Below are 113,298 nucleotides of genomic sequence, written 5' to 3' on the forward strand. Positions count from 1 at the left end.
TGGAGGCGGGCGTGGTCAGGGGTGGGGGCGCCCGGACCTGTGGGTGGTCGGGGCGTGGTTGGTACGGGTGTGGGCGCCCGGCCCCGCGTGGGAGGAGTGGCGGCGGGGCCGGGCGCGTCAGGGTCGGCCGGGGGTGTCCGGCCGGGGTCCGCCGGTGGCGGGATCGGGCGCGGTCTGCGATCAGCGCGGGTGGTGCGCGGTCCCCGGGAGCACGTGGAAGTAGCGCCTTGTGCGGTCGCGGCGCGGCAGGGCGGGACGCAGGCGGGGCAGGGCGGCGTCACGCTCGTCGGAGTCGATCTGCTCCAGGCGGGTGCGCAGCCCGCGCAACGTATGGACGGTGACGGTGTTGGGGCCGCCCGTGCGGGGGCGCAGCCGGGTCGCGGTGTACATCCGCCCCGGATGAGGGCCGGTGATCAGCCAGGCATGACCCCACTCCCGGGACAGCCGGGCCCGGGTCAGCGCGGCCACCGCTAGACCCCGGTATCCGTGCGGATCTCGGCCCAGACCCGGGTGCCGCCGGTGTCGTTGTCCACGCCCCAGGTGTGGGCGTATGCGGCGACCAGGGCCAGGCCCCGCCCGGACTCCTCCGCCTCGGATGCGGGACGCGTGCGGGGTGCGGGGACGGGGCGGGGGCCGGCGTCGGTGACGGTGATGCGCACCCGGTCCTCATAGCGGGTCAGGGTCAGGGCGTAGGCACCGCCGGGCCGAGCCGAGCGGGAATGGCGGCAGGCGTTGGTGGCGAGTTCGGAGGTGATGAGGGCGAGGTCGGCCGCGGGGGCGTCGGGCAGGCCGGAGGTGGTGGCGGCCCAGGCGCGGGCGGCGGCCACCCGGGCGGGGACGGCGGCAAAGACCGCGGTGTGGACCTCGGCGAGGGCAGGGGCAGCGGTGCTCATGGCTGCACCGCCCCGGCCCGGCGGGGCAGGTAGGGGCGGATCCGGGAGCGCCTACGGCGCCGGGAATCCCGGACACGGTGGGTCCAGGGGTGGTCGGTAATGTTCGTCATGGTTCCTCTCCTGGGGTTTCAGGGTGGGGAGCAAGGCCCTGTCCGGTGTCGCTAGCACCGAGCAGGGCCGTTTTCACGTCGACCGCCTATTGGCAGGTCGCCCGTGTTCTCCGTACCATCAGACTTGTAGCCCAGGACGTTGTTTCAAAGTAAGTGCGTTGTATCCCGAAAGAAATAGATCCAACTGGAACACGCCACGTAATTTTGGAAACATGACGGGACAAGAATTCGGGACACAACTGGCAAAAGAGCGCAAACAGGCAGGCCACACTCAACGGGCACTTGCTTCGCTCATCCAGGGTTCTGCTTCGTCGCTTTGCAGATGGGAGAATGGCCAGGCAACCCCTCCTCGTGGTGATGTCGAGAAGATCGACAAAGCGCTCGAATCGCGCGGTCGGCTGATCCGGATGTGGGAACTCGCGACCTCAGGGACGTCGCTGCCACCGTGGATGCGTGACATCGGGAGGCTTGAAGAGGCCGCCGAGACGATCGAACTGATCTCGCCCCATGTCGTTCCGGGATTGCTTCAGTCTCCGCTGTACGCGCACATGGTGATGCGGGAGGGGTTACATCCTGGATCTCCAACCGAGATCAAACGACTGGTCTCCGTGCGTTGCTCCCGCTACGATTTGCTCCGTTCGAGGGGCAATCCATGGGTCATCGCCGTCTTTCCAAAGACCGCCTTGACTTGCGTTCCTGAACCCGTGCGAACGGAACAGGTTGCACACCTACTATCCCTCATCGGGTCGAGTAAGGTGCTGATTCATCTACTTCCAGAGGGAACTCTCCTGGTCGGCGTCACATCGATGTTGCTCATGTTCCATCTGCGTGACGGAGGCAAGGCGGCGAGCGCGGATCACGTGTGGGGTAACGTCTTGTATGAGGAAACGTCCAGTTACGACCAACTTGACGGTCTGGTCAAGCGCTCCCTGGGGAGCGCTCTTCCTCCCGAACAGACGCGCATGGCCTTGGAGGAGCTTCGGTGAATCATTGGCACAAGAGTTCGTATAGTTCAGGGGCACAGTCCTGCGTTGAGGTTGCGGAACTTCCCACCGAGGTGCTGGTGCGTGATACGCAAAATCGGACGCTTGGGCAGTTGAGCTTCCCGGCTGAGCAATGGACGGCACTGCTTCGCGACGTCAAATCCGGCTCGCTGTAGTACACATCTCGGCCCTCGGATCCGCTCCACTGGTCCGGGGGCTTTGTGCTGTGCGGGTTGGCGACACCGGGGAGGGGTAGCCCGGGAATTGGGGGTCCGCGCCCTACGATTGCCGGGTGAGCACCGAACCCGCGTCCCCGCCGAGCGCGCTGCAACGCGTCACCCGTGAGGCCGCGGTGCTCGGCGGCGCCGGCTACGCGCTCGCTCTCCAGGCGGTGTGGAAGTCGATCCCGAGGTCGTTGAGGAGCACGTTTCGCGGCTCGGTGATCTGAGGGCGCAGGCACTACCCCCCAGCCAATCACGCACCCTGATTGAGAACGTGCGAGGAGAGTACAAGTGAGCATCATCGAGTCGACTTGGCGCAAGGCCTCCTACAGCAAGGCTGAGACCAATTGTGTTGAGGCGGCGGACACGACAAGTCACGGTAAGGCGATTCGCGATACAGAGCATCGGACGCACTTCCACCTGGTGGTTCCCACCGAGGAATGGGTGGTCCTGCTGCGTGGGGTCAAATCCGAGTCGCTGTAGCCCAAGGAGCTACTTTGAGTGAAATCGCAAGCCAGATCGCAACTCCTAAGAACTGGCACAAGTCCACGTACAGCCAGGCCGACACTAACTGCGTTGAAGTTGCCTACGTCGCGTCTGGCGGTGCTGCCGTTCGGGACACGCAGTACCGCATGATCGGACACCTCACCTTCGACAACGGGGCATGGTCCGCATTCCTCAAGGGAGTCAAGGGAAGCGCACTGTAGCCTCCACACGCGAGGAAGCCCTCGGATCCGCCCCACTGATACGAGGGCTTTGCGCTGTGCGGCGAGAGCGGGGAGTTGGCGACACCGGGGAGGGGTGTCCTGGGAATCTGGGGTCCGAGCCCTACGATTGCCGGGTGAGCACCGAACCCGCGTCCCCGCCGAGCGCGCTGCAACGCGTCACCCGTGAGGCCGCGGTGCTCGGCGGCGCCGGCTACGCGCTCGCGCTCCAGGTCAGCCACCCCTCGGTCGGCCGCGGTGTGGCCGAGCACAGCGACTACGCCGACCGCCCGCTCGACCGCCTGCGCGGCACCCTCACCTTCGTCTACGGTCAGGTGTTCGGCACCCCCGACGAGGCCGAGCGCATCGGCCGGATCGTGCGCGCCATGCACACAACGGTCAACGGCCCCGGCTACGACGCGCTCGACCCCGACCTTCAACTCTGGGTCGCCGCCACCCTGTACGACGGCGGCGTGCGCCTCTACGAACTGGTGGTGGGCCCCCTCACCGACGCCGACAAAGACGCCGCCTACGACGACGCCGCCGTCTTCGCCACCGCGCTGGGCTGCCCTGCCGAGCGCTGGCCGGCCGACCGGGCCGCGTTCGAGGAGTACTGGGCGGCGACCATCGCGGCGATGCGCCCCGACGCCACCGCCCGCACCATCATCCGGAACCTGTCGCGCCCGGCCTCGCTGCCACTGCGCCCGCTGATGCGCCTCCAGATGTTCCTCACAGCGGGGTTGCTGCCCGCGCACCTGCGCGCCCCGCTCGGACTCTCCTGGGATGCCCTTCGGCAGCGCCGGTTCGACCGGCTCCTGGCAGCTGTCCGCACCGTCTATCCGCACCTCCCGGCCGGTGTGCGGCAGCTGCCCATGCGGCTGGTCATGCGGGACATGCGCCGCAGGGCCGGGCGCGGACGGCTGTACCACCGGCGGCGCCCCGGCCGCCCCACCAATTCCAACGGTCCCAGTCGCCGTGACCGCCCCGGATCCCCCGACCAACCCAGTCCCCCAGACCATCCCGACCAATCCACCCACCCCCGGTCCACCCGCCGGGCACGTCGCCGTGGTGCCTGACCCGGGACGGACGGCGTCGCTCGTGCGCGGCTTGGCCGGTGGGACCATCGCGGTCCTCCTCGGCGCCGCCACCGGCGCCGCCGAGTTGCTGTTCGTGTGCTGCGCGGGGATCGCCCTCGCCGCCGCCGCGCCGTGGGGACGCGGGCGCCGCGCCGTTCTGCGCGCGATCCAATCCCTCGCCGCGCGGCTGGTCGGACTGGAACTGCGCCGGTTGTCGTTCTGGGCCGGTATCACCGTGCGGCCGGAGCCGTCGGCGGCGAACGTCGGCTATCTGGCGGCGCGCGCGGTCCCCGGCATCGCCTTCGGCTACCTGTTCGCCGCCCTGGCGTTCCTGACGGTCTTATTCGTCAGCGGCGGGACGGTCGAACTCCTCAGCGGGCACTCCCCCATCATTGAGTTGGAGTTCCCCGGTGTGCGGCTGGTCCAGGATCGGTACATCGTCGCCTACCTGTACGCGGTGCTCACGGTCCTGATGCTGGTCGCACTCACCGCGATCGCGCTCAACGTGGAAAGGCGGCTGGCCCGCCGCCTCCTCGGGCCGAGCGCCCAGGAGCTGCTGCGCCGGCGCATCGACGAGCTGACCGAGACCAGGGCCGGGATCGTCGCGGCGGTCGATGAGGAGCGCCGCCGGATCGAGCGCGACCTCCACGACGGCGTCCAGCAGCGGGTGGTGGCGCTGGCGATGCTGCTGGGCCGGGCCCGGCGGCCGTCCACGGCTGAGCGGACCGCGGCGCTGGTCGCCGACGCCCACACCGAGGCGCAGCAGCTCCTCGGCGAACTGCGCGACGTCGCGTGGCGCGTGTACCCGACGGCGCTGGACGAACTGGGCCTGCGCAACGCGCTGGCGGGCGTCGCCGAACGCGCCGCGCTGCCTGTGAGCATCGACTACGGCCTCCGGTCGCGCCCGGCCCCCGCCGTGCAGACCGCCCTGTACTTCGTCGCCCGCGAGGCCATCACGAACGCGGCGAAGCACGCGGGGGCCGATGATGTGACGGTGGTACTCACCGAGACGGACGAGGAAGGCGGAACCGAGGTGGCCGTGCAGATCACCGACAACGGGCAAGGGGGCGCCGAGCCCGGCGGCAGCGGACTGTCGGGCCTGGCGCGCCGCGTCGCGGCCCTCGACGGCCGATTCGACGTGGCCAGCCCGCCCGGCGGCCCCACCACGGTGACGGCGGTGCTGCCATGCGGCTGATCATCGCCGACGACTCGGTGCTGCTGCGCGAAGGGCTCGTGCGGCTGCTGGTCGAGGAGGGACACGAGGTGGCCGCCGCGGTCGGCGACGCCGACGCCCTCCTCGCGGCGGTCGAGGAGCACCGGCCCGATGTCGCCGTGGTGGACGTCCGGATGCCCCCGGGGCACACCGACGAGGGGCTGCGCGCGGCATTGCGCATCCGGGAGGCGTTCCCCGGTGTCGGGGTGCTGGTCCTCTCCCAGTACGTGGAGAAGCGCTACGCCGCCGAACTGCTGGCCGGAGCGCCCGAGGGGGTGGGGTACCTGCTCAAGGACCGTGTCGCGCAGGTCGGCGAGTTCCTGGACGCGCTCGAACGGGTACACGCGGGCGGTGCGGTGTTCGACCCCGAGGTCGTCCGCCAGCTCCTGGCGCGCACCAGCCACGCCGACCCGGTGTCGCGGCTCACCGACCGCGAGCGCACCGTCTTGGAGGAGATGGCCCAGGGGTTCGGCAACGGCGCCATCGCGGAGCGGCTGTTCGTCTCGCAGAGCGCGGTGGAGAAGCACGTCAACGCGATCTTCGACAAGCTGGACCTGTCGCCCACCACCGGGTACAGCCGCCGCGTCCTGGCGGTCCTGCGCTATCTGGAGGGGTAGGGAGGTGTGCCGCGGGGCGTGGCTCGGCCGGAAGACGGCGCTGACCAGCACGGCCCGCACCGGACCGTCCTGGCGCGAGTTCTCACCGCGCGCAATGCCGGGGATGGGGACGGGGACGGCTGCCGAGAGCGTTCCTTGCCACAACGGACCCGGGCCGGGCTGCCGATGAGCCTGCGCAGCGGTGTCGGCCGAAGCGAAACCCGGGGTTTCGCGACCAGGTCCAGCCTTTGGAGAGCTCCGCGGTCATTGTCCAGGATGTCCTTCGGCCGTCGCTGCTGCGCAGGCTTTCCGGCAGCCTGGCTCCTGTCTCCTGTGGCGGAGGTGCTCTCGCCCGGAACCGTCGCCAAGGGCGGGTGACCATCTGACGAGGGGTGCTCTCGCACGGGACCGTCTTCAGGGCGGAACGGGCGACAACCCGGCGGAGGGCGCTCTCGCACGGGACCGTCTTCAGGGCGGAACGGGGAACAACCCGGCGGAGTGCGCTCTCGCATGGGACTGCCTTCGGGGCGGGTGACCATCTGACGAAGGGCGCTCTCGGGGCGATCCGGCCGGTCCGGGATCACATGCTCGGCTCCGGGACCGCGGTGTGGCGCTTCTGGAGGAGGCGGAGACACTCCTCTGCCGGGGAGTCGGCCGGGGCGGTGTAGACGGTAAGGAACTGGTCGGGGTCGTCGGGCACGTGGAGGGTCTCGTAGTTGAGGGTCATCGGCCCGACGGCGGGATGGTCGAAGCGCTTGTAGCCGTGCGACTTGCTCTTGACCGTGTAACCCGACCAGTGGCGGCGGAACTCCGCGCTCCCCGCGGACAGGTCGGCGATCAGCGTCGCCAATTCGGGGTCGTCGGGGTGGCGGCCCGCGTCGATCCGCAGGTGGCCGACCGTGTCGCGCGCCACGAACTCCCGGTCGGGGTAGAGGCGGACGACGTCCTCGTCCAGCAGGACGAGCCGCGCGAGGTTGCACCGGCGCCGCGGAAGTGCACCGAAATCGGTGATGAGCGCGCACGCGAGCGGGTTCCACGCCAGGATGTCCATCCGCCGGCCGAAGACGAAGGCGGGGGTGCCCTCCACCGCGTCCAGAAGGCGCCGGATGCCGGGGCGCACCTCCTGCGCTTCCCCGCCCTCCGCGCCCGCGCGGTCGAGGGGGCCCGGCAGGTGCCGGGCGATCTGCCGCAGGTGGGCGCGCTCGTCCTCGTTCAGCCGGAGCACGCGGGCCACCGCGTCGAGCACCGCCCCAGACACGTTCTGGCTGCGCCCCTGCTCAAGCCGGACGTAGTAGTCGACGCTGATGCCCGTGAGGTACGCCAGCTCCTCGCGGCGCAACCCCTGAACCCTGCGCTGCCCGCCGCCCCGGGCCAGCCCGACGTCCTCGGGCTGGAGCCGCGCGCGGCGCGACCGCAAGAACTCGCCCAGATCGGTACGCCGCTTCGTCACGCCGTTCCTCCTTCACTTGTTTCGCTCAACGTCCCCCCACGCCCCCAACGTCCCCCACGGCCAGCCTGGTTCCGGCAGTACCCAGGTTCACCGGACCCTGGGATGAGGGGAACAGCGGGACCCGGGCCCGCAACCGGCGATGATCACCGGGTGGGACCCCGCGGAGGTGGTCCCCTGACAAGGAGCCCCGCATTGCGTGATCACACCCTGACCCGCCGGACCCTGCTGACGGCGGGCGCCGCCGCCACCACCCTGGCCGTCGCGGCACCCGCGGCCCTGGCCGAATCCCCGGCCGCCGCCGGGCCCGACCAAGGACGCTTTCCCAGCTCCTACGTCCTGCCCGGTGACCGCGCCTTTCCGACCGGCATGGCCTTCGACGCCCGCACCGGCTATTTCTACGTCGGCAGCGCCTCCTCGGGCATCCTCTACCGGGGCCATGTGAACAAGCGTGCGCTGCGCGAGTGGTCACCCGATGGCCAGGACGGCCGCTCCGTCACCTCCGGCATCACGACGGACGGTGCGGGGCTGCTGTTCGTGGGCGGCGGCACCACCGGAACGCTGCGGGTCTACGCCGCGGCGTCGGGAAAGATGCTGGCCCGGCTGAACGGCGCCGAGGGCGGCTTCCTCAACGAGCCGACGGCGGCGGACGACGGCACCGTCTACGCCACCGACTCCTTCCGCCCGGTCATCTACCGCATCACGCGCACCGGCGGCAGCTGGACCATGGAGCACTGGCTCGACGTCTCCCGCACTCCGATCGACTGGGTCGACGGCCAGCACAACCTGAACGGCATCACCGTGGCAGGCCGCCACCTGCTCACCGTCAACAGCAACACCGGGCAGCTCTGGCGCATCGACCGCGACACCCGCGAGGTGGCGGAGGTCGACCTGGGCGACCGCTCGCTCGTCAACGGCGACGTGCTCATCTGGGACGCGGGGCGGCTGCTCGCGGTGCAGGGCAACCTCAACTCCATCCCGGGGCTCGAACCCCAGGTGGCGGTGGTCGCGATGGACGAGGACCTCCTCCGGGGCCGCTACACGGGCAGGTACGTGCCGCCCGGGGGATTCCTGCACCCCAGCTCGGCGGTCCTGGCGCGCGGCCGGCTGCTGGTCGTCAACAGCCAGTACAACCGGTGGATCAACGGGCTGCCGCCCGAGTCCCTGCCGTTCACCGTCTCCAGCCTCCAGGTCGGCGACATGATCCCGGCGGGCTGAGTGGCTGTTGGGGTGCCGGTCTGGCCTGTTCCGGTGAGGATGTGCGTCGGCGGTCGCTGCTGCGCAGCAGCGACCGCCGAAACACGTCCTCACGGCCGAATCAGGACCGGAACCCCCAACAGCCTCTGAGCCAGCCTCTGAGCCGTACCGTACCGTGCCGCGGCACGGCGCGCGGGTGCGGTGCCCCTGACCCCGGCACCGTGCCCGCCCGCCGTGCCGCGGACACGGGCATCGACCGCCCGCCCGCAGCGCCGCGAGCGGACGCCCGCCTGCCGGGCGCCCGCCTGCCGGGCGCCCGCTTGCCGGGCCTCGCGTAACGCGCCGGTGCGGCTGCGGGGCGGCCCGGGCCCCGAAGCGTAGGCTCACACACTATGGATGTTCAGCCGTGGGTGTGGGGCGTGACCGTCGTGGTCCTCGTCGCCGTCATCGCCGCCGACTTCGTCGTCGTCACCCGCCGCCCGCACGAACCGTCCAACACCGAGTCCGCCGTGTGGGTCTCCGTCTACGTCGGGCTCGCGATCGTGTTCGGCATCGGGCTGTGGACGCTCGCCGGGCCGGGCCCCGGGCTGGACTTCTTCACCGGGTGGATCGTCGAGTACTCGATGAGCCTGGACAACCTCTTCGTCTTCATCCTGCTTTTCGGCGCGTTCTCCGTGCCGCGCGTCCACCGCCAGCGGGCCCTGCTCATCGGTATCGCGCTGAGCCTGCTGTTCCGCGGCGTGTTCATCGCGCTGGGCGCCGCTGTCGTCGAGCGGTTCGCCGCCGTGTTCTTCCTGTTCGGCGCCGTCCTGCTGTACACGGCGTGGACGCTGATCACGGGGAAGGACGGTGACCAGGAGGAGTACCACGACAACGCCGCCATGCGGCTGGTGCGGCGCGGCCTGCCGACCACCGACCGCTATCACGGCGCGCGGATGACCGTCCGCGAGTCGGGGCGACTGCTGGCCACCCCGATGCTGCTGGTGATCGTGGCGCTGGGCCTGACCGACGTCATGTTCGCCCTCGATTCCATTCCGGCGGTCTTCGGCATCACCGACGACCCCTACATCGTGTTCACGGCGAACGCGTTCGCGCTCATGGGGCTGCGGCAGCTGTACTTCCTCCTCGGCGGCCTGCTGGGGCGGCTCGTGTACCTCAACACGGGGTTGGCGCTGGTGCTCGCCTTCATCGGGGCGAAGCTGCTCCTGCACGCCTTGAACGCGACCACTTCCCTGCCCATACCGGAGATCCCCACCTGGCTGTCGCTGGTGGTCATCCTCGTCATCCTGCTGGTCACCGCCATCGCGAGCGTGATCGCCGCGCGGCGGGCGGGTTCGGGTCCCGGGTCGGACTCGGGGGCGGGTTCCGGGGCGGGGTCTGACTCCGGCTCAGGTTCCGGGTCGGACTCGGGGGCGGACTCGGGGGCGGACTCCGGCTCGGGTCCCAGGGCGGGGTCTGACTCCGGCTCGGGTGCCGGTGCCTACCGCGGCGGGCCGGAGGACGCGTCCGAGACGGGCGGGCACGGCGACCCTCCGGCGTCCGGGCGCGCCTGACACGACGTCCGGTGATCCTATGGGCGCCGACCGCACGCGCGCCTTCCGCGGCCGCCGAAGGGCCGGACGCCGGACGTTTTGTCGCGACTCCCCCATGCGGCGCGCACGGGTAGGGCAAAATCATCGTGATCCGGCTCTGATCCAGTGCGAGGACGGGTGTCGTGGACGACAACGGGCAGCGCCATGCTTTACGGACGGTATTCGACGCGACGGCCGAGAAGTACGAGCGCACTCGGCCGGTCTTCCCACCGCGGTTATTCGATGACCTGGTCAAATGCTCCGGTCTCACCGCCGGGGACCGGGTTGTCGAGATCGGCTGCGGCACCGGCCAGGCGACCGTTCCCCTGGCCGAGCGAGGGCTCGACATCACGGCCGTCGACCCGGGCGCCGAACTGGCGGCCATCGCCCGGCGCCGACTGGCCAAATTCGCGGCCGCCCGCGTGCTGACCACGTCCTTCGAGGACTGGAATCCCCGCGACGCCCCGTTCGACGCCGTCGTCGCCGTCAACTCGCTGCACTGGATCGACCCGCTGCGCCGCTACGCGAAACCGTCGGAGCTGCTTAGGGAGGGCGGCGCCATGATCGTGGGCAGCTGCCGCTGGGCGCGGCCCGTTGACGCGGACCGCTTCTGGACCGACGTCCAAGAGGACTACCGGGCGGTGGGCTACACGGGCGAGCCGCCGCTGCCGCCCGAGCAGATCGGCCCATGGCATTTCCCCGCCGAAGCCGGACCCTTCTTCGAGGAGACGGCGTGCCTGCGCCACCCCTTCACCGTCCGCTATAGCGCAGAGGACTACCTCGCGATCCTCGCCACCCAGTCGGGCACGTACGCACTCGGTGCGGCGCGGAGCGCCGAGTTCCTCTCGCGGGTGCGAGACCGGCTGGAGTCGCTGGGCTCGCCTGAGCTGACCGTCTCGTTCGTCGGCCAGGTGACCGTGGGGCGCCGGAGGACGCGGCCCTGACGTCCCACGGTCGGCCTCGCCCCCGACCCGGGGCCGACGCCGCACTGTGCGGCTGATTCGGTTGGCAATGCAGTACTCGTGAGCCCGCGTGGAGACAGCGGACTATCCCTCCCCCGCCTCCGGCAGGAGGGAGCCGAGGGGGCCCAGGTCGAGGTTGAGGTCGGCGGCGGTGAGCCCGTAGCGGTCGCGCAGCTCGGTCATGCGCTCCTCCAGCAGCATGAGCGTCATACCGATGCGCTCCTCCTGCTCCTCGGTGAGGTCGCCCTGGTCGACCCGGCGCAGCGCCTGGCGTTCCATGAGCTGGCGGACCAGTTCGACCACGGTGAGGACCAGCTTGATCAGGTCGCGTTCGACGGTGTCGGGGTCGGTGGCGATGCGCCGGCGCAGGTCGTCGGATGCCGTACCCGAGCGAGGTGCCCGGGACCCTCCCGCAACCGTGCCCGAGTGGGGCGCCGGGGGCTCCCCCGCCGCCGCTCCCGAACGAGGCGCCCGGGACTCCCCCGCTGCGGTGCCGTCGAGGGCGTTCTGGAGTTCGCCGAGGATGTCGCGCGGCGCGTCGTCGAGGTCGCGCACCGCGTCGCGGTGCGGTTCGAGTGGGCCGTCGTCGGGACGGCCGCTGCCGCGCCGCCCGTGCAGGTCCGCCATGGCGGTCCTCCCTTCCGTTTTCATCGGGTGCGACGGCCGCTGTCAGTCCTGGCGTACCCACCCGGACAGGGGGTGGCCGTGCTCCCACGGCGAGGGGACGTCCTCGTTGATCGAGGACACCAGGGCGCGCAGCGACACGCGCACGAGGTCGACGTCCGCGATGGAGATGGTGAGGTCGCCGGTGATGACGACGCCTTTGGCGAGGACCCGGTCGAGCAGGTCCACCAGGGAGACGTCGCGGTTCGCCAGCGGGTGGTCCTCGTCCAGCATCCGGCTCAGCGAATGCGACTCCTCGGGGAAGCCGGTGAACGAGCCTCCGCTCTCGGTAGCGCCTGCGGACTCCGGGCGGCTCACGTCCGCTCCCCTTCCTGGTCGAGCGACGCGAACGAGTACGGCGCCCACGGCCCGGACCCGTCGATCCTGGTGCCGTCGGGCGCCTCGGCGCGCAGCCGCTCCAGGGTGGCGAGGAAGTTCGCGGCGTGCTCTTCGGGGACCAGGTACGCGGCGTTGAGCACGTTCTCCCCCGCCGCGCCGGACAACGACGCGTCCTGGGGGCGGTGCCGCTCGCGCGCCTCCGACCATTCGCGCAGCGCGGCGTCTGTCCGGTCGACAAGGTCGGCGGCCGCCTGCCAGGTGTCGTCGCGGCGCTCGCGCTGCGCGCGCCGTTTGCGCAGGTACGCCTTTCCGGGGCTGGTGTCCGGCGGCGCCTGCTCCTGCCGGGCCGGTGCCGGTGCGGCGGCACGGACCTTGGGGTCGGCGTAGATCTTCACCCCGAACTCCAGTCGGCCGGTCAGCCGCCGCAGGGCGCGGTCGAACACCGCGTAGTCGTCGCTGAGCACCGTCCGCACCCGGTCGTCGCTGTGGTAGACGGTCGCCAGCCGCAGCGGGACCGCGACGGTGGCGCGCGCGGCCGCTTCGACCACCGAATGGTGCGCCCTGGCGACCTCCTCCAGCCAGCGCAGGTCCTCCAGGTTCGCCTTCAGCGCGTCCGCGTCGAACTCGTGCAGCGGGACGGTGCTGACCACCGCCGCGAGGTCGTCCTGGACGACCAGGTGCACGGGGTACCCGCCGACGCCGGTCACGGATTCGAGGGGGTCGGGGCCGAACGGGCGGGCCACGGCGTAGACGTAGCTCGCGCGGGCCGTCTCACTCATTCGCCGTCCTTCCGCTTCGCGCCGCCGCGGCTCCGCGCCGCCGTACCGGACTTCGCGACCCCGCTCTTGTTCGCCGCGTCCCCGATGCTGCCGCCGGAGCCATCGCCGCGGGTCTGCGCCGCAGTACCTGACTTCGAGGCCCCGGACTTCGCGGGCCTGCTCTTCGCCGCGGGCGCCTCGGCGGTGCCGGAGGCGTCCTCGGTGCTGCCGGAGGCGTCGCCCGCCCCCTGTTCCAGGGCCGGGGAGTCGCGCTCCTCCAGTGCGGCGATGCGCTCGCGCAGCGCGCGGTTCTCGTCGGCGAGCTCCTCGTCGCCGCGGCTCATGGCGCTGGAGGACAGGGCGGGGTCCTGCTCCCACCAGTCGATCCCCATCTCCTTGGCCTTGTCGACCGAGGCGACCAGCAGCCGCAGCTTGATGGTGAGGAGTTCGATGTCGAGCAGGTTGATCTTGATGTCGCCGGCGATGACGACGCCTTTGTCGAGCACACGCTCCAGCACATCGGCGAGGTTCGCGCTGCTCCCGTTCCCGCCGCGGGATCGGATCTCGCGCGGTTCGCCCCGCCATGGTGTCGGCTCAGTCACGTCCGGCCTCCCACTCTTCGATAGGGCCGGCGGTCCGGCGGACCGCCGGACCGCGCGGCGCCCCCGCGGTGCGGTGGCGCCGCGACCCGGTCAGTTCAGCGCCGGGCCGCCGCAGTGCGCTCCTCCTCTTCCTCGTACTCGTCGTCCTCGGCGCGCTCGTCCTCCTCCTCGGGGCGATCTTCCTCGTCCTCGTACTCGTCGTCCTCGAACTCCTCCACCTCGGCGTCGGGGTCGCGCTCGGCGTCCTCGTCCTCCTCGGACTCCTCGTCGTCGAGTTCCTCGTCGTCCTCAGCGCGCTCGTCGCCGGGGTGCTCCTCGTCGTCGGCGTCCTCGGACTCGGCCGCCGCCAGTTCGGCGAGTTCGGTCCGCTGGTCCTCGTCCAGCTCGGCGAGTTCCGCGCGCTCGTCCTCGTCCAGCTCGGCCAGCTCGTCCCACTGCTCGTCGGTGAGACCGGCCTCCTCCAGCGCGAGGGAGTCCTCGTGGCTGAGGATGACGTCGCCTTCGCGGATCTCACCGCGCCAGCCGTCGAGCTCCTCGGTGTCGGCCTGGGCCATCATCATGACCTGGCGCCGGTAGTGCTTGAGGTCCAGCCGCAGGCGGCGGCCCTGGGCCCGCCAGATGTTGCCGGTGCGCTCGAACAGGCCCTTGGGGTAGTACTCCACGACCAGCAGCACGCGGGTGAGGTGGTCGCCCATCGGGTGGAAGGTCACCACGCCCTTGGTGGTGCCCTTGGCCGCCTCGGACGACCAGGCGATCCGGTAGTCCTGGATCTGCTCGGTGACGCTCGCCTTCCAGCTGCGCGTCGACCAGAAGATCTTGGCCTTCCAGTTGGACGACGTGTCGTCGGTCTTCTCGACGCTCTGCACGCCCTTGGCGAAGCTGCCGAAGTCGGGGAAGCGGGTCCACTGGTTGTAGGCGACCCGGACCGGGACACCCACGTCGATGTTCTCGACGATGTTGATGGCCTTGGGACCGCTGCCGCCGCTGCCGCCGGTGAGCTTGCCGAACATGCCCTTGATCTTGTCCTTGATGCCCTTGCCTCCCGCCGCTGCCGCGGCCTTGGCGGGGCTCTTGCCTTCGGCGAGCTTCTTGCCGCCGGTGGCGAGCATGCCCACGGTGCCGCCGGCCTGGCCGGTCGCCGCCTTCTGGGCGACGCCGCCGAGCTTCTCCGCCGCCCCGGTGACCATGCTGGTCGCCTTGGTGGTGAGGTAGCCCTGGACGGCGTCGGCGAGCTTCGCCGTGCCCTCGTTCTTGTCCGCCGCGGCGCGCAGCCGGGTCAGGGGGCCCGCGTTGCTGTCAGCCACGGTCATCACCGCCGCTCTTGGTGCCGCGCGAGCGGGTCGCCGTCCCGGACTTCGCCGGACCGGACTTCGCGCCGCCCGACTTGGCGCCGCCCGACTTCGTGCCGCCCGACTTCGTACCGCCGGACGCCGACGAGCCCGCCTTGGCGGGGCTCTTGCGCTTGGGCGCCGCGCGGGTGCCGCGCTGGGCCGCTGTGGCGGCGCCGCGCCGGCCGGCGGTGGCCTTCTTCGCGGCGGTTCCGGACTTCTCGGCGGAACCCTTGCCGGACCCGCTCTTCGCGGTGTCGTCCTTGTCGGACTCGTCCCGCTCCGACTCGTCCCGCTCCGACTCGTCCGCGCCGGTCTCCTCGGCGGTGTCGTCCGCCGGGGACTCCGACCGGCCGGTGGCCGCGCCGATGGCGCCCTTCGCCGCGCCGGTCGCACCGGACGCGGTGTCGGTGGCGGTGTCGGCGGTGTCGGACACGGTCTCCGTCGCGCCGTTCTTCAGGCGCTCGGTGCGGTCGTTGAGGGAGTCGGCCAGGTTGCCGGCCAACCGACCGGCGAGCTTGCCCGCCGCGTCCTTGCCGACCGTGACGACCTGCTCGCGCGTCTGGTCCTTCAGCTCGCCGACGACGGGGAGGTTCGACAGTTCCTTCGTCAAGCCCTTGAGCAGCATCGCCGGATTGATGTTCAGCTTCTTTGCCGCGAGGTAGACGCCGAGCCCGACAGCGAGCTTGAGCTTTCTGCGTCTCCCCAGGATGTAGCCGCCGACCGCGGCGGCCACGATCTTGGCGGTCGTGCCGGTGTTTCCCATGGGTTCACCTTCGTCTGTTTCATTGCCCGTTGCGGATCCGCTCGGCCTCTTCGAGCCGGTCCAGCAGCTCGTCCTCCAGCGCGTCGAACTCCTCTTCGCTGAGTTCGCCGGAGTCGAGCTGGGCGGAGAGTTCGGCCAGCCGGTGGCGGATCTCGTCGGGGTTGTAGTACTCGCGCTCCGCTGCGTCGAGGACCTGCCGCGCCGTCCAGTCCACGAACCGGACCGGGGCGGCGGGGGCGGTGAGAATGGCCTTGAACAACCCCATTTCGGGGTCACTCCCTCTCGGTGGGCGCCGGTGTCAGTCCGTCGGCGACGGCTCCGTCACGAAGCTGTACGGGGGCAGCGGGCCGTTCACCCGGATCTCCATCAGCCCGTCGAAGGACTCCCGGAGGTCGCTGGCCTCGCGGCCGACGTCGTCGAGCTTGTCCTGGTGGACGAGCAGCGAGACGTTCGCGAGGCAGTTGTCGACCGGCGGCCCGAACGCGATCTTGTCGGCGTGCGTCGCCAGCGGCGCGACGACCTTGTCGGAGTCGCGCTTGCGCAGCTCCTCCAGTGCCGCGGACACGCGCTCGCCGAACGCCATCTGCTCGTCGGGGGTGCCGCCGTTGGCCGCGCGCAGCTCCTCGTTCGTGGCGCGCAGGTCGGCGTCCTCCATGAGGACCGTTCGCAGCGCGGTCTCCTCGACGTGGGTGGCCTTGACGTTGACCTCGACGCGGTCGCGGAGCTCCTCCAGGAGGCCGGTGTAGTGCCGCGGGGCGCGCTCCAGTTCGGCCTCGACCGACGCGTCGTCGGGGGCGAGTGCGCCGAAGCGCATGGGGAGCACGGGTCCGCGGCGGGCCAGCCGGCTGAGCACCTCCTGGTGCGCGGCGAGGTCGCGCCGCTTGGCGCGCAGCCCGTCGGGGGTCGTGCTGACGATGGCGGCCAGCCCGCTGTGCGTAACGAGCCGCACCGAGGCGGGCGGGTCGCCCACCCCCGTGAGCTCGACCGCCTCCGGGGCGTCGGTCGCGAGGACGATGCCGTACACGTAGGTGCTCATTCGCGCTCCTCCTTCCGCCCCGAGCCGTTGGAGGCGCTGGTGCCGCTGGAACTGCGGCGGCGCTGGCGCGCGGGCTGCTTCTCCTTCTCGTCCTCGCCGCCCTTCTGGAAGGACTCCGAGATGGCTTCGGCCGCGCCGCTCAGTGCGCCTTTGGACTTGCCGTGGGCGCCCTTCTCCATGGTTCCGCCGACGAGGTCGGGCAGGCCGACTCCGCCGCTGTTGGAGAGGTCGAGGCGGTTGCACGCCTCGGCGAAGCGCAGGTAGGTGTCGACGCTGGCCACGACGATTCGTACGTCGACCGTGATGAGCTCGATCCCGACAAGGGAGACCCGTGCGAACACGTCGATGACCAATCCCTTGTCGAGGATGAGGTCGAGGACTTCGTAGAGGTTGCCGGACGATCCGCCGCCTCCACCTGATGAGTTCTGCATTACCGTCATGAGGGGTCGTGCTCCTTCCGTCCGGGGAACTGCGATGCCCCCGGATGAAATCGGCTCAAGAATGTCTGTTTGCGCGGGGAGTCTTCGAGGGGTCAGCGGCGGTCGGCGCGGCCTCGGGTGTAGCGGCTCACGCGCCGGTAGCCGGCCAGGTCGCCGTCGGTGTCGAGTTCGACGGTGTAGGTGGCCAGCAGGCTCACGGTGTCGGGGACCCGCTGGAGCTCAAGGGTCTCCATGGTGACGGTCCACCCGCCGTCCGTCTTCTCGATTCCCGAGACGGATTCGACGGTCATCCCGGTCAGTTCCTCGAACTGCTCGCGAGCCTCACGGATCCGGGCACCCGCCGAGGCCTTGCGGCGAGGTCGGCGTTTCCGCGTCTCCTCGTCGGGGGTGTTCTCCTCACTCATGGGGCTCCTGTCCCGTTGCGGCACGATGGTCGCGTTGCCGCATCTGCCCAGGCACTACCGCGGAGCGAGGCGGCAAAACAAAACGCACGGAACGAGAGCGAATGCCCACCATTGCGGGCATTCGGGCGCAATCACGGCTTTCCGCGGTCAGGGCGTGCGGGGCGGGGTGCCGGCCGCGCCGCCGTCGAGGTCGGCGCGGAGCCAGTTCTCCACTTCGAGGATGTGCATGGTCGCCGCCGCGCGGGCGGCGTCGGGGTCGCGGGCGAGCAGCGCGCGGTGAATGCGGACGTGGTCCTGGCGCAGCCGCTCGGTCAGGCCGGCCTCGCGGTGCCCGCGCCACACCCGGGCGTTCATCGTGCGCGACGACAGGCCGTCGTTGATGGCGGTGAGCGTGGCGTTGCCGGTGGTCTCCACGATGGCCTGGTGGAAGTCGAGGTCGGCCGAGACGGTCTCGCCCATGGTGGTGCCGCGGTCGATCCGGTCCAGGATCTCGCCGAGCCGCGCGAGCTGGGCGTCGTCGGCGCGCGCCGCGGCGAGCGCCGTGGCGGCGGGCTCCAGCATCCGGCGCACCTGGAGGACTTCGATCAGTGTCGCGCCCTGCGACACCTCCGCCAGGACCGAGAACGCCTCCAGCAGGTCGCCGGGGCGGAGGTCGGTCACGTAGACCCCCGCGCCGTGCCGGGACGACAGGACGCCGAGGGTGGTGAGCGCGCGGATGGCCTCGCGCATGGAGCTGCGCGAGACGCCGAGGTCGGCGGCGAGGTCGCGCTCCGTCGGCAGCCGCTCGCCGGGCAGCAGCGCCCCTTCGGCGATGCGCGTCTTGATCGACTCGATCGCGCGCCGGGTCACCGGCATCCGGTCGTTCACGGGCGGGTCCTGCTTTCCTGCTGGCGGCCGCGGCGGGCCGCGGCCGGCGGGCCGGGGGATCTTGACACCTTACGGGCCCCCCACGTAAAAGTGATCAGACCAATCATTCCAGGGTTCTTCCGCCACCGCATGCACCCTCCCACGGTTTCCGCTGGTCTGCCGGGGTATAGACGCGTTTCCCGCAAAGACGCACCACGGAGACCGGGAGGCGCCTACTCACTAGTGATCGGACCAATCATCGTGAAGTTCCTCCGCATCGGAGACCTCGGCGCCGAACGACCCGCCGTCCTCGACGGCGACGGCACGGCGCTGGACCTGTCCGGCATCACCGCCGACATCGACGCCGCGTTCCTGTCCGGCGGCGGGATCGACCGGGCCAGGGCCGCGCTGGAAGCCGGTGAGCTGGCACCCCTCGACCCCGCCGTGCCCGGCGGCGGGCGCGTGGGCGCCCCGATCGCGGCACCCGGCAAGATCATCGGTATCGGCCTGAACTACGCCGACCACGCCGCCGAGACCGGTGCGAGCGCCCCGGCCGAACCCATCGTGTTCCTCAAGACGCCCGACTGCCTCAACGGCCCCGACGACGACGTGCTGATCCCGCGCGGCAGCGCGAAGACCGACTACGAGGTCGAGCTCGCCGTCGTCATCGGGCGCACCGCCCGCTACCTCGACGGCGAGGCCGACGCCGACGCCGTCATCGCCGGGTACGCGCTCGCCAACGACGTCTCCGAGCGCGCGTTCCAGATCGAGCGCGGCGGCCAGTGGGACAAGGGCAAGTCCTGCGAGACGTTCTGCCCGCTCGGCCCGCTGCTCGTCACCCCCGACGAGGTCGGCGACCCCCAGGACCTCGGCCTGCGGCTGAGCGTGAACGGCGAGGTCCGCCAGAACGGCAGCACCAAGGACATGATCTTCACGGTGCGCCACATCGTGCACTACCTCAGCCAGTTCATGGTGCTGCGCCCCGGCGACGTCATCGTCACCGGCACACCCGCCGGTGTCGCCATGGCGAAGGAGGCGACCCCGTACCTGAAGCCCGGCGACACGGTGGAGCTGGAGATCGACGGCCTCGGCCGCCAGCGGCAGCACATGGTGCAGGCTTAGCGGTATGCGCGTCGCCCTGTTCGTCACGTGCCTCAACGACACCCTGTTCCCGCGGACGGGGCGCGCGGTGGTGCGGCTGCTGGAGCGCCTCGGCCACGAGGTCGTGTTCCCCGAGGCGCAGACCTGCTGCGGCCAGATGCACTACAACACCGGGTACCGGCGCGAGGCGCAGAAGCTCGCGGTGCGGTTCGTGCGGACCTTCGGCGACGCCGACGCCGTCCTCGCGCCGTCCGGGTCGTGCGCGGCGATGGTGCGCGACAACTACCGGCGGCTGGGCGCCCCCGGCAGCAGGCTCGCCGAGGAGGCCGCCGCGCTCGCACCGCGGGTGTACGACCTGTCGGAGCTGCTGGTCGACGTGCTCGGCGTGACCGACGTCGGCGCCTACTTCCCGCACCGGGTCACCTACCACCCCACCTGCCACGGGCTGCGGCTGCTGAAGCTCGGCGACCGCCCCACCCGGCTGCTGTCGGCGGTGCGCGGGCTCGACCTCGCCGAACTCGACGGCGCCGCCGAATGCTGCGGGTTCGGCGGCACCTTCGCGATGAAGAACGAGGCGGTGTCGGCCGCCATGGGATCGGACAAGGCCCGCCACGTCGCGGCGACGGGCGCGGAGGTCCTCTGCGCGGTCGACAACTCCTGCCTGATGCACATCGGCGGCACGCTCGACCGCAGCCGCAGCGGGGTCGCGGTGCTGCACCTCGCCGAGATCCTCGCCTCGACCGAACAGGAGCCGGCCCGCCTATGAGCGACAGCGCCTTCCTGGGCATGCCGGCGTTCCCCGCCGCGGCACGCGCCGCCACCGGCGACGCCCAGCTCCGGCACAACCTGCGCAAGGCCACCCACACCATCCGCGACAAGCGGGCGTCGGTGGTCGGGGAGCTGGACGACTGGCCGGTGCTGCGCGCCGCCGGCGCCGCCATCAAGGACCGCACGCTGCGCCACCTCGACACCTACCTGGTCCGGTTGGAGGAGTCGGTGCGGGCCGCCGGCGGAACCGTGCACTGGGCGGCCGACGCCGCCGAGGCGAACCGGATCGTCACCGGCCTGGTGCAGGCCACCGGCGAGACCGAGGTCGTCAAGGTCAAGTCGATGGCCACCCAGGAGATCGAGCTCAACGAGGCGCTCGCCGAGGCGGGGATCACCGCGTTCGAGACCGACCTCGCCGAACTGATCGTGCAGCTCGGCGACGACCACCCCTCCCACATCCTGGTCCCGGCGATCCACCGCAACCGGGCGGAGATCCGCGAGATCTTCCTGCGCACGATGCGGGACTGGGGCGTCCCCGCCCCCGACGACCTCACCGACGACCCCCGCGCCCTCGCCGAGGCGGCGCGGGTCCACCTGCGCGAGAAGTTCCTGCGCGCGAAGGTGGGCGTGTCCGGCGCGAACTTCGCGGTGGCCGACACCGGCACCATGGTCGTCCTGGAGTCCGAAGGCAACGGGCGGATGTGCCTGACCCTCCCCGAGACGCTCATCTCGGTGGTCGGCATCGAGAAGATCGTGCCCACCTGGTCCGACCTCGAAGTGTTCCTTCAACTGCTGCCGCGGTCCTCGACCGGCGAGCGGATGAACCCCTACACCTCCACTTGGACCGGGGTGACCCCCGGCGACGGGCCGCAGGACTTCCACCTGGTGCTGCTCGACAACGGGCGCACCGACGTCCTCGCCGACACGGTCGGACGCCAGGCGCTGCGCTGCATCCGCTGCTCGGCCTGCCTGAACATCTGCCCGGTGTACGAGCGCGCCGGCGGGCACGCCTACGGCTCCGTCTACCCCGGCCCCATCGGCGCGATCCTCACCCCGCAGCTGCGCGGTACGTCCTCGGAGCTCGACGCGTCGCTGCCGTACGCGTCGTCGCTGTGCGGGGCGTGCTACGAGGTGTGCCCGGTGGCGATCGACATCCCCGAGGTGCTGGTGCACCTGCGCGAGCAGGTGGTCGACGGCCCAGGGCACCGCGCCGAGAAGGCGGCCATGGCGGCAGCGGGGTGGGTGCTCGACGACGAGAAGCGACTCGGCGCCGCCCAGCGCGCCGCGTCCGGCGCGCGCGGCCTGGTCCCGCACACCCTGCCCGGGCCGGGGTCGGCGTGGACCGACACCCGCGACGTCCCCGAGATCCCCGCGGAGTCGTTCCGGCAGTGGTGGCGGCGCCGGAACAAGGGCCGGGACAAGGGAGGGGCGGAATGAGCGGCTCGCGGGAGACCGTCCTCGCCAAGGTGCGGGCGGCGCTGGCCGACGTCGACCCCGCTGAGCGCGCCGAGGACGTCGCGGTGCCGCGCGGTTACGCCCGCTCCCACGACATGGGCGACCCCGTCGCGGTGTTCGTGGACCGGCTGGTCGACTACAAGGCCCTGGTGCGCCAGGTGGCTGCGGCGGAGCTGCCCGGCGAGGTCGCCGCGGCGCTGGAGCGGCGCGGCGCCGAGCGGATCGTGGCGCCGGCCGACCTGCCCGCCGCGTGGACCGCCGACGTTGGCACCGGCACCGCCCTGGTCCCCGACGACGGCCTCGGGGTCCGCGAACTCGACACCGCCGACGGTGTGCTCACCGGCTGCGCCGCGGCGGTCGCCGAGACCGGCACCATCGTGTGCGACGGAGGGGCAGCGCAAGGCCGCCGCGCCATCACCCTGGTGCCCGACTACCACCTGTGCGTGGTGCGGGCCGAGCAGATCGTCGGCGGCGTGCCCGAGGCGGTCGCGCGGCTCGACCCGGCCCGCCCGCTCACCTGGATCAGCGGCCCTTCGGCGACCAGCGACATCGAACTCGACCGGGTCGAGGGGGTCCACGGCCCCCGCACGCTGGAGGTCATCATCGTCGGCGCGTGACCCGGCGGCGGGGGTTCGTCGCCCCCGCCGCCGGGACGGCCGGGGTGTCAGCCCCCGCCGCCGCCACCGCCCCCTCCACCGGCGCCGCCACCGCCACCGCCGCCGCCACCGCCACCGCCGCCACCGCCGCCACCGCCGCCACCGCCGCCGAATCCGCCGCCGCCGGAGAAGCCGCCCCCGCCGAACCCGCTGCGGCGCCCGCTGCTGCTGCCGCCACCGCCGAACACGGCGCCGAGCACGATGACGAAGAACCCGACGATGAAGACGAACGGCAGGATGCTGCCGGAGTCGTCGGATTCGTCCGAACCCCCGGAGTCGGTATCGGCGAGCATCGGTTCGGGGATCTCGACGCTGCCCGGCGCCAAGGCGAGGTCGAGGCTCATGGCCTCACCGGGTTCGACGCGGGCGTGCTCGAAGGTGGCGCCCGTGCCGTCGGCCGATTCGCCCGTGCACCCCGCGGTGCTCCCTTCGGGCCCGGCGTAGCAGGCGGCGTCGGCGATCTCGCCCGGCGCGGTGACCACCGCGCTGACGTCCTCGACCGGGATGCTCCAGCCCGAGCCGACGACGTCGACGAAGAGCCGGGGGTCGGAGGTGGTCTCGCCGTGGACGATCAGCCGGTCGTAGGTGTAGCTGATGACGAAGGTCCTGGTGCCGGTGAGCTGGTCGTCGCCGCCGTCGTCGCCGATGAGCACGGAGGTCTGATCGCCCTCCTCGACGACGTCGACCGGGGCGACGCCGCCGGGGTCCTCGACCTCGACGCCGGTGAGCCCGAAGTCCTGCTCGCCGCCGCCGTCGATGCTGCCCGAGTGCGGGATGGCGCGGTTCACCTGGCCGGAGTCGGAGCCGAAGGTGTAGGTCAGGGTCTCTCGGACGTGCACGGTGCCGTCCTCGGCCACCTCGAACTCGGCGTCGAACGCCGACACGCGGCGGGTCTCCTCTGCGAGGGCGGGCGGGGCCGCGAGCCCGGCGAGCAGCAGGGCGGCCGCGGCGGCACCGACAACGGTGCGCGTGCGGCGGGCGGGCGGTTCGGTGCTGTCCTTCGTGGGGATTCTCGGGGACATGCATGGTGTGATGCAGCGCTCACCGCCGCGGTTCCCGTGTGCGCTGGCCGCATCCGGCACGCATGCGCCCCCGCCCCACCGGGCACACCGGTGGCGGAGGTGTAGCCGCCGGACACCGGTGACCGTGCGGTGGGGGCGCACCCGCGCCTCCACGGCCCGAGAGGGCGGCGATGCCGGGGTGTCAGCCCCCGCCGCCGCCACCGCCGCCTCCCCCGGCACCGCCACCACCGCCACCTCCACCGCCACCGCCGCCTCCGCCGAATCCGCCGCCGGAGGACCCACCGAACCCGATTCCGCTGGAGCCGCCGCGCCGACCGCCGCCGCGCCCGCCCCGGATCCTCATCACGATGACCAGCACGACCATGGCGATCCAGATGTAGGGGAACCAGTTGAACCAGAAGTGGAACCCGAACCAGCCCTCATCCTCGAAGCCGTCGAAGTCGTCGGAGCTGTCGGTGCCGTCCGATTCGACATGCACCGGCTCCGGGACCTCGACGCTGCCCGGCTCCAGGGCGAATTCGACGCTCATGGCCTCACCGGGGTCGACGCGGGCGTGCTCGAAGGTGGCGCCCGTGCCGTCGGCCGATTCGGTGGAGCATGCCGCGGTGCTTCCTTCGGGCCCGGCATAGCAGGCGGTTTCGAGGACCTCACCCGGTGCGGCGAACTCGGCCCGGACGTCCTCGACCGGGATGCTCCAGCCCGAGCCGACGACGTCGATGAAGAGCCGCGGGTCGGCGTCTGACGTGCCGTGGGTGACGAGCCGGTCGTAGGTGTAGCTGATGACGAAGGTCCTGGTGCCGGTGAGCTGGTCGTCGCCGCCCTCGTCGCCGATGAGCACGGAGGTCTGGTCGCCCTCCTCGACGACGTCGACCGGGGCGACCCCATCGGGGTCCTCGACCTCGACGCCGGTGAGCCCGAAGTCCAGCTCGCCGCCGCCGTCGATACTTCCCGTATGCGGGATGGCGCGGTTCACCTGGCCGGAGTCGGATCCGAAGGTGTAGGTCAGGGTCTCGCGGACGTGCACGGCGCCGCCCTTCGCCACCTCGAACTCGGCGTCGAACGCCGACACGCGGCGGGTCTCCTCGGCGAGCGCGGGCGGGGCCGCGAGCCCGGCGAGCAGCAGGGCGGCCGCGGCCGCACCGGCAATGGTGCGCGTGCGGCGGCGGATGATCTGGGGGATACCGTTCACAACGGCTGTAGGGGGCATGTCCGGTGTGACGACGCGCGCACGGCCGGGGTTCCCCCGATGCGCCTGCTGATTTCGCGCGCACCGGTCGCACGGGCGCGGCCTCAGCGGCGCAGGGCCGAACGCAGCACCTGGGCGAGGTGGCGGCCCGTGCGCTCGGTCCCCTGGGCGACCTGGGTGCGGCACGAGAACCCGTCGGCGAGGACCAGGTCCTCCTCGCCCGCCGCTCGGACCTTCGGGAACAGTTCGCGCTCCGCGCACGCCTGCGACACCTCGTAGTGGCCGGGCTCGAACCCGAAGTTGCCGGCCAGCCCGCAGCAGCCCGCGCCGACGACGTCGGGGTCGACGCCCAGCCGCCGGAGCACCGCGAGGTCGGCGTCGTAGGAGCCCTTCGCCTCCTGGTGGCAGTGGACCTGGGCGACCGCTGCGGCGTCGACGGTGCCGAACGGCCACTCCCCCTCGTGCGCGGCGACCAGCTCCGCCAGGGTCACGGTCTGCTCGGCGAGGCGTTGCGCGCGCGGGTCGTCGGGCAGCAGCGCGCGGGCCTCGTCGCGCAGCATGACCGTGCAAGAGGGTTCAAGGCCGACCACCGGGCACCCGGCGGCGAGTTGCGCCGCCATCGCGTCCAGCGAACGGCGGAGCATCCGCTTGGCCGCGTCCAACTGCCCGGTGGAGTGCCAGGTCAGCCCGCAGCAGACGGCGCCGTCGGGGAACTCCACCCGGTAGCCCAGCGCCTCCAGCACCGCCACCGCGTCGCGCCCCACCTCCGGGCTGTGGAAGTTGGTGAAGGTGTCGGGCCACACCACCACGGTGGGGCCGGTCGCCGGGGCCGGGCGGGCGCGCTTGCGTGCTCGCTTGCGGTCGCGGAGGCGGGCGGAGGCGCGCAGCGGCTTCTCCGCGAAGCGGATCATGGAGCGGCGCGGTTCGATCCCGCCGGCCTTCTGCACCAGCGCGGCGACCTTCGGCAGGGCGAGCGCCGCGTTGACGGCGCGCGCCACGGGGCGGGCCGCCGTTGCAAGCCGCGACCACACCGGCAGCCAGCCCATGGAGTAGTGCGCCATGGGGCGCACCCTGCCCTCGTAGTGGTGATACAGGAACTCGGCCTTGTAGGTGGCCATGTCCACGTTGACCGGGCACTCGCTCGCGCACGCCTTGCACGACAGGCACAGGTCGAGGGCGTCGCGGACCTCCTCGGAGCGCCAGCCGTCGGTGACGGTCTCGCCGCGCAGCATCTCGGAGAGCACCCGGGCCCGGCCGCGCGTGGAGTGGACCTCGTCGCGGGTGGCCTTGAACGAGGGGCACATCGAACCGGTGTCGGTGCTGCGGCACGCGCCGACGCCGACGCAGCGGCGCACCTCCCCCGCGAAGGAGCCGCCGTCGGCGCCGAAGGCGTGCACGGGGGTGATCTCCAGCGCGGCGTGGCCGGGGCCGGGACGCACGGCCTCGTCGAGCGGCGCGGGGGCGACCAGCACGCCGGGGTTCAGCAGCCCGTCGGGGTCGAACAGCGCCTTGAACTCCGAGAACGCCCTGAGCATGGCCGGCGAGTACATGGCGGCGAGCAGTTCGGAGCGTGCCCGGCCGTCGCCGTGCTCGCCGGACACCGATCCGCCGTGGGCGGCGACCAGCGCCGCGGCGTCGGTGATGAACGACCGGTACGCCGCGAGGCCCCGCTCGCTGCCGAGGTCGAAGTCGCAGCGCAGGTGCAGGCAGCCTTCGCCGAAGTGGCCGAAGGGCACACCGCGCAGGCCGTGCTCGCCGAGGAGCGCGTAGAGGTCCTTGAGGTACCCGGCCAGCCGCTCGGGCGGCACCGCGGAGTCCTCCCAGCCGGGCCACGCCTCGCCGCCGTCCGCCATGCGGGTGACGATCCCCGCCCCGGACTCGCGGATGCGCCACAGGGCGCGGGCCCGGGCGGGATCGGCGACGATGACCGCCGTTGCGGCGTCCCGGAGCCCGGCGGCGACCCGGGCGGCGGCGTCGTAGGCCTCGGCGGCGGTGGCGCCGCCGAACTCGCAGTACAGCCAGCCCTGACCGGCGGGCAGGTCGGCGCCCGCGCCGGCGCGACCCGGCCGCGAGCGCAGCGCGTCGAGCAGGTCCGACGCCATGCCCTCGACGGTCATCGCGCCGGATCGGGCCAGGTCGGGCGCTGCCGCGGCGGCGGCGAACACGTCGGGGAAGCCCAGGACCAGCAGGGCGCGGGCCGCCGGCACCTCGACCAGGCGCACCGTCGCCTCGGTGACCAGCCCGCAGGTGCTCTCGCTGCCGACCAGCGCCTTGGCGACGTCGAAGCCGTTCTCGGGCAGCAGGTGGTGCAGGCCGTAGCCGGACACCTGGCGGCCGAAGCGGTCGAGTTCGGTGCGCAGCACGCCGAGGTGCGGCGCGCGCCACTGCGCGAGGCGCGCGTCGAGTCCGGGGTCGCCGCTGCCGCCGCGGGACGCGGTGAGCCGCCGCCCGTCGGGCAGCAGGTGGGTCAGCGCGACGACGTTGTCGGCGGTGGTGCCCCAGGCGACCGAATGGGAGCCGCACGCGTTGTTGCCGATCATCCCGCCGATGGTGCAGCGCGAGTGGGTGGAGGGGTCGGGGCCGAAGGTCAGGCCGTGGGGGGCGGCGGCGGCGCGCAGGTCGTCCAGCACGACACCGGGTTGGACGGTGGCCGTGCGCGCCTCGGGGTCGATGCCGATGATGCGGTTCATGCGGGTGGCGAAGTCGACCACGATCCCGGAGCCGATGGCGTTGCCCGCGACGGAGGTGCCGCCGCCGCGGGCGGTGACCGGGGTGGCGGTCGCGCGGGCGGCGTCGAGCACCGCGGCGACGTCGTCGGCGTCGTGGGGCTCGACAACGGCGGCGGGCGGCACGCGGTAGATGGACGCGTCGGAGGCGTAGGCGGCGCGGGTGGCCGCGTCGGAGCGCACGGCGGCGGCGCGCTTTCCGAGCCGCTCCCGGAGTGCGGCCAGGATCGGGGGGTGCTCGTGGGTCTCGGTCGGCACGCGCACGCCGGTTCTCCTCGCGGTAGGGCGCTGGACGGGATAGCCTCGCAGTGTTGCATGCAACAGTAGCATGCTACTAATCGCCGACCTTGGACATGGCGGCGGGGCGCGGGCCGGGATGCGATCCGAAAGGCAGTGGCGACGTGGGCGGACACGCGACGAAGAACGAGCACCTCGCTGTGCAGATCCGCGAGGCCGTGCGCAGCGGCGAACTCGCCCCCGGCGCGCTGTACTCGGCGCAGGACCTGGCCGCGCGCTTCGACGTGTCGCGGACCCCCGTGCGCGAGGCGCTGCTGCGGCTCGCCGACGCCGGGCTCGTGCGCATCGAGCGCAACCGCGGCGCGCGCATCCTGCGCGCCGACAGCCACGACATCGTCGAGGCGTGCTCGCTGCGGCTGCTCCTGGAACCCCCCGCGGCGCGGGTCGCGGCACTGCGCATGACCGAGCGCACCGGCCGCCAGGTGTCCGAGGCACTGGCGGAGATGCGCGCGACCGCCGACGACACCGAGGCGATGTTCGCGGCCGACCACCGCTTCCACGACGCCATCCTGCGCGCCAGCGGCAACCACCGCCTCGCCGACCTGGTCGCGGGGCTGCGCGAGACCATCACCCTGCACGGCCGCCGCACCGTCCCCGGCCGCCGCGACAGCGGCCGGGTCCTCGCCGAACACGAGGCGATCACCGCCGCCCTGACCGGGGGCGACGCCGACGCGTCGGAGGAACTGATGCGCGATCACCTGCGGGCGACCTCGTCACTGCTGCTCGCCGACGACGCCCCCGCCACCGCCGAATGGACGGAATGGGCCGGCGCACACCCACCCGAGCCCGACCACTGACCCCGGACGGCCCTGCCGCGGGCCGCCGGCCCGGGCCGATCGCGCGCTGTTCCGCCGCCAGGGCGCGCCGAACACCACAAGCCGCGGAACCGGCCTGCGCGGTGGTCGGCCAGCCGGGCCGGAAGACCCGAACCGAATATTGAACTAGTTCAAATATTCGTATGTACTAGAATCGGACACGGTTCGGCGCTCCGGTCCGCGTTGCACCGGGTGCGCGCCGTGCCCCGCCGTCCTGCCGCCGTCCCGGATCGAGCCGCCCATGTACGTCCCGCGCCACTTCGACCCGCCCGACGACGACGCCGTCCACGCCCTGCTGAGCGCCCAAGGCGCCGCCGACCTGGTGACCTGGACACCGCAGGGGCTCAAGGCGACCCTGGTCCCGTTCGTCTTCGACGCCGGGTCCGGGCCGCACGGCTCGCTCATCGCCCACCTGGCCCGCAACAACGACCAGTGGCACTCCGCCGCGCCGGGGACCGAGGCGCTGGCCATCGTGCGCGGGCCGGACGCCTACATCAGCCCCTCCTGGTACGCCGCCAAGGCAGAGCACGGCCGGGTGGTGCCCACCTGGAACTACGTCACCGCGCACGTCTACGGCACGTTCACCGTCCACGACGATCCTGCGTGGACCGAGGACGCCGTCCGCCGGCTCACCGAGCGGCACGAGGCCGGGCGGGAGCGGCCGTGGTCGGTCGACGACGCACCCCGGCCGTTCGTCGACGGCCAACTGCGGGCGGTGGTCGGCGTCGAACTCGCCATCACGCGCGTGGAGGCGAAGTGGAAGCTCAGCCAGAACCGCGGGGCGACGGACGTCGACGGGGTCGTGGCCGGGCTCGGCGAAGGCGGCGCGGCCGACCGCGCCGTCGCGGCGGAGATGGCCAGGGCGCGCACAGAGTCCCGCGGCTGAAAGCTTGTTGGGGTACCGGCCTGGCCTGCCCCGATCAGGATGTGCTTCGGCGGTCGCTGCTGCGCAGCCGCCACGCAGCCCGACCACTGCCTCCAGTGGCCGATGGCGCCCTGAGCCCACTCCCTCTCAGCGACCACCCGACCGCCGACCCGCCCCGCCCGCCTCCCGTCGCAAGGATGCCCTCGCGGCGGGAAGCGCCGCGGTGAGCCATGCTCACGGCGGAGAGGTGTGATCACCGCGACGCCACGGCGGGCCTGCGAGAATGCGCGGTCGAAGCGAGGAGTGCTCCGGGACTTCGACCACGGCGGGAAACGCCCCGGGACTTCGACCGAAGCGAGGAGTACTCCGGGACTTCGGCCGCGGCGGGGAGTGCTTCGGGGGTGCGGGGCCAGATCACCTTCGCCCATCGGGACAGGGCAAGGCTGCGAGGCGGCTGCGCAGCAGCGACCGCCGAAACACGTCCTCTCAGCCGGAAGTCGGACCGGCACCCCAACAGCCTTCGATGCGCCGGGCTGGGCGCCCCCGATACCGCCGTTTCGCCGGCGCCGGGAAGACGGACGCCGGGGACGCGGACATCGGGGAGACGGGCGCCGGGAAGGCCGACGTCGAGAAGGCGGGCATCTGCGACCGGTTCCGTGCAGGGCGCGCGGTTCTCGGCTCCGTCAGCGTGTCATGGGCTCGGCGGCGCCAACTGCTCGGTCAGCCGCTCCAGGCCGCCCTTGATGAGCCGCCCGTAGTCGTCGTCGCCCAGTGCCCCGATGGTGGCCTGCGCCTGCGTGAGATGCTCGCGGGCACGGTCGAGATCGTCCAGCTTGCGGTAGCACTCGGCCAAGTTGAGGTGCAGCGACGGGTACAGTCCGGCCACCGGAATCACCACCCCCGCGTCCGCCGTGCGCTCATCGGTGAGCTGGTCGGCGGCTGCCAGCGCCCGCAGATCCCACCCCAGTTCCTCGTGCACGTCGTCCTGCACATCGGCCATCGCGTGGGCGAGGACGCACACGTGCAGCGGGTCGCCCTGCTCGCCGCCGATGTCGGCCCAGATCTGAGTGAACAGGTCGCGGGCGGCATCGCGCCGACCCTGGTGGTGGTGCAGCTCCACCCCCTGGCCGATCCGGGTGATCGTCGGGTCGGTGATCATGGGCCGCTCCTCCATCGCCACCGGCGCGTCATCGCACCGGTGGGCCAGTATCGCCGCGGCGGCCGAGGGGCGCGAACCGCAGCGGACCGCGGCGGGCGGTGCCGGGCCGCCAGGGCGCCGGGACCGCCAGGCCACCTGGGCACAGACGCGCGGGGCCACCTGGCCGCCGGACCACCCGGGCGCAGGCGTGCCGGGCCGCCGGGGTCACACCCCGGCCGCGGCCTCCTCGTCCTCGATGGCGCGGTTCCACTCGGCCTTGCTCGACTGCCAGCCGTCCTCGTCGCGGCCCCGGCGCCAGTACCCGGAGATGGACAGCGCGTCCTTGGAGTAGCCGAGATCCTTGCGCAACAGGCGGCGCAGCTCCTTGACGAACCCGGCCTCGCCGTGCACGAACGCGTGCATCGTGCCGCCGGGGAAGTCCAGCCCGCGCACCGCCTCGACCAGCGCGGCGCCGACCTCGCGTCCGCCCCGGTGGACCCAGTGGACCTCGGCGCCGCCGGGGACGGCGAGCTTCTGCTCCTCGGCGGCGTCGGCCACCTCGACGAACACGTGCGCCCGCGCCCCGGCGGGGAGACGCTCCACCGAGGCGGCGATGGCCGGGAGCGCGCTCTCGTCGCCCGCGAGGAGGTGCCAGTCGGCAGCGGGGTCGGGGGCGTATCCGCCGCCGGGGCCGAAGAACGCGATCTCGTCGCCGGCCCGTGCGGCGGCGGCCCACGGCCCGGCGAGGCCGCGGTCGCCGTGGTGGACGAAGTCGATGGCGAGTTCGCGCTGCTCGGGGTCCCAGGACCGCACGGTGTAGGTGCGGGTCGTGGGCCACTCCGACTTGGGCCGGTCGCGCCGGATGGCCTCCATGTCGAACGGGTCGGGATGGGCGGTGCCGGGCTGCGGGAAGAGCAGCTTGACGTAGTGGTCGGTGTAGTCGCCCGCGGTCAGCTCGGCGAGGCCGTCGCCGCCGAGGACGACCCGGATCATGTGCGGGGACACCCACTCCACATGGCGGACCACCCCGCGGTGGACCCGGCGCTTATCGCGTTTCGACCGATCCGACATCTCAACTCCCGCACGACCACTGATGATTAGGCAAGCCTAATCAAGCTACTGCACGGCAGGGGTGCGCCGCCAAACGGAGCCGTCCCACGGCCACCGCCCTCATCCTGCCGCCGCCCGCGGTGCCGCGCTCCCCCGGCGCGTCCTGGCCCGATCGCCGCAGGGTCAGCCCTGGACGACGGCGGGTCAGGTGCGGTCGCCGCCGGGTCAGGTCCGGACGACGGCGAACGAGCGGGCGGCGAGCCGCACCCCTCCGTCGACCGGTTCGGCGGCACCCCGCGCCAGCAGCACGGCGGTGGCCGGGCGGTCGAGTGCCGCGACGGCGTCCTCCGGGCGCAGGTTGCACACCACCCGCAGGCCGCCCCGGTGCAGGGTGAGGACGCGGCCGTCGGGGGCCGCGTCGACCACGAAGCGGTCCAACCGGGGGTCGGACAGCTCGGCGTGGGTGCGGCGCAGCGCTATGAGGTCGCGGTAGGTGGCGAGCATCGCGGCGTGCGGGGCGCGCCCCGGCTCGGACCAGTCCAGCACCGACGCGTCGCGGGTGGCCGGGTCCATGGGGTCGGGGATGTCGGCCGCGCCCCACCCGTGCGCGGCGAACTCGCGCCGCCGCCCGCGGCGCACCGCGTCGGCGAGACCGGGGTCGGGGAAGGACGCGAAGAACCGCCACGGGGTCCCCGCCGCCCACTCCTCCCCCATGAACAGCATGGGCGTGTACGGCGAGCACAGCAGGAGGGCGGCGCCGCACGCCAGCAGGCCGGGGTCGGTGGCGGCCGCCATGCGGTCGCCGGTGGCGCGGTTGCCGATCTGGTCGTGGTTCTGGAGGGACGCGACGAACCTGCTGCCGGGGATGCGCCGCCGTTCCACCGGCGCCCCGTGGGTCCGGCGGCGGAACGACGAGTAGGTGCCCGCGTGCAGGAACGCGTGCTCCAGTGTGTGGGCGAGCACGCCCGGCCCGGCGAAGTCGGCGTAGTAGCCGCCGTCCTCGCCGGTCAGTGCCGCGTGCAGGGCGTGGTGCAGGTCGTCGCACCACTGCGCGGTCATGCCGAGCCCGCCCGCCTCGCGCGCGGTGACCGTGCGCGGGTCGTTGCGGTCCGATTCGGCGATGAGCGACAGGGGGCGGCGCAGTGCGGCCGACAGCACCGCGACCTCGTCGGCGAGCCCCGCGAGGACGGGGGTGGCGCGCTCGTCGTGCAGCGCGTGCACGGCGTCCAGGCGCAGGCCGTCGAGGTGGAAGTCGCGCAGCATGCCGAGTGCGTTGCCAATGACGAAGGCGCGCACCTCGTCGGAGTCCTCGCCGTCGAGGTTGAGCGACGGGCCCCAGGCGTTCTCGCCGCCGAAGTACGGGCCGAACCGGGGCAGGTAGGCGCCCGACGGGCCGAGGTGGTTGTAGACCACGTCGAGCAGGACGCCCAGGCCGCGCGCGTGGCAGGCGTCCACGAACCGCTTGAAGCCGTCGGGCCCGCCGTAGGGCTCGTGGACCGCGCCCCACAGGACGCCGTCGTAGCCCCAGCCGTGCCGCCCGTCGAACGCGTTGACCGGCATCACCTCCACCAGGTCGACGCCCAGGCCGACGAGGTGGTCGAGGCGGTCGGCCGCGGCGTCGAAGGTGCCCTCGGCGGTGAAGGTGCCGATGTGCAGCTCGTAGATGACGGATCCGGCGCACTGCCGCCCCGTCCAGACGGTGTCGCCCCAGCGGTAGGCGGTGTGGTCGTAGCGGCGCGACGGCGCGTGCACCCCGCTGGGCTGATGGGCCGAGCGGGGGTCGGGGAGCGGGGTGGGGTCGTCGTCCAGCAGGAACCCGTAGTCGGCGCCCGGGGCGGGGCCGGAGTCGAGGTGCCACCAGCCGGCGTCGTCGCGGGACATGGGGCTGACGTCGCCGTCGATCCAGGCGCGGACCCGCCGCGGCAGGGGCGCCCACACGTGCAGGCCGGGCTCGCCCAGCGGCGGCGGTCCGAAAGTCGCAGTCACACGCGTGGACCTACCCGCCCGGCCGGGGACCTACCGCCGGCGCAGGGGCCGGTACACGGCGACGGAGAACGAGGCGGTGACCGGCATCGGCGCAGGCAGTTCCGCCACGCGACGGTCCAACTCGGCGGGGTCGACGTGGCGGGCGCTCGGCCCCATGGCGACCACCGCGGCCGCGTCGGAGCGGTCCAGCAGCAGCGGCACGTCGACCCGGCGGGACTCCCCGGCGGTGAAGTGCCCGCCGAGGCCTTCGGCTAGCCGCTCGTCCTTGGCGGGGTCGACCTCGATCAGGCCGAGCGGAGCGCGGAGTTCCGCGAGGTGCCGCACTGTCGGCGTGGCCACGATCAGCGCGCCGCCGGGGTTCAGGACCCGGTGGAACTCTGGCGCGTTGCGCGGGGCGAACACGTTGAGCAGCACCGTTGCCGCGCCGTCGCGCAGCGGCAGCCGCCGCCACACGTCGCAGCCCACTGCGCCCGACCGGGGGTGCGCCTTCGCGGCGCGGCGCAGCGCGTAGCGGGACACGTCGGCCGCGACGCCCACGGACTCGGGCCGGTCGTCGAGCACGCGGCCCAGGTAGTACCCGGTGCCCGCGCCGAGGTCCGCCACCAGCCCGGCGCCGCCCGCGGCCGTGCGGGCGGCTTCGGCGAGGGTGTCGGCGAGTGGCGCGTAGTGCCCGCTGGCCTGGAACCCGGCCCTTGCCTGGACCATGGCGGCGCTGTCGCCGGTACCCGCCGCGCGGTGCCCGGTGAGCAGGTTGGCGTAGCCCTCGCGCGCGACGTCGAAGGAGTGCCCGGCGGCGCAGCGCAGCGCGTTGCCTGCGGCGTCGAGCGCCGCACCGCAGTGCGTGCAGCCGAGCGCGCGCAGCACAGCAGGGGGCATCCGCAGCCGGTCGAGGACCGGAGGGCGTTCGTCGCTGGTGGTCGCCATGATCGCCGCCCAGCCTAGCCGCCCCGGGCACAGCGGCGGCGTCGGCGGCGCGCTCGCAGCGGTCAAGGGCACACGCGAGGTGATGGCCGCTCAACCGCCCAACCGCGCGCCAGAGGAATGGCCGAGTCGACCCGGCACGCACACGACGTCATCGCCGCACATCCGCCCACCCGTGCCCCGAGGGGGCGGCCGCGGCGAGTGGCGAGGTGGCCTCAGTGTCCCGCGGCGCACGCGACGTGATGGCCACTCAACCGGACACCCGCGCCCCGGCGGGGCACTCACGGCGACCCGGCACGCACACGACGTCATCGCCGCTCAACCGCCCAACCGCGCGCCAACGGTGCGCTCATGGCGGTCGGGGACGCACGCACCGTTGCCGAACCGATACGTTCCGGTGCAAACCGGAGGCGTCCGCGGGGTGTCATACGGGGGACATTCGCCCCATCTCGCCAATCCGGAGGCTCCCATCCACCGCGCCACAACGACCGCCGCCACGACCGCAGCCGCCGTCCTCCTCCTCGCCGCGTGCGGCGCGCCACCGCAAGCGGGCGACCTCGCGTCCGGGGCGTCCTCCGCGAAGGTGCCCAAGGGCGACGGCAGCAGCCTCCCCGACGACTACAACGGCGACGGTCTCCCCGACCACGCCATCGAAGGGGCGCAGGGCGACCAGGAGACCGGCGAGCGCTACGTCGGCGCCGTGTTCGGCGGCAAGCAAGGGCTCGACGGCGAGCAGCGCGTCGTCCTCACGCGCGAGGCGCTGGGCCTGCCCGCTCCCGGCGAGGACGACCCCGGCTCGCTCACCATCCGCGACTCCGCCGACCTCGACGGCGACGGCTTCGCCGACCTGCTCATCGACGCCGACGGCGCGTACGTGGTGTGGGGCGGCCCCGAGGGCCTCGCCGGGAAGGCGCAGGCGCTCCCCGCGTTCGACGGCAAGACCGCCAACGACATGCTCGCCGTGTCCACCGCTGTCGCCGACTTCGACGGCGACGGCGCCACCGACATCGCGGTGCTCGACCAGATCCAGGGCAGCCCCCAGGAGGACTTCGAGACCGCGTACCTGCGCGGCCCCTTCGACCGCGACGGCAAGCCTTCCGAGACCGCCGACCTCACGCTGCCCGACGACGCCCAGGACGCCGATCTCGCCCCCATCGACGCCGACGGCGACAAGGCCATCGACCTCGCACTCGTCCGCAACAACGACGAATCGCCGGCACGCCACCTGGTGCTGCGCTCGGGCTCCAGCGGCCCGGCCGAAGAGGAGCTCGGCGACACCCCGCCCGGGCACGCCTACGCCACGGGCGACTTCGACAAGGACGGCACCCGCGACCTGCTGATCGGCGCGAACGGCATCCCCAACAACGAGAACCCCAACGACCCCGACGACCCCGAGCTGCACCCGGGCTACGTCGACTTCTACTCCGGCGCCGACGGCTTCGCCAAGGGCGAGCCCGTGCGCATCACCCGCGACACCCCCGGTGTGCCGGGCAAGGCGGCCGACTCCGACGGGTTCGGCAACGGGCTGCTGGTCGGCGACGTCAACGGCGACGGCTACGACGACGCCGCGGTGTTCACCGGCACCGGCTTCTCCCCCGACTCCGTGAACGTCCTGCTGGGCGGCCCCGACGGACTGACGGGCAAGGGCGCGGCGAACCTGCCCCTGCCCGACGCCCCGGCGGGCGACCTCGGCTTCTGGGACCAGCTCAACCTGCGCGACTACGACGGCGACGACCGCTCCGACCTCCTCCTCGGCACCGAGGCCCCGGGCCGCGGCAACGCCTACAACGAGTACGCCGTGCACGCGGGCACGCCCGACGGCGTCACCGCAGAGCCGAGCCAGGAGTTCAGCACCAAGGACTTCTGACGCGGCCCCGCGCCCGGCGTCAAGAACCGGCAGAGGTTCTTGACGGCCCGGGTCCGGGTCCGCCGCCACGCCCCTGCCGCGCCGGAGCGCGATCGTCGCGAAGCGGCGCGGCAGGGGCGACCTCGCACGCCGGCTTGCGGACCCTCGCCCGAGTTCCACTGGGCGATCATTGCGGAGCACGCGCAGCAGAGACGACGGGCGCTTGCTCAGCCTCCGCACTCCCGACGGCAGGAATTCCTTTGCGGGGTACGCGGAAGCGGCGGCGCGCGGAGTTTCAAGGTAGATTAAAAGTCATGGACGCTTTGCCGGAGGCGCCGTTCTCCGAACTCATCAACAAGCCGAAAGCGACAGTCGCCCGGCTCAACCGGACTCCTGGGCACGCCCTCCGGCTGCGACGCCGCAGCGAGGCGGATCTCATCCTCATCCAGGAGGAGGAGAACAGCACTCGAACGGCAATGGTCAATACCGCCATGCGGTTCCTCGCCGAGTTGATGGACGGCGACCACGCCACGCGCACCGCCGCCGCGAAGGCGGCCGAGAAGGTCTTCCCGTGGATCCGGTTCCTCCCTGCCGGCGACGTGGAGGCGTTCCTCGACCAACTGGCCGAGGTCTTGCGCGCCACAGAGCAGCTCAACACCCACGCCCCAGTCCTACAGTTGGTCGTCGACTGGCAGCACACAGCCGAGATCCATGCCGACCCCGAACTTCTGGCGGCCCTCACGCGTAGTGAGGACGGCGACTTCGGGCCTGTTCCTCCCCCGCCGGGTTACGAACGATGAGTCCGAAGCGTGGCGAGCGGGTGGCTCCGCCACCCGCCCCAGAACAGTGGGATGTCTACTTCCTCACCAGCGGCGCGGTCAAAGGCTGGGACGAACTCTGCTCGCAGGCCCCGGAAATACCCTCCTCGCATGGCAGATCCTTCGAGAGGACCCGCTTCCTCGGACTTCGACACGTCGACAGCACCAATTGCGCGGTGGCCTCGCGACCAAGTGCGTCAAAGGGGAGTCGCTCCCCCAATGGCAGCTCGAAGTGACCGGGGGCGGCCGGATCTGGTACGCCGTCGACGAAGGCCGCCGCCTGGTCTGGATCAGCCTCGCAGGCCCCGGGCATCCGAGGGCCACCGACCGCACCGCTCGCGCCCGCTGAGGTCAGTCGCGGGTGAGCAGGGCGACCGGGTAGCGGGCGAGGAGGTCGGCCAGTGCCGGGGCGGTGAAACCGTCCGAGCGGTCGGGGGCGAGGGTGTGGCCGGTGAGCAGGTCGCGCCACTCCCCTGCCCCGCCGGGCAGCGGGAGCCGGGTGCCGCGCCAACCGCCCGCTGCGGCCAGTCCCATGGGCAGCCGGACCGCCACGGCCACCGTGTCGCAGCGGGGCCCTCGCGCGAACGACAGCACGTGTCCGGCCGCGGGGCCCGTTGCCGCGAGCGGGCGGTACCCGCTGAGGTCGCGGTCGCGGCGCAGGTGCAGGGCCTGCCGTAGGACGTGCATCTTCACCGCGCCACTGCGGTCGATTTCGGGCAGCCAGCCGTCCTCCAGCCGGGCGAGCACCGCCTCGCGTTCGGCGAAGTCGACCGGGCGGCGGTTGTCGGGGTCGACCAGGGACAGGTCCCACAGCTCGGTGCCCTGGTACACGTCGGGCACACCGGGGCCGAGCACCTGCACGAGCTTCTGCCCCAGCGCGTTGGACCAGCCGGGCGCCTCGATCCGCGCGGCGAACGCCGCAACCTCCGCGCCGACCCCGTCCGCGCCGAGGATCCGCTGGGGCCACGCCGCGACCTCCGCCTCGAACGCCGGGTCCGGGTCGGTCCAGGAGGTCCGCAGCTTCGCCTCTTTCGCGGCCTTGCCCAGGTACGCGGCGAGCCGTTCGGCGCTGATGGGCCACGCCCCCAGCAGGGTCTGCCAGGCGAGCAGGTCGAGCGACGGCTCGCTCAGCCCGGCGGCGGCGCTCCACCGCCGCACCGCGACCGCGAACTCCGCCGGGATCTCCGCCAGCACCGCGAGGCGGGCGCGCACGTCCTCGGCGCGCTTGGTGTCGTGCGTCGACAGCGCGGTCATGGTGTGCGGCCAGGACGCCTCCCGCTCGGCGGCGCGCGCGTGGAACTCGGCCGGCGCGACCCCGAACAGGTCGGGCGATCCGCCCACCTCGTTGAGCGCGGCGCAGCGGGTGTACCGGTAGAACGCGGTGTCCTCGGTGCCCTTGGCGACCACCATGCCGCTGGTCTGCTGGACGCGCCGGGCCGGCTCGCCCCGCTCATCGGCGCGGACGGCGGCGTCGATGGCGGCGAGCTCGGCCGCGAGGTCCGGGCGGCGCGCGGTGGCGCCCGCCACGGCCGCCGCCCAGTCCGGTTCCCCCTCGGGCAGGTAGCTGCGGTACGGGACGAAGGACGTCAGAAGCGCCGCGACGGCGTCCTCGCCTCGCTCCCGCGGGGCATCGGGCAGCAGCGCGGCGATGCGGCGCACCTCCGCCACCAGGACGTTCTCGGCGATCTGCGTGCGCGCCTGCGCGGTGACCGCCGCGTAGTCGGTGGCGGCCCCCAACTCCCCTGCGAGTTCGGTGAGCGGCGCCTCGCCGCCCGGGTCGACGAACACCCCGCACACCTCGCGCAGCGCGTCGTAGCCGGTGGTGCCGTCGACCGGCCAGGAAGCGGGCAGCGCCTCGCCGGGGTGCAGGATCTTCTCCACCACGATCCACCCGCCGAAGCGCGCGCGCAGCCGCCGCAGGTAGCCGCCGGGGTCGGCCAGGCCGTCGGGGTGGTCGATCCGCAGCCCGTCGACGTCGCCCGCAGCGGCCCACCGCAGGATCTCGGCGTGGGTGGCGTCGAACACCGCGGGGTCCTCCACCCGCACCCCGGCGAGCGTGGTGACGTCGAAGAACCGGCGGTAGCCAAGTTCGGTGTCGCCGCGCCGCCACGACACCAGCCGGTAGTGCTGGCGCTCGTGCACCAGCAGCGGGTCGTCACCGGGGGCGCAGGTGCCGGGAGCGAGCGGGTAGCGGTGCTCGTGGTAGGTCAGGCAGCCGTCGGCGATGCCGAGGAGGTCCAGTTCGGCGCGGCCGTCGTCGCCGTCGTCACCGAGGACGGGCAGCAGCAGGGGGCCGCGCGCGAAGTCGATGTCGAAGCAGCGGGCGAAGCGCGACCCCGGCCCGTTGCGCAGGACGTCCCACCACCACGGGTTCGCGGCGGGCTCGGCGACCGACATGTGGTTGGGCACGATGTCGGCGACCAGGCCCAAGCCCGCCGCGCGCACCCGCGCCACCAAGGCGGCGCGGCCGGACTCGCCGCCCAGGACGTCGGCGACCCGCGTGGGGTCGACGACGTCGTAGCCGTGCTGGGAGCCCGGCGCCGCGGCCAGGATCGGCGACGCGTACACGGCGCCCACCCCGAGGCGCCGCAGGTAGTCGACCCGGCCCGCGGCGTCGTCGAGGGTGAACCCGGGCCGCAACTGCACCCGGTAGGTGGATGCCGGCGGGGCCTCCGCACGATCGCTCATTGGGGGATCACGTGCCCCGATGGGCACCCGCTAATCCACCGTCATCCGGCGTCATCCGCCGCTGCCGGGGACGGGGCCGACGCGGTGCAGCAGCAGCAGCGAGCGCGCCGCGAGCGTGATGGTCTCGTCGGCCTTGACAGTGCGCGGCCCCGCGGGCGTGTCGCCGGCGCCGGGCGCGCCGTGCGCCGCAGCGCCGTTGCCGGGGTACACCTCGCCGGTGGCGGTGTCGACGGCGACCGACCACTGCTCCCCGTAGTCGGTGCCCGGCGTGGTGACGACGACATCGCCGTCGTGGGCGTTGAAGCAGAGCAGGAAGGAGTCGTCGCTGATGCGCTCCCCCCGAGTGTCGAGGTCGGTGATGCCGTCGCCGTTGAGGAACACCACGATCGCCCGGCCGAACGCGTCCTCCCAGTTCTCCCGGGTCATCTCGGACCCGTCGGGCGTGAACCAGGCGATGTCCCTAAGTTCGTCGCCCGATCTGATGGGCCCGCCGGCGAAGAAGCGGGTGCGGCGGAAGATGGGGTGCTCGTGGCGCAGCGCGATGATCGCCCTGGTGAACGCCACCAGGTCGGCGTTGTCCTCGGCGAGCGACCAGTCGACCCACGACAGTTCGTTGTCCTGGCAGTAGACGTTGTTGTTGCCGTTCTGGGTGCGGCCCATCTCGTCGCCGTGCAGCAGCATCGGCACCCCCTGGCTGAGCATCAGCGTGGCGAGGATGTTGCGGCGCTGCCGGGTGCGCAGGGCGAGGACGGCGGGGTCGTCGGTGGGCCCTTCGACGCCGCAGTTCCAGGACCGGTTGTCGTCGGAGCCGTCGTGGCCGTCCTCGCCGTTGGCGTCGTTGTGCTTGCCGTTGTAGGACACCAGGTCGGTGAGTGTGAACCCGTCGTGCGCCGTGACGAAGTTGATGGAGGCGAACGGGCGGCGGCCGTCGTCCTGGTACAGCTCCGACGAGCCGGTGATGCGCGACGCGAACTCGCCCAATGTCGCCGGCTGGCCGCGCCAGAAGTCGCGGACGGTGTCGCGGTACTTGCCGTTCCACTCGGTCCACAGCGTCGGGAAGTTGCCGACCTGGTAGCCGCCGGGGCCGATGTCCCACGGCTCGGCGATGAGCTTCACCCGGGAGATCACCGGGTCCTGCTGGATGATGTCGAAGAACGCGCTGAGCCGGTCGACGTCGTAGAACTCGCGCGCCAGCGCCGAGGCGAGGTCGAAGCGGAACCCGTCGACGTGCATCTCCAGCACCCAGTACCGCAGCGAGTCCATGATGAGCTGCAACGAGTGGGGGTCGCGGGCGTTGAGGCTGTTGCCGGTGCCGGTGTAGTCCATGTAGTAGCGGGGGTCGTCGTCGACCAGGCGGTAGTACGACGCGTTGTCGATGCCGCGCATGGACAGCACCGGGCCCAGGTGGTTGCCCTCGGCGGTGTGGTTGTACACCACGTCCAGGACGACCTCGATCCCCGCCTCGTGCAGGGTGCGGACCATCGTCTTGAACTCCTGGACCTGGTTGCCGCGGCCCCGGTAGGCGGCGTACTCCTCGTGCGGGGCGAAGAACCCGATGGTGTTGTAGCCCCAGTAGTTGCGCAGCCCGCGCGCGACGAGGGCGTGGTCGTGCAGGAACTGGTGGACCGGCATCAGCTCGACGGCGGTCACCCCGAGCTCCTTGAGGTGCTCCACCACCGTGGGGTAGGCCAGGCCGGCGTAGGTGCCGCGCAGCTCCTCGGGGACGCCGGGGTGGCGCATCGTCAGGCCGCGCACGTGCGCCTCGTAGATGACGCTCTCGTTGTAGGGCGTGCGCGGGTGGCGGTCGTCGCCCCAGTCGAAGAACGGGTTGATCACCACCGAGCGGGGGACGTAGGGCGCGGAGTCGTCGTTGTTGGCCTTGCCGTGGGCCGCGAACTTGTAGCCGAACAGCGCCTCCGACCATTCGACGTCGCCCGACACCGCCTTGGCGTAGGGGTCGATGAGCAGCTTGGACGGATTGCAGCGCAGCCCGTTCGCCGGGTCGTCGGGCCCGTGCACCCGGAACCCGTAGAGCTGGCCCGGCCCCACCCCGGGCAGGTACCCGTGGTGCACGAAGCCGCGGACGTCGGGCAGCCGGATGCGCTCCTCCTGCCCCTGATCGTCGAACAGGCACAACTCGACGTGCTCGGCGGCCTGTGAGTACAGGGCGAAGTTGGTGCCCCCACCGTCGTAGGTGGCGCCGAGCGGATAGGGGGCACCCAGCCAGGGTCGCAAGGTCGTGCTCCTTAGTTGTGACGGCGATCCGCGGCCCGTTCGGCCCGGCGCCCGGAAAAGGGTGCGTGTCCCGGGCGGGCACGGGGATCGATGATTCAGCCTAGAGCCCCGGCCCTGACCGTGGCAGAGGTTCGCGCAACGGCGTGTCCCCGCCCATGTCCTGGCTAGGCTTTGGGGCACAGCCGAAAACAACCGGCGCGAATCCATCCGCCGAATACCACTCACCCGAATCCGCCCGCCGAGAACCACCCGCCCGAATCCACCCGCCCGAATCCACCCGCCCGAATCCACCGGCCCGAATCCGCCCGTCCGAGAGGTCGTCCGCGTTGTCCGCCGCAGCCGCCGCCCCGCGCCCCGCAGTCCTGCTCCTGCACGGGCCCAACCTCAACCTGCTCGGCGAGCGCGACCCCGCCCAGTACGGCACCACCACGCTGGCCGACATCGAGAAGCGGGTCACCAACCTCGGCGCGGACTTGGGCGCCGATGTGGTGTGCGCGCAGAGCAACCACGAGGGTGTCCTCGTGGAGCAGGTGCACGCCGCGCGGTCGATGGCGGGGATCGTCCTCAACCCCGGCGCGTTCGCGCACTACAGCATCGCGCTGCGCGACGCCGTCGACGCGGTCGACGTGCCGTGTGTCGAGATCCACATCTCCAATGTGCACGCCCGCGAGGAGTTCCGGCACAGATCGGTCATCGCGCCGGTCGCGCAGGGCTACATCTCCGGATTCGGCGTCGACGGCTACGATCTGGCGCTGCGCGGGGTGCTCCTGCGCGCGGCCGGGACGCGCTGACCCCGGCGCCGCCGCGACGCGCCCGGACCCCGCACTGCGACACCCCCGGTTCACGTGACGTCCGCCAGTTGTTAGGTTCTTCGACGGTGTCCGTGCACCGTTCACCACACCCGACCACCGTCGAACGCCCGTGCCCGCACTGGCGCACCCGGCGTCTCGCAAGGAGGAGCAAGCCAACGTGCAGCGCTCGACCTACCGGAGCCTGTCCGCTGCGGCGCTGGCCGGAGCCCTGGCCCTGACCGCGGGGTGCGGCAGCGACGACGCGGTGCGCGGCCACGACGCCGTCCCCGTCCCGCCCGACCTCGAATGCGTCGGCGGCAACGTGTCCGGCTCCGGGTCCAGCGCGCAGGAGAACGCGATGCAGACCTGGATCGCCGGGTACCAGACCGCGTGCACCGACTCCCAGGTGTTCTACGACGCGATCGGCTCAGGGGGCGGCCGCAGCCAGTTCATCGACGGCGCGGTGGCGTTCGCGGGGTCCGACGCCGCGCTGGACCCCGATGAGCTCAAGGACGCCCGGCCGCGCTGCACGGGGTCGGACGCGATCAACATCCCCGGCTACGTGGTGCCCATCGAGGTGGTGTTCCATCTCAAGGGCGTCGACTCGCTGAACATGGCACCCGACACGATCGCCAAGGTGTTCAACGGCGACATCGAGAAGTGGAACGACCCGGCGATCGCCGAGGACAACCCGGACGCCGAACTGCCCGACCAGCGCATCGCGCCCGTGTCGCGCTCGGACGAGTCGGGCACCACCGAGAACTTCACCGACTACCTCGCCACAGCGGCGGGCGACTCCTGGCCGCACGAACCGGAAGGGCAGTGGCCGGTCCCGCCGGCGGAGTCGGCCCAGGGCAACAGCGGTGTCGCCCAGGCGGTCGAGACCGGGTCCGGGACGATCGGCTACGTTGAGTCCTCCCACGTGGGGTCGATGTCCACGGTCAAGGTGGGCGTGGGCGACAAGTTCGTGGGGGCGTCCCCCGAAGCCGCGGCGGCGGTCGTCGCCGGATCCCCCGAGCGCAAGGGCAACACCGAGCACGACCACGCGCTGGAGCTCGACTACGGCACGGCCGAGAAGGGCGCCTACCCCATCGTGCTGATCAGCTACGAGGTGGCCTGCCTGGAGTACGCCGACACCGCCGAGGCGCGGAGCGTGAAGGGCTTCCTGCGCTACGTGCTCAGCGACGAAGGGCAGCAGGCCGCGTCGGACGAGACCGGGTCGGCGCCGCTGGCGAAGGAGTTCCGCGCGACACTGCTGCGCTCGGTCGAGGCGATCGGCGCGGCCAAGTAGCGCCGCACGTCCCGCCGTCAGCGGGGCGGAGGACCGGCGGGGCGACGGGGCGACGGGGCGACGGGGCGACGGGGCGACGGGGCGACGGGGCGACGGGAAGTGTCAGGTCGGACACGTTTTCCAGCATCGCCCCTGCAATTAACCACCGTGTGTGACATTCTCATTACATCCCGGGTCCCGGCCTACCCCTCCCCTCGGCCGCTGTCTTCCCTCACCGGCCGCATTGGCGGGCCGGGCCCGGGACTATCCGTGGCATGCGCGGCGGCGCCGCACCGGCCCGCGACGGTGCCGGCCCCGCCCCTCGCTGCCCGGCCTCTCCTCTGCTCCGCGCGGAGCACCCCGGCAGGGACGCGCCGCGTCCCGGGCAACGCGAATCCGGCTGTTCCTGCCCTTCTGGGACGCTGCCGGCGCCCGCGCATTCCGAATCCCCTGCGACTTCGCGCAGGCCGCTCCCCCATGAATTGCCCCTGGGAATTCTCCCAGGAATGAAAACCGCACGCTTTTCGACACACCCCGCGTGCGGACGCGGAATTCCGCTTTCGATCATCGGCGGCGCACCCGCGTGACACTCCGCCGGCGGCGGCACCTCTGCCCGACCTCACCAGAGGAAATGAGCGCGACGCCGAAAAAATCACGCCTCCCCGATCAAGATCGCCAAAATGTCCGCTTCTGGCCATCCCTGGGTCTTGCAATCGCTGCAAATTAACGAGACGCGACATCGTGAACACCTCACGCGGCGACATCCACGTCGCGTTTCACCTCCGAGCAGTGATCAACAATGACATTGCGTGACGCCCCATCGAGCGCCCGCCGTCGCCGACATGAATTGATCCAGAAATTCAGGCCTATTCCGAATCGGCCCGATGGATTATCGTCTGGAACTGCTCGCTGGGAATCCAGTGGAGCCCGGAGCAGGACCCTCCCCATAAAGGAATCTCCCTGCCCGAAATCGCGCGTGCACAACCGTGTTCACGCGTTCCCCCTTCTCATTCGCCCGAAGAAAGGGACGGCAATGAGTAGATCCCCTATTTCCCGTGCGCTCGGCGGAACGCTGATCGCCCTCGGCCTGGTCGTCGCCACCGCTCCGATGGCCGCCACCGCGAACGCCGACTCCGAGAAGCCCACCACTGCGCAACTGCCCGCCATGCAGCGCGACCTCGGATTGACCAAGGCCGAGGCGACCGACCTGCTCGACCTCCAGGAGCAAGCCCGCGCCACTGAGCGGACCCTCGCCAAGCGCCTCGGCTCGGACTTCGGCGGCGCCGTGTTCGACATCGACAGCGGTGCCCTCACCGTCTCCGTCACCGACGCCGGGTCCGTCCCCGCGGTCGAGGACGCCGGGGCCGAGGCCCGTGTCGTCGACAACGGCGAAGCCGCCCTCGACGCCATCGTGGCCGACCTGAACAAGGTCAAGGCCGCGGAGCGCGTGACCGGCTGGCACACCGACCTCGCCAAGGACACCGTGGTCGTCACCGTGCTCAAGGGCGCGACCAAGAGCGCCGAGGCAATGGTCGCCAAAGCGGGCGTCGACGCGAGCGACGTGACGATCAAGGAGACCACGAAGGCCCCGGTCACCTACGCCGACATCGTCGGCGGCAACGCCTACTACATCGGCAGCGGCCGGTGCTCCGTGGGCTTCAGCGTCACCGGCGGATTCGTGACCGCCGGGCACTGCGGCGCCACCGGGGCGCGCACGACCAGCCCCACCGGGACCGTCGCGGCGTCGCACTTCCCCAACACCGACATGGCGTGGGTGCGCACCACCTCCGCCGACACGCCCACCCCCTACGTCAACAACTACAGCGGCGGGCGCGTCGCGGTGCGCGGCTCCAGCGAGGCCGGCAACGGCTCGTCCATCTGCCGCTCCGGTTCCACCACCGGGTGGCGCTGCGGCACCGTCGTCTCCAAGAACCAGACCGTGAACTACGGCGGCGGCCAGATCGTCTACGGCCTGACGCGCACCACCGCGTGCGCCGACCGGGGCGACTCCGGCGGGTCCTGGATCACCGGCGACCAGGCGCAGGGCGTCACCTCCGGCGGCCGACTCGGATGCAGCGGCGGCCAGGGTGAGACCTACTTCCAGCCGCTCAACCCGATCCTGTCGCGCTACAGCCTGACACTGCGCACCGTCTGATCCCGCGCACCGTCTCCGACCCCGCGCACGGCGCTGACCCGCACCGCGCCGGCACGGGTGGGCGGGCGGGACCGGCAGGACCGGTCCCGCCCGCCGCACGTCAGTCGCCGGGCCGGCAGCCCTGGGAGCCGCGGGCCGGGGCGGCGTAGTGGTCCTCCGTCACCTGCCTGATCGCCTCGGCGGCGTTGGTGCGCAGGGAGTTCGCGCTGAAGAACACGTCGCCGTCGACCTGGGGGTGATCCCGGTTGAAGGTGAGGTGGCCGCTCAGCTCGCCGGGGTCGCTCCACGCCCCCGCGTTGCCGACCTTGTAGGCGGCCTGCCCGATGTAGAGCTCCACATCGGTGTCCTCGACCACGCCGGCCCACCAGGGCACCAGCGCGGCGTAGTCGGCCGCCGGGTGGCCGATCTCCCAATAGACCTGGGGGTTGATGTAGTCGACCCACCCCTCCTTCACCCAGGTGCGGGAGTCGGCGTAGATCCCGTCGTAGGACTCGAAGCCGCTGGTGTCGGAGCCGTCGGGGTCGCTGGCGGCATTGCGCCAGATGCCGAACGGGCTGATGCCGAAGTCGACGTCGGGCTTTGCCTCGTGGATCCGCTCGCCCATTTCCTCGACCAGCAGGTTGACGTTGTCGCGCCGCCAGTCGCCGATGTCGTCGAAATCGCCGCCGAACTCGGCGAAGGTGTCCTCGTCGGGGACCACCTGGCCCTCCACCGGGTAGGGGTAGAAGTAGTCGTCGAAATGGACGCCGTCCATGTCGTAGTTCTCGACCGCGTCCATCATCGCGTCCTGGACGAAGCTCCGGACCTCGGGAATCCCCGGGTTGTAGTAGAGCTTCCCGCCGTAGGCGAACACCCAGTCGGGGTTGCGGCGCGCGGGGTGGTCCTCGACCAGCCGCCCGGGGTCGGTGTGCATCGCGACCCGGTAGAGGTTGAACCAGCCGTGGAACTCCAGGCCGCGCTTGTGCGCCTCGGCGACGGCGAACTCCAGAGGGTCGTAGCCGGGGTCGGTGCCCTGAGTGCCGGTGAGCCATTCGGACCACGGCTCGTGCTCGGACGGCCAGAACGCGTCGGCGGTGGGGCGGATCTGGACGAACACCGCGTTGAGGCCGTAGCCGACCGCCTCGTCGTACAGGGTCTGCAACTCCCGCTTCTGGGCCGCGGGGGTAAGCCCCGGTTCGCTGGGCCAGTCGATGTTCTGGACGCTGGAGATCCAGGTCGCCCGCATGGCGGTGGTGTCGCTCGCGCCGGGGTTCGGGCAGGGCTTGGGGTCGGGTGCCGCGTCGGCCGGGGCCGCGAGGATGGTCCCGACGAGCAGCGCGGCGGCACCGACGGCAGCGGTACGCAGCAGCGCGAAGGTGTCGCGCGCCGGACGGGCGCGGCGGGCGGCGGCCGGAGGGCCGTGGGGGTCGGGGTGGGTGCTGCTCAACGGATACGCCTCCCAAGTAACGGGGCCAGGAAGGTGATGAGGGGGAACGTGAGCCTCGTTAGAAGGAAATTTTCACAGAATCACCCGTGAATGCAATATCCCTTCGGGAAAGGTTCCGCATACCGCCGGAACACGGTGCGGTCAAGGAATTCCCTCCGACAGCGGGTTGGCTGCCGCCGCGGCTGCGAAGCACCCGGCGGCACGAAACACCACGCTGGAGATTTCCCGCCGGTCCTGAACCACCGAAACCCGGCCCCAGGTGACCTGGGTGGATGGGGCTGGGTGGGATGGCTGGCGGGGGCGCGGAGGTCAGGTTCGCGGGTGGCGGTCGTGCGCCGTCAGCGCCGCAGGAGCCGTGCGAGGGGGCGCAGCACGAAGCGCAGCGGGGCGAATAGGAGGGCGAGGACGGTGCCGCGGCGGGTCCGCGGCGTGCGCCGCACGGCCGGCGTGCTGCCCGTCCGCCCTCTCGGCGCCCTTCGCGGGCTCGACCCCGTGCGCACCCGGGGAACGGGGCGTCCCGGCTCGGGCGGCGGCCACGGCGCGGTCTGCAACTCCTCCGCCGACATCGACCGCAGGTCCACCAGGTCCTCCTCTGCCGCGCGCAGCCGGTAGGTCCCGTGCAACCGCCCCACCAGCGCGGCGATGTCCTCACCGGGCTCGGCCGCGCGCAGTGCGCGCGCCAGTGCGCGGGTCCGCCACAACCGCAGCCCGCCCGGGGCGTCGTCGTCCCCCCGTTCCGGGGTGAGCTCGGTGAGCCCCGCCTTGGCGCGCTCGGCGCGGGCCGCCAGCCGGGCGACCGTGTCGGTGCCGACACCGCGCAGCACCGGGACCTCCAGCAGGTAGGGCGAGGGGAACCCGGTCCGGGGCCGGACGGTCTCGAATCCGACCCGCGCGTCGGCCAGGTACCCGGCCTGGATGAGCCGGAGTTCCAACCACGAGTCGTCCTCGGTGCCGCTCGCCGCGCAGCCGTCCCAGTCGCCGACGAGGGTGACGGCGAGGTCGCGCTCGGCGCCGGTGAGGAGGCGGTCCACGCAGGCGCGGACCGTCTCGAAGCGCGCCCCCGCGACGTCCACCACCGCCTGGACCAGGGGGACCCGCCACATCCTGTGCGGGGTGCGCTCGCGGTAGGTGCGCGGATGGGGCATCGGCGCGGTCAGGACGGTGCTGCGGAACCGGTCGGAGGGGATGCGGGTGCGCGCGGGGGTGGCGTCGCCGACGTGCCAGCCCTGGGCCTGCCGCTCGGGCACGAACACCCCGCCGGCCTGCCACAGCCGGTACCCGAACTCGGTGTCTTGGCCGAGGTCGAGGGCCGGGTTCACGCCGCCCACCGCCTCGTACAGGCTGCGGCGCACGGCGGCGCTGGATCCCACGTACGCCTGGAAGCCCAGGTGGTCGGCTGCCTTGAGGTCCTCGCTGCGGGTGAGGACGCGCTCGACCCACTCGTGCCCGGGCGCGTCGGCGAAGGTCGTGCCGAGCCGGCCGGAGCGGGCGAGGACGGCGAGCTCGGCGGGGTCTTCGGGGCCGCGCCGCGCGAAGCGCACCCGTCCGAGGCTCACGCAGTCGGGGTGGACGTGCTGCCAGCGGGCGTGAGCCTCGATGTGGTGCCGGTCGGTGACCATGTCGGAGTCGAGCCAGCAGATGATGTCGCCGGAGGTGATGTGCGCGCCGTAGGCGCGCGCGTGGCCGGTGCCGCGGCCGCCGTCGGGGGCCCGTTCGATCCGGCAGCGCCGGGGGCGCAGCGTGGGCAGCCGCAGCGCGGGGGCGGAGTGGTCGTCGACCACCACGACGTCGAGGAGTTCCGCGGGGTAGGTCTGCTCGGCGAGTGCCGCGAGGGCGAGGTCCAAGGCGTGCTGCCCGCCGCGCGCGGCGATGATGACGCTGACGGTCAGGTCGGGTTCCCAGCGGCCCAGCTCGGGCGGTGTCAGCGCGCTGTAGTCGTTGCGGTAGATCCGGGTGTCGGCCCGTCGCGCGGGCACTGGTGGGACGACGTGCGAGACACCGTCGGCAAGTGACCCTGTGTACTCAAAAGATTGCACAGAGTTACTATAGCCAGGGTTTGTCGATTTGACGTCCGAATCCACGGCTCATATGGGGTGTCGCGGTACAGGGACCCGCCATCTGTCGCTCAACCCCTGCGGCGCTTGAAGAACAGCCGGATGTCATCGACGAGCACGATGACGCTGACCACGATCGCGACGGCGACCGCGACTAGGACCACCCACACCCACTTCACCGCGACCACCTCCCGGACCCGCACACTGCCCGCCCCGCACCGACTCAACCGAGAGCGGCCCCGGCCCCGTACAAGCGCAATTGGCGCGCGAACCCGCACGCAGAAGTGCACTCGAACCCGCACGCGGCCCGGTGTGCGGAACTGCGTGCGGAGCTGGGTGCGAACCCGCACGTGGACCTGCGTACGGAACTGCACGTGGAACTGCGTGCGGAAGCGATGCGCGGCGCCCGCAAGGCAGTGGTCACCGGCAGTACTCAGTGCCGCACGTCGGTCTCCAGGTGCGTGCAGAGCGGGACCACACCACCGAAGGAGACCCGCAGCGCCAGCGCCCGGCAGCGTCCGCCGCAGTCGACCACCGCGCCGACCTCACTCACCCCCGGCTCAGGGCAGCCGAGGACGATGCGGACCTGCGGGCTCGCCGCCGAGTGGTACACCCCCGCCCGCCGCACGAGGGCCGCATACGCGCGGGGACTCATGAACTCGCGCAACTGCGCCGGATCGCGCTGCCCGACCAGTACTTCTGCGACGAGCTGCGTGAGCCGCTTCAATTGAGCCGCCCGCTCCGACCGGTGCGACCGCACCCGGGCGGGCCGCCCACACCCCGCGCGAGAGGGGGAGGACGGATCGTGAACGTGCGGCGAGGACGGGTCATGAACGTGGGGCGAGGCGGCGGGCATCCGGATGTCCCTTCGGTGGACGAGGCGGGACGGATCACCCGCTTACCGGATGAAGGAGGCCGACCGTGCCCGCACCTGCCAGCCGACCACCGGGATTCCCCTCCAGAACCGGAAGCGGCCACGCCGACCTGCCGCCCTTCCCGAACCTCGTCTTTCCGCAGCCCGGTAACCACCCGCCCCAATCCCCTAATAGCGACCCACCCGCAACCCACGTGACAACCGACGGCCGGGCCTAGCAGACGGACCGACCCCAGTAACCGGCGCGACCCCGCCGAGACCAGACCCCCACACGCCGTCGGTGCCGTTGTTCCCCACCGCGCACCCGGCGCGACCCCGCCGAGGCCCAGGCTCCCGCCCGCCGTTGGTGCTGCTTCTAACCACTGACCGCCCGCACGCGGACCGGTAACAAGGCCGCTCAGCGGACGGACCGACCCGAAAACCGAAAGTCCATCTACGGGTGAGGGAACACTTTTCTCAAGATCAAGAGAAAAGGAGCCCCCTCCCCCGAGTCCGGTCGCTATTGGTGCCGTCCTTTTCCACCGGAATCCTGGAATGCAACCGGAGGCACCGGCTATTCCCATTTCGGCTGCGACGTGCGCGATCGGGCGGGTCTTGCAGTGCTCGATGAGGCGACGTCGGCCCTCGGGGCTCAGGGGGGGCATTGCGATGTCCCATGGTTCTTGTGCTCTGCCTGTGCGCGCTGCTACTCCAGCAACCCGATTGGGACCGCCATGCCCAGGAACAGCACGAGCTGATAGGCACTGTTGATCACAGTGAGCTGACCAGGCTTTTGCTCGAAGCCGTTGTGCTGCGCCAGGGTCGACAGCGAGAAGCCGAGCCACGCCACGAGTCCAACCGCCAGGGCGACCCAGAAGGAGTCGGTGCCGAAGAAGCCGGACGCGATGGAACTGGCGGCTGCGAGAGCCAGTGCGGTGACGACGATCGACGCCACCAGGACCACGAACGGACCCTTGCCGCCTCTCGCAGAGTCCTCCTTGGTCACCCCGGTCAGCTTCCGCCAGACGCCGCCGGCCAGCCCCCAGTCGCTGTACCAGACCCAGGCGATCGCCATTCCGACCGCGATCGCGGCCACGACGGCCGGCCAACTGATGCTCAGCTCCACGGAATCTCCTCTGCTCGACACTCTCTCCGTTTGCTTGATATCATCAAGCATGGTGGAAAAAGTCAACCAAAAGGTCAAGGGTTCGCGCTCCTATGGGCAGTTCTGCGCCCTCGCGCGCTCGCTGGACGTCGTAGGCGACCGGTGGACGCTGCTCATCGTGCGCGAGCTGCTGCCGGGTCCGATGCGCTACACCGAGCTGAAGACCTCGCTCAAGAGCATCGCGACGAACCTCCTGTCCGCGCGGCTGAAGACCATGGAGGCGAACGGGATCGTCGAGCGTCGTCTCGAGGACGCGGGCGTCGTCTACGCCCTCACACCGTGGGGAGCGGGGCTGCGAGAGCCGATGGAAGGGCTCGGCCGGTGGGGCGCGCCGCTGCTGGCGACCGGCCAGGGCAACGACGTCTTTCAGCCGCGCTGGCTGACCCTGGCGCTGCCTGCCCTCCTCCGAGGCGCGACCGCCTCTCCTCCCGTCGAGCTCGGCATCGAGACGGACGGTTTCCTCATGGCCCTGAGGGTCGACGAAGACGGCCCGAGCGCATTCGTGCCCGATCGGGATCCGGCCTCAGTATTCACTGCCACTCCCGACGTGGTCGTTGCTCTAGCCGCTGGAGCGATCAGCATCGAGCAGGCGGTCGCCGCGGGCGAGTTCCGGGGCGACTCGAACGTTCTCCGAACCGCGTTCGGCCCTGTTCGTGCGAATTTGACTCCGCTGACTAACGGCGACTGACGACCACGGAGAAGCGCAGGCTGCCGCGGATGCAAGCATCCCTGTCCTCGGCTGGCTCGTGGTCACCGGCAGCGCTCCGCTGCCACCCGCATGACCAAAAGCCAGCGACCGATGCCGAGCCACACGCTCCTGTCGACGTCGAGTGCCCCGCAAGTCAAGCAACGTCAACAACGTCCTGACCCGCAACACCTAGCCAGCGCCCAATCCGGCGTTCTTTCCGGCGGCGCCCTATCCGGCACCCCAAAAGCCCAAGCGCCTGTCGCGAATGCTCGCGAATGCTCGCGAATGGTCGAGGTTCAGAGGCCCGAATCCGTAAAGGTCAGCGGGGAGTGGTGTCGATGCGTTGCAGGAGCGCGGTTCCGCGTGGGGAGATGCGGTAGCCGGTGCCGAGGCTCTCCGTCAGGCCGAGGTCCTTCAACCGGCGCACCCGGCGTTTGAGCCGGTCGCGCTCGCAGCCCAGCGCCGCCGCCAGGTCGGCGGCCCGCAGCGCCGGGCGCTCGGCGATGGCGCGGAGCAGCGCCGCGGTCCACGGGCCCTCCGGTCCCGCCGCCCGGTCCAGTCGGGCGAGGCGCGCGAGGACGTCGTCCAGTGCCGCGCCGTCAAGGCCGGTGTCGGACCGCAGTGCCGTCCGCGGGTCGGGGCCCGCGTAATGGAGCCGGATGCGGTACAGCGTCCCCCCATGCCGACGCAGCCCGGCGAGCAGTGCGGCGGCCGACGGCGCGCCCGCGGCCAGTGCGTCGGCATCGCCGACCTCCGCCGGGTCGACCGCCTCGACGGCGTCGACCTCAAGAACCCCCACTGCTGTTCGCATGCGCGCGCCCGCCGCGATCCGCGGCCGGTCCCACCTGCGGAAGGCCAGGGTGACCCGGCCCTCCGCGATCCCCGTCAGCACTTCGCTTGTGAACAGCATCGGCGTCCTCCCCTGCCCGGCCCCATGCCCAGATCCCTGTCCGGCTCCTTGTCCTGCTCCCTGTCCGGCCCGCCGGACGCCGCAGTACGCGCGCGGCCCGGCATACTGCGGTTGTGACTCCTGCATACCTCGACTCGCCCGCCCCCGTCGCACTGGCCCACCGGGGCGGTTGGGTCACCGATGCCGCCGGGCGGGTGCGCACCGAACTGGAGAACACCGCGACCGCGTTCGGGAACGCGATCGGCCTCGGGTACCGCTACCTGGAGACCGACGTGCACGCCACCGCCGACGGTGTCCTCCTCGCGTTCCACGACCCCACGCTCGACCGCGCCACCGACCGCTCCGGCGCCATCGCCGACCTGCCCTACGCCGAGGTCGCTCGCGCCCGGGTCGGCGGCAGCGAACCCGTCCCCGTCCTTGAGGACCTGCTCGGCTCCTGGCCCGAGGCGCGGTTCAACATCGACCTCAAGTCCGACGGCGCGATCGGCCCGCTGCAAGGGGTACTGCGCCGCACCCGCGCGTGGGACCGGGTGTGCGTGGGCTCCTTCGACCAGGGGCGGCTGGAGCGGGCGCGGCGCGGCTTCGACCACCCGGTGGCGACCTCGTGCGGGCCGGTCGACGTCGCGCGGCTGCGCCTGGCGTCGCTCTCGGCGGCACTGCGCCCGCTCGCACGCCGCGGGGTGGCGTGCGCGCAGATCCCGCCGACCCACCACGGTTTCCCCCTGCTCAGCAGGGACCTCATCACCACCGCCCACCGGTTGGGGATGCAGGTGCACGTGTGGACCGTCAACGACACCGGGGTCATGGGGCGGCTGCTCGACGCGGGGGTCGACGGCATCGTCACCGACAACGTGCTCGGCCTGCGCAGCGTCCTCACCGAGCGGGGCGACTGGCACAATACGTCCACGTCCGGCACGCGGACACCCGGAACGTCCGCACCCGGCGTCCCGGACACCGCCTCCCCCGCTGAGAAGAGACCCCCACGCCATGCCCACCCCTCCCCCGGCCGCGGGCGCGCCGCCAGAGGCCGGCGACCCGGCCTCGCCCGCCGAACGGCGCGCCTGGTACATGTACGACTGGGCGAACTCGGTGTTCGTCACCTCGGTCGTCACCGTCTTCATCGGCCCCTACCTGACCACGGTGGCGCAGGCCGGTGCCGACGCCGACGGGCGGATCAGCGTCCTGGGCTGGTCGATGTCGGCGACCTCGCTGTACCCCTACGCCACCTCGCTGTCGGTGCTGCTCCAGATCGTGCTGCTCCCGGCGATCGGCGCCCTGGCCGACCACACCGGGCGCAAGCGCGCCCTCATGGGCGCGCTGGCCTACATCGGGGCGGTGACGACCACCGGGCTGTACTTCGTCCAGGGCGACGGCTACCTGCTCGGCGCCGGCCTGTTCGTCGTCGCCAACCTGGCGTTCGGCGCCTCGATCGTGGTCTACAACGCGTTCCTCCCGGAGATCGCCGCGCCGGACGACCGCGACAAGGTGTCGTCGCGCGGCTGGGCCACCGGCTACGGGGGCGGTTTCACGCTCCTGCTGCTGAACCTCGTGCTCTACCTCCAGCACGAGAACTTCGGCCTCGACGAGGGCCATGCCGTGCGCATCTGCATGGCGTCGGCCGGGGTGTGGTGGGCGCTGTTCGCCCTGATCCCGCTGGCGCGGCTGCGCGACCGGCGCCGCGCGGGCACCCCCGATGCGCCGCAGTCCGGGGGACGCGCGGTGCGGGCGAGCTTCCGCCAACTCGGCCGCACCCTGAAGGGGCTCCCCGCCTATCCGGGCACCCTGCTGTTCCTGCTCGGCTACATCCTCTTCAACGACGGTATCCAGACCGTGATCGCGTTCGCCTCGACATTCGCCGACCAGGCGCTCGACCTCGACCAGACCGTGCAGATCGGCACCATCCTGATGGTGCAGCTCGTGGCGGTCGGCGGGGCGCTGCTGCTGGGGATGCTGGCCCGCCGGTTCGGCACCAAGCGGACCATCCTCGCGAGCCTGGTCGTGTGGTGCATGGTCGTGGGCGCAGCCCAGTTGGTCCAGCCGGGGTCGGCGGTGCAGTTCTACATCCTCGGGTTCTTCATCGCCATCGTGCTGGGCGGCACTCAGGCGCTCTCGCGCTCGATGTTCAGCCATCTGATCCCGCCGGGCAAGGAGGCGGAGTACTTCGGGCTGTACGAGATCAGCGACAAGGGGTCGGCGTTCCTCGGCGCGCTCACCGTGGGCGTCGTGCTGGACGCCACGGGCGACGACTACCGGCTGGCCATCCTGTCGCTGCTGGTGTTCTTCGTGCTCGGGTTCGTCATCCTGGCGGCGGTGAACATCCCCAAGGCGATCGCCCGCGCCGGCAACCCGGTGCCGGCGCGGATCTGAACCCTGCCGCGGCGGGGCCCCGGGACGCCTGAGCGTCCCGGGGCCCCGCCGTTGCCGCAAGGGCACCGCCGCTACAACGGCACCGTTGCGACCAGGGAGCCGTCGCTACAAGGGCACCCGTGCTACAAGGGGCGCCGGTGCGTCACCCACTCCGGCTCGGTCCCGTCGAGCGCGGGGATCCGTGCGTCGCGCAGTGCCGCGGCACCGCCGTCGAGTCCGGCCCACCGCCGGACCGTCGCGGTTGCGGCCTCGCGGTCGGGGCCCGACAGCGCGGCGATGGTCGAACCGTGAGTGCCGCCGGGGGCGACATAGCGGTGGGAGTCCTGGCCCGGCGCGGACCCCGGGGTGAAGGGCTCGGCCGACCACGGGTCGTACTCGCCGTCCACGAACAGCATCTCGGTGCCGCTCTTGCGCACCCACCGGTCGATGTCGGGCATGGCGCGGTTGTCGTGCCGGACATCGGCCAGCTCGTCGGGCAGGTAGCTGCGCGCCTGGTACAGGCCCTTGTACCGGAGCAGGCCCTTGAGGTGACTTGTGGGCACGCTGGGCGTGCCGAGCTGGTTGACGGCCTGGTAGTAGTACGGGACGTAGGGCAGGGTGCCCTGGTCGGTGTAGGGCTCGAAGCCCACGGCGTTGTCGAGGAAGGCCGCGATCTCGGCGGTGGGCGCGTCGGCGGCCGGGACCTCACCGCAGCCGGCCATGCCCGTGTACTGCCAGAAGATGTAGGCGGTGTCGAGCACCAGCATCTCGAAGGCGCGGTCGGAGCTGCCGATGGTCCGGTCGAAGGTCCAGCCGTTGTCGGCGGCGAGCCCCTCGTAGTGGTCCACGAGTTCGCCGCGGCGCTCCAGCGCGGTGCGCTGCACGGCCTCCAGGTCCTGCTGGCACGCCGGGTCGTCGCCCACGGTGTCGAAGAAGTCGATGTAGGCGCGGTCCTCGCGGTCGATGTTGTCGTGCGGTGCGACGTAGGCGACCGTGCCGTTGACGTCGTCCGGGTAGAAGCGGCGGTGGTACACCGAGGTCATGCCGCCTTTGGAGCCGCCGGTGGAGAGCCACGCCCCGGTGTAGATCGCGTCGATGGCGTCGACGATGCGGTGGTGGTCGGCCGCCGCCTGTTCGATGTCGAGGTCGTCCCAGTCGGTCGGGTCGGGGCGCGACGGCCCGAAGAAGCGCTGCTCGGTGGAGACCTGGTTGCCGTCGACCAGCCGGGTGGGTTCGGACCTGCTCGGTGTGGTGCCCACGCCGTAGCCGCTGGTCTGCAACACGGTCGGGCGGTCGAAGCCGCGGTGCAGCAGGGTGAGCCGCTGCTCGAACGAGCCGCCATCGGGGTCGTCGTGGTCGGCGGGCTGGGTGTAGGCGAGCACGAAATAGCGGAAGCCGGGTTCGGTGGGCTTCTCCTCGACGACGGTCAGGCCGGGGATCTCGGTGAGGCGGTCGCGGATGTCGTCGGGCTGCGCCGGGGCCGCGGCCACGGGGGCGGCCATGGCGGTCGGGAGCGCCAGGATCGACGCGGTGAGGAGCGACAGTGCGGCGGTACGGAACGCCGCCAGGGGGAAAGTCGGGTGGTCCAACCCAGGTACCTCCGGGGTGTGGGAACGGACCCAGTGGCGCGCGGTCCGCGCCTCCGGATGAACGGGATCCTCCGTATCCGCCCGCTGCGAGTCAAGCCCTACCGCTGCGGCACCGCCGGTTTCGGTGATTTGCCCGAAGATGTCGATCCTTGGCGAGACACAGTCGCGCCGAACCTCCGGGAAACACCCTCTCTGGGCGATATTGAGCGAATGGGCCGCAGTGATCTCGATTTCAGGGAGATGACGCCGATGAGGGCTCGAATCGGATCCGCGGCGGCGGCCGCCGCGGCACTGACCGGACTGCTGTCGCTGAGCGGGTGCGGCGAGAAGGAGGTGACCGAGCTTCGCGGCGTGACCGGCGATCTCAGCGCCGCCTTGCTCCGCCCCGAGGCCGAGGAGGCGTTCGAGCAGAACGGCCACCCGGTCGACGGCAAGCTCGACTGCGCGCACGACGCCGAGAACACCGGCGACGTCGTGGTCACCTGCACGGGGACCGGCAAGGACGACGAGAAGCTCAGTCTCACCGCCACGCTCGACCCGGTGCGCATCGCGAAGCAGGAATCCGACGACTACGGGCTGCCCGGCGAGTTCGTCGGCCTGCTCGACGGCGAAGAGCTGTTCATCAGCAACTGCTTCAACTGCAAGGCCGGCTGACCGGAGCACCCGGCCGATGGGCGCCCCGCACAGTTCGGGGCGCCCTCTCGCGCGCCGCGGCACCGAGGAACATCCGTGCCGGTCAGGACGCCGCGACGCCCGCGACGATCACCGCTCCCGGCAGCAGCGGAGCCAGCGAGGACGTGCGGAGCCACCACCGGGGCCAGCGCGGCAGGACGGCCAGCAGGGTGAGGGGGACCCCCGCCAAGCAGGCCGGCACCCCGAAGATGAAGGTCAGCAGGAGCAGGTTCACGACGCCGTTCTGCCACCACTGGGGATCGGCCGCGAGCGTCAGGAGGAACCCGAAGCCGAGGCCCGGGACGCACGAGCAGGCCGCCACGTAGACGATCTCGTCTTCGAGGTCCCTCTTCAGGGCGCACAGCAGTACCAGCGGCATCGCGAAGACGACGTGGCTGATCAGGAGCGAGAACACCGCCGGCACGAGCGGCGACGCACCGCTGTACGACGCGGCCGCGGCCGCCAGCGTCCAGCACACCGCGAGCACGGTCCCGCTGAGGGCGAGGATCTGGGCCACGGCGTCGGACCGCCCTACCGGGGAACTCAACGACACCGCTGCCTCCGGGGAGGGGACCCCGGGGGCCGGGTCCCGCACCCGTAGCGTCCCACGGGCGCCGCCCCCGGGCCAGTGCCCGACCGGACCGCGGCGTATCCGGCACCCGGACCGCGGCGTATCCGGGACCCGGGGCGCGCCGGACCGGTACCGTACCGCCGGGATGTTTCCGACCCGCGTCCGGTGGACAGGCATCAAGGGCGGGATGTCGACGGACTCCACCCCGTTCGGGCAAAACTTTGACAATGACGTCTTTACCTGCGCCGATTCGGCTTCCCTCCCCCGGGGCAGGGGCGGCAGAATGCGGTGAACGCGGCGGCGGTGCACGATCCGGTCAACGGCGGTCGAACATCGCCGCACGGTTGGATTACCGACGTCCGGGGAATCTTGACACGGAACGACGCGTTACACCCACGAGACCGCAAGAGCGCCTGGAGGCACGTACACGATGGCCGAGCGAGCACTTCGCGGAACACGACTCGGGGCAACGAGCTACGAGAACGACCGCAACACCGACCTGGCCCCGCGCCAAGAGGTGACCTACGACTGCCCGCGGGGTCATCGCTTCTCCATTACATTCGCGACTGAGGCCGAGATCCCGTCGAGCTGGGAATGCCGCTTCTGCGGCGACAGCGCGCTGATGGTCGACGGCCGCCAGCCGGAGGAGAAGAAGGGCAAGCCCGCGCGCACCCACTGGGACATGCTGCTCGAACGCCGCAGCGTCGAGGACCTCGAAGAGGTTCTCGCCGAGCGCCTCGCGCTGCTGCGCGCGCGCCGCAAGGAAGAGCAGGAGCACATGCGCGTCGCCAGGCAGCGCCAGACCGTCTGAGCACCCGGCACCGGCACTTCGGGGCCCGCGGCCGACCGGCCGCGGGCCCCACCCATGCCCGCACCCCCCGACCAGACTCACCACGCGCTGCCGGCGGCAACCACCCCGCGCACGTCCGCGCGATCCCACGTGGCTCACGCCATCCCACCCGCGGAATCCGCCCCGCGCACGTCCGCCAATGCGCGCTGTGGCTCACGACGCCTTGCCGCCGGACACCGCCGCGCGCAGCGTGGCGCACAGCGCGTCGAGTGCCGCACTGTAGGCGTGGTCGGCCGGGGTCGCATAGCCCACCATGACGCTGACCGGCCGGGCGGGATCGGCGACGTGCCACGACCGGCCCAAGTCCAGCAGTGCCAGGCCGTGCGCCGCCGCGATGGCGCGCAGTTCGCCTGCCGGTGCGCCGCCCGGCGGCAGTTCCAAGGTGATGTGCAGCCCCGCTGCGGCGCCGCGCGCCCGCACCTCGGGCGCCTCGCACGCCAGTCGGCGCAGCAGCTCGTCGCGCCGGCTCCGGTAGCGCAACCGCCGGGCGCGCACATGCCGGTCGTAGGCGTGCGTGCGGATCAGTTCGGCCAGCACCAACTGGCCGATGACCTCCGTCTGCACGTCGGCGTAGTACTTGGCCTCGGACACAGGTTCCACCAGCCGCCGCGGCAGCACCATCCAGCCCAGCCGCAGGGCGGGCCCCAGCGTCTTCGACACCGAGCCGAGGTAGGCGACGTTCTCCGGGGCCATGGCCTGCAACGCGCCCACCGGCTGCCTGCCGTAGCGGAACTCGCCGTCGTAGTCGTCCTCGATGAGCAGCCCGGACCCCGTGCACGCCCAGTCGATGAAGGCGCGCCGCCGTGCGGGTGAGAGCACAGACCCCAGCACCGACTGGTGCGCGGGGGTGATCACGGCGCCGCCCGCGCCGTCCGGTACCGGAGGGGCCGCGCGTCGTCCCGCTGCCCGTCGACGGGCAGCGGGACGACGCGCGGCCCCGCCCGCCGCACGGCCTCGCGGTGTATCGGCACGCACGGGTCCTCCATCGCCACCGCCGTACAGCCCGCGTCGGCGAGGACGCCGCTGAGCAGGCCGATCGCCTGCATGAAGCCGGAGGTGACGACGATCGTCCCGGGGTCGGCGACGACACCGCGGGTGCGGCCCAGGTACTCGGCGAGCGCCGCGCGCAGTGCCGGATGGCCGCGGGGGTCGCCGATGGCGAAGGCCGCCGCCTCGGTGCGCGGCAGGACCCGGCGCGCGGCGCGCAGCCACTCCTCGACGGGGAACGAGGTGACGTCGGGCCGACCGGGGCGCAGGTCGTGGCGCGGGCCCTGCGGGGTGTGCGCCCCCTCCCCCGCTGGCAGCCCGTCTCGATGCGCGGCGGGGACCGCGGCGACCACGGTCCCGGCGCCTCGGCGTGCCGCCAGGTACCCCTCGGCGACGAGCTGCTCGTAGGCCGCCGTCACGGTGCCGCGGGAGACCGCGAGATCGGCCGCCAGCACGCGCGTGGCGGGGAGTCGGACGCCGGGGGCGAGCCTGCCGTCGCGGACGGCCCGCCTCAGCGCCTGCTCCAGCGCGACACGGCGCCCGCGTGGCTCGGAGTCGAGGTCGAGGTGGAGGTCCAACCCCGATTTGGTCCAGTCGCGGCGCATGGAATTGGACCATAGCACTCCGCCAATCCTCTCCTAGGCTCAAGATCATGAACACCAGGCAAGCCGAAACCGTTTCCGTCCCGTCACGCATCGAGCTGGGAAAACACTCCGCGTCCGTCTACCGGGCGATGCGGGCCTTCGCGAAGGCGGTCGCCGACCTCGGGTTGGAACCGTCGCTGGAGGAACTGGTCAAGATCCGCGCCTCCCAGATCAACGGCTGCGCCTACTGCATCGACATGCACACCATCGACGCCGAGGCGCTGGGCGAGACCCCGCAACGCCTCTATGCGCTGAGCGCGTGGCGGGAGACACCGTTCTTCACCGCGCGCGAGCGGGCCGCCCTGGCGCTCACCGAGGCCGCCACCCTGATCGCCGAGGACGGCGTCCCCGATGAGGTGTACGAGGAGGCGGCCGAGCACTTCGACGAGACGGAACTGGCCGCCCTGATCTGGCTCGTCGCGGTGATCAACTCGTGGAACCGCGCGATGATCACCGCCCGCGCCACCCCGGGAAACCACCACCCGAGGCCCCGACACTAGGTGTCCGGAGTCTTCCCGCCGGTCCTGTCCGCAGTGACCGGCGGTGCCGCGTCCGGGGGTGGGTGCTTTGTGCCCGCTTTCGCACCACCGGGAGCTCCGCAGTCCCATACTGCGCGCGTCGCGGAGTATCGCGCAGCGGGGGCCCGCGGCCGACCGGCCGCGGGCCCCGCCCATGTCCGCACCTCGGGCGCCTCACACGCCGGCCGGCGCAGCGGCTCGCGCGTCGACCCGCCGCGGCGCTACGCCGGGTCGCGGGTGGGGCGCTCGATCTCGGCCGCGATGCCGTCGAGGATCAGCGCGAGGCCGAAGTCGAACTCCTCGTCCAGCGGGCCGTCGCCGGCGTGCTGCGAGGGCGACTCGAAGAGGTCGGAGGCGAACAGCATCGCCGCGTCGGGGAACCGCCCCGGGTCGACGAGCTTCGCGAGCGCCCTGCCGTAGTCCTGCTCCACCTGCGCCTGCTCCAGACCCGCGTCGCGGATGCCCTCGGTGAAGTGCTGCGCCATCAGCGCCATGTGGCGCACGTATCCCGACAGGACGGTCTGGATACCGACCTTCTCCCCCCAGCCGAGCCCGGTGTCGCGGAGGACGCGCAGGCACGCGTCCATCCAGTCCACCGCGTTCGGCCCGCTCGGCGGCCCGGACACCGGCAGGACGGTCAGCCAGGGCTGCTCCGCGTACATCGCCCGCATGGCGATCGCCCATTGCCGCAGCCCTTCGCGCCACCCGCCGGGGACCGCGTCGAGCGCGGGAGCGGCGCCGTAGGCGAAGTCGCCCATGAGGACGAACAGCTCGTCCTTCGACCCCACGTGCCGGTACAGCGACATGGGCGTGTAGCCCAGTTCCTTGGCGACCTTCGCCAGGGTCACGCCTCCCAGCCCGTCGCGGCGGGCGAGGTCGACGGCCGTGCGCACGACGCGCTCGACGTCGAGTTCGGCGGGGCGGCCGAGCCGCCCGCCCACCGGCAGTCGCCATAGTCGTCCCAGCCCAGCGGGCACGTCGTCCTCGACCATGACTGCAAGCTACCCCGGCGTGTGCCTCGATGCCGCGCCGGAGCGGCGCAGGAACGGCACGGCCTCGTTTGTATATGACATATAGTTTCATATATAAATTATCTGCGCGACATGCCCGTGGCACAAGGAGAACCGTGGCCGACACCCGAGACACCGCCGCCCCGCCCCCGACGCGGGGGCCCGTCCGAGGCGGCGAGCGCACGCTCGCCCCCGACCTGGCGCGCGGGGCGATGCTGCTGCTCATCGCCCTGGCGCACAGCCCCACGATGTTCGTCACGGTGGCACCGGCCGTCGACCTGACACCGCACGGCCTCGAACGCGCCTACAACGTCTTCATGTTCACGTTCGTGCACGCGCGGGCGCTCCCGCTGTTCGCCATCATGTTCGGCTACGGGTTGGTGCAGCTCACGCTGCGCCAGGACGCCGCGACCGGGTCGCCCGACGCGGCGCGCAGGGTGCTGCTGCGCCGCAGCGCGTGGCTGCTGGTCTTCGGAGCGGTGCACGGCTGCCTGCTGTTCTCCGGCGACATCCTCGGCGCCTACGGCATCATGGGGATCGTCTTCACGCTGGTCCTGCTCCGCCGCGGCGACCGGGTGCACCGCATCGCGGTCTGGTACATGGGCTTCGCCGCCGTGTACATCGCGGTCCTGGCGGCGCTGTCCGCGTGGGGCCTCGCCACCGGTTCGGGCACGGCGGCGGTGGCCACGACCCCCTTCCCCTCCGCCGAGGCCCCCGACTACCTCTCATCGGTCCTGGCCCGCCTGGGCGAGTGGCCGATGTCGACCCTGGTCCTGTCGGCGATGATCCTGACGGCGTGGCTGGGGGCATGGGCCGCGCGCCACCGCATCCTGGAGGAGCCGGCGAAGCACCGCACGCTGCTGCGGCGCAGCGCCGCGGTCGGGCTCGGCGTCTCCGTGGCGGGCGGCCTGCCGATGGGACTGATGAGCGCCGGGTGGCTGAGCGCCGACGCCGCGACCGCCGCGCTGCTCAAGCGCATGTACGAGGTGTCCGGGGTGTTCGGCGGCATCGGCTACGTCGCGCTGTTCGGCCTGATCGCCCTCGCCGTGTCGCGGGGCGGCCGCGCACCGCGGTCCAACCCCGTCGTCACCGCGCTCAGCGCGCTCGGGCAGCGCTCGATGAGCGGATACCTCTTCCAATCGGTGGCATGGCTGGTGCTTGGGGCCCCGTTCGCGCTCGACCTCGTCCGCGGGGCCGGGAGCCCGACCTTCGCCGCGGCCGGTCTGGCGGTGACCGTCTGGCTCACCACCCTCGCCTGCGCGTACCTGATGCACCGCCGCTCCTACCGCGGGCCGGCCGAGATCCTGCTGCGGCGGCTCAGCTACGGACCTCGGCCGCGTGCCGCCGGGTCCCCGACCGCCGCGCCCTCGACCGGCGCGGACCGCGGCTGAGCGGCCCGGCCACGGTCGGGCGTCTCAGCGCCCGGCCGGGGCCGGGGTCCGGGATTCCGCTGCCGTCCCGCGCTCCCGGCGGCGGGCCCGCAGGTGGTGGCCGACCACCGCGAGGGTCGCGGCGAGGAAGACCGCCTGCATCGCCGTCCGGGGCCACAGTTCGTCGCTGAACGCCGTGGTGACGTCGTTGAGCGCCGCGTAGACGTTCGCGGGGAAGACCGCGACCAGCAGGCCGGCGAGCCCCGCGGCCGCCCACGGCGCGGTCCGCGTCCACAGCAGGCCGGCGGCGCCCGCGAGTTCCAGGACGCCGCTGACCGTGACCAGCAGGCCGGGCGTCGGCAGAGCGGGCGGGACCATGGCGATCAGTTCCTCGCGCAGGCCGATGAAGTGCGCCGTGCCGGTCAGCACGAACATGGCGGCGAGGCCGCCGCGCAGTGCCACGGGCCACGGCCGCAGCCGGCGGACGCCCGCTGCGCCCAGGGCGAGCAGGATCAGGGTGACGATGACGAGGGTGTTGAGCGGAGCCATGGCGCGTCCTTCGGTGCGACGGAATCTTTACACTGACTAGATTCCGCCGCCCCAGCAAACTTGTCAAGGGCTAGATTGGCGCTACCCTGGTGCGCATGACCTCGGACCGCCCCTACCACCACGGTGATCTGCGGGCGGCGGTGCTGGCGGCCGCCGTCGACGCCATCGCCGAGTCGGGGCCCGCGGGCATCCGCCTGCGCGACCTCGCGCGGCGGGCCGGCGTCTCGCACGCCGCACCGGCCTACCACTTCGGCGACAAGGCGGGCCTGCTCACGGCGCTCGCCGCCGAGGGGTTCGCGCTCCTCGCCGACGACCTCCAGCGCACCGGCGAGCAGACGGGGTCGTTCCACGAGGTCGGAGTCGCCTATGTGCGCTTCGCCATCGGGCACCCCGCGCATTTCGCCGTCATGTTCCAGCCCGACCTGTACCACCCCGACGACCCCGGCCTGCTGGCGGCGCGCGCCCGCGCCGACAGCGCGCTCAGCAGCGGGATCGACGCCCTGTCCGACCGGCAGGCCGGGCCCGACCCCGGTGTCGCGGGCACCGCCGCCTGGTCGCTCGTCCACGGGTTCGCCACCCTGTGGCTCACCGGCGCCCTGCCCGGGACGTCCGGAGCGCGCTCCGGCGACGACCCCGAGGCGGTCGCCCGCGCAGTGGTCGACCTGCTGTTCCGCGCCTGACCTCGCCCGGCGGGAAGGGCGCACCGCCCGCCGGGCGCGCGGTCCGGCGAGCCGTCGGTCAGCCCAGCCGTCGGGTCAGCCGTCGGCGATGACCGCTTCGAGGTGGGCGAGCGCGGCGTCGACCCTAGCCGGGTCGGCGAAGAACGGGTCGTCGGGCACCGGCAGGGACGATGCCAGCGCCCAGCCGCGGCCGCGGGCCCACGTCGCGTCGTCGGCACCGACCGCCGCACGGAAGGTGCCGCGCGCCTCGGCGGGCAGGAACTTCCACGCGGGCAGCAGGTCGCACGCCGGGTCGCCCACGGCGAGCGTGCCGAAGTCGATGACGCCGCTCAACCTGCCGTCGACAGCGAGGAGGTTGCCGGTCGCGAGGTCGCCGTGCAGCCACACCGGCGGGCCGTCCCACGCCGGTGCCGCCAGCGCCGCCTCCCACGCCGCCGTGACCGCGTCGGTGTCGACCATGCCCTTGAGCTTGGCGATCTTGGGGCGGACGCGGGCCTCCGCCGCGAGCGAGTCGCGCTCGTCGCCCATGGGCACGCCCCGGAAGGCGTTGCTCCGCCGGGGACCGGGCCCGCCGGTGGGGTCGGCCCGCTGCAAGGCGGTGATGAACCCGGCAAGGTCGACCGCTGCCTGCTCGGGGTCTGCGAGCCCGTCGGTGGTGGCGGTCTCGCCGTCCAACCACCGGTAGACCGACCACGGGAACGGGTAGCCCTCGCCCGGCCGGCCCATCGCGAGCGGTTCGGGAACGGGCAGCGGCAGGAGCGGTGCGAGCCGCGGCAGCCACTCCTGCTCCCGCTCCACCTGCCCGACCCACTGCGCGAAGCGCGGCAGCCGCACGCTCAGGTCGGCGCCCAGCCGGAAGGTCGCGTTGTCCATCCCTGACAGCGGCACCGGCGCGATGGGCAGCTCCGCCCATTGCGGGAACTGCGCGGCGAGCAGCCGGCGGACGAGGTCCGTGCCGACCTCGACGGCGGGATCGTCGTCGGATTCGCCTGTGGACATGGGTCTCTTCCTCCCGTGGGCAACGAGGCCCCATCCCACCGCGGGGGCCGCCCGATGTCCATCGAATTACCCGGCGGCGGCCTGCCGCACGTGGCGCCGCCGACCGTCCGGTGCGCCCGAACCGCCTCTATCACAGCTGTGATAATCTCGGCTTCATGCCGAACAGCACCGACGGGCGCGACACCGCACGCCTGCGGATCCTCGACGCCGTGTTCCGGCTGGTGGAGCGCAACGGGGTCGCCGAAGCGTCGCTGCGCAAGGTCGCCGCCGAGTCCGGCATCAACATCGGGTCAGTGCGGCACTACTTCGGCAGCCACGAGGCGCTCATGGCGGCCGCCGCCACCGAGATCGGCGCGCGGATGGACCGCCGCGCCGACCCCGCGTCCATGCGTCCCGTCCGGCCCGGCGACACCGCGGGCCGCCGCGCACTGCTCCAGCAGGTGGCCGACTCCGTGCTCCCCGCCGAGCCCGAGGGCGGCACGGAACTCCTCGTGCTGGGCGAGTTCGTCGCGGCCGCGCGGATCCGCCCCGAGTTCCGGCCGCTCGCCGAACGCATGGGACGCGACCTGCGCGCGCTCGTCCGCGACGCCCTGCGCCTCGCGGGGGTACCGGACACCGAGGTGCAGACGGAGCACTTCGTGGGGCTCCTCATCGGCCTGTCCTTCGAGCTGGTCTACCCGCACGGGTCGACCGGGTCGCCGGCACCGCGGGACGTCGTCCGCCACCACATCGCGGCGCTCGTCCCCGGGTAGCGCACACCGCCCTTCCCCCGCACCCCGTCCTACGCGTGCCCCGGCACGCCGGACCCCGATTCCAGGAGGGCACCACCGTGCCTGGATGGCTTCTCGCGCTCGCCGCCGGAGCGCTCGTGTTCTACACCGACGACTACGTGATCGCCGGCGTCATCCCCGAACTCGCCGCCGAACTGCGCGTCAGCACCGCCGCGGCGGGGCAGCTTGTGACCGTCTTCTCCCTCACGGTCGCCGCCGCCGCGCCGGTCGCGGCGGTCCTCACGGCCCGGATGCGCCGGCGGACCGTGCTGACCTGGGCCGCCGTCGTGTTCACCGCGGCGAACGCCCTGGCCGCCGTGACGCCCGGCTTCGAGGTCCTGCTGGGCCTGCGCGTCCTCGCGGCGCTGGCGGCGGCGTCGGCGACGCCGGCCCTGTTCAGCTCGGCGGCGCAGCTCGCCCCGCCGGGGCAGATCGGCCGCCACGTCGCGGTCGTGGCGTTCGGCGTGACGGGCGCGATCGCCGTGGGCGTCCCCGCCGGGACGTGGATCGGCGGGGCGCTGGGCTGGCGGGCGACGTTCGCGGTGATGGCCGCGGCCGGGGCGCTGGCCGCGGTCGGGTTCGCGACGCAGATTCCCCGCCGGGCCGGCGCAGGAGCGGCCCTCGGCCTGCGGGCGCAGGTTGCCATCGTGCTCCGCCCCGCGATCTCGCTGGGCCTGGCCGCGAACCTGGTCCTGATGCTCGGCTCGATGATGCTGCTGACTTACTTGGCGCCCTTCGCGTCGGCGCTCGCCTCGACCGGGACGGGCGGCCGCGGCGTGCTGTTCGCGATCGCGGGCATCGCCGGGATGGCCGGCATCTGGGCGGGCGGCCTCGCGACCGACCGGTGGGGGCCGGACCGCACCCTCGTCATCGGGGTCGCGGCGTTCGTCGCGGCCATGGCCGCGCTGGCGCTGCTGTGGCCGCTGCGTCCGGTCCCCATAGCGGTCCTGGTGCCGATCGTGGCCGTGTGGGGCGCCGCCGCGTTCTGGAACTCCCCCGCCGTGCAGGCGCGGCTGCACCTGCTGGCCGGGCACGCGTCGGCGCAGGCGCTGGCGGTGAACACCTCGGGGACCTATCTGGGGGTCGCCGCGGGCGGCGCCGTCGGTGGGGTGGTGCTCGCTCACGGGGGGATGGCGCTGCTGCCGGTCGTCGCGGGCGGCGCGGGGCTGGCCGCTGTCGGGCTGTTCGTGCTCGCGGCGTCGCGCACGGCGACGCCGCAGCCCGAAGACGCAGGTCACGGCGTCGACCGCCGAGACGACTGAAGATCAACGAAGGAACTTCGGAGAGGACGGAACCGCCCCGGCACCCCTGGCGTCGGAGGTGCCTGAGAGCAGGGCGCCGAGTGAACCGTTCACCGATCGAAAAAACGATTTACGCGTATCGATTGGCAGAAAAACGGTCGGCACCGGCCCAACTGTTCGAATAGTGGCACACAGGTGCTAGGTTCGTCCGAATCCACCGAGAAAATGCACAATGGAGTCTTCTATGTCCAAATCGATTAATTCGCGGCGCTTCCTCTTCGGGTTTCTGCTCGCGGGCTCCATGGTGGCCCTCACCGGTTGCGGTGCGATCGCCGATGCCGTCGACGAGGCCGCGAAGGAGGCCGAAGCGGAGTCCTCGCCGTCCGCGTCGCCCGGCGAGCAGAGCACCGACGTGCACGAGATCAAGGTCGGCGACTGCATGAACGACCAGTCGGTCGAAGAGCAGGTCACCGAGCTTCCCATCGTGCCGTGCGAAAAGCCCCACGACTCGGAGGTCTTCGCGAACGGCGAATCGGCCTCGCCCGAGTGGCCGGGCGAGGAGGCCCTCTCCACCGAGGCCGACGAGCTCTGCGAATCCAAGTTCGCCGACTTCGTCGGGATCTCCTACGACGAGTCGTCGCTCACCATCGGCTCCTACAACCCCAGCAAGGAGTCCTGGGCCGACGGCGACCGGCGGATCGACTGCATGATCGGCGACGCCAACGGGCAGGTCACCGGGTCCCTGAAGGGCTCGGCACGGTAGCGCCGCCGCCCCCGGCCACCGCTCCGGCGCGCGCCCCGCGGGAGTGGTGGCCGACCGCCCGTCGGCGCGGCGGTCCGGACCGGAGGACGCGGGACCGGCCGCCCCGCCCCTCTCCGGCCCTGAGGTCGGCCGAGTCGGCGGAATCCGCCCCCATTTGCCGCAGTTCGTCCCTGCGGATCCTGCCCGAAACCGTCCCCGGAGGGCACCGTCCTCGGCGGACGCGGAAATTCGCGGCACCGGCTCCCTGAAAAGGACGCGCGATTCCCGCGCGCATGGCCGAACCGCGCGAACCGACGTGCGGCAATCGGACCATCGGGCCGCCATGATCGCGGCCGCCGGACCGCCGATGGCCGCTGCCTGCCGGAGCCGGCGGCGATGCGGCGCGCACCGGGGGCGCCGGTACGGCGTCCAACCGTGCGCACGGTCAAATATATGCATCCGCATATATATGCGCTAGCATACGCTCATGTCGCTACGGCACGCCATTCTCGGGATCCTGTCCATCCAGCCGATGAGCGGCTACGAGCTGAAGAAGGTCATCGACGAAAGCGTCGGCCACTTCTGGACGGCCGACCAGTCGCAGGTGTACCGCACGCTGGCCGGCCTGGTGGCGGACGGCCTCGCGGCCCGCCGCACCGTGGTCCAGGAGGAGCGGCCCAACCTGCACCTGCACAGCGCGACCGGCCCCGGGCTGGCCGAACTGGACCGGTGGCTGGCATCGCCGCTGCCGTCGCAGCCGACCCGCGAACCCTTCCTCGCCCGGCTCTTCTTCGCCGACCGGATGCCGCCGGAGGAGATCACGGAACTGCTCGACACCCGCCGGCGGGACGTCCGCGCGCAGCTGGCGGCCCTGGAGGCGATCGCCGTCCCGGCGGAGTCCGCCGAGACCGGGCAGGTCCTCCGGCTGGCCACCCTCGCCTACGGCATCGCCCACGCCAAGGCCGAACTCGACTGGCTCGACGACACCCGACGACGCCTGGAGCGGAGCACCCCATGAGCCGGACCGCCTCGGCAGTACTCGACCGGGTCGCGGCGCGGTACGCCGCCGATCCGCGGGTGTCGGCGATGAGCATGGCGATCGATCAGCCGTCCACCGGGTTCTCCTGGAGCCACGGCGACACCGGCCGGTCCTACTTCGTCGCCAGCATCACCAAGCTGTACACCGTCGCGATGATCATGCAGCTTCGCGACGAGGGGGCCCTGGCACTCGACACCCGCGTCGCGGAGCTGCTCGGCGCCGACACGATGCGCGGACTGAACGTGCACGGCGGCCGCGACCACGGTCCGGCCATCACGGTGCGCGAGCTGCTGACGCAGACGTCCGGCATCCCGGACTACTTCGAGCAGCGGCGGCCCGACGGCGGCACGTACCTGGCCGACATCCTGCGCGCCGACGCCGCCTCGACCTTCGAGGACTTCCTCGCGATGGCGCGGGCCCTGCCGAGCCGGTTCGCCCCCTCGGAGCCGGGCCGGGCGCAGTACTGCGACACCAACTACCAGCTGCTCGGACGCGTCATCGAGGCCGCCACGTCCGCACAGTACGAGGACGCCCTCCGCCGCCGGGTCACCGAACCGCTCAGCCTGCACGACACCTGGCTGTTCACCCCTCGCACGCTCGATCGCCACGACGAAGCGGCGACGATCCTGCACGGCCGTACCCCGGTGCGCATCCCGCAGGCGATCGCCTCGTTCCCGCCCGACGGCGCGGTGGTGTCGACGGCGGCCGACCAGCTGCGGCTCATCCGCGCCTTCATGGAAGGGGAGCTGTTCCCCACGCGGTACCTGAGCGAGATGACCGCGCACTGGAACCCGGTGTTCTCCCGGCTCGACCCCATCGACTACGGGATCGGGATCATGCGGTTCGCACTCCCCCGCTGGCAGTCGCCGTTCGCGCCGGTCCCGGAGATGATCGGCCACTCGGGCGCGTTCGGGAGCGTGCTCTACTGCGTCCCCGAACGCGGCCTCTACGCGGCGGGCACCGTCAACCAGATGCGCCCCCGCAGCCTCGCCCACCGGGTCCTGCTGCAACTCGTCGCCAGGGTCCGGTGAGGGGCCGCGCGCTCCGTGCGGTGCGCGGTGCGGCTCAGGTGTCCACGCTCTTGAACGGGTTGGCGGTGTTGCCGACCAGGTCGGCCACCGAGTCGAGGATGAGCGTGGGGCGGTACGGGAAGACCTCGGCGGTGCTGGCGTCGGAGATGCCGGACAGCACCAGCACGGTCTGCAAACCCGCTTCGAGCCCGGAGGAGATGTCGGTGTCCATGCGGTCGCCGATCATCAGGGTGCTCTCGGAGTGCGCGCCGAGGTTGCGCAGCGCCGAGCGCATCATCAGCGGGTTGGGCTTGCCCACGAAGTAGGGCGCCCGGCCGGTGGCCTTCTCGATGAGCGCGGCGACCGCCCCGGTGGCGGGCAGCGAACCGTCGCGGCTCGGGCCCTTCTCGTCGGGGTTGGTGGCAATGAAGCGCGCGCCGCCCTCGACCATCCGGATGGCCCTGGTGATGGCCTCGAAGCTGTAGGTGCGGGTCTCGCCGAGCACCACGTAGTCGGGGTCGCGGTCGGTGAGGACGTAGCCGATGTTGTGCAGGGCCGTGGTCAGACCGGACTCGCCCACCACGTAGGCGCTGCCGCCGGGACGCTGCTGGTCGAGGAACTGGGCGGTCGCAAGCGCCGACGTCCAGATGGAGTCCTCGGGGATGTCGAGGCCGGTGCGGTGCAGCCGGGCCCGCAGGTCACGCGGGGAGTAGATGGAATTGTTGGTCAGGACCATGAAGGGGACGCTGTTCTCGCGCAGCTCGGCGATGAAGGCGTCGGCGCCGGGGACCAGGTGCTCCTCGCGAACGAGCACCCCGTCCATGTCCATGAGGTAGTTCCACCGCGGTTCGGTCATCACGTACCGATTGTCCCTGTTTCACGCTGCGATGGCGAACCGACGTGCGTCACACCGACCCCAGGAATTGCCGAACCTTGGACACGCGATGGCACGGGTGAGCCGATGGGCGTCGCTGCGCGGGGCCCATCGCTTGGCGCACGTTGCGGAACCGATGAATCGGGGCGGGCGTCGAAAGGCGCATGACCGAGAGAGCCGGACCGATCATCCTTGCCCTCACGCTGGCCGCCGGGGTGCTCACGGGCTGCGCCCAGGACGACGAGGGTGCGGACGCCGTCCGGGCCGGGCGGACGATCCCCTTTGAACTCACCACGCATTGCGGAATCGACGAGGCCCGTATCGGGTCGACGTACTTCGAGGCGGAGACCCCGCTCTCCGACGGTTCGGGCAACCCGCCCGAAGGGTGGGACAGCCCGACCCAGCACGGCACGATGACCTTGAAGTCCGAGGCGAAGGCCGTCTTCACCGACGATGCGGGACATGAGGTGGAGTTCCGCGCCCGGTCCGATGCGCGCGAATTCAAGCGCATCTGCCGTTAGTGCTCCGGTGGAGTGCTAACCGCCGTTGGGGCGCTTGGGGCGCCATTCGAAGCGGATGTCGGGCTCGCGCTCCTCGTTGCGGCGGCCGTCGGTCCGCTGCGCCTCCACGAAGCCGTGGGTGCGGTAGAACCGCTGCGACGGGACGTTGACCTGGAAGGTCCACAGCGACAGCCCGGCCGGGCGGCGCCGCTTCGCCACCCCGACGAGCGCGCCGCCGATCCCCCGCCCCCACCACGGCGGGTCGACGTAGAGGTGGTCGAGGATCGCGCTGTCGAGCACCATCATCGCGATGACCTCGCCGTCGGCCACCGCCACCCACGCCTCGCGCGCCGGAACGACCATGATGCGGAACCAGGTGCGGATCTGCTCATCGGGGCGCGCACGGCGCACCGTGGGCAGTGCGGCGTTGAACGAGCGCAGCCACACGTCGGCGACCGCCGCTGAATCGGCGGGCCCGGCGCGTCTGAGCTCGATGTCGTCGGAGTTCACCCCTGCCCACGCTCCCGGACCACCGGCACCGCCGGCTCGGGGCACGGTATTCCGCAGTGTGGCTCCGCTGCGGCCCTGTGTCTACTGCCGCAGTGCCGTGGCGCGGTTATCCGCGTGATTCGGAGTCGATCGCGCTCGGCGGGTCCTCGGGCTCGCGGCGCTGCTGCTCGTTCTCGACAACGGTGCCCCTGATGACCGTGCCGCTGCCGGGACGCCCGTCGTCGGGGCGGCGCACGCGCACGCCCATCGCCGCGAGATCGGTGTCCATGCGCGCCTGCATCTTCTCCATACGCCGGCGCGCCCAGCCCTGGAAGGCCCAGCGCAGTGCGGGCCGGGTGAACGGGAGGGACAGGAGCGCGCCGAGCGCGGCGGTGATGAAGCCGGGGATGATGAGCAGGATGCCGCCGACCATCACCATGAGTGTGTCGAGGAGGCCGACCTCGGGCTCCTTGCCGGTGCGCATGGCGGCGTCGGCGTCGCGGAACGCCTTCGTGCCCGCCCGCCGGACCACGAACACCCCGCTCACGGTCAGCGCGAAGAGCGCGCCGATGGTCCACGGCACGCCGATCCAGCCGGCGACGACGACCATCAGCCAGATCTCCAGGAACGGCAGCGCCATGAGGGCGATGACGATCAGCAGCGGCATTGGGCACCATCCTCACGGCGTTCGCCGGGCGCTCGGTTCGTTGGTCGGTCTTCGGTCGGTCTTCCGGTTCCCATTGTGGCAACGCATCGGGGGGCGTGTTCGTTCCCGCGGCGCCGCGCGCGGGGCACGGACGCGGGGCTCGGTCCGCGCGTCCCGGTCCCGGCCACCGCGGGTCGGCGCCGCACCGCCTTGACAGCCCGCGCGAACGGGTCAATTATCGAAAACCCACGGAAGAATTCCGTCATTTCATGATCTTTTCCCTCAATTGACCGCCCGCGGATTCATCGCTCCCCCGGGCGCTTTTACGTGATCCCCTCGTCACCCATCGCAGCGGAATGTTCTTCCGATAATTCCGATCGTCAGTGCCGACGATCAAGGCGAATGGAGAATTCCATGTCCACGGAGAACTGGCGGGATCGGGACGCGCGGCTCAAGGAAGAGCGCGCCGAGAAGGAGCGGCAGGAACGCGAGACGCAGGCCCTGCTGACCAAGGAGCTGACAGCGGTCCCCATGGTCGACGTCAAGGAGGGGCCCACCACGTCCTTCCGCGCGGCGGGCAAGGGCCAGGAGCCCTGGGACCTACTGAAGGGCGGCGGGTTCAAGCACCGCACGCACCCGCACACCGGCGGCCACCTGCTCACCGTCCTCCAGCGCCTCTACGCCCCCACCGGCCTCGGGGTCTCCGCGATCATCGAGGGCTACCGGCGCTCCAACACCAACAGCGTGGAGGGCCCGTTCATCTCGGTCGGGCCGCTCAAGGACGACTCGCAGGGGTCGTCGAGCTCCCGGTGGTCCTACGCGTTCACGGTGCCCGCGATGCGCAGGGTGATGGTCACGAAGGAACTGCTCGGCCTGCCCGCGATCGCGATGAGCGACGCCGACGCGAAGGTCGAACTCTACATGGACGTCCCCGACGTCACCCGCGCCACAATGGTCGCACTTCGATCTCCGGGCCCATTCAATTTCATCGAGACGACCTGGATGAGCGCAATTCCCGCGGAATGGATATTCGCCTGGTCCGGTCTTAGCGGGCCGCCGTGGAAGCAGGTGTACCGGAAATTCGACCAGGACACCATTGACACCTACCTGTCCATCCTCAAGAGGTACGGCGTCTCCGTCGACTAGTCATGGTCGGCACCCCCCTCCACCGGATTGACTGCGAGGACGCAGGCGACCGGCGGGGAGAGGGGGAGGGTCTCCACACGGGCCCGGGTGAAGCCCGCCCGGGTGAGCAGATCGTGCAGTTCCCGCCCTGCTCGGGCGGTCGTATCGGCGGTGGCCCCGGCGCAACGGGGCTGGCCCGCGAGTGCGATGCGGCCGCCCGGGCGGAGCAGCCCGCGCAGTTCGCCGAGCCGGCGGACCGGGTCGGGCCAGAACCCCAGCGAGTTCACCGCGACGACGGCGTCGAGCGGGGTGTCGAAATGCGGCAGCCGGTCCACTGGGGCGTGCCGCAGGTCGACCCGCCCGGCGCGGATCGCGGCCGCGTTGCGCCTGCGGGCCCTGCGGGTCATGACGTCGGAGTGGTCGATGCCGTAGACGCGTCCCCGGCTTGCGTGGCGGGCCAGCTCGGCGATTGCGAGGCCCGGGCCGAACCCGACTTCGAGCACCCGGTCCGTGGGCCGGACGTCGAGCAGGGACACCACCCACAGATTCCGCCGCCGGTTGGTGGCGCGGTGGGCCATGACCCACCCGGCCAGCCGTCCGAGTACACCGCGCGGGCGGCCGAACTGCCGCACGACCTGCGTGGTCAGGCGCTGCTTGAGAGATGTCGATGTCATGGGCGCAAGTCAACGGCTTCAAGTACACTTGAAGTCAACATGGCGGACGAACAGACCACGCAGCGGTTGACCATCGGAGAGCTGGCCGCGGCCACCGGGGTCGCCACCTCGGCGCTGCGCTACTGGGAGGAACTGGGGCTGATTCCCGCCCCGGCCAGGGTCTCCGGCCAGCGGCGGTACCCCCGCTCGGCCGTCGAGCTGGTCGGCCTGATCCTGCTGTTCCAGGACGTCGGTTTCACACTGCGCGAGACCAGGACCCTCGTCGCGTCGCGGTCCACTGAACCCGCCGCCTGGCAGGAACTCCACCAGCGCAAGCGTGCCGAGCTCGATGAGCTGATCGCCCGCGCCCAGGCGGCGCGTACCGCCCTCGACCACGGGCTGGCCTGCCCGCACGACGACATCCAGCGCTGCCCCACCTTCGCCGGAATCCTCGCCGCGCGCATCGCCGGCACGCCCCTGCACGAGGCCCACACCCATTGACGCGGGTCCGCGTACCGCCGCGGCCGCCATGGGGCCTGACAGCGCGGGAGCGGGGAGTCAGCGGATGCGGGCGCCCGCGGGGGTCTCCACGGTGATCTCGCCGCCGAGGCGGTGGCCGTCGGCGAGTTCGAGGTCGTCGCCGCTCCAGAAGCGGCCGGGGTCGTACCAGTTGGGGCGGCGCCCCGCGGGCAGCAGTCCCATGGCCTCGTAGGTGAGCGCGACCACCTCGGCGCAGTAGGCGGTCTCCAGGCGGCGCTCCTCGGCCTCGCTGCCGCGGCGGTTCCACCGCAGCAGCCGCGGGCGCCGGGGGACCCTGCCGTACAGCCAGCGGCCGGCCATCTGCGCGGTGGACGGGAACGGGGTGCCGTCGAGGCGGGCCACGGTGCGCAGGGCGGCGTCCTCCATGGCGCGGCCCGCAGCGGGGCTGAGCTGGCGCAGCCACGCCCGCTGCCCGTACCGGTTCGCCCAGGTGAGCACGGCGGAGCGCAGGTCGTGGAGTTGGACGCCGCGGTGGTGGTTGCCCGACCACATGTCGGGCAGCGAGCGGCCCAGTTCGGCGTGCCACATCAGCGGGGGGAGGTCGTCGATGACGACGGACATGCCCACGTGGTTGATGGGGCTGTTCGTGGTGGCCTGGATCGCGCGGTCGGCCACGCTGCTCCCGCGGAACAGCCACACGTCGCCGGTCCGCGCGAGGTCCACGGCGCTGTCGAGATCGATGCTGCTACCCGTCACCCCGCCAGCTTAGAAGGTCCACCGCCCACCCGGCGCACAAGCGGCAATGCCACCGCGTCGTCACCGGCACCCCGATGGGACCGGGACATCCACTTATCAGGCGCCGAAAGCACCGTTAGAATCACGCAATGGGACGCCCGCCGTGTTTCCCGATCATCACGATGATCGCGGCGTCCGCCCTTCTCGCATCCGCGCAGTTCCCGGTATTCCCGGCCGGTCCCGATGCCGGCGAATCACCGCGCTGGATTTCCGCCGGGCCCGCGTCCTTTCTGATCCGATCGGAACTGTTCGCGTTTCCGCCTCCCGGTCCCGCCGACCGCATTCCCCGGATCCTGTTCCTTGCGCTGCCGCTCGCCGCCTGCTGCGCGGCGCTGCGCGCCACCCGGACGCCGCCCCGCACCGCGCATCCACCCCTCTCGCCTGCGGGTTCCCCGGCCCGCGATGGAGATGAGAACGCCTATGAGGTCACGCCCGCACACCCCCGGCTCTCCGGCGAGAAGGGCCCGGTATGAGTCCGGCGCCGACCGCCCCGCACACACCGGTTCGCGCGTCGGGTCGCTCCTGAAGCGCCCACTGACGTGGGTACTGGTGATCGTCCTCGGCGTCGCGGCGGCCAGCCTCCAGGACGTCCTTTCGCAGACCCTCAACTCGGTCGTCCCGCTCGACCGCATCGCCGGAAAGGCGGCGACGGACAACGCGATCGACATCGTCAGCGTCGAGCACACTCCGCTCGATGAGGAGGGCAGGTCCCTGGTGGTGCCCGGCGCCCCCGATCCCGCCCTGACCGAGCGCCGGATCTACGATTTGGAACCGGGCGGGTCCACGGCGGGCATCCGCGCCCCGGTCAGCGCGGGATCCACGGCGTGGCAGGTCGTTCTGGAGGGGCGGGCGCAGCAGCAGGTCCGCATCACCGACATCGTGCCCGTGATCGAGGAGGGGGCCTGCTCCGCCCCGCTCAAGGGAACGCTGGTCCAGTTCTTTCCCGGCGGCGATGCCGGCGTGATCCCGTTGAACGTCGCCATCGACGACCCCGAGCCCACGCTGCGCCACCTGTCCGGAAAGAACGAGGGAGAGCCCTACTTCACCGGGCCCAATGCCCGCCACATCACCCTCGACCGCGCCGAGACCGAGGGGCTGCTGCTCCGCGCGGAGGCGTCCACGGGCTACTGCCGCTGGCGCTACCGGATCGAGTACCTGGTGTCGGGCGAGAAGGGGACCACCACCCTGAGCGGACCCGAGGGGCGCCCCTTCGCGCTGACCGCGCTGCGCGCCGATGCCGCCGACTACCCGACCGTGCTCCTCGAACCGCTCGGGTGCGGCCGGTTCCACCGGCTCACCGGGGCGGAGTACGCCGAAGCACTCGGCGGCGAACCGCCGGCGACCGGGCCGATGCCCGACGGCGTGTGCGAGGCGCTGGAGGGCGCCGGGGGCTCGTGACGGGCGCCGTCATCCGTCGAAGGCCCTGTCCCAGTCCGCGGTCCACTCCTCGCGCAGGTCGATCCAGTCCCGGTGGTGCGCGAAGTAGGGGTCGACCTCGTCGATCGACGGGAGCGCGTCGCCGTACAGCTCCGGCCGCGACGCCTCGGTGTTCACCGGGTAGTCGATGCCCTCCTCGGCGAGGACCGACTGGCCGTGCTCGGACAGCGCCCAGTTGAGGTACACCCGCGCCGCGTCGCTGTGCCCGGCCTTCGCGACCGCCCCGATGTAGAAGTTGAACATCGGCGCCCCGTCCGCCGGCCACAGGTACTCCACCGGAGCGCCCTGCTGCTGCAACCTGCCGACCTCGGGCAGCCGGATGGCGGCGATCCCCACCTCGCCGCGGCCCAACTGCCCGGCGAGGGTGTCCGCGGAGTCCGTCAGCGACGGCTCGGACGCGGCGAGCTCCCGCAGGTACCGCTCCCCGAACCGCTTGCGCAGGAACAGGGCGAGGCCCCACCCGCCCGCACCCTGCGACGCCCGCAGGAGCCCGATCCGCTGCTCCCCGCGGCCCGCGTTGGGCAGCTCCCGCCACGATCGCGGCACCTCGCCCGGACCGACGAGGTCGCTGTTGTAGGCGATCACGGTGGCGGCGGAGCTCAGCGTGTAGAAGCGCCGGTCGGGCGCCTTGAACCGCGCGGGGATGTCGTCGTCGGCCGGCACCGTGTGCTCCGCGAAGACGCCGTCGGAGACCAGAGCGTGCACAAGGGACTCGTCGGGCATCGCGATGACGTCGGCGGACAGGCTGCCGTTGCGCTTCTCGTCCTCGATCCGCTCGAACAGCCGGTTGTTCGGTTCCTGCACGCCCTCCACCGCGATCCCGGTGTCCCGCTCGAACGCGTCCTTCATCGCGTCGTTGCCGACGTCGTTCAGCGAGGTGTAGACGGAGACCTCTCCCTCGTCCCGCGCCGCGGCCATGAGCCGGGCCCCGGCGATGACCTCGCCACCGACGGCCAGCACCCCGCTGTCCTGGACGGCGCGGCCCGTCGTGCCGCACGCCGCGGTCACCAGTGCCAGGGCCACCGCCGCGGCGAGTCCCGGCGTCAGGCCCGGTGGTGTGGTCCGCATGGTGCCCTCCCGCTATGTGGGACACACGCCTGGCGGCAGTCAACTGCCCAGGTCAGCGTGATCGAACCACGAGCGGGCGGGTGCCGGGTCGGGCCGGGCCGCGGAGCGGGCCGCGGCGGGGGCGGGTTCCGATAGCCTGCGGGCATGAAGTGGTGGAAGGTCGTCGGCTTGGCCGGTTTCGCGGGGGTCGCCGCGACCGGTGTGGTGATCGCGCGGGCCGAGCGGCGGCGCCGCGCCTATACCCCCGAGGAGATCCGCGAGCGGCTGCGGTCGCGGGCCGCCGAGGGCGCCGCGCAGGGCACCGCGGCGGCGCCCGCGCACCCGGAGCGTCCGGTCCCCCGAACCCGCGCGGCCCTCGACGCCGTGCGGCACCGCGCCGCAGCGCTGCGCGCCCGCGCCACCGGCCTGGCGCGGCGCGCCGGTGCCGCCGCGAGCGGGCGGCCGCGCGGCGGGTGAGCGTCCCCCGGGATCAGCGGGTCAGGTAGCGGGTGGCGGCCTCGGCGTAGCGTTCGCGCAGGCCCGGGACTTGCGGGGCCTCGCTGCGCTCCGGCGCGCCGAACAGGGCGTCCCAGCGGGGCGGTGCCGCCGACCCGCTGAGGACCCAGGCGGCCTGCCGGGCCGCGCCGTCGGCCACCCGCTCGCCCGGGCCCGGCAGCAGCACCGGGACCCCGAACACCGCCGGGGCGATGCGGCGCACCGCCTCCGACTGCGCCGCGCCGCCGATGAGGCGCACCGCCGTGACCCGGGCCCCCTGCGCCGCGAGCGCGTCGAGGCCCACGGCGGTGCCGCAGAGCATGCCCTCGACGGCCGCGCGGGCGAAGTTCTCGCGGGTGGCGTTGGCGAGGGTGAGGCCGTGGACGGCGCCGGTCGCGTCGGGCAGGTTGGGGGTGCGCTCGCCTTCGAGGTAGGGCACCAGGGTCAGGCCCCCGGCGCCGGGCCGCGCGGCGAGCGCGAGCGCGCTCAGCTCCGCCAGGTCCACGCCGAGCATGGCGGCGGTGGCGTCGAGGACTCGGGCCGCGTTGAGCGTGCACACCAGCGGCAGGAAGGCGCCGGTCGCGTCGGAGAACCCGGCGACGAGGCCGCTGGGATCGTCGGCCGGCTGCTCGGAGCGGGCGAACACGGTGCCGGAGGTGCCGAGGGAGACGACGACGTCCTCGGCTGCGTCCAGGCCGAGGGAGGCCGCCGCGTTGTCGCCGGCGCCGGGGCCCAGCAGCAGGCCGCCCGGCCCGCGGACGGCGCGGGTGGGCCCGGCGACGTCGGGCAGCAGCACGTCGTGGCCCAGCGCGCGGACGAGCAGGTCGCGGCGGTAGGTGCCGGTGCGTCCGTCGAAGTAGCCGGTGCCCGAGGCGTCGGAGCGGTCGGTGACCAGGTCGCCGAGATCGGTGGAGCCGGAGAGCTTCCAGGTCAGCCAGTCGTGGGGCAGGCACACGGCGGCGGTGCGGGCGGCGTTCTCGGGCTCGTGCTCGGCGAACCAGCGCAGCTTGGCGACGGTGAACGAGGCGACCGGCACGAGCCCGACCGCTTCGGACCAGTACTCGGCGCCCAGCTCGGCGACCAGGTCGGCGGCCGCCTGCGCGGAGCGGGTGTCGTTCCACAACAGGGCCGGGCGGACGACCTCGCCGTCCTCGTCCAGGCAGACCATGCCGTGCTGCTGGCCCGCGACGCTCACGGCGTCGACGCCGTCGAGCCCGCCCGCGTCGTCGAGGGCCGTGCGCAGGGCCGTCCACCAGTGCTCGGGGGCGACCTCGGTGCCGTCGGGGTGATCGGCCCGCCCGGCGCGCACCAGTGCGCCGGTCTCGCTGTCTCGGACCACGACCTTGCACGACTGGGTCGAGGAGTCCACTCCGGCGACGAGTCCCATGGTCGGCCACCTATCCGCTGTTCGCTGCTGCTGTCGTCGGGGTCCCGGCGGCACCGGGGTCCGGCGCGCCCCCGGACGGTCCCGCGCGGCGGGGGTCCGCGCCGCGGCGCACATCCGCACCTTCTCAGTCCAGCAGGCCGCGCGCCACGGCGGAGTCGGTCACCAGGGTGGAGATCAGCCCGGTGCGGAGCATGACGGCGATCGCCTCGGTCTTGTGCTCGCCGCCGGCGACGGCGACGACCTCGGGGACCCGCCGCAGCTGGGCGGCGCTGACGCTGAGCACGCGGTCGTCCAGTTCGGTGCGGACCTGGGCGCCGTCGGCGTCGAAGAGCTGCGCCGACATCTCGGCGCGCACCCCGAGTGCCGCGCACCGTTCGCGCAGCGCAGGGTCGATGCTCTGGTAGACGGTGGAGGAGTGCTCGTCCCAGCCCCCGATGGCGACGACCGCCGTGGTCAACCGGTCGAAGTGGGCGAACGCCGCGGCGATGCCGGGGTCGGCGCGCAGGGTGGCTGCGGTGGCGGCGTCGGGCAGGATCAGCGGGGCGTAGACGGGGTAGGCCGGGCCGCCGGAGAGCTGGGCGGCGCGGCGGACCGTCTCGACGGAGCCGGCGCCGTCGGTGCGCGCCGAGAGGACCCCGTTGAGCTGGACGGTGGTGCACCGGGGCAGGCGGGTCAGCTCGGCGCCCATGACCTGGAGGGTCCGCCCCCAGGCGAGGCCGAGGACGTCGTCGGGGGTGACGATCTCGCCGAGGAGGTCGGCGGCGACGGTGCCGAGCTGCTGGCGGGTGTGGGCGGGGTCCTCGGCGGCCGCCACGACGATGGCGCGGCGCAGGCCGAAGGTGTCGCGGAGGCGGTCGGACAGCTCGGCGTCGAGGCGGGTGGGCAGGCGGATGTCGATGCGCACGATGCCGCTCTCGCGCGCGGTCTCCAGGGCGCGGGCGACCTTGAACCGGCTGAGGCCGAACTCCTCGCCGATCTCGATCTTGGAGCGTCCGTCGAGGTAGAAGCGCCGCGCGATCGCGGAGACGAGGACGAGTTCGGCGGGGCCCCTGACCGGGGTCTTCTCCGCGCTCATCGGGGCGGGGGCGTCGCCAGGACGCTCGTCCGCTGCTTCGCTCATGTGAGTCCGCCCATGCTCATTCGCAAATCCTACGTTGACATCCGGTTTCCGCCGGGTTTTCAATGAGCCTAAATCAAATGTGACTGGTGCCGCTCAGATGAGCAAGGTGCCGATGCTCAGCCCTACCCGCGAGGAGCGACCGTGCGCGCAGCGATCATCGAGCAGCCGGGGACGATCGGCGTCGGAGAACGCCCCGATCCCGTCCCGACCCCCGACGGCGTCGTGATCAGAGTCGGGGCGTGCGGCATCTGCGGCACCGACCTGCACATCGCCGACGGCGAGTTCCCGCCCAGCCCGTATCCGCTGGTGCCGGGGCACGAGTTCGCGGGGGAGATCGTGGCCGTGGGCTCCGCGGCACCCGGTGACCTGCGCGTGGGCGACCGCGTCGCCGTCGACCCCTCGCTGTTCTGCGGGCACTGCTCCTACTGCCGCGCCGGGCGCGGCAACCTGTGCGCCAACTGGGGTGCGATCGGCGACACCGTCGACGGCGCGTTCGCGGAGTACGTCGCGGCCCCCGCCGTGAACTGCCACCGCATGCCCGAGGGCATGACCATGCGCGAAGGCGCCATCGTCGAGCCGCTGTCCTGCGCCGTGCACGGGGTGCGCCGCATCGGGGTGTCCCCCGGCGAGAGCTTCCTGCTCATCGGGGCCGGGACCATGGGGCTGCTGCTCCAGCAGCTCCTGCAACGGGGCGGGGCCGACGTCACCATGGTCGACCGCAACCCCGACCGGGTGAAGATCGCCGCATCTCTCGGCGCGCACACCACGGCCGCCGACGTCACCGAGCTCGACGGCGCCCGGTTCGACGCCGCCGTGGACGTCACCGGCGCGCCGGCCGCCATCGAGGCCGCCTTCGGCGCGCTGCGCCGCGGCGGGCGGCTGCTCATCTTCGGGGTCGCCGCCGACGACGCGCGCGTCGACCTGTCGCCGTTCCGCATCTACAACGACGAGATCACCGTGGTCGGCTCCATGGCCGTCCTGCACAGCTACGGCGCGGCACTGGACCTGCTGGCGTCCGGCGCCGTGCAGACCGCCCCGCTGCTCAGCCACGCCCTGCCCCTCGCCGACTTCCCCGCCGCGCTCGGCCTCATGCGCTCAGGGGCCGGCGTGAAGGTCCAGGTCGTGCCCGAGGACGCACGGTGACGGCCCCGCCCGAGGCGCCGCGGCCCCGGCGCCCCCGTTCGCCGCTCGCCCCGCTGCGCCCGCTCGCCGCGGCCGGCGCGGCGGCCCTGCTGCTCACCGGCTGCGCCGGAGCGGGGGCGCTCGCGGGCGGCGGCGACAGCACCCGCCTGGTCATCGCCATCGTCGCCAACCCGCAGATGCAGGACGCCATGGCGCTGCAATCGGAGTTCACCGCCGAGCACCCCGGCATCGAGGTCGACTTCGTGTCGCTGCCCGAGAACGAGGCCCGCGCGAAGATCACGACGTCCATCGCCACCGGCGGCGGCGAGTTCGACGCGGTCATGATCAGCAACTACGAGACCAAGCAGTGGGCCGAGTACGGCTGGTTGGAGAACCTGCAACCGCACATCGACGCCACCGAGGGCTACGACGCCGCCGACTTCATGCCCTCCATCCGCGAGGACCTCTCCCACAAGGGCGACATGTACTCGGTGCCGTTCTACGGCGAGTCGTCGTTCGTCGCCTACCGCAAGGACCTCTTCGACAAGGCCGGGGTCACCATGCCGACCGAACCCACCTGGGACGAGATCGCCTCCCTCGCGGCCGAGGTCGACGACCCCGAGGCGGGGGTGTCCGGCATCTGCCTGCGCGGCCTCGCCGGGTGGGGCGAGGTGCTCAGCCCCTTCAACAGCGTCCTCAACACCTTCGGCGGGCGCTGGTACGACGAGCAGTGGAACGCCCAGCTCGACTCCCCCGAGTTCCGCGAGGCCGCCGAGTTCTACGTCGGCCTCGCCCGCGAGCACGGCCAGCCCGGCGCGGCGAACAGCGGGTTCGGCGACTGCCTGAACCGCTACAGCCAGGGCCGCTCCGCCATCTTCTACGACTCCACCGCCATGGTCAGCACCACCGAGGACCCCGAGGCCAGCACCGTCGTCGGCAAGAACGGCTACGTGCCGGCCCCCGTCGCCGACACCGACTACGGCGGCTGGCTCTACACCTGGTCGCTCGGCATCCCCGCCACCTCCGAGCACAAGGACGAGGCGTGGAAGTTCCTGTCGTGGATGACCGACAAGGACTACATCCGCACGGTCGGCGAGACCTACGGCTGGCAGCGGGTGCCGCCCGGCAACCGCCAGTCGACCTTCGAGATCCCCCAGTACGCCGAGGCCGCCGAGAGCTACTCCGGGCCCATGCGCAAGGGCATCGAGGACGCCGACCCCGAGGACCCCACGGTCGACCCGGTCCCCTACACCGGCATCGGCTTCCTCGCCATCCCCGAGTTCCAGGACCTGGGGACGCGGGTCAGCCAGCAGCTCAGCGCCGCCGTCGCCGGCCAGATCAGCGTCGACGAGGCGCTGGACCAGAGCCAGCGCTACGCCGAGAGCGTCGGCGACACCTACAAGGAGGAGAACCGATGACCGCCGCAGCCCCGGCCGCCCGGCGGCGCAGCCCCGCGGCGGTCGAACGCGCCGAGGGCTGGTCCCGCCGCGCACCGCTGCTGCCCGCGTTGGCGTTCATGCTGGTCGTCACCCAGCTGCCGTTCTTGTTCACGGTGTTCTACTCGGTGCAGTCGTGGAACCTGCTGCGGCCCGACTCCCGGTCGTTCGTCGGACTCGCCAACTACGCGGCGGTGTTCACCGACACCCAGTTCCTCACCGCCGCACTGAACACCATCCTCATCACCGCGTCGTGCGTCCTGGTGGCGATGCTGCTCGGGATCGCCCTGGCGATGCTGCTCGATCGCCGCTTCCTCGGCCGCGGGGTGGTGCGCACCCTGCTGATCACCCCGTTCCTGGTGCTGCCGGTGGCGACCGCGCTGCTGTGGAAGAACATCATGTTCGACCCGGTGTTCGGCCTGATCGGCTTCCTGCTCACCCCGTTCGGCCTGGGCGACCTGGACTGGGTGTCGCAGTACCCGGTGGTCTCGGTGGTCACCGCCCTGGTGTGGCAGTGGACCCCGTTCATGATGCTGCTGGTGCTCGCCGGCCTCCAGAGCCAGGGGCGCGACGTCATCGAGGCCGGGCAGGTCGACGGGGCCGGCCGGTGGCAGATGTTCGTCGCCATCACGCTGCCGCACCTGCGCCGCTACATCGAACTGGGCGTGCTGCTCGGGTCGATCTACGTGGTCAACACCTTCGACACGATCTACATGATGACCCAGGGCGGCCCGGGGACGGCAAGCGCCAACCTGCCGTTCTACATCTACCAGCGGACCTTCCTCGGCTTCGACATCGGCCAGTCCGCCGCCATGGGCGTCGTGGTCGTCGTCGGCACGATCATCGTCGCGACGCTCGCCCTGCGGCTCATCTTCCGCACCTTCATGTCCGCCCAGGAGGGGAACTCGTGACCACCGCAGCCCCCGCGCGCCCGGGTGCGGGGTCCGCCCCGCGGACCCCGGCACGCGCCACCGCACGCTCCCGGCGCGGCGACACCGCCCGCGGCACCGCGCTCACCGTCCTCACCTGGGCGATCGGCCTTGTCTTCGTCTCGCCGGTGCTGTGGCTGGTGCTGACCGCCTTCAAACAGGAGGCCGACGCGGCCACCTCGCCGCCCACGCTGCTGTTCCAGCCCACACTCGACCGGTTCCAGGCGGTGCTCGACGCCGGGTTCCTGCCCTACCTCGGCAACTCGGTGATCGCGACGCTCGTGTCGACGGCACTGGTGCTGGTCCTCGGCGTCCCGGCCGCCTACGCCCTGTCGATCCGGCCGGTGAAGCGCACCCAGGACGCGCTGTTCTTCTTCATCTCCACCAAGATGCTGCCGGTCGTGGCCGTCGTCGTCCCGCTGTACGTCGCGGCGGCCGAGATCGCGATGCTCGACAACGTGTGGACGCTGGTCGTCCTCTACACCGCGATGAACCTGCCCATCGCGGTGTGGATGCTGCGGTCGTTCTTCCTGGAGGTCCCGAAGGGCGTCATCGAGGCCGCGCAGATGGAGGGCGCCAACCTGGTGCGGGTGCTGTGGTCGGTGATGCTGCCGATCATGGCGCCCGGCGTCGCCGCCACCGCCCTGATCTGCATGATCTTCTCCTGGAACGAGTTCTTCTTCGCGGTGAACCTGACCGCGGCGCAGGCCGCCACCGTCCCGGTGTTCATGGTCGGCTTCATCACCAGCGAGGGCCTCTTCCTCGCCCAGCTCTCCGCCGCCGCGACCCTGGCCTCGCTGCCCATCGTCATCGTCGGCTGGATCGCCCAGCGCCAACTCGTCCGCGGCCTCTCCATGGGCGCCGTCAAATAACCCACCCCTCCCCAAGCCAAAGGGGCGGCCCCACAAGGGCCGCCCCTTCTTTGCGTAGCGGTACGGCCGGGACGGGGTCAGGGGGTGGGGTTTTGGGGGTTGGGGCGGCGGTGGAGGGTGATGGCGGTGATGAGGGCGGCGACGCCGAGGGCGGTGATGGCGAGTTCGGGGGCCGCGCCGAGGCGGGTGGCGGGGGTCAGGCCCGTCATGGCGGGGACCTCGGCGACGTGGACGGCCGGCTCGGCCTCAGGGGAGCGGTAGGAGACGCCGCCGTCGGGGTCGACGACCGCGCTGATACCGCTGGTGGAGGCGACCACGGCCGGGCGGCCGTGCTCGACGGCGCGCAGCCGGGTGATGGCGAGCTGCTGGTCGGACTGGCCGGTGAAGTTGTAGTTCGCGTTGTTGGTGGGGACCGCGATGATCTGGCCGCCCGCCGCGACCGACTCGCGCACCGGGGCGTCGAACGCGACGTCGAAGCAGATCGCCGTGCCGATCGTGGTGCCGTTCAGCTCCAGCGCGCCGGGTTCGGTGCCGGGCACCGCGTCGCTGCCGACCTGGTCGAGGCGCGCGACGAGCTTGGCGAAGACGTCGCGGAACGGGACGTACTCGCCGAACGGCACCAGGTAGCGCTTCGTGTAGTGGTCGCCGGGCCCGGACTCGGGGTCCCACACGACGCTGCGGACCTCGCGGGTGCGGCCGCCGTCGGAGAAGCGGTTGGTGCCCATGAGCAGCGGCACGCCGATGTCGGCCGCTGCGTCGGAGACGAGCTTCGCCGCGCCGGGGTCGGCGTAGAGGTCGATGTCGCTGGCGTTCTCGGGCAGCAGCACCAGGTCGGGCCGTTCGACCTCGCCCGAGCGCACCTGGTCGGCGAGGGTGTGCACGCCGTCGACGTGGTTCTGGAGGACCTGCATGCGCTCGCCGCCGATGGCGACCTCGCCGACCCCGGGGACGTCGCCCTGCACGAGCGCGACCCGGGCGCGGTGGTCCGTCTGGGGGGCGAACAGCAGCGGTGCCGCAACGCCCACGGCGAGGATGGCGGCGACGCCGGCCGCGCAGTAGGCGCGCAGGGCCCACGGGCCGGGCCGGTGGGCGAGCAGGCCCGCCAGGCGGCCGCGCGGCGGCCCGGTGGACTGCCCCGCGGCGGACGGCGACCCGGCGGGCTGTCGGGGGGTGCGGCGGCCGGGGGCGAAGCTCAGGGCGAACGCGAGGAGCAGCGTGCCGCTCAGCGCCACCATGAAGGTCACCAGGGCCGAGGAGCCCCAGGCGGCGTACCCGGCGAAGGGGGTGTCGGGCTGGCTGAAGGCGAGCTTGCCCCAGGGGAACCCGCCCAGCGGGAACCGGGACCGCACCGCCTCCTGGGCCACCCACAGCGCGGGCACCCAGAGGGTCCACCCGCGCAGCCGCAGTACGGCCGCCGACGCCATGGCGAGGAACACGAAGTAGGCGGCCTCGGCGGCGGCGATGAGCAGCCACACGTCGTTGCCGAAGATCTCCTGCCATTTCAGCAGCGGCACCATCAGGGCCGCGCCGGACAGCAGCCCCAGCCAGGCTGCGCGGCGCGCCCGCACCCCGAGGACGGCGAAGGCCAGCAGCGCGGCGCTGAGCGGGGCGAGGAACCACAGCCCGTAGGGCGGGAGGGCGAACAACTGGGCCAGGCCGGAGCCCGCTGCGGCGAGGGCCCGCCAGAGTGTGTCGTGGCGGCCGAAGCGCCGCCCGGCGGGCGGCGGCAGCGGTGCGGGCGCCCCCTCGGGGCCGGGAATCTCCGGACGTGTGTCCTCGGCTACCACGCGCGGCTCTCTTCCCTGCATCACAGACCCGGTCCGACCTTTGCAGCCTAATACCGGGCCGGCGCGGCCCCGCGCGGGGCCGGGCAGGGAAGGAGTCCATGGGGGGACGCGGAAAAGACCCGTTCACCCTTCGGACCGGCACCGTCTCGTCGGCGGCGAGCGCGGTAACCGTTGTCTACTGGATGTCCGGGCCTTTTCCGGGTCCAACCCCCCGCCCGGTCGCGGCACCCCGGGCCTTCCCGCGCCGCCCGCCGCACCTGGTGCGTGGTGCGGCGTCCGACGCGCGACGGTCCGGACCGCTCAACCGGTCCGTCCAGTGCTGGACTGGCCTGTAGGTTACCGAGACTCCCCGCTCCGCGCCGCAACACTCGTCGGCCGTGTCGGCCTTGGGATGGTCCCGCAACGCGCGCGCGATGGGAGGGAAAGGCCAGGTAACCGTGCGTCAGGCTAACGCACCTGGCAATGCGATGCCAGCCCGGCGCCGCGCGCCTCCGAAGGCCGTTTCCCGCCTTTTGCCGAACGGCGCCGCGGGCGCCCGCGCGCCCCCGCATCCCCCTGATCGGTTCCGTGATCGACCGATCAGCGAAGTGATCAGCGGACGACGGCATCGCGGAGATCTCGGGCCATTTTTCCGCATCGCGGACGAACGGCGATCGAAAGTCGGCAAAGCCTCGACAAAACGGTCGGATATGGTGTTCGATAAGGCCAGTTCATCGATTAGAAGCGATCACCGATCGAAAACACGCGTCGGCCCCCCCGGGTCCGGCCGCACAGGAGATGTGACCCATGGCGAAAATCGTCCTCGAAGACGTCGACAAGGTGTACGCGGGCAACGTCAAAGCCGTCGACGCGCTCAACCTGGAGATCGAGCACGGCGAGTTCATGGTGCTCGTCGGCCCCTCCGGCTGCGGCAAGTCCACCGCGCTGCGCATGATCGCCGGACTTGAGGAGATCACCGGCGGCACCCTCTACATCGGCGAGAACGTCGTCAACGACCGCCCGCCGAAAGACCGCGACATCGCCATGGTCTTCCAGAACTACGCGCTCTACCCGCACATGACCGTCGAGCAGAACCTCGCCTTCGGCCTGAAGCTGCGCAAGACCCCCAAGGCCGAGATCGAGCGCCGGGTCAAGGAGGCCGCGGGCATGCTCGGCCTGGAGCCCTACCTCAAGCGCAAGCCCGCCGCGCTGTCCGGCGGCCAGCGCCAGCGCGTCGCCATGGGCCGCGCGATCGTCCGCGAGCCGCAGGCGTTCCTCATGGACGAGCCGCTGTCCAACCTCGACGCCAAGCTGCGCGTGCAGATGCGCGCCTCGCTGAACCAGCTCCACGAGCGCCTGGGCGTCACGACCGTCTACGTCACGCACGACCAGATCGAGGCCATGACCCTGGGCGACCGGGTCGCCGTGCTGCGCGACGGCAAGCTCCAGCAGGTCGACACCCCGAAGAACCTGTTCGACAACCCCAAGAACCTCTTCGTCGCCGGGTTCATCGGCTCCCCCGCCATGAACTTCGTCGAAGCCCAGTTGGAGAAGGACGGCGACGCCGGCAAGCTCTCGTTCGCCGGGCACACCCTGCCCGTTCCGGCCGAGACCATCACCGAGCGCCCCGCGCTGCGCGAGTACTTCGGCAAGAAGATCGTCCTCGGCATCCGCCCCTCCGACTTCGACGACGCCGCGCTCGCCTCGCACAACTCGGGGACCATGGAGATCACCGCCGATGTCACCGAGGAGCTCGGCACCGAGATCAACGTCATCTTCACGATCGACGCCCCGCCGCTCCAGCACGAGGACGCCGCGGCCCTGGCCGCCGACGCCGCCGACGGCGAGGAGGACGCCGCGAGCGCGGCCCTGCCGCTGTCGGGCGACAAGTCCATCTTCACCGCGCGGGTGAACCCCCGCAGCTCGGTGCGGCCCGGCCAGACCCTGAAGCTCGCCATCGACGCCAGCCAGCTGCACTACTTCGACACCGAGAGCGGCAAGTCGATCGGCTACCACGACTGATCGACCCCCACTCGCAACGCCGAGAGGGCGGGTGCGGCGCACCGGCGCCGCACCCGCCCTCTCGTGCTTTCGTGCTTTCGGGCTTTCGGGCTTTCGGGCTTTCGGGCTACTTCACCGCGCCGGCCATGACCCCCTGCACGAAGTAGCGCTGGAACGCGAAGAACACGATCAGCGGCACGATCATCGACAGGAACGCGCCCGCCGAGATCACGTCGATGTTCGCGCCGAACTGGCGCATCTCCGACTGGAGCGCCCGCGTCATGGGCTGGCTGGTCTGGTCGGCGAACACCAGGGCCACCAGCAGGTCGTTCCACACCCACAGGAACTGGAAGATCGCCAGCGAGGCGATCGCCGGCCCGCCCAGCGGCAGGATGACCCTGCGGAAGATGGTGAACTCCTTGCCGCCGTCCATCCGCGCCGCCTCCAGCAGGTCGCGCGGGATCGCGGCGAAGAAGTTGCGCAGCAGGAAGATCGCGAACGGCAGCCCGAACCCCACGTGGAACAGCACCACGCTGACTATGTTGCCGAAGATGCCCAGCGCACCGTAGATCTGCGCGATGGGCACCAGCGCGACCTGCAACGGGACCACGAGCAGCCCCACGACCCCGAGGAACAGCCAGTCGCGGCCGGGGAACTCCAGCCACGCGAACGCGTAGGCGGCGAGCGCCGCGATCACCACGATGATGACGGTCGCGGGCACCGTGATCAGGATCGTGTTCCAGAACGACCCGGTGAACGCCTCGTTGTCGAGGAGGTTCGCGTAGTTCTCCAAGGTGATCTGCGAGGGCGACGCCAGCGCCGTCCACCACCCCGCCGCCGCGTTGTCCTGCGGCGAGCGCAGGCTCGCGATGAACAGCCCCAGGGTCGGCACCAGCCAGAACAGCGCCAGCAGCACCAGGACCACCTGGACGGCGCCCGACCCCAGCCGGCCGACGATGCGCGAACCCACCGAGCGGCGCGGCGCGCCCTCGCCGACACCCGCACCGCCCGCTCCCGGGGCCGGTGCCGTTCCCGGCGCCGTTCCCTGCCCGGCCGCCTCCGGTACGCCGTCTCCGCTCATGCGCACTCACCACCCCTGACTCGCCGTACGGGCACCCGGCACGCGCCCCGCGGACGCTGCCGCGGCGCGGTGCCCCCGCGCCGCCCCGGGCTCATGAGTTCTCCTGGCGGAACCGCCGGATCTGGAAGATCATCGCGGGGATCACCAGCAGCAGCAGGAACACCGCGAGCGCGCTGCCGAGCCCCTGGTCGTTGGCGCCGCCGAAGGACACCCGCCACATCTCCAGCGCGAGCACGTTGGCGTCGGACTGGACCGACCCCGGCGCGATGATGAACACCAGGTCGAAGATCTTCAGCACGTAGATCATCAGGGTGACGAAGACGACGAGCAGCACCGGCGACAGCAGCGGCACCGTGACCCGCCGGAACACCTGCCACTCCGTCCCGCCGTCGACCCGTGCGGCCTCCAGCGCCTCGCGCGGGATCGCGGCGAGCCCCGCGGCGATGAGGACCATCGCGAAGCCCGCCCACACCCACAGGTACGCGCCGATGATGGACGGCGTGATGAGGGCCGGGCCCAGCCACGTGACCCCGTTGTAGGGCTCGGTGAAGTTGCGCGCGCTCAGCCGGATCTCGTACGCGCCGCCGCCGACCCCGTCGAGGGTGAAGGTGCCGTCGGCGCGGGTCGTGGTGGTCGCCGCCACCTCGCCGTCGCGCACGGCCTGCACCTCCATCGCGGGCAGGCCCGTCTCTGCGCCGTCCAGATCGCCCTCGGTGCCGCCTCCGCCGCGGGTGAAGTCGAGCCACACCGTCCCGGTGACGGCGCCGTCCTTCGCTTCGGGTTCGGCGGCCTTCTCCGTGCCGTCGGGCAGGGTGTCGTTGGGCACCCCCACCAGCGGCAGCAGGACGGTGTCGCCCGCCGAGGCGGGCTCGCCCAGTGCCAGGCCGCCGCCGTCCGCCTCGGCGAGGGGCGACTCCGGGCGCGGGCGGGCGTCGGGGTAGGACGCCGCGGGCGCGACGGTGTCGCGGACGGAGGTGATGACCGCGTTGGCCATCCCCCGGTCGGGGTCCTGCTCGTAGACCAGCCGGAAGATCACGCCGGAGGCCAGGAAGGAGATGGCCATCGGCATGAACACGACGATCTTGAACGCGGTGGACCACCGGATCCGCTCGGTGAGCACCGCGAAGAGCAGGCCGACCACGGTCACCAGCGTGGGCGCCACGACCAGCCAGACGACGTTGTTGCGCAGCGCGATGAACGTCGACTCGCTGGCGAACATGGCCGCGTAGTTGCCGAGGCCGACGAACACCAGGCCGTCGGCGTCCCACAGGCTGCGGTAGACCGAGAACACGATCGGATACACCATGTACGCGCCGAGGAACACCAGCGCGGGCAGCAGGAACACCGCCGCCAGCCAGGAGGGCGGGCCCAGGCGGCCCGACCCTCCCGTGGCGGCGGCACCGGCGGCGCCCGCGCCGCGCTCCGGCGCGTCCGCGGGATCCCCAGTGGTCGCCATCGGACCCTCCCTCTCGATTCGGGGCTCGCCCCGCGGCCGGCTCAGGAGTCGGCGGCCGCCGCCGACTTCTCCAGTGCCTCGGCCGTGCCCTTGGCGTCGCCGGGGTCGCGCAGGTAGTCCTGGAGCGCCGCCCACATGCCCTTGCCCTCGGTGCCGCCGAACGCGCTGGGCACCTGGTCGGACAGGTCGTAGCGGACGTTGTCGCCGGCGTCCAAAATGGTCTGGGCGAGGTCCTTGGTGGTCTTGTCGGCGTAGGCGCCGGCCTCGACCTCGCTGTTCGCAGACAGGTAGCCGCCCAGCCCGGCCCACGTGGTCCCGGCCTCGGGTGAGGCGAGGTAGGCGAGCAGCTCCTGGGTACCCTTCTTCTCGCTCATCCCCGCCGCGATGTCGCCGCCGACGACCACCGGCGCGTCGTCGCCGACCGCGGGGAACGGGAAGGTGAGCGCGTCCTCGCCGACCGTCGACCCGGCCTCGGCGACGCTCGCCGCGACGAAGTCCGCCTCCATCACCATGGCGGCCTTCTGCTGGCCGTACACCTGGGTGACGCAGGTCGGGAAGTCGGTCTGCACCGCGCCCTTGGCGCCGCCGGCCATCATGGTCTTCTCGCCCCACACGTCGGCGAGGGTCTCCAGCGCCTTGACGACGCTGGGGTCGGTCCACTTGATCTCGTGCGCGACGAGCTGGTCGTACTTCTCCGGCCCGGCCTGGGACAGATAGACGTTCTCGAACCAGTCGGTGAGGGTCCAGCCCGATGCGCCGCACATGGCGAACGGGGTGATCCCCGCGTCCGACAGCGTGCCCGAGACCTCGCCGGTGAGGTCCTTCCAGGTGGCGGGGGCCTCGACCCCGGCCTCGTCGAAGGCGTCTGGCCGGTACCAGACGATGGACTTGTGCGCGGCCTTGATCAGGATGCCGTAGGGCTCGCCCTCGACCGAGCCGAGCTCCTTCCAGTAGTCGCTGTAGTTGTCGTCCAGCGCCTTCGCCGCGTCGCCCTCCAGGGGCACCAGGGCGTCCTTCCCGGCGTACTCGGCGAGCAGCCCGGGCTGGGGCAGGATGGCGACGTCGGGCGCCTCCCCCGCCTCGATCTTGGGCCCGAGGTAGGCGCCGGTGTCCTCACCGGTCGACTCGTAGGAGACCTTCGCGCCGGTGTCCTTCTCGAACGCGTCGAGGACCTTCTCGAAGTTCTCTTGCTCGACCCCGGTCCACTTCGCGGCGACCTGCAACTCGACGCCGTCGAGGGCGCCGCCGCCCCCGTTGCCGCCCGATCCGCCCCCGGGCGCGCACCCCGACGCCGCCAGGGCGCCCGCGGCTGCGACGGCGATCACGCCGCGAACGCTCCGCCACTGTCTACGCATGGGTTCCTTCTCTCTCCTGGTCTTCGGGCCGCTCGGAGTCGCCCCAGATCGCGGCCCCCGTTTCGGGGTCGAAGAAGTACAGCCGCTCGGTGTCGACGCGGACGCGCACCGGCCGCCCCTCGGCGGCGGCCGAGCGGGGGCTGAAGCGGGCGATGGCGGTGCTGTGCGCGCGGTCCGCCGCGGCGTCGAGCCCTTCGGTGCCGGCGTCGCGTGCCAGCTCCCTGGTGTCCTCGGTGACCATCGGCGCGGCGTCGATACCGAAGTGGATGAGCAGCTCGGAGCCGAGCGCCTCGACGAGGTCGGTGGTGGAGTCCAGGACGGCGCCGTCCGGGGCGGGGTGCAGATCGGCGTCGTGCAGGTCCTCGGGCCGGATGCCCATGCCGATGTCGCGCCCGCTGAACTCGCGCAGCCGGGGGCGCCGGGCGAGCAGGTCGGCGGGGACGGTGAGCCGCTGCCCGCCGACGGCCACCGCCAGGCCGCCGCCTTCGGGTTCCAGCCGCACCTGGAGCAGGTTCATGGCGGGCGAGCCGATGAAGCCGGCGACGAACACGTTGACGGGGCGCTCGTACAGCTCCTGGGGCGGCGCGACCTGCTGGAGCACGCCCTTCTTCATGACGGCCACCCGGTCGCCCAGCGTCATGGCCTCGACCTGGTCGTGGGTGACGTAGATGGTGGTGACGCCGAGGTCGCGCTGGATGCGGGAGATCTCCGCGCGCATCTGCACGCGCAGCTTGGCGTCGAGGTTGGACAGCGGCTCGTCCATGAGGAACGCCTGGGGGCGGCGGACGATCGCGCGGCCCATGGCGACGCGCTGGCGCTGGCCGCCGGAGAGGTTGCGGGGCTTGCGGTCGAGGTGCTCGGTGAGGCCGAGGGTCGCGGCCGCGGCCTCCACGTTCTCCCGGATCACGGCCTTGGGGACCTTGCGGAGTTGCAGGCCGAAGCCGATGTTGTCGCGGACGGTCAGGTGCGGGTAGAGGGCGTAGCTCTGGAAGACCATGGCGACGTCGCGGTCGCGCGCCGGAACGGCGTTGACGAGGCGCTCGCCGATGCGGACCGCACCGCCGCTGATCTCCTCCAGGCCGGCGACCATCCGCAGCGCCGTGGTCTTGCCGCAGCCGGAGGGGCCGACCAGGACCAGCAGCTCGCCTTCTGTGATGTCGAGGTCGAGGCCGTCGACCGCCCGCGTGCCGTCGGGGTAGATCTTGCTGACCCCGGCCAAATGGACATTCGCCACGATCCGTCTCCCCGCCTCGGCCGCGAAACGCTGAGTGAGCACCGTTCACCACTGTGCGACAGGTCACACTCCCTGTTGTACGAGGGACGTTATCGCGGCGGCACGGCCGGAAAGTGGCTTTATCCGATTACGGTTCGGCATAGTCGATGCGGTTTTATCCCACATGTGCCGGATGTTCTTCATGCGGCTTTTGTGCCGCCGGGTGGCCGGTAGCGGCCGCACCCGCAGGCCCCCGCCGCACGGCCGCGCGGGAGGGCCCCCGGACCGGGCTTCAGCCCGGCTCGCCCAGGCGGCGGGCGATCACCATGCGCTGGACCTGGTTGGTGCCCTCGACGATCTGGAGGACCTTGGCCTCGCGCATCAGGCGCTCGGCCGGGAAGTCGCGCGTGTAGCCGTTGCCGCCGAGGACCTGGACGGCGTCGGTGGTGACGGCCATGGCGGCGTCGCTGGCGAACAGCTTCGCCATGGCGGCCTGGGTGCCGAAGGGCCGGCCGGCGTCGCGGCGCCGGGCCGCCGCCAGGTACAGGGCGCGGGCCGCCTCGACCTTGGTGGCCATGTCGGCGAGCAGGAAACCGAGCCCCTGGTGCTCGCCGATGGGCCGGCCGAACTGGGTCCGCTCGCGCGCGTACCCGGCGGCGAGGTCGAGCGCAGCCTGGGCGACGCCGACCGCGCAGGCGGCGATGCCCAGCCGCCCGGAGTCGAGCGCGGCGAGCGCGATGGCGAAGCCCTGCCCCTCGGCGCCGATCCGGCTGCCGGGCGGCAGGTGCGCGTCCTCGAAGCGCATGGCGGCGGTCGGCGAGGACCGCATGCCCATCTTGTGCTCGGGCGGGGCCGCGCTGACACCGGGGGTGGCGGCGGGCACGTGCAGGCAGGTGATGCCGGCCGGGCCGGCGGCGCCGGTGCGGGCGAACAGCGTGTAGAAGTCGGCGGCGCCGCCGTGGGTGATCCAGGACTTGGCGCCGTTGACACGGTACCCGCCGCCGGGGTCGGCCGCGGCGCGGGTGGACAGGGCCGCCGCGTCGGAGCCCGCGTGGGCCTCCGACAGGCAGTAGGCGCCCAGCAGCGACCCGCCGAGCAGGTCGGGCAGCAGCTCCGCGCGCTGGGCGTCGGTGCCGTACCCGGCGACGGGGAAGCAGGAGAGGGTGTGCACGCTCATGCCGAGGCCCACGGCCAGCCATGCGCCCGCGAGCTCCTCGATGACCTGCAAGTAGACCTCGTAGGGCTGCTCGCCGCCGCCGTAATCGGCCGGGTAGGGCAGGCCGAGCAGCCCGGCCGCGCCGAGGCGGGCGAAGACCTCACGGGGGAAGACGCCGTCCTCCTCGTCGGCCGCCGCGCGCGGCGCGACCTCCTTCGCCGCCATCTCCCTGGTGAGGTCGAGCAGGTCGGCGGCCTCGCTGGTGGGGAGCGCGCGTTCCACTGCCATCTGGCTGATCACCTCGTGCGTCTCGCGGGTCTGCGCCGGATGCGCCCTGGCCGGGCGCCGGCGGCGGGCCCGGATCCGGGCACCCCACGGAGATAGTAGGCCGTCCAACTATCTCCCCGCCACACCCCCGCCACCTGCCCTGCGGCCCCTTGCGCCCCAGGAGACGCCTTTACCTGACAGAAATGTTTTGGTTACTCCCCATTGACCGGAACCGAACGTGTGTTTAGTTTGTCCATGCATACAACAAAAGTCCGCCAATTTTCGACAAAAGCCGGTTCTCCGGCCGCTGCACTCCGCTTTCGCACCCATGCGCCGCGCCCGCCCCCGGACGCCCGCCCTCGTGCCCACAGTCCGTCGCACCCCCGACGACCGGAAGAGCGACCATGCGCAGTCCCCTTGTCCGATTGTTGAGCATCCCCCTGGCGGCCGTCCTCGCCGCCGGATTCGCCGCAGCACCCCCCGCCACCGCCGAACCGACCAAGGCCGCCGAGTCGGACTTCGACCAGGTGCAGCTCGCCAAAGGCGGCGACAACCTCGGCGAGACCATGGGCCTCGCCGTCCTCCCCGACACCAGCGTCCTGACCACCTCGCGCAGCGGCGAGATCTACTACACCCGCGAGGCCGGCGACACCCGCCTCGCCGCCACGCTCGACACCTACACCCACAACGAAGAAGGGGTCCAAGGCATCGCCGTCGACCCCAAGTTCCGCCGCAACAACCACGTCTTCGTCTACTACTCCCCCGCCCTCGACACACCCGAGGGCGACGCCCCGGGCTCCGGGACGCCGGAGGACTTCGAGAAGTGGAAGGGCCACAACCGGCTGTCCCGGTTCACCTTCGACCCGGAGAAGGGGACCCTCGACACCGCCAGCGAGAAGGTCGTCCTGAAGGTCCCCACCAACCGCGGCCTCTGCTGCCACATGGGCGGCCAGATCGACTTCGACAAGCACGGCAATCTGTACCTGTCGACCGGCGACAACTCCAACCCGTTCGAGTCCGACGGCTACAGCCCCATCGACGACAGCGCCGACCGCAACCCCGCCTACGACGCGCGCCGCACCTCGGGCAACACCAACGACCTCCGCGGCAAGCTGCTGCGCATCCGCGTCAAACCCAACGGGACCTACAGCGTCCCCAAGGGCAACCTGTTCAAGCAAGGCACCGCCAAGACCAAACCGGAGATCTACGCGATGGGGCTGCGCAACCCCTTCCGGTTCCGGGTGGACGAGAAGACCGGCACCGTGTGGATGGGCGAGTACGGGCCCGACGCCGCCCAGGCCTCCGAACGCGGCCCCTCCGGCAAGGTGTCCTTCCTGCGCATCGCCGGCCCCGGCAACTACGGCTGGCCGTTCTGCACCGGCGACAAGTTGGAAGCCGACTCCTACGCCGACTGGGACTTCGCCACCGGCACCGCCGGCCCGAAGTTCGACTGCGCCGGCGGCGCCACCAACGACTCCCGGCACAACACCGGACTGGAGAAGCTGCCGCCCGCGAAGCCCGGCTGGCTGACCTACGACGGCGCCTCGGTGCCCGAACTCGGCGACGGCAGCGAGTCCCCCATGGGCGGGCCCGTCTACCACTACGACCCCGACCTGAAGAACGAGACGAAGTTCCCCGAGTCCTACGACGAGAAGGTCTTCCTCTACGAGTTCGGCCGCCAGTGGATCAAGTCGGTCACCCCCGGCACCGACGGCCCCGAGAAGATCGAGGACTTCCCCTGGGCCGGCTTCCAGCTCATGGACATGGAGTTCGGCCCGGACGGCTCCCTCTACGTCCTCGACTACGGTGAGACCTGGTTCGGCAAGGACCCCGAGAAGGCCCTGTACCGCATCGACTACTCCCCCGACGACAAGACCCCCGTCGCGGCGGTCGACGCCGACAAGACCGCCGCCGGCGAAGGCCCCCTCGAGGTGAAGTTCGACGGCACCGGGTCGGCCGACCCCGACGGCACCGAACTCAGCTACGCGTGGGACTTCGACGGCGACGGGACCACCGACTCCACCGAGGCCACCGGCTCGCACACCTACACCGACGACGGCGTGTACCGCGCCATCCTGCGCGTCACCGACGCCACCGGCAAGACCGGCGCCGCGGGGGTCAACATCACCATCGGCAACACCCCGCCGGAGATCACCTTCGACGCCCCCAAGCCCGGGCAGTTCATGGACTTCGGCGACACCGTCGGCTTCGACGTCAAGGTCACCGACGCCGAGGACGCCGAGATCGACTGCGAGAAGGTCACGGTCTCCTTCGCGCTCGGCCACGACAACCACGCCCACCGGATGAACTCCGCCAACGGCTGCACGGGCAGCATCGAGACGGGCCTCGCCGGCGGGCACGACACCAACCAGGACATCTACGGCACGTTCATCGCCGAGTACACCGACAACGGAGCGGGCGACCTACCGCCGGTCACCGGCAGCAGCGAGATCGAGCTGGCGCCCAAGCACCGCCAGGCCGAGTTCTACCACGACTCCCAGGGCGTGGAGGTCGTCGACGCCGACGGCGCCGAAGGCGGCAAGGCCGTTGGCGGCATCGGCGCGGGCGACTGGATCGCGTTCGACCCGGCGAACTTCGCCGGCACCGACGGCGTGAGCGTCCTCGCCAAGGGCGCGGCGGGCGGCACCGTCGAGGTGCGGTCCGGGGCACCCGACGGTCCGCTGGTCGCCGGGCCCATCGAGGTCCCCGCGGGCGGCGACTTCGCCGAGACCCCCGCGGCCGACATCACCGACCCCGGCGGATCCCAGGCCATGTACCTGGTGTTCGGCGGTGACGGCGGCGACCTCTTCCAGCTCGACGCCCTCACCGTGACCGGGTCGGGCGCCGCCGGAAAGCGCGACTGATCCAGGCGGGGCCGGGGCGCACACGCCCCGGCCCCGCCGCTGCGGGCCGCCCCGACGACAAGGAGCACGATGCACACGCCCCCACACCCGCGCACCGGCGTCTGGCTGATCGGCGCCCGCGGATCCGTCGCCACCACGGCGATCGCCGGCGCCGCGGCGCTGCGCACCGGCGCCCCCGCCACCGCGATGGTCACCGAGGCGCCCGGCTTCCCCGCCGACGGGCTCCCCCGCACCGCCGACCTCGTCTTCGGCGGCCACGACATCGCCCACACCACCCTGGCCAAACGCGCCGAGCAGCTCGCCGCCGCCGGGGTCCTGCCCGCCGGGCTGCCCGACCGGGTCCGCGCCGAACTCGACGCCGCCGACGCCCGAATCCGCCCCGGCGTCCCCCAAGGCCACGGCAGCGAGCACCCCGCCGACGGCCTGCGCCGCCTCGCCGCCGACATCGCCGCGTTCCGCACCGAGGAGCGGCTCGACCGCGTCGTCGTCGTCAACGTCGCCGACACCGAGGCCCCCGCCCCCGCCCGCGCCGAGACCGAGGGCCTCGACGCGCTCACCGCCGCCCTGGAGTCCGGCGCGCACGTGCTGCCCGCCAGCTCCCGCTACGCCCACGCCGCGTTCACCGCCGGATGCGCCTATGTCAACTTCACGCCCTCGGCCGGGGCCCGACCCCCCGCCATCGCCGAACTCGCCGCCCGCACCCGGCTGCCCTACGCCGGGGACGACGGCAAGACCGGCGAGACCCTGCTCAAGTCCGTCCTCGCCCCCATGTTCGGCCACCGCCACCTGCGGGTCCGCTCCTGGGCCGGCACCAACCTGCTCGGCGGCGGCGACGGCGCCAACCTCGCCGACCCCGCCGTGGCCCGCAGCAAGCTCGACTCCAAGAGCCGCCTCGTCGGGGAGCTCCTCGGCTACCCGGTCGACGACCACCTGCACATCGACCACGTCGCCGACCTGGCCGAACGCAAGGTCGCCTGGGACCACGTGACCTTCGACGGGTTCCTCGGCGCGCAGATGAGCCTGCAATTCACCTGGCAGGGCTACGACTCCGCGCTCGCCGCCCCCCTCGTCCTCGACCTCGCCCGCCTCATGGCGCGCGCCCACGAGACCGGGCGCAGCGGGCCGGTCACCGAACTCGCGTTCTTCTTCAAGGACCCGCTCGACTGCGCGGTCCACGACCTGCCCGGCCAGCACGCCATGCTGCTCGCGTTCGCCGAGCGCCTGCGCCGCGCGGGCGGGCCCGCGTGAACGGCGCACGGCTGCGCGCCCTCGCCGAACTGGTGCGCGCCCCCGCCGCGCTGTCGGTGCCCGGCGACGCCCTCGCCGGGGCGGCGGCGGCCGGGTACCCGCAGGGCCGCCGCACCGCGTTCGCGTGCGCCGCATCGGTCTGCCTGTACTGGGCCGGGATGGCCCTCAACGACTACGCCGACCGCGACCTCGACGCCGTGGAGCGGCCCGAGCGGCCCATCCCCTCGGGCCGGGTCTCCCCCGGCGCCGCACTCGGCACCGCCGCGGCCCTCACCGGGGCCGGACTGGTCTGCGCGGCGGCGGCGCACCCGCGCGCGCTCACCGTCGCCGTCCCCCTCGCCGCGACGGCGTGGAGCTACGACCTGTGGCTCAAACCCACCCCCGCCGGGCCCTACGCCATGGGGCTGGCCCGCGGCCTGGACGTGCTCCTCGGCGCCGCCCCCGGCGGCGCGCGCGCCGCGCTGCCCTCGGCCGCCGCGATGGCCGCCCACACCGTCAACGTCACCCGGCTCAGCCGCGACGAGGTGCACGGCACCACGCCCGCCCGCGCCGGTGCCGCCGCGGCGGCCACGGCCGCGGTCGCCGCCGCCGTCGCCGCCCGCGCCGGGACCGGGGCGGGGCCGCGCACCGACCGGGCCGCCGCCGCGGCGCTCGCCGCCGGCTACGGCGCCCTCGCCCTCACCCCGCAGCTCGCCGCCGCCCGCGACCCCTCCGCCGCCCGCGTCCGCGCGGCCGTCGGCGGCGGCATCGTCGCCATGGTCCCCCTCCAGGCGGCGCTGACCAGCCTCGGCGGATCCCCGCGACGCGGCGCGGCGCTCGCGGCCCTCGTCCCCGCCGCCCGCGCGCTGACCAAGCGGATCGCCGCCACCTGACCGCCGCCGCCCACCGCCGCCCGGCCCCGGAGGAGACGCACGTGCCCACCACCCCCGACCACCCCGGCGCCCGCACCCCCCGCGCGGCACCCCTGCGCATCGGCTACGGCAGCAACGGGTTCACCGACCACCGCCTGCACGAGGCCCTGACCGTCCTCGCCGACCTCGGCTACGACGGGGTGGCCGTCACCCCCGACACCGGCCACCTGGACCCCTACGAACCCGGCCTGCCCGTGCGGGTCGACGCCCTCGCCGCCCACGCCGACCGGCTCGGCCTCGCCCTCACGGTCGAGACCGGCGCCCGCTACGTCATCGACCCGCACCGCAAGCACGCCCCCACCCTCCTCGACGCCGACCCCGCCCCCCGCCTGGACTACCTGCGGCGCTGCCTGCGCATCGCCGCCGGGCTCGGCGCGCCCACCATGGCGCTGTGGTCGGGGGCGGCACCCCCCGGCCTCGCCCCCGCCGCCGTGTGGGACCGGCTGGTGCGCGCGACAGAGGAGCTGCTCGACGACGCCGCCCGGCACGGGGTGGCACTCGGCTTCGAACCCGAACCCGGCATGTTCGTCGACACCATCGCCGGCTACGAGCGGCTGCGCGACCTGCTGGGCGCGCCCGCCGGGTTCGGCATCTGCCTGGACCTCGGCCACTGCGTGTGCACCGAGTCGGCGGCCGTGCCCGACTGCGTGGCGCGCGTCGCGGCCGACCTCGTCGCCGTGCAGATCGAGGACATGCGCCGCGGCGTCCACGAGCACCGCGAGTTCGGCACGGGCGACATCGACTTCCCCCCGGTCCTGGCGGCGCTGGCCGCCGCCGGCTACACCGGGCTGGTCGGCATCGAACTGCCCCGCCACGCGCACGCCGCCCCCGCCGTCGCGGCCCGCTCCCTCGCGTTCCTGCGCCGCGCCGAACACGCCGCGCGCGTCCCCGAGGAGGCCCGGTGACCGGCGCCGCGCTCGACGGCGCCCTCACCCCGGCCGGGCGGGACTGGCTCGACGCCGCGCTCGCCCGAATCGCCGCGGCGCCCGACGCGATCGACGCCCTGTTCCCCGCGGCGGCCCGCCACTGCGGCCGCGCCGCGCTGCCCGGCGGCGGCACCGTCGACGAGCACGCCCGGCTGCGCCTGCTGCGGGCGCTGCCGCGCGACGGGCTCGCCGCACGCACCACGGCCCTGTACCGCCACGGCGACGCCGCGGAGAAGCGCGCCGTCCTGCGCGCCCTGCCCGCACTGGCGGACGACCTGGGCGACGCAGGCACCGACCTCGTCCTCGACGCGCTGCGCGGCAACGACACCCGCCTCATCGCCGCGGCGCTGAACCCCTACGCCGCGCACCGCCTCGGCGACCGCGACTACCGCCACGCCATCCTCAAGGCCCTGTTCAGCGGGCTCGACCCCGGCCCCGACGCGGGCCTCGACCGGCGCTACGACGCCGAACTCGCCCGGATGGTCACCGACTTCGCCCGCGAACGCGTCGCCGCGGGCCGCGACGTGCCCGGCGCCGCCCTCCGCCTCCTCGCCCGCGCGGACGCGCCTCCCGCGTGGCTCGCCGCGGAACTCGCGGCCGCCGACCCGCACCGCAGGGACGCGGCCCGGCGCGCCCGCGACGCGCTCGACCGCTCCCGGTGACCGCGGCCACCGGACGACACCCACGAGAGGCCAGCCGATGCGCATCTTCGACCCGCACATCCACATGACGTCCCGGACCACCGACGACTACGCCGCCATGGCCGCCGCCGGGGTGCGGGCCCTCGTCGAGCCCGCGTTCTGGCTCGGCCAGCCGCGCACCTCCGTCGGCAGCTTCACCGACTACTTCGACTCCCTCATCGGCTGGGAGCCGCACCGCGCCGCCCAGTTCGGGATCGCCCACCACGCCACCATCGCGCTCAACCCCAAAGAGGCCAACGACCCCCGCTGCCGCGACGTCCTCGACGTCCTCCCCCGCTACCTCGCCAAGGACCGGGTCGTCGCCGTCGGCGAGGTCGGCTACGACTCCATGACCCCCGAGGAGGACGCGGTGTTCGCCCGGCAGCTCCAGCTCGCCGCGGAGCACGACCTGCCCGTCCTCGTGCACACCCCCCACCGCGACAAGATCGGCGGCACCCTGCGCACCCTCGACGTGATCCGCGAGTCGGGGATCGCCCCCGAACGGGTCCTGATCGACCACCTCAACGAGGTCACAGTCGAGCACGTCGCCGACACCGGGCACTGGATGGGGTTCTCCATCTACCCCGACACCAAGATGGACCCCCGCCGCATGGTGCTGCTGCTCCAGCGGTACGGCACCGGGCGGGTCCTGGTGAACTCCGCCGCCGACTGGGGCCGCAGCGACCCGCTGACCACCCGCCGCACCGGCGACGCCATGGCGGCGGCCGGGTTCGGCCCCGACGCCGTCGACACCGTCCTGTGGGCCAACCCCGTCGCGTTCTACGGCCAGAGCGGCCGCCTCGACCTGGACCCCGCGCCCGCCGAACCCCAGTTCGCCGGCAACACCATCCAGCGCGGCGCGCCCGCATCCCCCGAAAGGTGACCCCATGCGCCTGACCCACCCCGACGGCACCACCGTCCACCTCGCCTACTGCGCCAACGCCCACCCCGCCGCCGCCCTCGGCGAGGTCCGCGCCCGGCTGGCCGACCACGCCGCCGCCGTCCGCCGCGAACTCGGCGCCGACCGCCTCGGCATCGGCCTGTGGCTGCCGCGCGCCGTCGCCACCCGGCTGCGCACCATCCCCGCCGACCTCGCCGCGCTGCGCGCCGACCTCGACGACAACGGCCTGGAGGTCGTCACCCTCAACGGCTTCCCCTACCAGGGCTTCGGCGACGACGTCGTGAAGACCCGCGTCTACGTGCCCGACTGGGCCCAGCGCGCCCGGCTGGAGTACACCCTCGACCTCGCCTGGCTCCTCGCCGCGCTGCTGCCCGCCGACATCGCCCGCGGCAGCATCTCCACCCTCCCCCTCGGCTGGCACGCCTGGTGGAGCCCCGAGGACGGCGCCCGCGCCGGGCGGAACCTGTCCCGCCTCGCCGACGGCCTGGCCACCGTCGAGGCCGAGACCGGCAAGGAGATCCGGATCGGGTTCGAACCCGAACCCGGCTGCGTCGTGGAGACCACCGCCGACGCCGCGACGGTGCTGCCCCGGATCCTGTCCTCTGCCGTGCACCCCGCCCACCGGCACCGCTTCGGCGTCTGCCTCGACGCCTGCCACCTGGCGGTGGGCTTCGAGGACCCCGCCGCGGCCCTCGCCACCCTCGCGGCCGCCGACCTGCCCGTCGTCAAGGCCCAGGCGTCCGCCGCACTGCACTGCGACACACCGGCCGACCCGGCGCACCTGGCCGCGCTGGAGCGCTACGCCGAACCGCGGTACCTGCACCAGACCCGCGCGCGCCACCCCGACGGCACCCTGCACGCGAGCGACGACCTCCCTCTCGCGCTGGACGACGCGCCCAGGGACCGCCCCTGGCGGGTCCACTTCCACATGCCGCTGCACGCCGACGCCGAACCCCCGCTGCGCACCACCCGCCCCGAGCTCACCGACACCCTGCAAAGGCTGCTCGGCGGCCCCACCGCGCTCACCGACCACGTCGAGGTCGAGACCTACACCTGGTGGATCCTGCCCGACGGCTCCGGGCTCGGCACCGACCGGCTCGTCGCCGGCCTCGCCGCCGAACTCGACTGGGCCCGCGGCACCCTCGCCGCCCTCGGCTGCAAGGAGGCGGCCCGATGACCGCCGCCCGCCCCACACCGCTGCTCGTCCTCGACGTCGTCGGACTCACCCCCCGGCTCCTCGCCCACATGCCGCGCCTCGCCGCCATGGCCGCCCCCGGGTTCACCGCCAGCCTCGACCCCGTCCTGCCCGCCGTGACCTGCACCGTGCAGTCCACCCTGCTCACCGGGGAGCACCCCAGCGGCCACGGCATCGTCGGCAACGGCTGGTACTTCCGCGACCTCGGCGAGGTCCACCTGTGGCGGCAGCACAACCGCCTCGTCGGCGGCGAGAAGGTGTGGCAGGCCGCGCGGCGCGCCTTCGGCGACTACACCGTCGCCAACGTGTGCTGGTGGTACGCCATGGGCGCCGACACCGACTGGACCGTGACCCCGCGGCCCGTCTACTACGCCGACGGCCGCAAGGAACCCGACTGCTACACCCGCCCGCCGAGCCTGCACGGCGAACTCACCGCCGCCCTCGGCGGCTTCCCCCTCTTCACCTACTGGGGGCCCACCGCGGGGATCACGTCGTCCCGGTGGATCGCCGGCGCCACCCGCCGCATCATGCGCACCAAGCGCCCCGACCTGACACTGGCCTACCTGCCGCACCTCGACTACGACCTCCAGCGGTACGGCCCCGGCGACCCGCGCGCCGCGCGCGCCGCCGCGGAACTCGACGGGGTCATCGCCCCGCTGCTCGCCACGGCCGCCGACCAGGGCGCCACCGTCGTCGCCCTCTCCGAGTACGGCATCACCGACGCCGACCACCCCGTCGACGTCAACCGCGCCCTGCGCCACGCCGGGCTCCTGGAGGTCTACACCCAGGACGGCATGGAGTACCTCGACCCCTGGGCGTCGCGCGCGTTCGCGGTCGCCGACCACCAGGTCGCCCACATCTACGTCGCCGACCCCGCCGACCTGCCCGCCGCGCGCGCCGCGCTGGAGGGCCTCACCGGGGTCGCGGAGGTCCTCGACGACGCGGGCAAGGCCACCCACGGGCTCGACCACGAACGCTCCGGCGAACTCGTCGCCATCGCGGCACCCCGCTCCTGGTTCACCTACTACTACTGGCTCGACGACGCCCGCGCCCCCGACTTCGCCCCGATGGTGGAGATCCACCGCAAACCCGGCTACGACCCGGCGGAGCTCGCCATGGACCCCGAGGACCGCACCGCCAAGGCGCGCGCCGCACTGGCGCTGGCCCGCAAGAAGACCGGGATGCGGTACCGCATGGACGTGGTCCCCACCCACGGCCGCGGCGTCCGCGGCAGCCACGGCCGCCTGCCCGCCGACCCCGCCGACGGCCCTGTCCTGCTCTGCTCCGACCCCGCCCCCGCCAAGGACGCCTTCCACGCCACCGAGGTGAAGTCCCTCCTCCTCCGCCTCGCCGGAGCCTGACCCGGCCCCGCCGCCGCCCGGCGGGCGGGCCCCGACGTCGGGGCCCGCCCGCCGGGCGGATCGGCGTTCGGCCGGCGGTCAGCCCTTGACGGCTCCGGCGGTGAGGCCGGCGACCACGGACCGGCGGAACACCAGGGCCAGGATCGCGATGGGCGCCGTCACCGCGACCGCCGCCGCGAACAGGGTGCCGTAGGGCACCTCGAACACCGTGCCGAACAGCGCCATGCCCACCGGGATCGTGCGGAACCCCTCCTGGGAGTTGAAGGTCAGCGCCATGAGGAACTCCATCCACGTCGCGGTGAACGTGAACACGCCCGCCGTGAACAGGCCCGGCCGCACCTGCGGCAGGATCACCTGGAGCACCGTGCGCACCGGCGAGCAGCCGTCGATGCTGGCGGCGTCCTCCAGGCCGCGCGGCACGCTCAGCATGTAGTTGCGCAGGATCCAGATCGCGAACGGCAGGTTGAACGCCACATACGGGATGATCAGCGCCGGGTAGGAGTTCAGCAGGCCCAGCTGGCGCTGCATCAGATACAGCGGGACCAGCACCGCGATCGCCGGGTACACGGAGATGATCAGCAGCGCGACCATCACCGGGCCGCGCCCGCGCATCGGCGTGCGCGCCAGCGCGTACCCCGCGAACGTCGCCAGCGACAGCACGATGACCGTCGCCACCGCGCACACCAGCACGCTGTTCAGCATGTAGGTGGCGAACCCGCCGGCGAACGCGTCGCCGTAGTTCTGCCCCGTCGGCGCCTTCGGCACCGCGCCCGGCGGCACCGCGCTGATCTCCTCGGGCGGCTTGAACGAGTTCATCACCAGCCAGTACAGCGGCATCGCGGTGAGCACCACCATCACCAGCGCACCGCCGTTGACCGGGTTGACGACCCGGCGCCAACCGCGCCTCTCGCGAGTCCTCACGACACTTCCTCCCGTCCCACCTGGGCCTTGAACGAACGCAGGAACAGCAGGCACGCGCCCGTGACGAGCAGCCCGGTGGCGGTCGCGACCGCGGCACCGGGGCCGATGTTGAGGTCCTGGAACAGGACCTTGTACCCCATGACCGCCAGCGACTGCGTCGCCGTGCCCGGCCCGCCGCCGGTGAGCACGAACGGCAGGTCGAACAGCCCGAACGCCTGGAGGATGCGGAACAGGATCGCCACCGCGATGGTCGCCCGCAGCTGCGGCAGCGTGACCTGCCAGAACGTCTTCCAGGCGTTGGCGCCGTCGACCTCGGCCGCCTCGTAGACGTCCTGCGGGAGCATGACCAGCCCCGCCAGGACGATGATCGCGACGAACGGGGTGGTCTTCCAGATGTCGGCCACCATCATGGCGGTGATCGCCGGCACCGGCTCGCCCAGGATCAGCGGGGTCGACCCGGTGATCCCCTCCAGCGCCCACGTGGCGACACCGAAGCTGGAGTTGTAGATGTAGCCCCAGAGCTGCGCCGACACCACGGTGATCATCGACCAGGGGATGAGCATCAGCGCCATCATCCAGCCGCGCCCCGTGGTCAGCCGCTCCATCACCAGCGCCGCCAGCGTGCCCAGCACCAGCTCCACGGCCACCGTGATGACCGTGTAGAGGACGGTGAAGCCCAGCGCGTAGTAGAAGTCCTGCGAGGCGAACAGCGCCACGTAGTTGTCGAAGGTCATCGACTCCACGACGAAGCCGTCGTAGCCGATGCGCACCCGCGAGAAGCTCAGCACCAGCGAGTACATGATCGGGAAGATCGTGATGAGCCCGATGACGACCAGCGACGGCGCGGTGAACAGCCAGCCGATCCTGGCCATGCGCCGCTCCATGGCGTCGCGCGGTCCGCTGAACGCCGGGCGGCGCGCGCCGCCCCGCCCCTTGTCGTGCGCCCCGCCGCGCTGCGGCGGGACCGTCGCCGCCGCAGTGGGGGCCTTCTCGGTGGAACTCACAGGGCAGCCCCCTCATGGGCGGTCCGCATCCCGGCCGCCATCTCGGCGACGGCGGCGTCGGTGTCGCCGCGCCCGCCCGACACCACCAGCGGGTTGGCGTTGGTGTACACGGCCTTGCTGATCTGCGGGTAGCGCGGCGACTGCGAGGGCCGCACCACGAACTGCGCGTCGGCCGACAACCCGAAGGTCGGGTTGTCCTGCCCCGTGACCTCCGGGTCCGCCAGCACCGACGACAGCGGCGGCGTGTACGGCGAAGTGGTCGCCATGATCGTCTGCGCCTCCTCCTGCGCGACCCAGCGGGCGAAGGCGACCGACGCCCCCAGGTTGCGGGTGTGCGGGTTGACGTAGTTGTGCCAGCCGCCCAGCGTCGACAGGCCGCGGCGCTCTCCGCCGTCGAAGCGCGGCCGCAGGACCGCGCCGACCTTGCCCGACACCGCGGAGTCGGCGCCGTTGGCGGCGCCCCAGGCGTAGGACCAGTTGCGCAGGAACGCGGCCTGCCCGCTGGAGAACGCGGTCATCGACTGCTCCTCGGCGAAGGTGCCGACCCCCGCGGGGCTGACCCCGCTGGAGACCAGGCCGGCCATGAACTCCATGGCGCGCCGGCCCGCCGCGGAGTCGACCGTGACCTCCGTTGCGGCCTCGTTCATCAGCGAGCCCCCCGCGTCGGCGAGGAACTCGGTGAAGTTGCAGGTGATCGGCTCGGCCGAGGCGCCCTGCCAGACGAAGCCGTAGCGGACGTCCCCCGCCTTCGTGAGCTTCAGGGCGATGTCGCTGACCTGCTCCCAGGTCTCCGGCGGGTCGAAACCGTGCTTGTCGAGCAGGTCCTTGCGGTAGTAGAGGAACGAGATGTCCACGTACATCGGGAACGCGTACGCGCTGCCCTCGTAGCTCACCGCCGTCGAGACGGGGTCGGGGTAGCCCGACCAGAACTCCTTCTCCCCCGCGACCTCGCCCAGCGGCTGCGCCAGCGAGTTGTAGGCGAACTGCGCCGGCCAGGTGCAGTCGCCGAGGAACACGTCGGGCGAAGTGGCCCCGCTGGCGATCTGGGTGGTGAGGGTCGTGCGGCGCACGTCCGTGGTCGGGGGGACGTCGACCAGGTTGACCGTGATGGTGGGGAAGCGGTTCTGGAACGCGGTCACGAGGGTGCGCCGCAGGTCCTTGCCGTCGTTGTCGGCCAGCACCTGCGAGATCCAGTCGATGGTCACCGGACGGTCGGGGATCTCGGCGGCGAGCGCGTCGCGCGCCTGCCCTGTTCCGGACGAGCATCCCGCGAGCGACGCGGCCGCGAGCGCGGCTCCCCCACCGAGTAGCGCTCTGCGCGAGAGGTCCATGCCGTCTCCTTGCTCGGGACGTTGGGGTGGCGAATGCCTGAGAACGTTGCCACTAGTAGTGTGATGTGGTCAACACTCATTCGACAATGCTCAGCTCCGCGACCACGTTTTGCCCGTCTCCGAGATGAGATCGTTGCCAATCGGACGACTTCCTGCGTACTATCCGGGCGGAAATGACCCCGTGATCGGACGACTCCCGAGGGAGAGCATGGCTGACACCGGCTCCGCACAGGACCACTGGTGGCGCGACGCCGTCATCTACCAGATCTACCCGCGCAGCTTCGGCGACGCCGACGGCGACGGCATCGGCGACATCCCCGGCATCACCGACCGGATCGACCACCTCGCGGCGCTGGGCGTCGACGCCGTCTGGCTGTCGCCGTTCTACCCCTCGCCCCTCGCCGACGGCGGCTACGACGTCGCCGACTTCCGCGGCGTCGACCCCCTCCTCGGCACCCTCGGCGACTTCGACGCGCTGGTCGCCGCCGCGCACGCCCGCGGCATCCGGGTGATCATCGACATCGTCCCCAACCACACCTCCGAAGAGCACCCCTGGTTCGTCGAGGCGCTGAACTCCCCTCCGGGCTCCGCCGCGCGCGAGCGCTACGTCTTCCGCGACGGCAAGGGCCCCGACGGCGCCGAGCCGCCCAGCGGCTGGCAGTCCCGCTTCGGCGGGCCCACCTGGACCCGGCTGCCCGACGGCCAGTGGTACCTGCATCTGTTCGCCAGGGAGCAGCCCGACCTCAACTGGGCCAACCCCGAGGTGCGCGCGGAGTTCCTCGACATCCTCCGGTTCTGGAGCGACCGCGGCGTCGACGGCTTCCGTATCGACGTCGCCGCCGCCCTCGCGAAGGACCTCTCCGAGCCGCTGCGCGAGATCGTGCAGACCCCCGACGGCAGCGGGCTGGACGAGATGCGGGCGAACCCCGATCACCCCTTCCTCGACCGCCCGGAGATCCACGACATCTACCGCGAGTGGCGCCGGGTGTTCGACTCCTACGACCCGCCGCGGGTCGCGGTCGCCGAGGCGTGGCTGCCCAGCCACCGCCAGCTCCACTACGTGCGCGCCGACGAACTCCACCAGGCGTTCAACTTCGAGTTCCTGCGCTGCCCCTGGGACGCCGACGCGCTGCGCGACGTGATCACCACCAGCGTCGACGACGCGTCGTCGGTGGGCACGGTCGCCACCTGGGTGCGCTCCAACCACGACGTGGTGCGGACACCCTCGGCGCTCGGCCTGCCCCGCGGCACCGACCTCGCCGCGTGGCTCATGACCGACGGCACCGAGCCGCCCCTCGACCTCGAACGGGGGCTGCGCCGGGCGCGGGCCATCGCCCTGCTCCAGTTCGGCCTGCCCGGGTCCAACTACGTCTACCAGGGCGAGGAACTCGGCCTGCCCGAGGTCGCCGACCTACCCCCCGAGGTCCTCCAGGACCCCAAGTGGGAGCGGACCGGGCACACGGTCAAGGGCCGCGACGGCTGCCGCGTGCCGCTGCCGTGGGACACGCAGGGGCCCTCGCTGGGCTTCGGCGCGGCCCTCGGGTGGCTCCCGCAGCCCGCCGGCTGGGGCGGCCTCTCCGTCGCGGCGCAGACCGGCGACCCCGACTCCACCCTGGAGCTGTTCCGCGGCGCGATCCGGCTGCGGCGCACGCTGATCGGCGCGGGCGCCGGCGAGTCCTTCGCCTGGGACGCCGACACCGACAAGGGCGACCTGCTCGCGTTCACCCGCGGGGAGCACTGGCTGGTGCTCACCAACACCGGGGCGGAACCGGTGGCGCTGCCGGACGGCGAGGTGCTGCTCGCCAGCGGCCCGCTCGACAACGGGGCGCTGCCGGGCGACACGTCCGTGTGGCTGCGCCGTCCATGACAACGGCGGCCATCTTGTAGATCAAAAAAGCGTGCCGGGCGCGGGCGGCCACCGCCCGCGCCCGGCGCGCGCTCAGCCCACCGACGAGTACGCCACGACCCCCCGCCGCACCGAATCGATGGCCGTCCGCGCCTTGGCGCGCACCCCGCCCGACTCCGGCGCCGCCCCGGCGATCTGGCCGAGGATGTCGACCAGCTGCTTCGCGGCCCGCACGAAGTCGCCCGCCGACATCTCGGCCTCGAACAGGATCCGGTCGAGCTCGTCGCCGCGCGCCCACCGGTAGGCGATCCACACGAAGCCGAGGTCGGGCTCGCGCAGGAACGCCACCTTGTGGTCGCGCTCGGTCTCGTGCAGGTCGCCCCACAGCCGCGCCATCTCGGTGAGCGTGGCGTCGACGGCGCCCTCGGGCACCCGCGGGTGCGCGGGGTCGCTCCGCCGCGACTCGTACACCAGCGCCGACGCGCACGCCGCCAGCTCCATCGGGCTGAGGTCCTCCCACAGGCCCCGCCGCAGGCTCTCGGCCGCGAGGAGGTCCAACTCGGAGTACAGCTTGGCGAGGCGCCCGCCTTCGTCGGTGACCGTGTCGCCGTCGAGGTAGCCGAGGTCGTCGAGCACCCCGCACACCCGGTCGAAGGTGCGCGCGATGACGTGGGAGCGCCCCTCCACCTGGCGGCGCAGCCCCTCCGTCTCCCTGCCGAGCCGGAAGTACCGCTCGCTCCACCGCGCGTGGTCCTCGCGCTCGGCGCAGCCGTGGCACGGGTGCGCCCGCAGCTCCCTGCGCAGCCGCGCGATCTCGGCGTCCTCGCCCTTGTCGCCGCCGCCCTTGCGCGCGTGCTCCGGGCCGACCTCGTTGACCTTCGCCTTCAGCGTCGACGCGAGATCGCGGCGGGCCTGGGCCGAACGCGCCGAGAAGTTCTTCGGGATCCGCATGCGCCCCACCGGCTCGGGCGGCACCGGGAAGTCGGCGCCGTTCACCCGCTTGGCCTGCCGGCTCATCGTCAGCACGAACGGGGTGGGGTCCTCGTGGTCGCGTACACCCGGGTCGAGCACCACGGCGAAGCCCGTGTGCCGCCCCGACGGGATGCGGATGATGTCGCCCGGCCGCAGCCGCGCCAGCGCCTCCAGCGCCTCCTTGCGCCGCCGCGCGCCCTTGCTCTTCGCCGCCTGGGCCTCGCGGTCGCCGATCTCGCGGCGCAGCGCCGCGTACTCCATGAAGTCGCCCAGGTGGCACTGTGCCGCCTCGGCGTAGCCGGCCAGCGCCTCCTCGTGCTTGCGCAGCCGCTTCACCAGCCCCACCACGGCGCGGTCGGCCTGGAACTGCGCGAAGGACGCCTCCAGCATCGACCGGCTCCGCTCGCGCCCCACCTGCCCGACCAGGTTCACCGCCATGTTGTACGACGGCTGGAAACTGGAGTTCAGCGGGTAGGTGCGGGTGCTCGCCAGCCCCGCCACCGCGCCGGGGTCGGTCCCCGGCTGCCACACCACCACCGCGTGGCCCTCGACGTCGATCCCCCGGCGCCCCGCGCGGCCCGTGAGCTGCGTGTACTCCCCCGGTGTCAGGGCGGCGTGGGTCTCGCCGTTCCACTTGTCGAGCTTCTCGATGACCACCGTGCGCGCCGGCATGTTGATGCCCAGCGCCAGCGTCTCCGTCGCGAACACGGCCCGGATCAGCCCGCGGGAGAACAGGGTCTCCACGACCTCCTTGAACGACGGCAGCAGGCCGGCGTGGTGCGCCGCCACGCCCTTCTCCAGCGCGGCCA

Annotated in this window: 106 protein-coding genes and 4 pseudogenes (1 of these 110 only partly in view); 56 read left to right on the top strand and 54 right to left on the bottom strand. The window is 72.4% G+C overall.

All coding sequences use genetic code 11. From position 1 onward, the window contains the following. Window positions 1-180: 180 nt before the first annotated feature. Entirely contained in the window at window positions 181-390 is a 210-nt protein-coding gene (locus CLV63_RS10155) for a hypothetical protein (protein ID WP_170134194.1), read from the bottom strand. A gap of 80 nt (window positions 391-470) precedes the next feature. After that, window positions 471-893: an ATP-binding protein gene (locus CLV63_RS10160; RefSeq protein WP_106582718.1), complete on the bottom strand. Its 423-nt coding sequence runs from the start codon at window positions 891-893 to the stop codon at window positions 471-473. Window positions 894-1,215: 322 nt separating this feature from the next. On the opposite strand from CLV63_RS10160, the gene CLV63_RS10165 reads away from it, so the two are divergent. The 8 genes from CLV63_RS10165 to CLV63_RS10195 all read left to right on the top strand — a co-directional run bounded on the left by CLV63_RS10165 (window position 1,216) and on the right by CLV63_RS10195 (window position 5,817). Then, a complete protein-coding gene (locus CLV63_RS10165) occupies window positions 1,216-1,989 on the top strand; it encodes a helix-turn-helix domain-containing protein (RefSeq protein WP_106582719.1) in 774 nt (257 codons plus the stop codon). Continuing rightward, window positions 1,986-2,162, top strand: a complete 177-nt coding sequence (locus tag CLV63_RS10170; RefSeq protein ID WP_106582720.1) for a DUF397 domain-containing protein — start codon at window positions 1,986-1,988, stop codon at window positions 2,160-2,162. Before CLV63_RS10165 ends, CLV63_RS10170 begins: the two co-directional genes overlap by 4 nt. 116 nt (window positions 2,163-2,278) lie before the next feature. Further along, on the top strand, window positions 2,279-2,434 hold the full coding sequence (locus CLV63_RS33515; protein ID WP_170134195.1) for a hypothetical protein: 156 nt from the start codon (window positions 2,279-2,281) through the stop codon (window positions 2,432-2,434). Window positions 2,435-2,498: 64 nt separating this feature from the next. Further along, entirely contained in the window at window positions 2,499-2,690 is a 192-nt protein-coding gene (locus tag CLV63_RS10175) for a DUF397 domain-containing protein (protein ID WP_245928700.1), read from the top strand. A 14-nt stretch (window positions 2,691-2,704) separates the two neighbouring features. Then, entirely contained in the window at window positions 2,705-2,914 is a 210-nt protein-coding gene (locus CLV63_RS10180) for a DUF397 domain-containing protein (protein WP_245928701.1), read from the top strand. A gap of 134 nt (window positions 2,915-3,048) precedes the next feature. After that, window positions 3,049-3,987, top strand: coding sequence for an oxygenase MpaB family protein (locus CLV63_RS10185; protein ID WP_245928702.1), 939 nt, complete (start codon window positions 3,049-3,051; stop codon window positions 3,985-3,987). Then, entirely contained in the window at window positions 3,980-5,182 is a 1,203-nt protein-coding gene (locus CLV63_RS34485) for a sensor histidine kinase (RefSeq protein ID WP_245928703.1), read from the top strand. The genes CLV63_RS10185 and CLV63_RS34485 overlap by 8 nt, the downstream gene beginning before the upstream one ends. Beyond that, window positions 5,173-5,817, top strand: a complete 645-nt coding sequence (locus tag CLV63_RS10195; protein ID WP_106582723.1) for a response regulator transcription factor — start codon at window positions 5,173-5,175, stop codon at window positions 5,815-5,817. Before CLV63_RS34485 ends, CLV63_RS10195 begins: the two co-directional genes overlap by 10 nt. 559 nt (window positions 5,818-6,376) lie before the next feature. Here CLV63_RS10195 and CLV63_RS10200 read toward each other — a convergent pair. After that, a complete protein-coding gene (locus tag CLV63_RS10200; protein ID WP_106582724.1) occupies window positions 6,377-7,246 on the bottom strand; it encodes a helix-turn-helix domain-containing protein in 870 nt (289 codons plus the stop codon). 192 nt (window positions 7,247-7,438) lie between these two features. Here CLV63_RS10200 and CLV63_RS10205 point away from each other — a divergent pair, with 192 nt between their 5' ends. The 3 genes from CLV63_RS10205 to CLV63_RS10215 all read left to right on the top strand — a co-directional run bounded on the left by CLV63_RS10205 (window position 7,439) and on the right by CLV63_RS10215 (window position 10,955). Beyond that, complete coding sequence (locus CLV63_RS10205) at window positions 7,439-8,461, top strand: hypothetical protein (protein WP_106582725.1); 1,023 nt, start codon at window positions 7,439-7,441, stop codon at window positions 8,459-8,461. A gap of 371 nt (window positions 8,462-8,832) precedes the next feature. Continuing rightward, the gene (locus tag CLV63_RS10210) at window positions 8,833-9,993 is read left to right on the top strand and encodes a TerC/Alx family metal homeostasis membrane protein (RefSeq protein ID WP_106582726.1); all 1,161 of its coding nucleotides are present in this window, start codon (window positions 8,833-8,835) and stop codon (window positions 9,991-9,993) included. Between the two features lie 161 nt (window positions 9,994-10,154). Then, the gene (locus tag CLV63_RS10215; RefSeq protein ID WP_106582727.1) at window positions 10,155-10,955 is read left to right on the top strand and encodes a class I SAM-dependent methyltransferase; all 801 of its coding nucleotides are present in this window, start codon (window positions 10,155-10,157) and stop codon (window positions 10,953-10,955) included. Window positions 10,956-11,057: 102 nt separating this feature from the next. On the opposite strand, the gene CLV63_RS34025 is transcribed toward CLV63_RS10215, so the two are convergent. The 11 genes from CLV63_RS34025 to CLV63_RS10270 all read right to left on the bottom strand — a co-directional run bounded on the left by CLV63_RS34025 (window position 11,058) and on the right by CLV63_RS10270 (window position 18,164). Continuing rightward, complete coding sequence (locus tag CLV63_RS34025) at window positions 11,058-11,600, bottom strand: gas vesicle protein K (RefSeq protein ID WP_211301243.1); 543 nt, start codon at window positions 11,598-11,600, stop codon at window positions 11,058-11,060. A gap of 42 nt (window positions 11,601-11,642) precedes the next feature. Next, complete coding sequence (locus tag CLV63_RS10225) at window positions 11,643-11,870, bottom strand: gas vesicle protein GvpJ (RefSeq protein WP_106582932.1); 228 nt, start codon at window positions 11,868-11,870, stop codon at window positions 11,643-11,645. Window positions 11,871-11,950: 80 nt separating this feature from the next. Beyond that, on the bottom strand, window positions 11,951-12,754 hold the full coding sequence (locus CLV63_RS10230; protein ID WP_106582728.1) for a GvpL/GvpF family gas vesicle protein: 804 nt from the start codon (window positions 12,752-12,754) through the stop codon (window positions 11,951-11,953). Continuing rightward, window positions 12,751-13,335 (bottom strand): gas vesicle protein, encoded by a 585-nt coding sequence (locus tag CLV63_RS35000; protein ID WP_106582729.1) that lies wholly within the window; start codon window positions 13,333-13,335, stop codon window positions 12,751-12,753. The genes CLV63_RS10230 and CLV63_RS35000 overlap by 4 nt, the downstream gene beginning before the upstream one ends. 95 nt (window positions 13,336-13,430) lie before the next feature. Then, window positions 13,431-14,645, bottom strand: coding sequence for an SRPBCC family protein (locus CLV63_RS10240; RefSeq protein WP_106582730.1), 1,215 nt, complete (start codon window positions 14,643-14,645; stop codon window positions 13,431-13,433). Further along, window positions 14,632-15,429, bottom strand: a complete 798-nt coding sequence (locus tag CLV63_RS10245) for a hypothetical protein (protein ID WP_106582731.1) — start codon at window positions 15,427-15,429, stop codon at window positions 14,632-14,634. Before CLV63_RS10245 ends, CLV63_RS10240 begins: the two co-directional genes overlap by 14 nt. A 19-nt stretch (window positions 15,430-15,448) precedes the next feature. After that, window positions 15,449-15,694, bottom strand: coding sequence for a gas vesicle protein GvpG (locus CLV63_RS10250; protein ID WP_106582732.1), 246 nt, complete (start codon window positions 15,692-15,694; stop codon window positions 15,449-15,451). Between the two features lie 33 nt (window positions 15,695-15,727). Continuing rightward, complete coding sequence (locus CLV63_RS10255) at window positions 15,728-16,465, bottom strand: GvpL/GvpF family gas vesicle protein (RefSeq protein WP_106582733.1); 738 nt, start codon at window positions 16,463-16,465, stop codon at window positions 15,728-15,730. After that, entirely contained in the window at window positions 16,462-16,905 is a 444-nt protein-coding gene (locus CLV63_RS10260; protein ID WP_106582734.1) for a gas vesicle structural protein GvpA, read from the bottom strand. The genes CLV63_RS10255 and CLV63_RS10260 overlap by 4 nt, the downstream gene beginning before the upstream one ends. Window positions 16,906-16,997: 92 nt before the next feature. Continuing rightward, window positions 16,998-17,309 (bottom strand): gas vesicle protein GvpO, encoded by a 312-nt coding sequence (locus CLV63_RS10265; RefSeq protein WP_106582735.1) that lies wholly within the window; start codon window positions 17,307-17,309, stop codon window positions 16,998-17,000. A 147-nt stretch (window positions 17,310-17,456) separates the two neighbouring features. Then, window positions 17,457-18,164 (bottom strand): FadR/GntR family transcriptional regulator, encoded by a 708-nt coding sequence (locus tag CLV63_RS10270; RefSeq protein ID WP_106582933.1) that lies wholly within the window; start codon window positions 18,162-18,164, stop codon window positions 17,457-17,459. A 237-nt stretch (window positions 18,165-18,401) separates the two neighbouring features. Between CLV63_RS10270 and CLV63_RS10275 the strand changes: the two genes are divergently transcribed. The 4 genes from CLV63_RS10275 to CLV63_RS10290 are packed head-to-tail and all read left to right on the top strand — an operon-like array spanning window position 18,402 to window position 22,096. Next, window positions 18,402-19,277 (top strand): fumarylacetoacetate hydrolase family protein, encoded by an 876-nt coding sequence (locus CLV63_RS10275; protein WP_281260724.1) that lies wholly within the window; start codon window positions 18,402-18,404, stop codon window positions 19,275-19,277. Window positions 19,278-19,281: 4 nt separating this feature from the next. Continuing rightward, entirely contained in the window at window positions 19,282-20,022 is a 741-nt protein-coding gene (locus CLV63_RS10280; protein ID WP_106582736.1) for a (Fe-S)-binding protein, read from the top strand. Beyond that, entirely contained in the window at window positions 20,019-21,461 is a 1,443-nt protein-coding gene (locus CLV63_RS10285; RefSeq protein ID WP_106582737.1) for a lactate utilization protein B, read from the top strand. Before CLV63_RS10280 ends, CLV63_RS10285 begins: the two co-directional genes overlap by 4 nt. Then, a complete protein-coding gene (locus CLV63_RS10290) occupies window positions 21,458-22,096 on the top strand; it encodes a LutC/YkgG family protein (RefSeq protein WP_106582738.1) in 639 nt (212 codons plus the stop codon). Before CLV63_RS10285 ends, CLV63_RS10290 begins: the two co-directional genes overlap by 4 nt. A gap of 47 nt (window positions 22,097-22,143) precedes the next feature. Here the strand turns inward: CLV63_RS10290 and CLV63_RS10295 are convergent, their stop codons facing one another. The 3 genes from CLV63_RS10295 to CLV63_RS35005 form a co-directional block, all read right to left on the bottom strand. Continuing rightward, window positions 22,144-23,157 (bottom strand): DUF2207 domain-containing protein, encoded by a 1,014-nt coding sequence (locus CLV63_RS10295; protein WP_211301244.1) that lies wholly within the window; start codon window positions 23,155-23,157, stop codon window positions 22,144-22,146. Window positions 23,158-23,338: 181 nt separating this feature from the next. Next, complete coding sequence (locus tag CLV63_RS10300; RefSeq protein ID WP_211301245.1) at window positions 23,339-24,346, bottom strand: DUF2207 domain-containing protein; 1,008 nt, start codon at window positions 24,344-24,346, stop codon at window positions 23,339-23,341. Between the two features lie 101 nt (window positions 24,347-24,447). Then, entirely contained in the window at window positions 24,448-27,333 is a 2,886-nt protein-coding gene (locus CLV63_RS35005; RefSeq protein WP_281260714.1) for an FAD-binding and (Fe-S)-binding domain-containing protein, read from the bottom strand. Between the two features lie 137 nt (window positions 27,334-27,470). Here CLV63_RS35005 and CLV63_RS10310 point away from each other — a divergent pair, with 137 nt between their 5' ends. Together CLV63_RS10310 and CLV63_RS10315 are read left to right on the top strand one after the other, a co-directional pair. After that, window positions 27,471-28,163 (top strand): GntR family transcriptional regulator, encoded by a 693-nt coding sequence (locus CLV63_RS10310; RefSeq protein WP_211301246.1) that lies wholly within the window; start codon window positions 27,471-27,473, stop codon window positions 28,161-28,163. 259 nt (window positions 28,164-28,422) lie between these two features. After that, window positions 28,423-29,067, top strand: a complete 645-nt coding sequence (locus CLV63_RS10315; RefSeq protein WP_106582741.1) for an FMN-binding negative transcriptional regulator — start codon at window positions 28,423-28,425, stop codon at window positions 29,065-29,067. A gap of 670 nt (window positions 29,068-29,737) precedes the next feature. Here the strand turns inward: CLV63_RS10315 and CLV63_RS10320 are convergent. From CLV63_RS10320 to CLV63_RS10335, 4 genes are all read right to left on the bottom strand, one after another. Continuing rightward, window positions 29,738-30,205 carry a tetratricopeptide repeat protein gene (locus CLV63_RS10320; RefSeq protein ID WP_106582742.1) on the bottom strand — a complete coding sequence of 156 codons (468 nt, stop codon included), beginning with the start codon at window positions 30,203-30,205 and terminating at the stop codon, window positions 29,738-29,740. 204 nt (window positions 30,206-30,409) lie between these two features. Continuing rightward, the gene (locus tag CLV63_RS10325; RefSeq protein WP_106582743.1) at window positions 30,410-31,255 is read right to left on the bottom strand and encodes a siderophore-interacting protein; all 846 of its coding nucleotides are present in this window, start codon (window positions 31,253-31,255) and stop codon (window positions 30,410-30,412) included. A 204-nt stretch (window positions 31,256-31,459) separates the two neighbouring features. Continuing rightward, window positions 31,460-33,220: a malto-oligosyltrehalose trehalohydrolase gene (gene treZ / locus CLV63_RS10330; protein ID WP_106582744.1), complete on the bottom strand. Its 1,761-nt coding sequence runs from the start codon at window positions 33,218-33,220 to the stop codon at window positions 31,460-31,462. Window positions 33,221-33,250: 30 nt separating this feature from the next. Continuing rightward, the gene (locus CLV63_RS10335; protein WP_211301262.1) at window positions 33,251-34,096 is read right to left on the bottom strand and encodes a putative RNA methyltransferase; all 846 of its coding nucleotides are present in this window, start codon (window positions 34,094-34,096) and stop codon (window positions 33,251-33,253) included. A 466-nt stretch (window positions 34,097-34,562) separates the two neighbouring features. Between CLV63_RS10335 and CLV63_RS10340 the strand changes: the two genes are divergently transcribed. The 3 genes from CLV63_RS10340 (at window position 34,563) to CLV63_RS34030 (ending at window position 37,154) form a co-directional block, all read left to right on the top strand. Beyond that, the gene (locus tag CLV63_RS10340) at window positions 34,563-36,008 is read left to right on the top strand and encodes an FG-GAP repeat domain-containing protein (protein WP_245928705.1); all 1,446 of its coding nucleotides are present in this window, start codon (window positions 34,563-34,565) and stop codon (window positions 36,006-36,008) included. Window positions 36,009-36,301: 293 nt separating this feature from the next. Further along, the gene (locus tag CLV63_RS10345; RefSeq protein ID WP_106582746.1) at window positions 36,302-36,787 is read left to right on the top strand and encodes a hypothetical protein; all 486 of its coding nucleotides are present in this window, start codon (window positions 36,302-36,304) and stop codon (window positions 36,785-36,787) included. Window positions 36,788-36,974: 187 nt separating this feature from the next. Further along, complete coding sequence (locus tag CLV63_RS34030) at window positions 36,975-37,154, top strand: hypothetical protein (protein WP_211301247.1); 180 nt, start codon at window positions 36,975-36,977, stop codon at window positions 37,152-37,154. 2 nt (window positions 37,155-37,156) lie between these two features. Here CLV63_RS34030 and treY read toward each other — a convergent pair whose 3' ends face one another. Together treY and glgX are read right to left on the bottom strand one after the other, a co-directional pair. Next, window positions 37,157-39,493 (bottom strand): malto-oligosyltrehalose synthase, encoded by a 2,337-nt coding sequence (gene treY / locus CLV63_RS10355; RefSeq protein WP_106582747.1) that lies wholly within the window; start codon window positions 39,491-39,493, stop codon window positions 37,157-37,159. Window positions 39,494-39,544: 51 nt separating this feature from the next. After that, window positions 39,545-41,728 (bottom strand): glycogen debranching protein GlgX, encoded by a 2,184-nt coding sequence (gene glgX, locus CLV63_RS10360; RefSeq protein ID WP_106582748.1) that lies wholly within the window; start codon window positions 41,726-41,728, stop codon window positions 39,545-39,547. A 326-nt stretch (window positions 41,729-42,054) separates the two neighbouring features. Between glgX and aroQ the strand changes: the two genes are divergently transcribed. The 3 genes from aroQ to CLV63_RS10375 all read left to right on the top strand — a co-directional run bounded on the left by aroQ (window position 42,055) and on the right by CLV63_RS10375 (window position 45,944). Next, window positions 42,055-42,519: a type II 3-dehydroquinate dehydratase gene (aroQ, locus tag CLV63_RS10365; protein WP_245928706.1), complete on the top strand. Its 465-nt coding sequence runs from the start codon at window positions 42,055-42,057 to the stop codon at window positions 42,517-42,519. 178 nt (window positions 42,520-42,697) lie between these two features. Then, window positions 42,698-43,810: a phosphate ABC transporter substrate-binding protein PstS gene (gene pstS, locus CLV63_RS10370; protein ID WP_106582750.1), complete on the top strand. Its 1,113-nt coding sequence runs from the start codon at window positions 42,698-42,700 to the stop codon at window positions 43,808-43,810. 1,012 nt (window positions 43,811-44,822) lie between these two features. Next, window positions 44,823-45,944, top strand: coding sequence for a S1 family peptidase (locus CLV63_RS10375; protein WP_106582751.1), 1,122 nt, complete (start codon window positions 44,823-44,825; stop codon window positions 45,942-45,944). A 133-nt stretch (window positions 45,945-46,077) separates the two neighbouring features. On the opposite strand, the pseudogene CLV63_RS10380 reads toward CLV63_RS10375, so the two are convergent. The 5 genes and pseudogenes from CLV63_RS10380 to CLV63_RS10400 all read right to left on the bottom strand — a co-directional run. Beyond that, window positions 46,078-47,370, bottom strand: a pseudogene (locus tag CLV63_RS10380) (glycoside hydrolase family 10 protein); the annotation flags it as partial. 338 nt (window positions 47,371-47,708) lie between these two features. Next, entirely contained in the window at window positions 47,709-49,346 is a 1,638-nt protein-coding gene (locus CLV63_RS10385) for a glycosyltransferase family 2 protein (RefSeq protein WP_245928707.1), read from the bottom strand. Between the two features lie 511 nt (window positions 49,347-49,857). Continuing rightward, window positions 49,858-50,151, bottom strand: a complete 294-nt coding sequence (locus tag CLV63_RS10390; protein WP_106582752.1) for an Rv3235 family protein — start codon at window positions 50,149-50,151, stop codon at window positions 49,858-49,860. Window positions 50,152-50,849: 698 nt separating this feature from the next. Beyond that, window positions 50,850-50,955 (bottom strand): annotated as a pseudogene (locus tag CLV63_RS10395) (IS481 family transposase); the annotation flags it as partial. A gap of 28 nt (window positions 50,956-50,983) precedes the next feature. Then, the gene (locus CLV63_RS10400) at window positions 50,984-51,403 is read right to left on the bottom strand and encodes a DUF1761 domain-containing protein (protein ID WP_106582753.1); all 420 of its coding nucleotides are present in this window, start codon (window positions 51,401-51,403) and stop codon (window positions 50,984-50,986) included. Between the two features lie 49 nt (window positions 51,404-51,452). Here CLV63_RS10400 and CLV63_RS10405 point away from each other — a divergent pair, with 49 nt between their 5' ends. Continuing rightward, window positions 51,453-52,130 (top strand): winged helix-turn-helix transcriptional regulator, encoded by a 678-nt coding sequence (locus tag CLV63_RS10405; RefSeq protein WP_170134196.1) that lies wholly within the window; start codon window positions 51,453-51,455, stop codon window positions 52,128-52,130. A gap of 319 nt (window positions 52,131-52,449) precedes the next feature. Here CLV63_RS10405 and CLV63_RS10410 read toward each other — a convergent pair whose 3' ends face one another. After that, the gene (locus CLV63_RS10410) at window positions 52,450-53,040 is read right to left on the bottom strand and encodes a hypothetical protein (RefSeq protein ID WP_106582754.1); all 591 of its coding nucleotides are present in this window, start codon (window positions 53,038-53,040) and stop codon (window positions 52,450-52,452) included. Between the two features lie 113 nt (window positions 53,041-53,153). On the opposite strand from CLV63_RS10410, the pseudogene CLV63_RS10415 reads away from it, so the two are divergent. Beyond that, window positions 53,154-53,933: pseudogene (locus tag CLV63_RS10415) on the top strand (glycerophosphodiester phosphodiesterase family protein); the annotation flags it as partial. A 94-nt stretch (window positions 53,934-54,027) separates the two neighbouring features. Beyond that, window positions 54,028-55,407, top strand: a complete 1,380-nt coding sequence (locus CLV63_RS10420) for an MFS transporter (RefSeq protein WP_106582755.1) — start codon at window positions 54,028-54,030, stop codon at window positions 55,405-55,407. A 122-nt stretch (window positions 55,408-55,529) separates the two neighbouring features. Here the strand turns inward: CLV63_RS10420 and CLV63_RS10425 are convergent, their stop codons facing one another. Beyond that, window positions 55,530-56,975: a S28 family serine protease gene (locus tag CLV63_RS10425; protein ID WP_245928708.1), complete on the bottom strand. Its 1,446-nt coding sequence runs from the start codon at window positions 56,973-56,975 to the stop codon at window positions 55,530-55,532. A 249-nt stretch (window positions 56,976-57,224) separates the two neighbouring features. Here CLV63_RS10425 and CLV63_RS10430 point away from each other — a divergent pair, with 249 nt between their 5' ends. Continuing rightward, complete coding sequence (locus tag CLV63_RS10430) at window positions 57,225-57,629, top strand: hypothetical protein (RefSeq protein WP_106582756.1); 405 nt, start codon at window positions 57,225-57,227, stop codon at window positions 57,627-57,629. Window positions 57,630-57,711: 82 nt separating this feature from the next. Here the strand turns inward: CLV63_RS10430 and CLV63_RS10435 are convergent, their stop codons facing one another. After that, window positions 57,712-58,194, bottom strand: coding sequence for a hypothetical protein (locus tag CLV63_RS10435; RefSeq protein WP_146165543.1), 483 nt, complete (start codon window positions 58,192-58,194; stop codon window positions 57,712-57,714). Between the two features lie 454 nt (window positions 58,195-58,648). Between CLV63_RS10435 and CLV63_RS10440 the strand changes: the two genes are divergently transcribed. Then, window positions 58,649-59,029 (top strand): RNA polymerase-binding protein RbpA, encoded by a 381-nt coding sequence (locus CLV63_RS10440; protein ID WP_106582758.1) that lies wholly within the window; start codon window positions 58,649-58,651, stop codon window positions 59,027-59,029. A 192-nt stretch (window positions 59,030-59,221) separates the two neighbouring features. On the opposite strand, the gene CLV63_RS34505 is transcribed toward CLV63_RS10440, so the two are convergent. Both CLV63_RS34505 and CLV63_RS34510 read right to left on the bottom strand, forming a co-directional pair. Further along, the gene (locus CLV63_RS34505; RefSeq protein WP_245928709.1) at window positions 59,222-59,923 is read right to left on the bottom strand and encodes an aminotransferase class I/II-fold pyridoxal phosphate-dependent enzyme; all 702 of its coding nucleotides are present in this window, start codon (window positions 59,921-59,923) and stop codon (window positions 59,222-59,224) included. Further along, window positions 59,920-60,678: an aminotransferase class I/II-fold pyridoxal phosphate-dependent enzyme gene (locus CLV63_RS34510; protein ID WP_245928710.1), complete on the bottom strand. Its 759-nt coding sequence runs from the start codon at window positions 60,676-60,678 to the stop codon at window positions 59,920-59,922. Before CLV63_RS34510 ends, CLV63_RS34505 begins: the two co-directional genes overlap by 4 nt. Before the next feature lie 29 nt (window positions 60,679-60,707). Between CLV63_RS34510 and CLV63_RS10450 the strand changes: the two genes are divergently transcribed. After that, on the top strand, window positions 60,708-61,199 hold the full coding sequence (locus tag CLV63_RS10450) for a carboxymuconolactone decarboxylase family protein (RefSeq protein ID WP_106582759.1): 492 nt from the start codon (window positions 60,708-60,710) through the stop codon (window positions 61,197-61,199). A 239-nt stretch (window positions 61,200-61,438) separates the two neighbouring features. Here CLV63_RS10450 and CLV63_RS10455 read toward each other — a convergent pair whose 3' ends face one another. Next, on the bottom strand, window positions 61,439-62,209 hold the full coding sequence (locus tag CLV63_RS10455) for a TetR/AcrR family transcriptional regulator (protein WP_245928711.1): 771 nt from the start codon (window positions 62,207-62,209) through the stop codon (window positions 61,439-61,441). A gap of 134 nt (window positions 62,210-62,343) precedes the next feature. Here CLV63_RS10455 and CLV63_RS10460 point away from each other — a divergent pair, with 134 nt between their 5' ends. Next, window positions 62,344-63,618 (top strand): DUF418 domain-containing protein, encoded by a 1,275-nt coding sequence (locus tag CLV63_RS10460; RefSeq protein ID WP_245928712.1) that lies wholly within the window; start codon window positions 62,344-62,346, stop codon window positions 63,616-63,618. 24 nt (window positions 63,619-63,642) lie between these two features. Here the strand turns inward: CLV63_RS10460 and CLV63_RS10465 are convergent, their stop codons facing one another. After that, a complete protein-coding gene (locus CLV63_RS10465; protein ID WP_106582761.1) occupies window positions 63,643-64,146 on the bottom strand; it encodes a DoxX family protein in 504 nt (167 codons plus the stop codon). Between the two features lie 95 nt (window positions 64,147-64,241). Here CLV63_RS10465 and CLV63_RS10470 point away from each other — a divergent pair, with 95 nt between their 5' ends. After that, window positions 64,242-64,826, top strand: coding sequence for a TetR/AcrR family transcriptional regulator (locus tag CLV63_RS10470; protein WP_106582762.1), 585 nt, complete (start codon window positions 64,242-64,244; stop codon window positions 64,824-64,826). 75 nt (window positions 64,827-64,901) lie between these two features. On the opposite strand, the gene CLV63_RS10475 is transcribed toward CLV63_RS10470, so the two are convergent. Further along, window positions 64,902-65,825 carry an aminoglycoside phosphotransferase family protein gene (locus tag CLV63_RS10475; protein WP_106582763.1) on the bottom strand — a complete coding sequence of 308 codons (924 nt, stop codon included), beginning with the start codon at window positions 65,823-65,825 and terminating at the stop codon, window positions 64,902-64,904. Between the two features lie 155 nt (window positions 65,826-65,980). Here CLV63_RS10475 and CLV63_RS10480 point away from each other — a divergent pair, with 155 nt between their 5' ends. The 5 genes from CLV63_RS10480 (at window position 65,981) to CLV63_RS10500 (ending at window position 70,648) form a co-directional block, all read left to right on the top strand. Continuing rightward, the gene (locus tag CLV63_RS10480; protein WP_106582764.1) at window positions 65,981-66,577 is read left to right on the top strand and encodes a TetR/AcrR family transcriptional regulator; all 597 of its coding nucleotides are present in this window, start codon (window positions 65,981-65,983) and stop codon (window positions 66,575-66,577) included. 77 nt (window positions 66,578-66,654) lie between these two features. Continuing rightward, window positions 66,655-67,857: an MFS transporter gene (locus CLV63_RS10485; RefSeq protein ID WP_106582765.1), complete on the top strand. Its 1,203-nt coding sequence runs from the start codon at window positions 66,655-66,657 to the stop codon at window positions 67,855-67,857. Between the two features lie 223 nt (window positions 67,858-68,080). Further along, on the top strand, window positions 68,081-68,599 hold the full coding sequence (locus CLV63_RS10490; RefSeq protein WP_170134197.1) for a septum formation family protein: 519 nt from the start codon (window positions 68,081-68,083) through the stop codon (window positions 68,597-68,599). A 466-nt stretch (window positions 68,600-69,065) separates the two neighbouring features. Further along, window positions 69,066-69,596, top strand: a complete 531-nt coding sequence (locus tag CLV63_RS10495) for a PadR family transcriptional regulator (RefSeq protein WP_106582767.1) — start codon at window positions 69,066-69,068, stop codon at window positions 69,594-69,596. Further along, window positions 69,593-70,648: a serine hydrolase domain-containing protein gene (locus tag CLV63_RS10500; RefSeq protein ID WP_106582768.1), complete on the top strand. Its 1,056-nt coding sequence runs from the start codon at window positions 69,593-69,595 to the stop codon at window positions 70,646-70,648. Before CLV63_RS10495 ends, CLV63_RS10500 begins: the two co-directional genes overlap by 4 nt. 34 nt (window positions 70,649-70,682) lie before the next feature. Here the strand turns inward: CLV63_RS10500 and CLV63_RS10505 are convergent, their stop codons facing one another. Beyond that, entirely contained in the window at window positions 70,683-71,456 is a 774-nt protein-coding gene (locus tag CLV63_RS10505) for an HAD-IIA family hydrolase (RefSeq protein WP_211301264.1), read from the bottom strand. A gap of 209 nt (window positions 71,457-71,665) precedes the next feature. On the opposite strand from CLV63_RS10505, the gene CLV63_RS10510 reads away from it, so the two are divergent. Continuing rightward, window positions 71,666-72,022: a hypothetical protein gene (locus CLV63_RS10510; protein ID WP_106582770.1), complete on the top strand. Its 357-nt coding sequence runs from the start codon at window positions 71,666-71,668 to the stop codon at window positions 72,020-72,022. A 15-nt stretch (window positions 72,023-72,037) separates the two neighbouring features. On the opposite strand, the gene CLV63_RS10515 is transcribed toward CLV63_RS10510, so the two are convergent. Further along, the gene (locus tag CLV63_RS10515) at window positions 72,038-72,511 is read right to left on the bottom strand and encodes a GNAT family N-acetyltransferase (protein WP_106582771.1); all 474 of its coding nucleotides are present in this window, start codon (window positions 72,509-72,511) and stop codon (window positions 72,038-72,040) included. Between the two features lie 106 nt (window positions 72,512-72,617). Further along, a complete protein-coding gene (locus CLV63_RS10520; protein ID WP_106582772.1) occupies window positions 72,618-73,157 on the bottom strand; it encodes an FxsA family protein in 540 nt (179 codons plus the stop codon). Window positions 73,158-73,550: 393 nt separating this feature from the next. Between CLV63_RS10520 and CLV63_RS10525 the strand changes: the two genes are divergently transcribed. Next, window positions 73,551-74,282 carry a hypothetical protein gene (locus tag CLV63_RS10525; protein ID WP_106582773.1) on the top strand — a complete coding sequence of 244 codons (732 nt, stop codon included), beginning with the start codon at window positions 73,551-73,553 and terminating at the stop codon, window positions 74,280-74,282. On the opposite strand, the gene CLV63_RS10530 is transcribed toward CLV63_RS10525, so the two are convergent. Continuing rightward, entirely contained in the window at window positions 74,279-74,935 is a 657-nt protein-coding gene (locus CLV63_RS10530; protein WP_211301250.1) for a class I SAM-dependent methyltransferase, read from the bottom strand. The genes CLV63_RS10525 and CLV63_RS10530 overlap by 4 nt on opposite strands. A gap of 39 nt (window positions 74,936-74,974) precedes the next feature. Here CLV63_RS10530 and CLV63_RS10535 point away from each other — a divergent pair, with 39 nt between their 5' ends. Further along, window positions 74,975-75,415, top strand: coding sequence for a MerR family transcriptional regulator (locus CLV63_RS10535; protein WP_106582774.1), 441 nt, complete (start codon window positions 74,975-74,977; stop codon window positions 75,413-75,415). Window positions 75,416-75,472: 57 nt separating this feature from the next. Here the strand turns inward: CLV63_RS10535 and CLV63_RS10540 are convergent, their stop codons facing one another. Next, entirely contained in the window at window positions 75,473-76,150 is a 678-nt protein-coding gene (locus tag CLV63_RS10540) for a hypothetical protein (protein ID WP_106582775.1), read from the bottom strand. A gap of 128 nt (window positions 76,151-76,278) precedes the next feature. Between CLV63_RS10540 and CLV63_RS33170 the strand changes: the two genes are divergently transcribed. Both CLV63_RS33170 and CLV63_RS10545 read left to right on the top strand, forming a co-directional pair. Next, window positions 76,279-76,662, top strand: a complete 384-nt coding sequence (locus tag CLV63_RS33170) for a hypothetical protein (RefSeq protein WP_146165544.1) — start codon at window positions 76,279-76,281, stop codon at window positions 76,660-76,662. A gap of 76 nt (window positions 76,663-76,738) precedes the next feature. Further along, window positions 76,739-77,587 (top strand): hypothetical protein, encoded by an 849-nt coding sequence (locus CLV63_RS10545; RefSeq protein ID WP_106582776.1) that lies wholly within the window; start codon window positions 76,739-76,741, stop codon window positions 77,585-77,587. Window positions 77,588-77,596: 9 nt separating this feature from the next. On the opposite strand, the gene CLV63_RS10550 is transcribed toward CLV63_RS10545, so the two are convergent. Next, entirely contained in the window at window positions 77,597-78,694 is a 1,098-nt protein-coding gene (locus tag CLV63_RS10550) for an ABC transporter substrate-binding protein (RefSeq protein ID WP_106582777.1), read from the bottom strand. A gap of 144 nt (window positions 78,695-78,838) precedes the next feature. Here CLV63_RS10550 and CLV63_RS10555 point away from each other — a divergent pair, with 144 nt between their 5' ends. Further along, window positions 78,839-79,150: a hypothetical protein gene (locus CLV63_RS10555; RefSeq protein WP_245928713.1), complete on the top strand. Its 312-nt coding sequence runs from the start codon at window positions 78,839-78,841 to the stop codon at window positions 79,148-79,150. A gap of 13 nt (window positions 79,151-79,163) precedes the next feature. On the opposite strand, the gene xylB is transcribed toward CLV63_RS10555, so the two are convergent. Both xylB and CLV63_RS10565 read right to left on the bottom strand, forming a co-directional pair. Continuing rightward, a complete protein-coding gene (gene xylB / locus CLV63_RS10560; RefSeq protein WP_106582778.1) occupies window positions 79,164-80,555 on the bottom strand; it encodes a xylulokinase in 1,392 nt (463 codons plus the stop codon). Window positions 80,556-80,679: 124 nt separating this feature from the next. Beyond that, complete coding sequence (locus CLV63_RS10565) at window positions 80,680-81,630, bottom strand: sugar-binding transcriptional regulator (protein WP_106582779.1); 951 nt, start codon at window positions 81,628-81,630, stop codon at window positions 80,680-80,682. A 186-nt stretch (window positions 81,631-81,816) separates the two neighbouring features. Between CLV63_RS10565 and CLV63_RS10570 the strand changes: the two genes are divergently transcribed. The 4 genes from CLV63_RS10570 to CLV63_RS10585 are packed head-to-tail and all read left to right on the top strand — an operon-like array spanning window position 81,817 to window position 86,034. After that, window positions 81,817-82,818 (top strand): zinc-dependent alcohol dehydrogenase family protein, encoded by a 1,002-nt coding sequence (locus CLV63_RS10570; RefSeq protein ID WP_106582780.1) that lies wholly within the window; start codon window positions 81,817-81,819, stop codon window positions 82,816-82,818. Between the two features lie 53 nt (window positions 82,819-82,871). After that, the gene (locus CLV63_RS10575) at window positions 82,872-84,215 is read left to right on the top strand and encodes an ABC transporter substrate-binding protein (RefSeq protein ID WP_106582945.1); all 1,344 of its coding nucleotides are present in this window, start codon (window positions 82,872-82,874) and stop codon (window positions 84,213-84,215) included. Then, window positions 84,212-85,144: a carbohydrate ABC transporter permease gene (locus CLV63_RS10580; RefSeq protein ID WP_106582781.1), complete on the top strand. Its 933-nt coding sequence runs from the start codon at window positions 84,212-84,214 to the stop codon at window positions 85,142-85,144. The genes CLV63_RS10575 and CLV63_RS10580 overlap by 4 nt, the downstream gene beginning before the upstream one ends. Next, window positions 85,141-86,034: a carbohydrate ABC transporter permease gene (locus CLV63_RS10585; RefSeq protein WP_106582782.1), complete on the top strand. Its 894-nt coding sequence runs from the start codon at window positions 85,141-85,143 to the stop codon at window positions 86,032-86,034. Before CLV63_RS10580 ends, CLV63_RS10585 begins: the two co-directional genes overlap by 4 nt. 77 nt (window positions 86,035-86,111) lie before the next feature. On the opposite strand, the gene lnt is transcribed toward CLV63_RS10585, so the two are convergent. Next, window positions 86,112-87,821, bottom strand: a complete 1,710-nt coding sequence (gene lnt, locus CLV63_RS10590; RefSeq protein WP_106582783.1) for an apolipoprotein N-acyltransferase — start codon at window positions 87,819-87,821, stop codon at window positions 86,112-86,114. Between the two features lie 786 nt (window positions 87,822-88,607). On the opposite strand from lnt, the gene CLV63_RS10595 reads away from it, so the two are divergent. Then, window positions 88,608-89,822: an ABC transporter ATP-binding protein gene (locus tag CLV63_RS10595; RefSeq protein ID WP_106582784.1), complete on the top strand. Its 1,215-nt coding sequence runs from the start codon at window positions 88,608-88,610 to the stop codon at window positions 89,820-89,822. Between the two features lie 106 nt (window positions 89,823-89,928). Here CLV63_RS10595 and CLV63_RS10600 read toward each other — a convergent pair whose 3' ends face one another. The 5 genes from CLV63_RS10600 to CLV63_RS10620 form a co-directional block, all read right to left on the bottom strand. Continuing rightward, window positions 89,929-90,882, bottom strand: a complete 954-nt coding sequence (locus CLV63_RS10600; protein WP_106582785.1) for a carbohydrate ABC transporter permease — start codon at window positions 90,880-90,882, stop codon at window positions 89,929-89,931. 91 nt (window positions 90,883-90,973) lie between these two features. Then, complete coding sequence (locus CLV63_RS10605) at window positions 90,974-92,338, bottom strand: carbohydrate ABC transporter permease (protein ID WP_106582786.1); 1,365 nt, start codon at window positions 92,336-92,338, stop codon at window positions 90,974-90,976. Between the two features lie 41 nt (window positions 92,339-92,379). Next, window positions 92,380-93,660 carry an ABC transporter substrate-binding protein gene (locus CLV63_RS10610; RefSeq protein WP_106582946.1) on the bottom strand — a complete coding sequence of 427 codons (1,281 nt, stop codon included), beginning with the start codon at window positions 93,658-93,660 and terminating at the stop codon, window positions 92,380-92,382. 25 nt (window positions 93,661-93,685) lie between these two features. Next, window positions 93,686-94,927 (bottom strand): ABC transporter ATP-binding protein, encoded by a 1,242-nt coding sequence (locus CLV63_RS10615; RefSeq protein WP_106582787.1) that lies wholly within the window; start codon window positions 94,925-94,927, stop codon window positions 93,686-93,688. A gap of 271 nt (window positions 94,928-95,198) precedes the next feature. Beyond that, window positions 95,199-96,350, bottom strand: coding sequence for an acyl-CoA dehydrogenase family protein (locus CLV63_RS10620; RefSeq protein WP_106582788.1), 1,152 nt, complete (start codon window positions 96,348-96,350; stop codon window positions 95,199-95,201). Window positions 96,351-96,733: 383 nt separating this feature from the next. Between CLV63_RS10620 and CLV63_RS10625 the strand changes: the two genes are divergently transcribed. The 8 genes and pseudogenes from CLV63_RS10625 to CLV63_RS10660 form a co-directional block, all read left to right on the top strand. Next, entirely contained in the window at window positions 96,734-99,193 is a 2,460-nt protein-coding gene (locus CLV63_RS10625; protein ID WP_106582789.1) for a PQQ-dependent sugar dehydrogenase, read from the top strand. 69 nt (window positions 99,194-99,262) lie between these two features. Continuing rightward, on the top strand, window positions 99,263-100,441 hold the full coding sequence (locus CLV63_RS10630; protein WP_106582790.1) for an inositol-3-phosphate synthase: 1,179 nt from the start codon (window positions 99,263-99,265) through the stop codon (window positions 100,439-100,441). Beyond that, a complete protein-coding gene (locus tag CLV63_RS10635) occupies window positions 100,438-101,313 on the top strand; it encodes an SCO3242 family prenyltransferase (RefSeq protein ID WP_106582791.1) in 876 nt (291 codons plus the stop codon). Before CLV63_RS10630 ends, CLV63_RS10635 begins: the two co-directional genes overlap by 4 nt. A gap of 41 nt (window positions 101,314-101,354) precedes the next feature. Next, window positions 101,355-102,257 (top strand): sugar phosphate isomerase/epimerase family protein, encoded by a 903-nt coding sequence (locus CLV63_RS10640; protein ID WP_245928714.1) that lies wholly within the window; start codon window positions 101,355-101,357, stop codon window positions 102,255-102,257. Continuing rightward, a complete protein-coding gene (locus tag CLV63_RS10645) occupies window positions 102,254-102,940 on the top strand; it encodes an EboA domain-containing protein (RefSeq protein WP_106582792.1) in 687 nt (228 codons plus the stop codon). Before CLV63_RS10640 ends, CLV63_RS10645 begins: the two co-directional genes overlap by 4 nt. Before the next feature lie 37 nt (window positions 102,941-102,977). Then, window positions 102,978-103,841 (top strand): TatD family hydrolase, encoded by an 864-nt coding sequence (locus CLV63_RS10650; RefSeq protein WP_106582793.1) that lies wholly within the window; start codon window positions 102,978-102,980, stop codon window positions 103,839-103,841. A gap of 4 nt (window positions 103,842-103,845) precedes the next feature. Further along, window positions 103,846-105,036 carry a metabolite traffic protein EboE gene (gene eboE / locus CLV63_RS10655; RefSeq protein WP_106582794.1) on the top strand — a complete coding sequence of 397 codons (1,191 nt, stop codon included), beginning with the start codon at window positions 103,846-103,848 and terminating at the stop codon, window positions 105,034-105,036. Then, window positions 105,033-106,434, top strand: a pseudogene (locus CLV63_RS10660) (alkaline phosphatase family protein); the annotation flags it as partial. The gene eboE and the pseudogene CLV63_RS10660, both read left to right, overlap by 4 nt. A 59-nt stretch (window positions 106,435-106,493) precedes the next feature. Here CLV63_RS10660 and CLV63_RS10665 read toward each other — a convergent pair. The 3 genes from CLV63_RS10665 to CLV63_RS10675 are packed head-to-tail and all read right to left on the bottom strand — an operon-like array spanning window position 106,494 to window position 109,671. Further along, a complete protein-coding gene (locus CLV63_RS10665) occupies window positions 106,494-107,336 on the bottom strand; it encodes a carbohydrate ABC transporter permease (RefSeq protein ID WP_245928715.1) in 843 nt (280 codons plus the stop codon). Continuing rightward, on the bottom strand, window positions 107,333-108,340 hold the full coding sequence (locus CLV63_RS10670) for a carbohydrate ABC transporter permease (RefSeq protein WP_245928716.1): 1,008 nt from the start codon (window positions 108,338-108,340) through the stop codon (window positions 107,333-107,335). The genes CLV63_RS10665 and CLV63_RS10670 overlap by 4 nt, the downstream gene beginning before the upstream one ends. Next, window positions 108,337-109,671 (bottom strand): ABC transporter substrate-binding protein, encoded by a 1,335-nt coding sequence (locus CLV63_RS10675; RefSeq protein WP_106582796.1) that lies wholly within the window; start codon window positions 109,669-109,671, stop codon window positions 108,337-108,339. The genes CLV63_RS10670 and CLV63_RS10675 overlap by 4 nt, the downstream gene beginning before the upstream one ends. A 208-nt stretch (window positions 109,672-109,879) precedes the next feature. On the opposite strand from CLV63_RS10675, the gene CLV63_RS10680 reads away from it, so the two are divergent. Beyond that, complete coding sequence (locus CLV63_RS10680) at window positions 109,880-111,538, top strand: glycoside hydrolase family 13 protein (protein WP_106582797.1); 1,659 nt, start codon at window positions 109,880-109,882, stop codon at window positions 111,536-111,538. Window positions 111,539-111,610: 72 nt separating this feature from the next. On the opposite strand, the gene CLV63_RS10685 is transcribed toward CLV63_RS10680, so the two are convergent. After that, window positions 111,611-113,298 carry the 3' portion of a DEAD/DEAH box helicase gene (locus tag CLV63_RS10685; protein WP_106582798.1) on the bottom strand. It continues 1,168 nt past the right edge of the window, so the window shows 1,688 of its 2,856 coding nt (coding positions 1,169-2,856); its start codon lies off the right edge, out of view; its stop codon occupies window positions 111,611-111,613.

It is taken from the genome of Murinocardiopsis flavida (genome assembly GCF_003014485.1).
Classification (GTDB): Bacteria; Actinomycetota; Actinomycetes; order Streptosporangiales; family Streptosporangiaceae; genus Murinocardiopsis; species Murinocardiopsis flavida.

Coding starts and splice junctions, on each gene's coding strand:
- CLV63_RS10155 (WP_170134194.1), bottom strand. CDS start 390: ATGTACACCGCGACCCGGCTGCGCCCCCGCACGGGCGGCCCCAACACC.
- CLV63_RS10160 (WP_106582718.1), bottom strand. CDS start 893: ATGAGCACCGCTGCCCCTGCCCTCGCCGAGGTCCACACCGCGGTCTTT.
- CLV63_RS10165 (WP_106582719.1), top strand. CDS start 1,216: ATGACGGGACAAGAATTCGGGACACAACTGGCAAAAGAGCGCAAACAG.
- CLV63_RS10195 (WP_106582723.1), top strand. CDS start 5,173: ATGCGGCTGATCATCGCCGACGACTCGGTGCTGCTGCGCGAAGGGCTC.
- CLV63_RS10210 (WP_106582726.1), top strand. CDS start 8,833: ATGGATGTTCAGCCGTGGGTGTGGGGCGTGACCGTCGTGGTCCTCGTC.
- CLV63_RS34025 (WP_211301243.1), bottom strand. CDS start 11,600: ATGGCGGACCTGCACGGGCGGCGCGGCAGCGGCCGTCCCGACGACGGC.
- CLV63_RS10225 (WP_106582932.1), bottom strand. CDS start 11,870: ATGCTGGACGAGGACCACCCGCTGGCGAACCGCGACGTCTCCCTGGTG.
- CLV63_RS10230 (WP_106582728.1), bottom strand. CDS start 12,754: ATGAGTGAGACGGCCCGCGCGAGCTACGTCTACGCCGTGGCCCGCCCG.
- CLV63_RS10240 (WP_106582730.1), bottom strand. CDS start 14,645: ATGACCGTGGCTGACAGCAACGCGGGCCCCCTGACCCGGCTGCGCGCC.
- CLV63_RS10245 (WP_106582731.1), bottom strand. CDS start 15,429: ATGGGAAACACCGGCACGACCGCCAAGATCGTGGCCGCCGCGGTCGGC.
- CLV63_RS10250 (WP_106582732.1), bottom strand. CDS start 15,694: ATGGGGTTGTTCAAGGCCATTCTCACCGCCCCCGCCGCCCCGGTCCGG.
- CLV63_RS10255 (WP_106582733.1), bottom strand. CDS start 16,465: ATGAGCACCTACGTGTACGGCATCGTCCTCGCGACCGACGCCCCGGAG.
- CLV63_RS10260 (WP_106582734.1), bottom strand. CDS start 16,905: ATGACGGTAATGCAGAACTCATCAGGTGGAGGCGGCGGATCGTCCGGC.
- CLV63_RS10265 (WP_106582735.1), bottom strand. CDS start 17,309: ATGAGTGAGGAGAACACCCCCGACGAGGAGACGCGGAAACGCCGACCT.
- CLV63_RS10270 (WP_106582933.1), bottom strand. CDS start 18,164: ATGCCGGTGACCCGGCGCGCGATCGAGTCGATCAAGACGCGCATCGCC.
- CLV63_RS10280 (WP_106582736.1), top strand. CDS start 19,282: ATGCGCGTCGCCCTGTTCGTCACGTGCCTCAACGACACCCTGTTCCCG.
- CLV63_RS10285 (WP_106582737.1), top strand. CDS start 20,019: ATGAGCGACAGCGCCTTCCTGGGCATGCCGGCGTTCCCCGCCGCGGCA.
- CLV63_RS10290 (WP_106582738.1), top strand. CDS start 21,458: ATGAGCGGCTCGCGGGAGACCGTCCTCGCCAAGGTGCGGGCGGCGCTG.
- CLV63_RS10295 (WP_211301244.1), bottom strand. CDS start 23,157: ATGTCCCCGAGAATCCCCACGAAGGACAGCACCGAACCGCCCGCCCGC.
- CLV63_RS10315 (WP_106582741.1), top strand. CDS start 28,423: ATGTACGTCCCGCGCCACTTCGACCCGCCCGACGACGACGCCGTCCAC.
- CLV63_RS10320 (WP_106582742.1), bottom strand. CDS start 30,205: ATGATCACCGACCCGACGATCACCCGGATCGGCCAGGGGGTGGAGCTG.
- CLV63_RS10325 (WP_106582743.1), bottom strand. CDS start 31,255: ATGTCGGATCGGTCGAAACGCGATAAGCGCCGGGTCCACCGCGGGGTG.
- CLV63_RS10335 (WP_211301262.1), bottom strand. CDS start 34,096: ATGCCCCCTGCTGTGCTGCGCGCGCTCGGCTGCACGCACTGCGGTGCG.
- CLV63_RS10345 (WP_106582746.1), top strand. CDS start 36,302: ATGGACGCTTTGCCGGAGGCGCCGTTCTCCGAACTCATCAACAAGCCG.
- treY (WP_106582747.1), bottom strand. CDS start 39,493: ATGAGCGATCGTGCGGAGGCCCCGCCGGCATCCACCTACCGGGTGCAG.
- CLV63_RS10375 (WP_106582751.1), top strand. CDS start 44,823: ATGAGTAGATCCCCTATTTCCCGTGCGCTCGGCGGAACGCTGATCGCC.
- CLV63_RS10405 (WP_170134196.1), top strand. CDS start 51,453: ATGGTGGAAAAAGTCAACCAAAAGGTCAAGGGTTCGCGCTCCTATGGG.
- CLV63_RS10410 (WP_106582754.1), bottom strand. CDS start 53,040: ATGCTGTTCACAAGCGAAGTGCTGACGGGGATCGCGGAGGGCCGGGTC.
- CLV63_RS10420 (WP_106582755.1), top strand. CDS start 54,028: ATGCCCACCCCTCCCCCGGCCGCGGGCGCGCCGCCAGAGGCCGGCGAC.
- CLV63_RS10430 (WP_106582756.1), top strand. CDS start 57,225: ATGAGGGCTCGAATCGGATCCGCGGCGGCGGCCGCCGCGGCACTGACC.
- CLV63_RS10440 (WP_106582758.1), top strand. CDS start 58,649: ATGGCCGAGCGAGCACTTCGCGGAACACGACTCGGGGCAACGAGCTAC.
- CLV63_RS10450 (WP_106582759.1), top strand. CDS start 60,708: ATGAACACCAGGCAAGCCGAAACCGTTTCCGTCCCGTCACGCATCGAG.
- CLV63_RS10455 (WP_245928711.1), bottom strand. CDS start 62,209: ATGGTCGAGGACGACGTGCCCGCTGGGCTGGGACGACTATGGCGACTG.
- CLV63_RS10465 (WP_106582761.1), bottom strand. CDS start 64,146: ATGGCTCCGCTCAACACCCTCGTCATCGTCACCCTGATCCTGCTCGCC.
- CLV63_RS10470 (WP_106582762.1), top strand. CDS start 64,242: ATGACCTCGGACCGCCCCTACCACCACGGTGATCTGCGGGCGGCGGTG.
- CLV63_RS10475 (WP_106582763.1), bottom strand. CDS start 65,825: ATGTCCACAGGCGAATCCGACGACGATCCCGCCGTCGAGGTCGGCACG.
- CLV63_RS10480 (WP_106582764.1), top strand. CDS start 65,981: ATGCCGAACAGCACCGACGGGCGCGACACCGCACGCCTGCGGATCCTC.
- CLV63_RS10490 (WP_170134197.1), top strand. CDS start 68,081: ATGTCCAAATCGATTAATTCGCGGCGCTTCCTCTTCGGGTTTCTGCTC.
- CLV63_RS10495 (WP_106582767.1), top strand. CDS start 69,066: ATGTCGCTACGGCACGCCATTCTCGGGATCCTGTCCATCCAGCCGATG.
- CLV63_RS10500 (WP_106582768.1), top strand. CDS start 69,593: ATGAGCCGGACCGCCTCGGCAGTACTCGACCGGGTCGCGGCGCGGTAC.
- CLV63_RS10505 (WP_211301264.1), bottom strand. CDS start 71,456: ATGGACATGGACGGGGTGCTCGTTCGCGAGGAGCACCTGGTCCCCGGC.
- CLV63_RS10510 (WP_106582770.1), top strand. CDS start 71,666: ATGACCGAGAGAGCCGGACCGATCATCCTTGCCCTCACGCTGGCCGCC.
- CLV63_RS10520 (WP_106582772.1), bottom strand. CDS start 73,157: ATGCCGCTGCTGATCGTCATCGCCCTCATGGCGCTGCCGTTCCTGGAG.
- CLV63_RS10525 (WP_106582773.1), top strand. CDS start 73,551: ATGTCCACGGAGAACTGGCGGGATCGGGACGCGCGGCTCAAGGAAGAG.
- CLV63_RS10530 (WP_211301250.1), bottom strand. CDS start 74,935: ATGACATCGACATCTCTCAAGCAGCGCCTGACCACGCAGGTCGTGCGG.
- CLV63_RS10535 (WP_106582774.1), top strand. CDS start 74,975: ATGGCGGACGAACAGACCACGCAGCGGTTGACCATCGGAGAGCTGGCC.
- CLV63_RS33170 (WP_146165544.1), top strand. CDS start 76,279: ATGGGACGCCCGCCGTGTTTCCCGATCATCACGATGATCGCGGCGTCC.
- CLV63_RS10550 (WP_106582777.1), bottom strand. CDS start 78,694: ATGCGGACCACACCACCGGGCCTGACGCCGGGACTCGCCGCGGCGGTG.
- CLV63_RS10555 (WP_245928713.1), top strand. CDS start 78,839: ATGAAGTGGTGGAAGGTCGTCGGCTTGGCCGGTTTCGCGGGGGTCGCC.
- xylB (WP_106582778.1), bottom strand. CDS start 80,555: ATGGGACTCGTCGCCGGAGTGGACTCCTCGACCCAGTCGTGCAAGGTC.
- CLV63_RS10565 (WP_106582779.1), bottom strand. CDS start 81,630: ATGAGCGCGGAGAAGACCCCGGTCAGGGGCCCCGCCGAACTCGTCCTC.
- CLV63_RS10580 (WP_106582781.1), top strand. CDS start 84,212: ATGACCGCCGCAGCCCCGGCCGCCCGGCGGCGCAGCCCCGCGGCGGTC.
- CLV63_RS10595 (WP_106582784.1), top strand. CDS start 88,608: ATGGCGAAAATCGTCCTCGAAGACGTCGACAAGGTGTACGCGGGCAAC.
- CLV63_RS10600 (WP_106582785.1), bottom strand. CDS start 90,882: ATGAGCGGAGACGGCGTACCGGAGGCGGCCGGGCAGGGAACGGCGCCG.
- CLV63_RS10605 (WP_106582786.1), bottom strand. CDS start 92,338: ATGGCGACCACTGGGGATCCCGCGGACGCGCCGGAGCGCGGCGCGGGC.
- CLV63_RS10620 (WP_106582788.1), bottom strand. CDS start 96,350: ATGGCAGTGGAACGCGCGCTCCCCACCAGCGAGGCCGCCGACCTGCTC.
- CLV63_RS10625 (WP_106582789.1), top strand. CDS start 96,734: ATGCGCAGTCCCCTTGTCCGATTGTTGAGCATCCCCCTGGCGGCCGTC.
- CLV63_RS10630 (WP_106582790.1), top strand. CDS start 99,263: ATGCACACGCCCCCACACCCGCGCACCGGCGTCTGGCTGATCGGCGCC.
- CLV63_RS10650 (WP_106582793.1), top strand. CDS start 102,978: ATGCGCATCTTCGACCCGCACATCCACATGACGTCCCGGACCACCGAC.
- eboE (WP_106582794.1), top strand. CDS start 103,846: ATGCGCCTGACCCACCCCGACGGCACCACCGTCCACCTCGCCTACTGC.
- CLV63_RS10675 (WP_106582796.1), bottom strand. CDS start 109,671: ATGGACCTCTCGCGCAGAGCGCTACTCGGTGGGGGAGCCGCGCTCGCG.
- CLV63_RS10680 (WP_106582797.1), top strand. CDS start 109,880: ATGGCTGACACCGGCTCCGCACAGGACCACTGGTGGCGCGACGCCGTC.